Raw genomic sequence first — 115,343 nt, 5'->3', positions numbered from 1 at the left:
GATGGGGAAATTTGTACAGTGGGTACTGCTAATATGGATATAAGAAGCTTTGAATTAAACTATGAAATAAATGCAGTTATATATGATGAAGAAACTACAGAAAGATTAGAAAACATTTTCTTTGATGATTTAAGGCGTAGTAGAAGGGTGTATAAAGAAGAATTTAAAAATAAAGCTTTAAGAGGTAGGATATTAGAAGGTGTTGCAAGAGTTTTTTCAGCGCTTTTATAGATTTATATAATTAAAGAACGGATTTTATAGCATTATGTTCGGCGTAATGTAAATAATATATTAAATATTATTAAACAAACTGTTAATTATAAAAAAGCATAAATTTTTAAGTGATATAATTATATTAATGGATGGTTAGGTGGTGTTATAGGTGAAGAGTAGTAGTAATAATATAATGGTGGAGGAAGCGTTAATGACAAAAATGCTTTCAGAATTAAAAGATATTCAAACCCTTAGTTCAGAGAGATTACTTCAACAAAAGATAGATTTACTTATAAAATATGTAGACAATATGCTGAAATATAAAGATGATGAACCTTTTGAAGATACAATTTATAAAAAAATGAAAGAAGTAAGACTTGATAATCCAGAATTAAATTCTAAGCTATATATACTGTATAGAAACCTTTCTGATGGGAAAATAAGTGAAGAAGATGCGAGAATTTTATATGATGTATATATTAAAAGTCAAGCTTATGATAAATTAATATATTAATAATATAAAGGTGGTATCTTTAATGGATGATAAATATTTAGAAATTAGTAAAGAATCTGTAAAAAAGATTTTATCCAGTCTAAATGAAATAAAAATACTTTGTACTGATAAAGAATTAAAAAAGAGAATAGATAAATTAATATATATAGCTAATGAAGAAATAGCTTCTAAAATAGAGCCTTCTTTAAAAGAACTTATATATGATAAAATGAAAGAAACAAAAAATAGTAATCCAGATTTAAGTAGTAAATTATATATATTATATAGAAAATATATGAGCAATAAAATAAAAGAAGAAGAAGCTAGAGAAATATATGAAACATATATAGTTATGGAAAACTTTGAAAGAATAGTTTGGTAAATAAACTCTGTTACAATTATGTAACAGAGTTTATTTTATGCATAAATATAAATCTATTTTTATATTACAGTATTATCTTGCTATTTATTAATATTACAAATGGCTTATTTGTGTTAGTGAAAAAAATATTGTGAATTTTTATAAAAATTATTGCATATTTATAATATTGTATGTATAATTATAAAAAAGAGCGAAGGATAATTTTTCTAATACTTTTTATATAACATAGATTGGATTAAATCTAGTTATTAATAAATTTATAAATTTTAAGGGGGAATATCTAATGAAAGAAAAAGTTGTACTTGCGTATTCAGGAGGATTAGATACATCTATAATAATTCCTTGGTTAAAAGAAAATTATGATTTAGATGTTATAGCTGTATGTGTAGACGTGGGCCAGGGTGATGATATGGATTGTGTAAAGACAAAGGCAATTCAATCTGGTGCATCAAAAATATATGTAGAAGATGTAAAAGAGGAATTTGTAACAGACTATCTTTATAAGGCCATTAAATCTGAAGCATTGTATGAACAGGATTATATGTTAGGAACATCCTTTGCAAGACCTTTAATGGCTAAAAAATTAGTAGAAATAGCTCATAAAGAAAATGCTAAATACATATGTCATGGTTGCACAGGAAAAGGAAATGATCAAGTGCGTTTTGAAGTAGGAGTAAAGGCTCAAGATCCTAATATAAAAATAATAGCACCTTGGAGAATTTGGGATATAAAATCTAGAGAAGATGCTATAGATTATGCTAAAAAAGTTGGAGTTAAAGTACCTGTAACAAAGGATAAAATATATTCTGTAGATAAGAATATATGGCATGTAAGTCATGAAGGAGGAGATTTAGAAGATTTAACAAATGAACATAAAGAAGATATGTATTTTATGGTCACACCACCAGAAAAGGCTAAAAATGAACCAAGTTATTTAGAAATATATTTTGAAAAAGGGGTACCTTTAAAAATAAATGGAAAAGCATTAAGCGCTGTAGATATAATAGATACATTAAACAAAATAGGTGGAGAAAATGGTATAGGGATAGAAGATATAGTAGAAAATCGTTTAGTTGGTATGAAGTCTAGAGGTATATATGAAACGCCTGCGGGGACGTTATTATATGCAGCTCATAAAAAATTAGAGTCAGTAATTTTAGATAAGTATACTTATCAATACAAAAAAATAGTTTCAGCTCAATATGGAGAACTTGTATATAATGGTTTGTGGTTTACGGATTTAAGAGAGGCTATAGACGCTTTTGTAGATAAAACTCAAGAAAATGTAACTGGTACAGTAAAATTAAAATTGTATAAAGGTAATATAAAGCCTTGTTCAGTAGATACAGAATATGCATTGTATGATGAAGGTATATCATCCTTTGGAGATAGTGAGCTTTATAGTCATAAAGATGCAGAAGGATTTATAAATTTGTTTGGATTACCATGTAAAATAAAAGCCTTAAAAAATTTCTAGACTAATTGGAGGAACAAATTATGAAACTTTGGGGAGGGCGTTTTAGACAAGAGGAAAGCAAAATTATGGAACACTTTAATAGTTCTCTAAATTTTGATAAAAAACTTTATTATGAAGATATAAAGGGTAGTGTAGCTCATGTGAAAATGCTTGGAAAACAAAATATAATAAGTAAAGAAGAAAAAGAAAAAATATTACTGGGGTTAGAAGAAATATTAAAAGAAATAAATGAAGGTATTTTAAAGATTGAGGGAGAGTATGAAGATATTCATAGTTTTGTAGAAATAAATTTAATAAATAAAATAGGAAGTGTAGCAAAGAAACTTCATACAGGAAGAAGTAGAAATGATCAAGTAGCGTTAGATATGAAATTATATGTTAAAAAATCTACAAAAGAAGTAATGGAATGCTTAAATGGAGTTATGGACTCTTTAATTAAAGTTGGAAATGAAAATAATTATATTATGCCAGGATATACTCATCTTCAAAGAGCTCAAGCAGTAACTTTTAGATATCATTTATTGGCTTATTTTGAAATGTTTAAAAGAGATAAAAAAAGATTAAAAAATGCACTAGATATATTAAACGAAAGTCCTTTAGGTTCAGGGGCATTAGCAGGAAGTACTTATAACATAGATAGAGAATATACTGCAAAGCTACTAGGTTTTAAAAAAACTATAGATAATTTTTTAGATGGGGTTAGTGATAGGGATTATATAATAGAACTTATAGGCAATTTTTCTATAATAATGATGCATTTAAGTAGATTATCAGAAGAGCTTATACTTTGGAGTAGCAGCGAATTTAATTTTATACAAATAGGAGATGCTTATTCTACAGGTAGTAGTATAATGCCTCAAAAGAAAAATCCAGATGGGGTGGAGCTTATACGTGGGAAAACTGGAAGAGTATATGGTGACTTAATGAGTATATTAACAGTTATGAAGTCTTTGCCATTAGCTTATAATAAAGATATGCAAGAAGATAAAGAACCTTTCTTTGATGCTAAATATACTGTAATAAGTTGTTTAAAAGTAATGGAAGGCATAATATCTACTTTAAAAGTCAATAAAGAAAATTTAATGACATCTGTGAAAAAAGGATTTTTAAATGCTACAGAAGCAGCGGACTACTTAGTAAACAAAGGCATGGCATTTAGAGATGCTCATAAAATCATAGGTGAAATAGTAATATATTGTGAAGATAAGGGTTTATCTATAGAAGATTTACCTTTACAAGAATTAAACCAATTTTCAGATTTATTTTCTCAGGATATTTATGAATTTATAGATTATAAAAATTCTATAAATAAAGGAATAAAAAAAGAAATGGGTTATATTTAACATATTCATTATTTTATAATCTATGGAGATTAAATTTAAAAACAAAAATGCTTTTAGTAAAAGGATAATAGGAATAAGGATACTAATATAATATCATAAATTAAGTATTCTGATAATTTTTTTTCTGTATCCGTTTTTCTAAAAGCATTTTTGGGTTTGATAGAATATGACAAACTTCATAATGCCATATCTATTATAAAAGTTAAATTCAGTATAATTATCTTTGGCTTATAATTTCCTTATTTAATATATTGTGTTAAAATAAGTTTTGTGTAAAAAAGGATTCTTTAATTAATATAATGTTGTGGCATAAATTAAGTTTATGAATTTCTATAAAAGGTTAATATATTTAATAACACATATTAAGAAATAATATTAAGGGAGAGTTTGTATGAATAATTATATAGACATAATAAAAAAATCTATAGAATTATCTAAAGTATTAAAAGAAGGGATAGATTATATAAAGGAAGTTATAGTTTTTAGAGAATATGGAGAATTGGATAGTTTATTAAATGGTCTTATAGATTCTGTAGTATATCTGGGTAAAGCTTTAAATCCAGTTTTTTTGGAGATAAAAGATAATAATTATGAAAAAATAATAAAGGATTTTGAGAATAACCTAACTTTACTCAAAGGTATTTTAGATAATGGAGATATGGATAAAGCTATTACATTTATAGATGATACTCTTTATTATAAATACGAAATTTGGAAAAAATATTTAGATGACAAATTAAAAAAATATACTTATTGTTAGTTCTCGAAATAAACATTAAAAGTTATATAAATATTAAAGTAATATAAATTAGGTACGATAGAAAAAATATATGTTTGTATAAATTAGATTTTAATTTTAAATATATATGTTTTAATATTTAATTTTATTTTGGAGGTAATAGGAATGAGATTAAGTCATAATTTGGCATCGCTAAATGTGTTTAGAAATTATACAAAGAACTTAGCAGAGCAAAGTGGAGCTTTAGATAAAATAACTTCAGGATTTAAGGTTAGATGTTCAAAAGATGATCCTAATATAATGGCTCAAAGTGAAAAGACTAAGATACAGATAAGAGGTCTTCAAATGGCTTCAAGAAATGCTCAGGATGGAGTTAGTATGCTTCAAACTGCAGAAGGCGGACTAGAAAACATAGGGAATATGCTAATTAGAGTGAAAGAGCTTACTATTCAAGCTGCTAACGGATCAAATGATTTGCATGATAAAAAAGTAATTCAAAATGAAATAAATGAACTTATATCTGCCATAGATACTACAGCTGACTATACAGAATTTAATGGAGTTAAGCTTCTTTCTCAGGGAAAAAAATTTGATGAAAAAAAAGACGTAATGGTAAAGCCTATACCTATAGGATCTAATGTAGGAGAAGTAATAGACATTCCATTCTATAATTTGAAGAGTAATAAAGATGGATTAGACATACAAGGAATAGATGTTACAGATGAAAAGAAAATTGGACAAAGTCTGGACTCTATAAACAAAGCTATGGAAACTGTATTTTCTGTAAGAAGTAAATATGGAGCATTGCAAAATAGGCTTGATGAATCTATGGATAATATAGGAGAGATATCTCTTAAAATGGAAAGTGCTAATAGTAATTTAGTAGATGCAGATGTAGCGGAAGAAATGATGATTTATGTTAAATCTGATATTTTATATCAATCTTCTGTTGCTATAATGCACCAAACTAATAATTTTCCTATGGATGTATTGAGAATATTGGAAAATGTAAAAGCTAAATAGAAGAAATGCATCTTTAATAGATATGAATTAAAGATGCTTTATTTTAATATAATTTAAGTACTTATGTTAATTAATTTATTGAATTTTTATATAATATTTAAATTTAAAGTGGACAAATTTAGATAGTAAAACCTGTTTTGTTATTATATAATATTTATAGGAAAATAATTATTATATGAAATTTAATTCAAATAAATACTTATTATGCTACAAAATATAATATGATACATAAATGCTAAAATAAAGTTATAATATAAACTTAAATTTATTTAAATTACAAATTTAACATGAAGAAAATGTATGTACAAAAACATTTTATTAATGTAAAATAAAATTGAGAGAATTTATAAGTAATTTATGTAAAAATATATATTATTATATTTAATTAAATAAATATGGGAGTGTAAGTCATGAGGATAGAAGATATGTCTAGTAGTCAATTGGTTAATGATCTTTTAAAAAAATCTATGGATGCATCATCTTATAGAAGCAGAGTTATTTCAAATAATATAGCAAATTATAATACTCCTGGTTATAAAAGGCATTATGTTACTTTTGAAGAAACATTAAAGGATAATTTGAATAATATAAATATAAAGACTACTTTAAAAAAACATATGAATAATGGAGTAGAATTTGGACAAGCTAAGGAAGAAATAGATAATGATAGTAGTATGAGAACAGATGGCAATAATGTAGATATCGATAATGAGATGGTAAATAATTCAGCTAATGCTCTTATGTATAATGCGTTAGTTACTCAAGCTAATAACAGGTTAGCTACTACTAGATATGTTATTAATGGAAGGTAGTTTAAATAAATTTATAAGTTTTAATAGTAAATTTTCTAGTACAATCCTATAAAAAATTGTCTAGAAACTTAGATATAGGATGAAAAGAGGGGGAATAATATGATTAAAGCATTTGATACTATGAGAATTAGTGCTAGTGGATTATCTGCTGAAAGATTAAGGATGGATACCATAGCCTCTAATATTGCTAATGCTACCACTACAAGAACAGAAAATGGTGGACCTTATAAAAGAAAGATTGCTGTTTTTGAGGAAAATCTTAATAATGAGTTAAATAAGAGGATTGGAAAAACTGAAAAAAAACTTTATGGAGTTAAGGCTGCAGGTATAGTAGAAGATCCTTCTCCTGTAAGAAGAATGTATGACCCATCTCACCCAGATGCAGATGAAGATGGCTATGTATCTATGCCTAATGTAAATGTATTAAACGAAATGGCAGATATGATGGCTTCAGTACGTACCTATGAAGCAAATGTAACAGTTATGAATGCGGAAAAATCTATGTTTGGGAAAGCGCTAGAAATTGGTAAATAGGAGAGTTGATTATGAGATTAAATGAGTTTGTACCCAATATTAAAGTTTTTGATAATTTTAACAAAGATTTTATAAATAAAGATAAAGAAATACAAAATAATGAAATAGTTAATTTTAGTGATATATTGAAAGATAAATTAGATGGAGTAAATGTAAAACAAGTAAAGGCAGACAATAGCACACAGGCTTTTATAAAGGGCCAGGAAACAGATATACATAATGTAATGCTAAATGCAGAAGAAGCTAAAATGTCCATGGAATTAGCAGTTCAAGTAAGAAATAAATTAGTAGAATCTTATCAAGAATTAAGTAGAATGCAATTGTAGTAAGGGGAGCTTTCGATGAATAAGCTAAAGGAGTTTTTTAGAGGATTAAAAGAAAAATGGACACAATTTAGTAAAGTTAAAAAAATAGCTTTTTCTATAATTTTTTTAGGAATTATAACATCTATTATTGCATCATCTCTTTATTTTGGTAAAACTAAGTATGGAGTTTTATTTTCAAATATGGATTCTAATGATTCTGGTGCCATCCTTCAAAAATTAAAGGATAAAAAAGTTGAAGCAAAGGTAGAAGGAAATAATATATTAGTTCCTAAAGAAGATGTAGATAAATTAAGAATGGAAATGCTTTCAGAGGTGCCATTAACTAATGGTAGCCAAGGATTTGAAATATTAGATAAAAGTAAGTTTGGAGAAACTGATGAAGAAATGAAAATAAACTATCAAAGGGCACTTCAAGGGGAATTGGAACGAACTATAAAGGGATTTCCACAGGTAGAAAATTCTAGAGTTCATTTAGTTCTTCCAGAGGAAACTGCTTTTGTAAAGGAAACACAGCCTGGTAGAGCATCTGTTACTTTAAATTTAAAAAAAGGACAAACAGTTAGTAAAGAGCAAGTTAAATCTATAGTAGCTTTAGTAAGTGGAAGTGTAAAAAATATTCCAAAAGAGAATGTTGAAGTAATTGATAATAATATGACTCTTCTTACAAAAAATTTGTTTGATGCTTCAGGAAGCTTAGAAGAAGCTACAACTTCCGCAGAAAAACAACAACAGCTTAAGAAGAACTATGAAAAGGATCTTCAGAATAGATTAATCAGCATGTTGGAGGCTGTATATGGAAAAGACAAGGTTAAAGTTAATGTTAATACAGATTTAGATTTTGATGCAGTTAAAACCAACGCCACAACTTATGATCCCAAAAATGTAGTGGTTAGCGAACACAGTGTTAAAGAAAAAAATCAAAATAATGCAGGTGGAAACAATACTAATGGTAGTGTAGTAGATAATAATATGGTAAATAGAACTACACAAAACAATAATGGTACTGAAACTTCTACTAGAGATGAAAATACTAAAAATTATGAAATATCAAAAACTCAACAAGATAGTATAAAAGCTCCAGGTTCTGTAAAAAGATTAACAGCATCTATAGTTTTAGACGGAAATATAGACGAACAAACGAGAACTGCGGTTAGAAACTTAGCTGTATCTGCTATAGGATATGATGAAAGAAGAGGAGATGCTATAAGTATAGAAGGTCTTCCGTTTGATACAGAGGTTAGTGATAAGGCCAAAAAAGATTTAGAGGAAATGGAAAAGGGCAAGAAAGCAAAAGAAAAGATGAAGCTATACACATCTATAGGCCTAAGTGCATTGCTTTTAATAGCTGCAATAGCAGGAGCTGTAATCTACTTTGTTAAGAAGAACAGGGAAGATGAGTACGATGAAGATGGTATAGAAGGTTTAGATGTTTTAATAGATGACAATGGAGAAGAGACTAAACAAGTTCCTAAGTTCAAACCTATTGATTTAGAAGCACAGGATGAGAAGACTCATGTTGAAAATGAAATAAGAAAATATGCTAAGAACAAACCTGATCAAGTGGCAGAAATAATTAAATCATGGCTAGCAGAGGATGAGAGGTGATAATATATGGCTAAAGATGATAAATTAACAGGAGTTCAAAAAGCGGCAATACTATTTATTACTTTAGGTCCCGAGGCCTCTGCTGGTATAATAAAAAAATTACCAGATTCAGAAATACAAAAAATAACTTATGAAATTGCTAATATAACTTCTGTAAAATCAGAATTGAAACAAGAAATATTAGAGGAATTTATACAAATAAATAAGGCTAAGGACTATATATTAGAAGGTGGATTTGAGTACGCTAAAAATCTTTTAGGTAAAGCTTTAGGTAGTCAAAGAGCAATGGAAATATTAGAGAAAGTTACAGAGGCTACTCAACAATTTAGACCATTTGCTATAGCTAGAAAAGCAGACCCGGCTCAGCTTTTAAATACTATATCTAACGAACATCCACAAACTATAGCTTTAGTTTTATGTTATATGCAATCTGATAAGGCAGGACAAATATTATCATCCCTGCCTGAAGAATTGCAATCAGAAGTCGCTTATAGAATTGCTACAATGAGTGCTACTTCACCTATGGTGGTTAAAGAAATAGAAAAAGTATTAGATAGTAAACTGTCTTCAGTAGTTAGATCTGATGCTACAACAATAGGAGGAGTTCAAACTATTGTAGATATATTAAATCAAGTAGATAGAACTACAGAAAAGAATATTACAGAAGGACTACAAAGGGAAGATGCGGAATTAGCAGAAAAGATAAAGGAATCTATGTTTGTATTCGAAGATATAATAACTTTGGACGATATAGCAATTCAAAGAGTATTAAGAGAAGTGGAAACAAAGGATTTGGGTTTAGCTTTGAAGGGGTCTTCAGAAGAAGTTGCCAATTGTATATTTAAAAATCAATCTAAGAGAGCTGCAGCTTCTTTAAAAGAGGATATAGAATTCTTAGGTCCTGTAAGAATAATGGATGTAGAAAAAGCTCAGCAGGGTATAGTAAGCATAATAAGACGTTTAGACGAAGCTGGGGAGATAGTAATATCAAGAGGTGGCGAAGATGCAATCATTGTATAAAGTCATTAAAAAAAGCAGCGTAGTTAATCAAGGTAAAGAAAAAATAAAAACTAATTATACAAAGTCAGTAACTGTAGAAGAAGAAATAGAAGAAGAGAATTCAAAAAAATTTATAGATAGCTATGAGAATTTGGCAAAGAATATACTAGCAAATGCCAGACGAAAATCTGAAGATTTTCTATCAAAGGCTTATGCTGAAGCAGAAATAGTTGAAGAAGAAGCTTTTAAAAAAGGTCATGAAGAAGGCTTAAATAAAGGATACCAAGAAGGAAAAAAATCTGGTTATGAAGAGGCTTATGAAGATTATATAGAAAAAGGTAAAAAAGCCTATGAAGAAATGGTTGAAAAGTGTAATGAATTATTTTTAAGTACCAAAGCTCAATATGATAATTATTTGAAAGAAAAAGAACATGAAGTTAGAACTATGGTTTTTACTATAGTGGAAGAAGTTTTAAGACATGAAGTTGAGGACAAGTCTTCTATGAATGATATTATATATGAAAATTTAGAAGAAGCAAAAAAATCTGCTACCTTTGTAGTAAAAAGCAACACTAATTATTATGAAGAAATAAAGAATAAATCAGAGCTTTGGAAAAATCAGATTCCTTATAGAGGAGAAATATTTATAATAGAAGATATATCTCTAAATGATGGAGAAGTTATTATAGAAACTGAACAGGGAAAAGTTATGGCATCTATAGATACTGCCTTGGATAAAATTAAAGAATTATTAATAAATGAAAAATAATAATTAAACAATTACTTTAAAAGATAAGGTGTGAATTCAATGTCCATGTTAGATATAGATTTTAAAAAAATAGAAAAAAGAATTAAAGAGACTAATTTTAACTACATGGAAGGCAATGTTAGAAAAGTTATAGGATTAACAGTAGAAGTGGAAGGAATAAAGGCTTTTGTAGGAGAAGTTTGTGTTATATATAATGAAAGAAATCAAGAAATTCCTTGTGAAGTAGTTGGATTTAAAGAGGAAAATGTTATACTGATGCCATTAGGGGAACTTATAGGTATAGCTCCAGGATGTAAGGTAATACCTCAAGGTAAACCTCTAAGTGTTATTTGTTCAGATAATATATTGGGAAAAGTTCTAGATGGATTAGGAAATCCTCTAGAAGGAGAACAACTAATGGAGGGAAGTCCCTATTCTTTGGATAGTGATCCTCCAGATCCTATGAAAAGAAGAAGAATAAAAGACGTTATACCAACAGGCGTGAAAGCTATAGATGGATTTTTAACTGTAGGAGAAGGACAAAGAATAGGTATATTTGCAGGTAGTGGGGTAGGTAAGAGCACTACTTTAGGTATGATTGCAAAATATGCAAAGGCAGATATAAATGTTATAGCTTTAATAGGAGAAAGAGGTAGGGAAGTAAGAGATTTTATAGAAAAAGATCTAGGAGAAGAGGGTCTTAAAAAATCTGTTATAGTTTGTGCTACCTCTGATAAACCTGCTTTGGTTAGGTTAAAAGGAGCTTTTACTGCTACGGCTATAGCAGAATATTTTAGAGATCAAGGTAAAAAAGTAATACTTATGATGGATTCTGTAACTAGATTTGCTATGGCACAAAGAGAGATAGGGTTAGCCATAGGAGAGCCACCTGCTACTAAAGGTTATACTCCTTCAGTGTTTGCAAAATTACCACGTCTTATGGAAAGGTCTGGTATGTCCAATAGAGGGTCCATAACAGCTTTTTACACAGTGCTAGTTGATGGAGATGACTTTAATGAACCTATTGCAGATGCTGTAAGAGGTATATTAGATGGACATATAGTTCTATCTAGAGGTTTGGCAGCTAAAAATCATTATCCTGCCATAGATGTGTTAAGTAGTGTAAGTAGGCTTATGTCAGAGATTGCCTCAAAAGATCATAAAGATGCGGCCGGAATGGCTAGGGATCTTTTAGCTACTTATAAGAACTCAGAAGATCTTATAAACATAGGAGCTTATGCTAAAGGCAGTAATCCTAAGGTAGATATGGCCATACATTATTATGATCAAATAATATCTTTCTTGAAACAAGGTATAGGTGAGAATTATTCTTTTGAGGAAAGTATAAATATCCTTGAAAATATTTTTAAAAATTAATACATACACCCTATAGATTCAATGGCATAAATATTTCATAAATGAAATAAACTTAATAGATATTAATTAATAGTATATATTTAATTTGTTAATAGAAGGTAGGTAATTTGATGAAGGGCTATTCCTTTAGACTTCAAAAGCTATTAGATATAAGAGAAAAAAAAGAAGAACAGAGCAAAATGAATTTCAAACAAGCTCAAATGGAAAAGAATAATACAGAAGACAAATTATCAAGGCTTAAAAATAATTATAATAAATATAATAATATAGATTTAAATGATTCTATATTAGAGAAAAAAATAAGGCATAGTTATTTAAATTCTTTAAACTTTTGTATAAATGAAACAGCAAATGAGTTGAAACAAAAACTTAGAATAGTAGAAGAAAGAAGAGAAGAATTAAAAATAAAACAGGTAGAAAGAAAAACTGTGGAAATTCTAAGAGAAAAGGATAAATTAGCATTTGAAAAAGAGCAAAATATGATAGAACAAAAAAATAACGATGAATTTGCTCTTTATGCCTTTATAAGAAATACTGAAAGGAGGTGAGAAATGTGGAACTAAGAATAAATGGATTTACTCAAATAGAAAATAAATCTTCTTTTAAAAAAGAAACTGATTCAAGTGAAAAGTCTTGTTTATTTAATGATGTGTTAAATAATATTTCTTCTAATAAAGATAAAAATATTAATGTAAAGCAAGAAAAGAATGTTCATAACAATAATAAAGATTCTGTAATTAAGGATGAAAATATCCATGGTAAGGATAATAGTATAATATCAAAATTGGATAAAGAAAATATACAAGATATAAAGAAAAGATTAGAAAAAGAAGGATTTTCTAAAGAAGAACTAGATTCTATAAAATCTTTAGAAGATTTAAAAAAATTAGGAGATAAGCTTAGAAGTGTTGGTGATCTAGAAGGATTTATAGCTTTAGTTAATTCTATACTGCAGTGTTTATATTCTAAAGAAAATATAAATTTATCTAAGGATATAGCCCCAAAATTAGATAAGATAAAAGTTCTATTTAATAATTTAGCTGAGAATAGTAAGAATAAACAACAATTATTAATAGAAATAAAAAATATTTTGGGTGATAAAACTAGTAAGTTAAATGTTACAGATGAACATTCATTAAATGAAGATTTATTAGAAACTTTTTCAAATAAACTTCAGATACAAATTGGAAAAGAAGTTAATGGAGAAAGGGTAAGCTTATTAAGAAATATTAAAAATGAAATACAAAATATATTGAAAGAACAATCTAATGATAAGCTTCCAATAGAGTCTAAAATAAATGTGGATGAATTATTAGTATCAGAAGAAAAAATAGATTTCCCTAATTTAAAAGAAAACAATTCTAAAGAAGAAAAACTTTTAATGGGTCTTTTAGAAGATAAAGAACAGGGTGCGAGAGAAAAAATAAACAAAACTGTTAATTTTATGTCTCATCTTAAAAATTCTGCAGATGTAAATCAATTATCTTCAAAAGAAGCATTAGGGAAATTAGTAATTAATAAAGATACTATGAATGCTGATATAATTAAGTCTATGAAGTATATGGAATTAAATAATGTGAAAGATCTAACAGTGAAGATAATGCCAAAAGAACTAGGAGAAATCATTATAAAGCTAAGTATGGAAGGTGGCATTATGAAAGCTAATATAGGAGCTACTACCAAAGAAGCATATAACTTATTAAATTCTAATATGCAATTAATAGAGGATAAGCTTCAAAATTCCGGTATAAAAGTACAGGAACTTTCATTAAATATATACAATGAAGATACAACTTTCTTTAAACAAGAGAATAAAAAACACCAAAATCATAATAATTCATCAAACTCAAATAACAACATAGACATGTTATCTATGGATGAAGGAATGGAAGAAGAAAATATAAGCACTATAGATAGTAATGTTAATATTTTAGCTTAGAATGTCAATAATGGAATGGAGGTGTGGTATATGCCAACGGTAATTAATTCAAATTATGCACCATTTACTGGTAATACTAAATTGGATAGCAAATCAGATAGTGTAAAGGAAAAAGAAGATGAAAAGGGAATAATAGAAAGATCAAATGAAGCTACTAGTACTAAAACTGCCAGAGGGACTAGGATAGTAAAAAAAGGACAAGATCTCGATAAAAATGCCTTCTTCAAAATATTAGCTGCAGAACTTTCTAATCAAGATCCCACTAATGCAAAAGATGGAACAGAATATGTATCTCAATTAGCTCAATTTTCATCCTTAGAACAAATGGCTAATCTAAACAGTATGATGAAATTGACAGGAGCATCTAGTTTTGTAGGGAAAACTGTTTTACTTAGAAAATTTAATGAACAAGGAGAGCAGTATGCAGGAGTAGTTAGAAATGTAATAAAAGATGGTGATGAGATAAAATTAAGTATAGAATATTCTCCAGGACAAGTAGGAGAATTTCCTATGGAAGATGTGATAAACATTACAGATGATATAAATCAAAATTCTCAGTATAATAATGATTTATTAAATGCAGTAAATTTAATAGGAAAATCCGTACAGATGAGTGATGGAAAAGAAAACATGGCTGGAGTTGTAAAAGGGGTTAGTAGAAATGGTCTAGGAGTGGCCGTTAAAGTAACAGTAACAAAAGATGGTAAAGAACAAGATATAGACGTTCCATTTGAATGGGTAACAAGGGTAGATGAACAAACTTCATCAAATTAAAGAAAATGATTAGGGCGTATATTTTAAATAATTATATAAATTTTTAGATGTATTAAAATAATAAGGGTGTGAGAAAGATGTCCTTTAAAATTATTAATGGAAAGTTACAATTAATTCAAGATTATAATACTGCATCCTTAAAAAATCAAAGTATTAAACAGCAACATAAATCAGGAAGTTTTGAAGAGCTATTAAATAAAAAACTAAATAATTTTGATAAAAGAAATAAAGAAGAGAGTTTTATAATATCAAAGCATGCTTTTGAAAGATTAAAATCTAGAAATATAAATTTATCAGAAGAAGATATGAATAACATAAATAATGCTATAAATATAGCCTACAAGAAGGGAAGCAGGGAGTGCTTAATATTATGCAAGGATGCAGCTTTAATAACCTCTATAAAAAATAGAACTATAATAACAGCTATGACAAAAGAAGAAAGCAAGGATAATGTTTTTACAAATATAGATAGTGCGGTAATAATATAAGCTGGACCTTTTTAGGAAGCTTTACTTTGTAGAATGAAAGATACAAAGTTATTATCCCTTAAAAAATTGGAGGAATTTTATATGTTAAGATCAATGTATTCAGGTATAAGTGGACTTAAAGCACAACAAAGCAAATTGGATGTAGTAGGAAATAATATAGCTAATGCTAACACTACAGCTTTTAAATCTCAAAGTGTTAGATTTCAAGATATGTTAAGTCAAAATATGCAAAATGCTACAAGTCCAAGTGTTAATTTAGGTGGAACGAATCCAAGACAAGTAGGTTTAGGAGTTCAAGTCAGTGGTATATATACTAATTTTACGACAGGAAACATGCAGACTACAGGAAGAAATTTAGATGCAGCTATAGATGGACCAGGATTTTTTATAGTAGGTAAAGGATCATTACCTAAAGGACAAGATGGAGGAATTCCTACCACAGGTCAAATTTTAGGTTCTAGCAATATGGATGTATCTTTTACAAGAGATGGATCATTTACATTGGATAAGGAAGGAAATCTTTTGAATGGAGATGGACTTAGAATAATGGGATATTCCTTGACTGGAAGTACTCAAAGTGGTGCAAATGCTGGAGGTACTGGAGTTAGTATTACATATGATGCTCAAGGTAATGCCACTATGGGTTTTGTTAATGCAGATGCAGAAAATTTAAAAGCAACTTCAGATGAATTAGTTCCTCTTAAAATACCAGATACCATACCAACTAAAGATAAAGCTGGTAAAGATATTGAAGCTAAAGTTAAATCTTTTACAATTAATAAGGATGGAATTATTACAGCTTCACTATCAGATGGAACTTCAGCAGCTTTAGGTCAAATAGCTATGGCTTCTTTTAAAAATGAGAATGGCCTTGAAAAAGTTGGAAAGAATTTATATGCTTCTTCTGCAAATTCAGGAGATGCAGTAGTTAGAAGTCCAAAAGGAACTGATCCAGTAAATGATAACAGTAAAGGTTATGGAGATATGGTTCAGAGTATGATAGAAATGTCTAATGTAGATTTAGCAGAACAATTTACAGAAATGATAGTAGCTAATAGAGCTTTCCAAGCTTGTGGAAAGATGATAACTACAGGAGATGAAATACTTCAAGAGTTAGTTAATTTAAAAAGATAAGATTTAATTGATTAACCTTTAACTCAATAAATATAAAAATTAAATTTCAAGTAAATATATAAAAAATAATGTAATAGTTAATAGATAAAACTATTAACTATTACATTAAACATAAAAATTAAAAGTATCTAAATTAAAAGGGGTGTTTGTAATGATTAGGCTCACAGGTATGAATCGTGAAAGTTTTACTTTAAATGCAGAACATATTGAAAAAATTGAGCAGGTACCAGAAAGTTTAATTACTTTAGTAAATGGGAAGAAATACATAGTTATAGAAACACCAGAGGAAATAATAAAAGAAGTTAAAAAGTACAAAAGTGACATAATCACTTTGGGCATACAGGGGGAGTTTAAGAAATGAAGAAGAGCGATATATTAACACCTGTAGGACTTGTTCTTTGTTTTGGATTGGTTCTATGGGGAATGGCTACAGGAGGATCTAGTCTTAAAGTATTTTGGGATTTAGCATCTGTGTTTATAACCATAGGAGGCTCTATGGCAGCTATGTTGGTTGCGTACCCTATGGATGAATTTAAAAGACTTTTTGTAGTTATAGTACAAACTTTTAAAGATAATGGAATGTCTAATATAAATGTTATCCAAAATTTTGTGGATTTGTCTAGAAAGGCTAGAAGAGAAGGTCTTCTTTCTTTAGAAGATGCTATAAATAATTTAACAGATGATTATATGAAAAAGGGCTTAAGAATGGTGGTAGATGGAATAGAGCCAGAAACTATAAGAGATATTATGGAACTTGAAATAGACGAAATGGAAAAAAGACATAAATCAGGAGCAGATATGCTTAAAACTTGGGGAGCATATTCACCAGCTTTTGGTATGATAGGTACATTAATAGGACTTATACAAATGCTTGCAAATCTTACAGATTCCAGTGCTATAGCATCCGGTATGGGAAAAGCTCTTATAACTACTTTTTATGGTTCATTAATGGCAAATGTAGTATTTAATCCAATGGCAGCAAATTTGATGCTTAAAAGTGAAGTAGAAGCTACTACAAGAGAAATGATATTAGAAGGAGTTTTAGCTATTCAATCAGGAGTTAACCCAAGAATAATGGAAGAAAAGTTAGTTACTTATCTTTCACCATCAGAAAGACAAGCTTATAATAAAGTACAAGTATCTGGGGAAGGAGTAGCTCAAAATGGCTAGAAGAAAAAAGTCTGGAGGAGGAGACGAAATAAGAGGAGATGAATGGCTTGGAACTTATTCTGATACTATAACATTATTGTTGACTTTCTTTATATTACTGTATTCTTTTTCTAGTGTAGATGCTAAGAAATTCCAACAGGTAGCATCTGCTATGCAGGTGGCTATGACTGGACAATCTGGAAATACTATTGTAGATTATAGTTTAAAAAATGGTGATGTACCTTTAGTTGGAGAAACAACTAAGATGGGAAGGGAAAAAGGATTAAATGGAAAATCTGATTCCAAGGAAATATATGATGAAGTAAATAAATTTATAGATAAAAATAATCTTAAAGACTCTATAAAGGTAAAAGAAGATGGAAGAGGTGTTGTAATACAACTTAGAGATAATGTACTCTTTGAAACCGCTAAAGCTGATATAAAACCTCAAAGTAAACAAATAATGGATAAGATAAATGGTTTAATACTTACGTTACCAAATGAAGTTATAATAGAAGGTCATACAGATAATGTACCTATAAAAAATGATGTATATGGATCAAATTGGGAACTATCTACAGCTAGATCTGTTAATGTTTTAAGATATTTTGTTGAGACTAAAAAACAAAATCCAACAAGATTTACCGCTGCAGGATATGGTGAGTATAGACCAATAGCAGAAAATAACTCTGATGCTAACAGAGCAAAGAACAGAAGGGTAAATATAGTTATAGTCTCAAAAGAAAAGGAGAGTAGCAAAAAATGAGCGAGAAGAATGTAGAAACACAAGGTGGAAATTTTAAAAAAGTAATAGCAATAATCATTGCTTTAGCTATAGTAGCAGCTGGATCTTTTGGAGGATATATGTGGTGGACAAATGTTAAGAAAAAACCTAATAATCAAAACCAAATGACTTCAAACAATACGGTTATAAATTCTCAACAAGTTAATAATGGTGTATATCCACAACAGGTGGTGGTTTCATCTAAAACTTACTCTTTAGATGAATTCTTAGTTAATTTAGCAGATGAAGATGGAAAGAGATTTTTAAAAGCAAAGATTTATATAGGTTATGAAGAAAAGAAATTATCTAAAGAATTAGAAACAAAGAAGCCTATTCTAAGAGACGCTGTTATAGGTGTTTTAAGATCTAAAAAAGCTACAGATATAAATCCTAAAAATATTGATAAAATAAAAATAGAAATCATAAATAAGATTACTCCTATGTTAGAAAAAGGAAGAATTAATAGTATGTATTTTGATGATTTAATAGTACAATAGAAAATATAAAAATTAAAGGCTTTTAGTAAAAGTGATTTTGGATTTTAAAGGGGCACAATTATGAATATAGAATTTATAGTAATGATTTTCAAAGCTATTTTTGCCTTGGTTTTAGTACTTTTACTTTTGTATTTATCATTAAAACTAGGAGGGGGAAAACTTCAAAATTTTCAAAATGGCAGATATATAAAAGTATTAGAAAGAGTACCACTATCAAAAGAAAATTTTGTATGTGTAGTGAAAATAGGTGAAAAGGCGTATATAATGACCTCTACCCCTCATAGTGTAGAAAAAATAATAGAATTATCTAAGGAAGAAACTGAGAAAATGGAAAGTTTAAAAGCTCAATCTATTCCCCAGTATAATACTTTAAAAGAATTCTTAGGAAAAAAGGAATTAAATAAGATTTATGATAAACTTAAGTTAAATAAGCTGAAAAAGGAAGATAAATATGAAAAAGAGAAATAACAGAATAATGCTTATGGTTTTGGTAGCTTTAGGTATAGTGTTCTTTTATTCTATGAAAGCCTATGCAGCACCTCAAAATACCATGCCCATACCTAAAATAGATATTTCTGTAGATAATGCCAATAATCCAACGGAATATGTTGATAATATAAAGCTATTAATAATGTTAACTGTATTAACTATATTACCATCTTTCATAGTTATGATGACAAGCTTTGTAAGAACAATTGTGGTATTTGGATTCTTAAGAAATGCTATGGGAACACAACAATCTCCACCTAATCAGGTAATGATTGGTCTAGCACTTTTTTTGACATTGTTTATAATGAGACCGGTGTATAGTGAAATAAATACTAAAGCTATACAACCATATACTCAAAATAAGATTACTCAAGAGCAGGCCATAGAAATAGGAGCTAAGCCCCTTAGAAATTTTATGTTAAAGCAAACAAGACAGAAGGATCTGAAATTATTTGTAGATTTAGCAAAACCCAATTTTAAAGTTACAAAGGATAATGTACCTTTGTATATAGCTGTACCTGCTTTTATAATAAGTGAGCTTAAAACAGCCTTTCAAATTGGATTTTTATTATTTATTCCATTTTTGATTATAGATTTAGTAGTAGCTAGTATACTTATGTCTATGGGTATGTTTATGTTACCTCCAGTTATGATATCTTTGCCTTTTAAACTATTATTATTTGTAATGGTAGATGGATGGTATCTTTTGGTGAAATCTTTAGTAATGAGTTTTGGTTAGGAGTGACTTAAATGAGTGAAAATATGGTTATAGGTATTATAAAAGATGCTATTCAAACAGGTCTTTTAATATCTGCTCCTATTTTGATTGTATCTATATTAGTAGGGCTTATAATAAGTATATTTCAGGCAACAACACAGATTCAGGAGCAAACATTAACTTTTGTTCCAAAACTTATAGCTGTGGCTATAATAGGACTTTTGACAGGGAGTTGGATGTTACATCAGTTATTAGCTTTTACAGAAAGAATTTTTGGAATAATAACTCAGATTGTAAAGTAGAAAATATGCTAGGAGAGGATTTTTTTGATAAGTGCAGCCTATGCTACAGCCATAATCTTGATTTCTTTTAGGCTTTTTATCTTTTTTATTATGGTTCCTATATTTTTCCCAAAGGGAACGCCTATAATAGGAAAGGTTTTATTGGCTTTAATTATGGCTTATATGTTAGTTGGATCTATAGATATTCACGGGATAAATACTATAAATAATTCAACTGCATTAATATTTAATATAATTAATGAGATATTAGCAGGGGCTATTTTAGGATATATAACCAATGCTGCTTTTGTTTGTGCAAGATATGCAGGAAATATGATGGATCTTCAGGTAGGCTTTGCTATGATGACTATGTTTGATCCTAGTACTAATAGCAATATAACCTTTTTGGAGAGAATTTTATATTGGTTTAGTATCATTGTATTTTTTTTAATAGATGGACATCACATGCTCATAAGAGCTTTGGTAGAGAGTTTTAATGCCATAAAGTTAGGGGCATTTTTTATAAATCAAGAGGGTATAAAACATGTTATAAATGTTTTTATACAATATTTTTACATAAGCATTAAAATAGCGGTACCTATTATATTTATTATACTTATAACGGATTTAACCTTAGGATTAGTAGCAAGAACAGTTCCACAATTAAATATAATGATTTTAGGACTTCCTATTAAAATAGTAGTTGGGCTTACTGCTTTTGTATTTGCATTACCTTTATTTTTAAAAATTTTAAACTCTGTTTTTGGTATGTTACCGGATGCCATAAGAGGTTTTTATAAGATTATACCTGTGTTAATTATTTTCGCCTCTGAAGAAAAGACAGAGGAAGCAACTCCGCGTAAAAAAATGGATGCAAGAAAAAAAGGACAAGTAGCTAAAAGTAAAGAATTAGCTCTTGCATTTACTTTGCTAGCTTGCACTTTAGTATTAGTAGCATTAGGGGAATATGGAGCTAATGTCCTTAAAGATACTATGGCAGGATTTTTAAATAATTATCTTAATGTACAATTAAATTATAATAATTTAAGTTCATTGGCTATACTAACTGTATTAAGGGTAGGTAAAATAGTTCTACCTATGGCCATAACAGTTATGTGTTTTGGTATAGCAGCAAATTATCTACAAACAGGAGTTTTATTTACAAAAGAACCATTAAAACCAGATTTTAAGAAATTGAATCCCATTAATGGGTTCAAAAGAATGTTTTCTATGAGAACTGTAATGGAGCTTTTCAAAGATTTAGCCATAATAAGTGTTGTAGGTATTATAGGTTATAAGTTTTTAAAGGATAATTATTTAAAAATATTAAATTTAGGAACATTGAAACCTTTGTACATGATAACAGGACTTTTGTCAATTTCTGTAGGTATATTTTTTAGAATAACTTTGATTATGCTTTTTGTAGCTGTTGCAGACTACATATATCAGAAATATCAATATAATAAGGATTTGAAAATGACAAAACAAGAGGTGAAAGAGGAGTATAAACAAGATGAAGGAGATCCTCAAATTAAGTCTAAGATAAAACAAAAGCAAAGAGAAATGGCTATGCAAAGAATGATGCAGGAAGTTCCTAAAGCTACAGTTGTAGTTACAAACCCTACACATATAGCTGTAGCATTAAAGTATGAAAAGGGAGATACTGCACCTAAAGTTGTGGCAAAAGGAGCAGATTATGTAGCTATAAAAATAAAAGATATAGCTAAAAATAGTGAAGTTCCTGTTATAGAAAATAAGCCATTAGCAAGATTGATATATGAGAAAGTGGAAATAGATTCAGAAGTGCCCCAGGATATGTATGAAGCTGTGGCAGAGATATTAGCTGTAGTTTATACTCTAAAAAAGAAAAATAAGTAAGGTATACAAAATGAGGTGATTTAGTGGAAGGTACTAACAAAAGATTTAAGATTAAAAATAACATAGATATTATTGCAGCTTTTGGTGTTATAGGAATTGTATTAATGATAATAATACCACTTCCTTCTCCACTCTTAGATGTACTTTTAGCTCTTAATATAACCTTTTCTGTAGTTATAATTTTAATTACTATGTTTACTACAGAAGTTCTTCAATTTTCATCTTTTCCAACACTATTGTTAATAACTACTCTTTTTAGATTAGGATTAAATATTTCTTCTACTAGACTTATACTAAGGGATGCCTATGCAGGAAAAATAATAGAAACCTTTGGAAGTCTTGTTACTGGAGGTAATTATGTAATAGGTATAATAATATTTCTTATTATAGTTATAATACAATTTATAGTTATAACCAGTGGTGCATCAAGAGTATCAGAAGTTTCTGCTAGATTTACTTTGGATGCTATGCCTGGAAAACAAATGAGTATAGATGCAGACTTAAATGCAGGACTTATAGATGAACATGGAGCAAAAGAGAAGAGACAAAACCTTCAAAAGGAAGCAGATTTTTATGGATCAATGGATGGTGCTTCTAAGTTTGTAAAAGGGGATGCAGTAGCAGGTCTTATTATAACTTTTATAAATATAATTGCAGGTATAATAATAGGTGTAGTTATGCTTAAAATGGATGCAGCTACAGCTGCTCAAACTTATATAAGACTTACTATAGGAGATGGGCTTGTAGGACAAATCCCTGCACTTTTAATATCTACAGCATCAGGTATATTAGTGACAAGATCTGGAAGCGATGAAAATTTAGGAACTGTTCTTGGAAAACAGTTAACAGGGTTTCCTAAGGTTTTAGCTATAGCTTCTGTAGTACTTTTATTTTTGGCTATGATTCCAGGACTTCCTCATTTAGCATTTATAATATTATCTATAGCTAATGCTATTGCTGCTTATCTTTTATTTAAAGAAGCAAAAGAGAAAGTTATTATGCAAGAAGAAGCACAGCAGATGGAGATTACAGAAATAGAAAGCAAAGAACCAGAAAATGTTATGAATTTAGTGTCTGTAGAGCCTATGGAAGTAGAAATAGGATATGGTCTTATACCTTTAGCAGATGAATCTTCTGGAGGAGACCTTCTTCAAAGAATAACTTCTGTAAGAAGGCAATGTGCTATCGAAATGGGAGTAGTAGTACAGCCTATAAGAATACGAGATAATTTACAACTCAACACTAATGAGTACATAATAAAAATCAGAGGAACTAATATAACACGTGGAGAGCTTATGCCTAATATGCTTCTTTGTATGGATCCTACAGGAGAAGTAGAGATACCCGGGATAAAGGGTATAGAGCCAGCCTTTGGACTACCGGCTATATGGATTAACAAAGATCAAAGAGAAGAGGCAGAGCTTAAAGGATTAACTGTGGTAGATCCTACTACAGTTATGGTTACTCACTTAACGGAAATAATAAAGAATCATTCATATGAACTTTTAGGAAGACAAGAAGTAAAATTAATAATAGATTCTATGAAAGAAAAATATAGCGCAGTTACAGAGGAACTTATACCGGATCTTATGACTATAGGCGAAATTCAAAAAGTTCTTCAAAATTTATTAAAAGAAAGAGTATCAATAAAGGATATGGTTACTATATTAGAATCTTTAGCTGACAATTCAAGAAATACAAAGGATATAGAAGTCTTAACGGAATATGTAAGATTCTCTTTAGCTAGAAGTATATGTAATCCATTAATAGACGAGAATGGAACCATAACGGTAGTAACTTTAGATCCGGGGATTGAACAAGCTATAAATAATAATATACAAAAGTCTATGCAAGGATCTTTTCCAGCTTTAGATCCAGATACTACTAGCAGTATACTAAAAGGATTAAAGCAAAAATTAGATGAAGTATATTTTTATAATAATCAAGCAGTTGTTTTAGTATCACCAAATATAAGACCAGCGTTTAGAAGGCTTATAGAAATGGTATTTCCAGCAGTAAACGTACTTTCTTTGAATGAAGTGCCTAATGATGTGGAAATAAAAACTGAAGGGGTGGTTACTCTACAATGATAATAAAAAAATATGTAGTTAATGATATGAATGAGGCCATGACTAAAATTCGTTACGAGTTAGGAACAGATGCTATAATAATAAGTCAAAGGAAAGTAAGAAAGGGAGGCTTTTTAGGCCTCTTTTCTAGAAAATCATTGGAAGTTACTGCAGCTATAGATAATTATTCAAAAGAAAAAAAGCATAATGATATTATACATAGTAAAATTAATAAAGAGAAAAATATAAAAGCTGTAACAAAAATGATTGAGAAAAAAAGTAATGATGTTAAGTATGATAATAATATGAAACATGATAATAATATATTAGATAACTATAAAGAGATTTTAAAATCAAAAAGTGAAATTTTTAAGAATCAGGATATTAAAAACGTAAAATCTTTAGATACGGAAGATTTGATGAAAGAAATAATAGACTTAAAAAAAATAGTTAAAGATATGGGAAATAATAAAAATTCATATGATGATGAAGAATCCTCATTAATGAATTTTTTTAAAGATTTGGACTTAGAAGAAGAATTTATGAAAAAAATAATAAAAAAAGCGGACAATTTAGAGGATAATTTAGAGGAAAGAGAGAAAATAGAAAGAGTAATAAAAGATAGTATAGATATTAGAACCAATTCTTTAGATAAAATTACGGTTTTAGTGGGACCAACTGGTGTGGGGAAAACTACCACTATTGCAAAGCTGGCGGGAAAACTTTCTTTAATAGACAAAAAGAAAGTAGGTCTTATAACTATAGATACATATAGAATAGGTGCAGTTGAACAGTTAAAAACTTATGCAGATATTATGAATATCCCATTTAAAGTTGTGTTTTCTATGAAGGATATGGAAAAGGCTATTTTAGATCTACAGCATTGTGATATTATATTAATAGATACAACTGGTAGAAGTAGTAAAAATATGATGCAAATATCAGAATTAAGAGCATTTATAGAAAAAATAAAAGAAAAATCAGTACATTTAGTAATAAGTGCGTCTACTAAAAATAAGGATATAGAAACTATAATAAAAGGGTATACAATTTTAGAATACCAAAATATAATAATAACAAAACTAGATGAAACAAGTACCTATGGTTCTATATTAACTATACTAGATAAGTCTAAAAAACCTATTAGTTTTATAACCACAGGTCAGGATGTACCAGATGATATAAAAGAAGGAAACAAAGAAGAAGTGGCAAAGATAATATTAGGAGATAATAAATTATGCTAGACCAGGCACAAAAACTTAGGCAATTAGTAAATAATAAGGATAGAAATATGAATTCTCCTAAAATAATTACTGTAACATCTGGAAAAGGTGGAGTTGGTAAAAGTAATTTTGTAGTTAATTTATCTATAACTCTTCAAAAAATGGGGAAAAAAGTATTGATACTAGATGCAGATATAGGCATGGGAAATGATGATGTATTAATGGGGGTTATGCCTAAGTATAGCATATATGATATTATATTTAACAATAAAGTTATAGAAGAGGTTTTAATAAAGGGACCCTTTGGGGTAAAGCTTCTTCCAGCTGGTACAGGTATAACAAACTTAGAAGGAATAAGCGAAAATGAAATAGAAAGATTTATTAAAAATTTATCTGCTTTAGAAGATTTAGATTATATAATAATGGATACAGGTGCAGGTGTAAACAGAAGTGTATTAGGATTTATTGCTTCATCTGAAGAACTCATAGTTTTAACTACGCCTGAACCTACAGCTATAACAGATGCCTATAGCCTATTAAAGGCGGTATCTCATTTTAATATAAAGAAGAATGCAAAACTGGTTATAAATAAAACTATAGATAATGAGGATGGAAAGATTACCTATAATAAATTTGAAAATGCTGTAAACAAATTTTTATCTATAGATTTAGAATATCTAGGATCTATACAAGAAGATAGAAAAACGATACAAGCAGTTAGAAGACAAATACCTTTTGTATTAGCATATCCGAATTGCGATGCATCAAGGGACATAATTAGTATTGCTAAAAATATTTTAGGTAATTATAAAAGGCACAATGACAATGTAAGTGTAGAAGGATTTTTTAAAAAATTATTCAGTATATTTTCTTAGGGGGATGAGTATTCTTGAATAATAAAGATGAATTTAAGATTAATAATAGGGTAGAAATAGAGTGGGATGATGGATATTATAAAAGTATTATACAGGATATAGATAGAGAGAGTATTTATATAAATATACCTGTAAATGAAGGGAAATATTTGTCACTAAATTGTAACGATAAAATAACTGTTTTTTATTTTCATGGGGAAAAAATATTTAAGTTTAGAACTATAGTAATAGGAAGAAAAGTAGAGAAAATATTGCTTATAGCTTTGAGAAAACCACAGAAAATGCAAAGGATTCAGAGAAGAAATTTTGTAAGAATAAATTTGATTTTAAAAACTTATGCTGCATTAATAGATGATAAGAGAGATTTAGAAGAAATTTGTCATGCAAATAAATGTAATACTCAATTTAATTTTTTTGATGCTGATATTATAGATATAAGTGGAGGAGGATTAAAAATCTCTACAAAAAAAGAAATACAATTTGGAGAAGAGATTATAGTAAATGTTCCTTTTGAAAATGAAAATATGGCTATAAAGGGTAGAATAATTAGGAAGCAAAATGAAAAAGAAAAATACATCTATGGAGTTAAATTTTTAAATATAGATGTGAAAACTAGAGAAAAAATAATAAGATTTATTTTTTCTAAAATGAGAAAGCAAGTTCATAGGCTATAGAGGAGGATAGGTCATGGCAATAGCTGATAATAATTCATATGTAAAAGAAGAAATAGTAAAGAAATATATTCCTTTAGTTAAATATATAGCCTCTAGAGTTATAATCGGAAAGACTAAATATATAGAATATGAGGACTTAGTTAGCTATGGTATGATCGGATTGATGGATGCTTTAAATAAGTTTGATGAATCTAAAGGAATGAAGTTTTCTACTTATGCATCCATAAGAATAAAGGGTTCTATGATAGATGAATTGAGAAGAAATAGCCCCATATCAAAAGGGGCTATGGATAAATTAAATAGATATAATGAAGCTATAGAAAAGCTTCAGAAAAAATTAAATAAAGAGCCCAATTTAATACAAATAGCAAATGAGTTAAATATATCTTTAAAAGAAGTAAGCGAAATTGAAAATTATATAAACTATATATCAATAATTTCTTTGGAAGATTTAATTTTTTCATCAGAAGATGAAGTGCCACTTATAGGGACGATAAAAGATGAAAAAAGTCCAAGTCCAGAAAAACATGTAGAGGATAATGAGCAGTTAGATTATTTAGCTAAAGCCATAGAACTATTAAATGAAAAAGATAGATTAGTAGTGACGTTATATTATTACGAAGAGTTAACCTTAAAAGAAATAGGAAAGATATTAAGTGTATCTGAATCTAGAGTGTGCCAACTTCATAGTAGAGCTATAATTCATTTGAAGAAAGCTATGACTAAATTAAAATATAACTAGAATAATATTAATAGGGAGAATAATATATGGTAGCTTTTTTATTAATTGTAATAGGATTAATACTCATATTTATAAATGTTAAAGCTATAAAAAAAGAAGATGGTTCTTTTAGCAGTACTCTTAAAGGAAGCATGGAAAATATTGATGAATATAAGGAAGAAATAGGCCTAATAAGAAAAGAGTTTGCAGAAACTCTAATAGATATTCAAAAAGAAATGGAATATTTGAAAAAAGAACTAAATATTTTGAAACATTCATACGAAAATAAGATTGAAGTTCAAAACTTTCAAGTGGGAGAACATAATAAAAATTATCTAAAAGAAAGTGATAAGAATTTAGTACAATCTAAATACATAGATAACAAGGATACAAATAAGATTTCTCAGGAAATAAGCTATAAACATAATCCAGAAGATAATAATGGTGTAAAGATTAATGAAGTTAGTAAGCTTATTAAAGAAGGTCGAACTATAGAAGAAATATGTGAAATCCTTAATATAGGCAAGGGGGAAGTAATATTAATAAAAGAATTATATTCAAAATAAAAGAAACTATTAATTTCCTCTCCGATAGAAAGCTTTTAATAGGCATAGGTATAGGTATAATTTTAGGTACTGCGGTTATGACTGGAGTTAAAATTAATTATAATTTAAGTAAAAGTCAAATAGAAAGTAAGGCTAGAGGATTAGGTATGGAATATCCTCAAGAAATGAAGGTTATAGATAAAACAAATAAATAAACTATTTTTTATATATTTAATTTAAATATAAATTTATAAAAGAAAGTAAATGAGGTAATTATATTATGATAAGAAGTTTATATACAGCAGTTTCTGGCATGATATCTTTAGAAGCAAAACAGGATACTATAAGTTCTAATTTATCTAATGCTTCTACAGTAGGTTATAAATCAACTAATTTAGCCTTTAAAAAATTTGAAGATGTATTAATGGAAAACTATGATAAAAAGCTAGGAAATAGGAATATAAAAAATGTTATTGGTAGACTAAGTATGGGAAATAAAATAGATGAAGTAAATAATCTGTTTACTCAAGGAATTCTTCAGGATACAGGTAAGCCTACAGATTTTGCTGTAGAAGGAAGAGGATTTTTTACTATAGAAAATAATGGTACAAATTATTATACACGAGATGGCCATTTTCATATAGATGCTAGAGGATATTTGGTTAATGATTCTGGATATAATGTAATGGGGATGAATTTTAATACAAGAGCTAGACAACCTATATATGTAGGTAATAGTAAAATGACCACTGATCCAAATGGAAATATAAGTTTAAATGGAGTGCCTTCATATACTTTTGAAATAAGTGATTTTAATGATTATAATTCATTAAGAAAAATAGGAAATAATTTATTTGAAGGAAATAATGCTATAAATGCAGGTGGTATAGTAAGACAAAATTCTTTAGAAAAATCTAATGTAAATATAACTAATGAAATGGTAAATATGTTAACTACTATGAGAAGTTTTGAAACAAGTCAAAAAATAGTACAATCAATAGATGAAACTTTAGGTAAAACAGTTAATGAAGTAGGTGCAGCCAGATAATATAAATTAAGATTATTAATATTATTTATATAAAATGTTTAAAGGGTGATGGTTTTGTTAAGAGCTTTATGGAATAGTAAATCAGGATTGATAGCACAACAAGATAAATTAGATTCTATATCTAATAATTTAGCTAATGTAAATACTATAGGATATAAAAGAGAAGACGTTTCTTTTCAAGAATTAGTTCAAGAAACTTTAAAAAGAAAGGGATATCCTACTTCAGATAGACCGGAAATCCAAACTGGAACAGGAGTTAAGGCTACTAATTGGTTAAGAGATACACATTTGCAAGGAAATCTTTTAAATACTGGAAATAAAACAGACTTAGCCATAGATGGACAAGGATTTTTCAGAGTAATTATGGCAGATGGTAATTATGCTTATGAAAGAGCAGGAAATTTTGTTATAGATAGAGATGGAATGTTAGTAGATGAGAGTGGTAATGCATTAGATATACAATTACAACAACCACAGGGTACGGACATATTAAATAGAATAGGTGGATTTACAAATAGGAACATAAATATAGGGGAAGATGGTTCTATTTCTGTAAAAGATATTGATGGGCTAGATAAGATAGTAGGTAAAATTAATATATATAATTCTGTTGGAACAGGTGATTTTTTGTCTATAGGAAGAAATCTATACCTTCCTAGAGATGGAGCGAATGTATTTGTTAATAATGATGTGAATATACTTCAAGGATTTTTGGAAAATTCTAATGTAGATGCTGGAAGAGAAATGACAGATATGATAATAACTCAGAGGGCTTTTGAGTTGAGTTCACGAGGTATTAAAACAGCAGATGAGATGTGGAGTATAATAAATAATATGAGAAAATAAAAATATTTTAATAAAAGAGTTTTCATTATGTAAAATTACTCATATATAGGGAGTATTTTATGTAATGAAAACTTTTTTATTATGTGTTGGAAAATTTTTCTGTAAACAAATAAAAAAATTAATCATATAATATGCTGTAAGGAATTATATTTAAAGTATAAGGTTAATAATAATTTATAGGGGGATTTATAATGAATAGTAATATATATGACAGAAAGAAACAATCATATAAGAATAGACCCTATTATTGTCCTATAAACAACATGTGGTTTAACCCATATATGTATATGAATCCATATACATCTTATATGATTAATCCTTTTATGTCTCAATATATGGATCCGTACATGATGTATCCACAATACGGTAATATGTGCTCTTGTAATAAGAGACCTCAATGTGAAGCTACTAGAGCTTATGATGAAAATGATTATAATTTTGAAGAAGAAGACATACATCCAGATCAATACGAAGAAGACTATATAGCGCAGGAAAACAAGCAAAGATCTTACGAAGAGGATTCTTTAGACGACATAGTAACATTTGATGATAATGATAAAAATGAACGTAGTGAAAAAGAAGAAAACCCATATAATATGGAACAACAAATTCAAGATTCAGATTTAAAGTCTGGTTTTAAAAAGAAGAAAGGTATACAAATGGAGGAAGCTAATAAATTTGATAAAGCAAAAGAGAAAGAATTTTATAGAGGAATAAAAATAAATATGAGAAAGGTACCTATAAAAGAAATAACAGATTAGAGTTATATTTGGTACATTGAATCATTAGAAATTAACTTGTTGTGCTAGTTAATTTGAGCTTACAGAATCATATTTTGTATATTAAACCAATTCTAAATCAACTTGACAGTAATATTAGCTTATTTTAAATTCCCTAATATGCCTAATCTGACTTCCTGTCAGTAAAAGTTAGCTGAATGTCCTATTCAGCTAACAGAATTTTTAAAACACCAGTATAATTGTCAGTAAGATTGGCTTAAAGTTTAACTTAGCAAAATATGATTCCTATAGCTACTTTAACTAGCACAATAGATTAAATTAATAAATAGATTAAGTATATAATGTATTTTAAGATTAATTGTTTAATTATTTGTTCTCTATTGCGTTAGTAATTGGTGGTATTACTTGCTTCTTTCTTGATAATACTCCTTCAGCATATATGGAATTATCTTTATCTAGAGATTTTCCAAAGGCTGAAGCTATAGTTTCCTTTTTAGATCCTACAACGTATATAAAGGAACCTTCTTTTAATAAATCGGTTAATACTAAAACTAGACCATCATAACCTTCTTTTTTAAACTTTTCATTCATTAAGGTTAGCATATCTTCTTTTAATGGATCAAAGCTTGAAGGATCCATTGTAGATACTTGAGATACACCTATTTTTCCACCACCTATAGTGAAATTTTTAAAGTCTTCATGAAATAACCCTTCTACTGTTTTACCTTTTAAAGATGTACCTGCTTTAAACATTTCTACAGAATAAGTTTCAGGATCTATTTCTGCTATTTTAGATAGTTTGCTTAAAGTTGTTTTATCTAATTCTGTGGAAGTTGGTGACTTAAATAATAATGTATCAGATATAATTGCTGAACTTAGTACACCAGCTATTTCTTTTGATGGTGTAATATTATTTTCAAAGAACATATTTGCAATTATAGTACATGTACTTCCTACAGGTTGATTTCTAAAAAATATAGGTGATGCTGTATTAACTCCACCTATTCTGTGGTGATCTATTATTTCTAATATTTCTGCTTGTTCTAATCCTGGGACAGATTGGCCAATTTCGTTATGATCTACTAATATAACTTTTTTCTTTTTAGGAGATATTAAATGGTATCTTGAAATTGTTCCTACTATTCTATTATTATCATCAACTACAGGATAGCTTCTAAATCTTGTTTTTAACATAACTTCTTTAACATCTTCTACAAAATCAGAAAGTTTAAAACTTATTATATCACAAGAAGTCATAATATAGCTTACAGGTATGCTTTGAGTTATAAGCACTGAAGTTGTAAATGTGTCTTCTGGAGATATTAATATTGAGCATCCTAATTCTTGTGCTTTATCTAATATTTTATCTGATACAGTATCTGTACCTGTAATTACTAATAGATGAGCATTGCATTCTAAAGCTGCTTGTTGAATATCTTCTCTATTTCCAAGGATAACTATATCTCCTTCTTTTATAGAATCTTTAATATCTTTAGCCTCTAGTGCAGCTACTACCAAATCACCTGTAAATTTTTGATTTTCTTCTTTCTTATAAAAAAGTTTAGCATTTAAGGTGTCTATAATATCTTCTATATTAGCATTGCTTTTTGCTAATATATCTTTTTGCCATACTCCCATATAAGTAGAACTTATATTAGATAGAGCAGCTAAACCTATTAGTTTGCTTTGTTTATCTTGTACAGGTAAGGTTTTAACATTATTTTCTTTCATTATATTCCAAGCTTTTTTTAAGGATAAATCTTTAGATATAGGAGTAATTTTATCCATATCTAAATCGGAAACTTGAGTTTTTACTGTATCTATAAGAGTTGGAGCTTCAACATTAAAATAATCTAATACAAATTTTGTTTCGTTGTTTGGTTCTCCAAGTCTTCCGGATACTATATTTTTATATCCTAATTGTTTTTTAAAATCTGCGTAACCTAAAGATGCACAGATAGAGTCAGAATCAGGATTCCTATGTCCTGTTATATAAATAAGGTCGTTCATTTAAATTTCCTCCTAATGATATTTTATAAATAAATTTTAGTATTAACTATTTTATCATAAAAATGAATATTAAGTTCAAATTTCTAAATTTTATAAATATTTAAAAATATTAATTTCTTTCATAGCTTTAAATTATGTTTCATATATTATTATATAAAAATACATGTCTATACTTCAATACAAAAAATTAATATTTATATTAATAGAAGTATTTATATAATTTTTAGAAAGGATTTAATAGAATTTGTTCTTTTTAGTTCAAAAATACTCATAAAGTAGGTCAATATTAATTATACATAATATAAGAAAACAGGTTAAGGGGGAATTAAGATGATGAATGAATCTAAAATGGATTTATATAGGGGACTTACAACAAGAGAAGCACAAAAGAGAATTAGAAAATATGGACCCAATGTCTTGAAAAAGAAGAAAAAAGTGTCTCCTTTTAAAATATTTTTAGAGCAATTTAATGATTTTATTATATGGGTTTTAATAGCTGCTACTATAATCTCGGGATTTATGGGAGAAAAAGCAGATGCTATTACTATACTTATTATAGTGATAATGAATGCTGTATTAGGATTTGTACAAGAATTTAAAACAGAAAAATCTTTAGAAGCATTAAATGAGCTATCCTCGCCTACAGCTAAAGTGGTAAGGGATTCTAGTGTAAAAGTCATAAATGCAGAAGAACTTGTTATAGGTGATTTAGTTATTTTAGAAAGTGGCGATAGAATACCAGCAGATTGTATATTGGTAGAAGAAAGTAGTTTTATGGTAGATGAATCTCTTTTAACAGGGGAATCTGTTGGAGTAGAGAAAAATAGTAATGCTAAAAATAATAGTATCTATATGGGTACTGTTGTTTTGAAGGGAAGAGCAAAAGGAAAAGTTGTAGAAACAGGTATGGGGACAGAAATGGGAAAAATAGCAGAAATGTTAGATGATATACAGATAGAAAAATCTCCATTGAAAGAAAAGTTATCTTCTTTGGGAAAGGTACTTGTAGTTCTGTGTATCATAATATGTGTCATTGTAACATTAACAGGTATATGGAGAGGACAAGATAAATATGAAATGTTTCTTTTAGGAGTAAGTCTAGCAGTAGCAGCAATTCCTGAAGGGCTTCCTGCTATAGTAACAGTAGCATTAGCTTTAGGGGTATCTAGAATGCTTAAAAGAAATGCTTTGGTTAGAAAACTGCCAGCTGTAGAAACTTTAGGATGCACCTCTATTATATGCTCAGATAAAACAGGTACTTTAACAGAAAATAATATGACTGTTAAAAAAATGTACTATGATAATAGGATTCATAATGTAGATAAGAAGAGTATTCCGGAGAATTTAATACTTAAAAAAATTTTTACTTATTGTAATGATTTTAATCTAGATATGAAACAAAAGGATATAAATAAGAGTGTACTAGGAGATCCTACAGAAACTGCCCTTGTTAAGGCTTTTTTTAGAGGAAAAGATGAAATTAAAAAATTTACGGATAAAGGTAAAAGGGTTTACGATAATCCCTTTGATTCTGATAGAAAGATGATGTCTGTTATAGTGAGAGATGGAAGTGGAGAGACTTGTTACTTAAAGGGAGCTCCAGAAAGAGTTATAAAAAAATGCAAATATATTTTAGTTAATGGAGAAATAGAAGAGTTAACAGATAAACATAGGTATGATGTAGAGAAAGCTATAGAGAAAATGTCCTATGAAGCATTGCGTTGTATAGCTGGGGCTTATAAAAGAGAAGGACTTACAAGAGGGACATCTTTAGAAAAAGATTTAATATTTGTAGGAGTAGCAGGCATAATAGATCCTCCTAGAAGAGAAGTTAAAGATGCAGTGCTAAAATGTAAGATGGCAGGAATAAAGCCTGTAATGATAACTGGAGATCATAAAAATACAGCCTATGCCATAGGAAAAGAATTAAATATCTGTAAAAGTGAGAAAGAGGTATTAGAGGGGGAGAAAATAGATAAATTAAGTGACAAAGAATTAAATGAAAAATTAGATCATATTACAGTATTTGCAAGGGTTAATCCTAATCATAAATTAAGAATAGTAAAGGAATTTAAAAATAAAAATAAAATTGTAGCTATGACTGGTGATGGAGTAAATGATGCTCCAGCAGTTAAAGAAGCAGATATAGGCATATCTATGGGTATAACAGGCACTGATGTAACTAAAGAAGCATCTTCAATGATTTTATTGGATGATAACTTTAAAACCATTGTGGCTTCAGTGGAAGAGGGAAGAGTAATATATGATAACATAAGAAAGTTTATAAGATATTTGCTTTCTTGCAACCTAGGAGAGGTTTTAACTATGTTTATAGCTTCACTTTTATATCTGCCAACACCATTACTTCCTATACAAATACTATTTGTAAATTTAGCTACTGATGGACTTCCTGCTATAGCATTAGGTGTGGATCCTGCAGATACAGATATAATGAGTGAGAAACCTAGACCTAAAAAGGAAAGTATATTTGCAAGAGGATTAAAAGAAAAAATAATTATAAGGGGTTCTTTAATTGGCATTTGTACTATACTTTCTTTTATAGTGGGATCTTATTATGGATTTACTTTAGAGACTTGCAGAACTTTAGCTTTAAGCACACTTATAATGTCACAACTTATACATGTGTTTGAATGTAGATCTGAGAGACACTCTATATTTGAAATTAAATTTTTTACTAATATATATTTAGTAGGGGCAGTAACATTATCCATAGCCATGCTTATGAGTATTTTATATATACCTTTTATGCAAAAAGTATTTCATACAGTGGCTCTAAATTTAGCACAGTGGCTTATAGTTGTTTTCTTTTCTGGAACCATTGCATTTATAAATAGTCTTTACTTATATATTAAAAGATAATTATAAGAGAGGGGATATCAATGATTTTGGAGGTAGTATGAAAAAAATTATTAAATCCCTTACTATTGTATGTTTAATAGGGATTTTGAGTTTTATTATAACTAAGTACTATTATGATGATGATAATAAAAAAATTAATATATATAATGATAAAATTCACTGTGTTTTAAAATATAAAGGTTTAAAGGAAGCTAAAGATTTTAGTATAGATAATAAAGGGAATTACTATATAGCTTTTAAAAATAAAATACAATTCATAGATGCAAATGGTAAGAGTTATGATATATTAAAGAATAAAAATTTAAGTATAAATAGCATGGTTTATAAGGATAAATATTTATACTTTACTTCTAAAAATGAGCTTTATTCATATGACATAGATAAAAAAACCACAACAATTTTAATAAATAATTTGCCCAATATGGGAGACTATAATAAAAGTCTTATTTTAATAAAAGATGATAATTTATATTTAACTATTGGAGCAGCTACTAATTCAGGGGTAGTGGGCAAGGATAATAAATGGCTTAGTAATTCTCCTTTTTTCTCAGATGTATCTTGCTATCCTCTAACATTAAGCGGTAAAAATTTTGGGAAAGAAGGAACGGGTGCATTTAGTGCTTATGGAACTAAATCAATAAGAGGGCAAAGAGTAGCAGAACATTTTCCTGGAAATTCTAGTATTATAGTATATAATCTTAAAAAAAATCAAATAAAAACTTATGCTTGGGGTATAAGAAATTTTAAGGGTATAGATATTAATAGTAAGGGTAAAATTTTAGCTTCAGTAGGAGGAATGGAGTTTAGGGGAGATAGGCCTGTAAAGGGCGATAGGGATTATATTTATGAGATAAATAAAGGAACTTGGTATGGTTGGCCTGATTATTCAGGAGGAGATCCTATAAATTCCCCTAGATTTAAAGGTAAAAATAATAGACCTATAGGATTTGTTCTAGATAAACATCCTTCTGCCAATCCACCAGCTCCATTATATCAACATAAAACATTAAACTCATTAGGAAGTATGGCAGTAGATAGTACTGGAAATATATTTTCAAAAGATTCTATAATATTTTATGAAAACAATGAAAAAGCCTTATATTCTTTAGACAATTTAGGTATAATAAAAAAGGAAGTAGAATTTGAAAAAGGAAATGCAGAAAGTATAAAAATCATAGATAAAAAATTAATCATACTAGATAGCAATAAAGGATATTTATATATTATAAGTAAAGGAAATTAAATTAAAAGAAAGAAGGTTCCTAATGATAAAAAAACTTGAGAAAACTTACGGAAGTGCTTTAAAAGGAGTATTTTTTGCAGTGAATCCTTTGAAAAAGAAAATGCTTAAGACTAACTGTACCGTTCATAAATATATAAATATTAAAGCTGTTGATTTACTTGCAATAGAAGGATATGAGAATGAGTATGAATTTTTTAAAAAATATATAAGACATGTAAACAACGGTGTGTTTTGGGCAGATCAAGATTTTAAAAGTTCTAATCACTTCTATAGTGTAAGTAAAGGTAGAGGATTATATGGATTTTCTGATGCATTATCAGAATGCAGAAAATATTATAAAAGCTCAGAAGAAAATTTCAACAAAGGAAATATAGAGAAAAGTTTATTTTACTTAGGGGCATCTTGTCATTTGATTCAAGATGCTACAGTTCCTCAGCATGTAAATAATAAGCTTTTAAAAAGTCATAGAAAATTTGAACTTTGGATAATAAGTAGGCTTATGACAGATTACTCTTTTGATGCAAAAGAAGGTATAATTAAATATGATGAATTACAAGATTATATAATAAATAATGCCATAATGGCAAATGATACTTATTTGAAAACTATAAATATAAAGAATACAGAAAAAAGATATAGTAAAATAGCAACTACTATAATCCACCAGGCTCAAAAGACCACAGCAGGATTTTTAGTATTATTTTATGAACAAATGAAGGTAAAAAATAAGATTCTCCTTTAATAGGAGGATTTTTTTTTTTATTGTAGAATAATATACAATTAAGAATTATTTATATGTAATTATTATTGTGCATAAATAAAAAAAGTTCCCTTTTATTACAACTTATAATTAAGACAACTATTTTAATTATAAAAAACAGTAAAGTATGTTTAGGGGATATATTGAAGAGGGTGGGTATCATAAAAGAAATTGTTATTAATATGGAAAATGAAATTTTTAGGGGGAATTTATTAGACATAGGTACAGATAACTACGGAATAATATACAATATATATAAACAGTATAATGAAGATTCAAATTTACAATATATAAACGGAGCAGATGAAAAGGAAAACATAAAGTTAGGTTATTATAATAACTGTATCTTATTGTTTTCCTTTAGTAATATATTTTTCAAAAAAAATAGAGTGAATCTTATACGAGAGATATATAAGTATTTAAAAGAAGACGGAAATATTTATATATGGGATATTGATAAAAAAATAAGGGAAACCTTTAATGGGGAGATAAAAATATTATTACCAGGAGAAAAAGTTAAAAATATATCTATAAAAGATTTGAATGTGTTAAAAGATAGCTCTTTAGATGCTACTGTAAAAGTATTAGAGCCTTACTTTGAAATAAAGGACTTAAAGTCCTCCGATGGAGTTTATTATATAAAAGGAAAGAAAAAAACAAGCACTAATTCAAAAGATGATGAAAAGAGGAAGGAAGAACCTAATGAAAGTACTACTAGTAGCCATTAACTCTAAATATATTCATAGTAATTTAGCTCTTAGATATTTAAGAGCTAATACAGAAGATTTGAATTATGAATGTATGCTAAAAGAGTTTACCATAAATGACAGAAAAGAAAATATATTAGAAAAAATAATAACAGAAGAAGCTGATATAATAGCTTTTTCTTGTTATATATGGAATTTGGAATATGTAGAGGAACTAACAAATTTAATTAAATTAGTGAAGCCTTCCACAGAAATACTTTTTGGAGGACCAGAGGTTTCTTATAACAGTGAAAGTTTTTTAAAGAAAGTTCCAGGAGAATATGTTATACAGGGAGAAGGTGAAGAAACCTTTAGAGAATTTATTAAATGTAAGATAAAAAATGAAAGTTTGTATAATGTAAAAGGACTATATATTAAAACTTCAAATGGCATAGTCTATACTGGAGAAAGAGACAATATTTCTATGAATTCTGTGGTATTTCCATATAACAAAGAAGAGGACTTAACAAATAAAATAGTTTATTATGAAGGGTCAAGAGGATGTCCTTTTAAATGTAAATATTGCTTATCTTCTACACTACATGGAGTAAGATTTCATAGAATAGATAGAGTAAAACAAGAAATAAAGTTCTTAGTAGAAAAGAAGGTCAAACTTATCAAGTTTGTAGATAGAACTTTTAACTGTAACCATGAATTTGCAAAGGAGATATGGCAATATATTGTGGATTTAAATACAGATGCTACTTTTCATTTTGAAATATCTGCAGATTTGCTTACTGAAGAAGAATTAGAAATTTTAAGCAAAGCAGAAGATGGAAGGATACAATTTGAAGTAGGAGTTCAAACCACCAATAATGAAATTTTAAAAAATATAAATAGACATGTTAATTTTGAAACCATTAGAGAAAAGGTAGAAGAACTGAAAAAACTTAAGAATATAAAACAACATCTGGATCTTATTGCTGGTCTACCAGGAGAAGACTATAACTCTTTTAAAAATTCTTTTAATGATGTTTATAGTATAGAACCTGAGGAAATACAATTAGGATTTTTAAAACTTTTAAAGGGATCTCAAATGAGAGAAGAAGCAGAGAAGTGGGGAATGGTGTATTCACCCTACCCTCCTTATGAGATATTAAGTACAAAAAACATAAGTTATGATAAGTTACTTATATTAAAAAAGATAGAAGCAGTAGTAGATAAATACTATAATTCAGGTAAATTTAATAATATATTAAAGTATTTTATTCATGAATTTAAAGAACCTTTTGACTTCTATTATAGTTTAGCTATGTTTTGTAATAATAAAGGGTATTTTGATAGAAATATATCTGGTCCACAATACTATAAGGTCTTTATAGAGTTTAACAAAGAGATTTTAGATAAAGATAGTATGTTTTTAAAAGAAATAATAAAATATGATTATCTAAAATTTAATAAAAAGCAATGGGTACCAGAATTTTTAATTAGGCAGGTAGATAAAAAAGTTAATAAGAATATAAAAGAAAAAATATTTAAAAATAAAGTTAATGTATCCGATAATATACATGTGGAGAAGTTCTTTGTAGATATAAAGAAGTTTATAATAGAAAATATAAAAGAAGAAAAGGGAAATTACATTATATTTGACGAAAAAGATAGAAAAAATATAATTTTTTTAGAAAATGAGAAATAATTAGTATTTATTTACGAATTTTAGTTTAAAATTGGTATTCGTATACATTGCTAATAGTATTAATAAGTATTATACTTATTAGATATAAACAATTAAAGATGTATTTAATACTACTTAATATGGTATCAAATTTTCGAAGTTGCAAGGGGGTGATATCTTGGCAAAGGATGCAATTAAAGAAATTAAAGAAACAGAGGGGGCAGCTAATAAAATAATTAACGATGCTAAGCTTGAGAGCAGAGAAATTGTTAAAAAAGCTGAAGAAAATGCTATAAAGGAGTACAAAAACATAATAGATAAGTCTTCTTTAGAAGCAAAAAAAATTATGGATCAGGTTGAAAACAAGGCCAATGAGGAAGCATCACTTATTATTAAAGATGGTAATAATAAGGCAAATGAAATTTTAAATGTTTCCAATGAATTGCTTGATAAGGCAGTTAATCTTGTGGTTGAAAGGATAGTGAAGTTTAATGGCGATAGTTAAAATGAATAAATTTACATTATTAGCCTTTGAATCACACAAAGAAAAGCTTTTGGAAGAACTTCAAGGCTTTGAAGGAGTTCAATTCATAAATCTTCAAAATGATGCTTTGATTGAAGAAGATGAAAGTTTGAAGCTTCTTGATAAGGACTCAGTTGGTTCAAAATATTCAGAATATGCAGCTAATTTATCGAAGCTAAAGTTTGTTTTAGATTTTCTAAAAGAATATTCTACTCAAGCATCAGGATTAAAAGCGCTCTTACAAGATAAGAAATCTTTATCATATAATGAACTAAATGAAAAGATTAAGACAATTGATTGGGAGAGTACTTATGATGATTTAAAAACAAAAGAAGATAGGCTAAATTATTTAAGTAATGAAAAAACAAAACTTGATGCAGAAATAAATAGTCTTCTTCCATGGAAAAAATTCGATGCAAAATTCCAAGAGTTAAAAGAGCTTAAACAAACTTCATATTTTATTGGAACCATATCTAAGCAATATAAAGAAAGCTTTAAAAAAGAGCTGGAAGATAATATTGAAAATAAATATGTGGAGATAATTAATGAAGATAATGAAGATTTATATGTTTTTGCGTTAATTTTAAAACAGGAAGAAGAAAAGGCAAAAGAAATATTTAAAAATTATGGATTTAGTTCTTTAACTTTAGTTTATAAAGATAGTCCTAAGGCAATTATAGAAGAATTTAATATTAAAATTTCAGAAATAAATAAGGACGTAGAAAAAATAAATAATGAAATAAAAACCTATGAAAATAAGATTGAAGAAATACAAATTGCTTATGAATATTTCAACAATCTTCTTATTAGGCTTGATGCGTCTGAAAATTTCCTTAAATCTGAAAAAACAATTGCTATATGTGGATGGAATACTTTTGATACAAATGAAGAACTAGAAAATATTATTAAAAAATCTGTAGGTGATGAGTATTATTTAACATTTACAGATGTTAATGAGGAAGATGATACAGAAGAAGTACCTATTAAATTAAAAAATAATGGTTTTGCATCAGCTTTTGAAAGTGTAGTTGAAATGTATAGCCTGCCTTTGTATAAAGAAATAGATCCAACACCAATTTTATCAATATTCTATTTCTTGTTTTTCGGCATGATGTTATCTGATGCTGGATATGGATTAATTATAGTTATAGTATCTGCTATTGCTTTAAAGAAAGTTAAAGATACAGCAAAAAGAAATACTTTTAAGCTGTTCTTGTTTGCTGGAATTTCAACTGTTATATGGGGTACCATCTATGGTGGATGGTTTGGAGATCTATTCTCTAAGTATCTAGGAATAAATATACCATATCTTATAGACCCAGCAAAAGGTATAACTAAGATATTGATAATGTCTGTTGTATTTGGATTAATTCATATATTTGTAGGATTAGGTCTTAAGGCTTATATACTTATAAGAAGTGGACAATTAAAGGATGCAATATATGATGTATTTACATGGTACTTTTTACTTATTGGTGCCATACTGATGCTAGTTGGTGTAGCTGTATCTGTTGGAAAAGTTCTTTTAATAATAGGTGTTATAGGATTACTTCTTACACAAGGAAGATCAGCTCCAACTATTGGAGGGAAAATTGGTGGAGGAATATACGGAGTATATGGCGCTACAAGCTATCTTGGTGACGTGGTATCTTACTCAAGGCTTTTAGCTTTAGGTCTTGCTACAGGATTTATAGCCAATGCATTAAATCTTATAGTAAATCTTATTCCAAGTCCATTTAGCTATATAATATCACCAATTTTATTTATAGCATTACATTTATTTAATCTACTTGTTAATGCGCTTGGATCCTATGTTCATACTGCAAGACTTCAATATCTAGAATTTTTCAATAAGTTTTATGAAGGTGGGGGAAAGAAATTTACTCCATATAAACTTTCAGATCAATATTTAAAAATAACTAAATAAGATTTATAAAGGAGGACTTTAATTATGACATTTATGAATTTTTTAACTGAAAACGGTGGATTAATATTTGCTCTTTTAGGAGCTGCGCTAGCAACAGGTTTAGCAGGAATAGGTTCAGCTAAAGGTATAGGAATAGTTGGTGAAGCTGCATCAGGACTTATGACAGAAGAACCAGAAAAATTTGGTAAAACATTTATATTAGTTGCCCTTCCAGGTACACAAGGACTTTATGGTTTTGTTATTACTCTTATGATTTTATTAAACATTGGTATTCTTGGAGGAAAAGCACCTACACTTGCTAACGGATTTGCATACTTTATGGCAGCTCTTCCAATAGCACTTGCAGGTTGGAAGTCAGCAATAGCACAAGGCAAAGCAGCAGCAGCTGGAGTACAAATACTTGCAAAGAAGCCTAATGATGTTATGAAGGGTGTTATTTACGCAGTTATGGTTGAAACTTACGCATTACTTGGCTTTGTTGCATCATTATTTATGGTTTTAAACATAAAATAGTTTGGAGTGAGGCGAATGTCTAGCATAAATAATCTAACTGAAAAAATTCTTAAAGAAGCCAAAATAAAAAAAGAACAACTTATCAAAGAAGCCAAAGAAGAAGGAAAAAAAATATTAGATAAAAAAATTGATGATGCTAAGGTTATAGAAAAAAATACTATTGAAAAAGCACAAAAGGAAAGTATAGTAAGAAGAGAAAGAATTTTATCAAATGCAGAACTTAAAGTAAGAAATAAAAAACTTGAATCAAAACAACAAGTTATAGAAAAAGTACTTGATAAGTCTTTAGAGAAGTTAAGCTCACTATCAAAAGAAGAATATCTTTCTTATATTAAAGAGAGAATTTTAACTCTTCCTATACAAGGTGATGAGAAACTTATAATAAGTTCAAAGGATAAGTTGCTTATAACTGAGGCTTTTGTAAATGAAATAAATAGTGAATTAGCTAAAAAAGGAAAACTAGGAAGTCTTGCTTTAAGCAATAAAACAAGAGACTTTAGAGCGGGATTTATACTAGAGAAAAATGGAATTGAAATAAATAATTCTTTTGAAGCTTTAATTAGTTCTATGAAAGATGAATTGGAGTATGAAGTTGCAAGAGTGTTATTTAACTAAGGAGGGAAATTCATGGACGCATTAGTATTTACTCAGGTAATACCTAGAATTAGAGTATTAGAAACTAGACTCCTTGATAAGGCAAAACTTGATAGAATGATAGATAGCAGCTCTCCTTTAGAAACTTTGAAGATTCTTGAAGAAACTGAATATTCTACATTTATGTCAAAGGTGAAAAAACCTGAGGATTATGAAATACTTTTGAGTAATGAGCTTAAAAGAGTTTATCATTTGCTCTACGAAATTTCCCCTGTAAAATCTTTAATTAATATGATGAGTTTAAAGTATGATTATCATAATATTAAAGTTATGATAAAAGGAAAGATTTTAAACAAAGATTTTACAGATATAATAGTTCCTGTGGGTAATGTGCCTGTAGAAAAGCTAAAGACTGCTATAGATAATGAATATTATAGGGACTTAAATCCAATAATGAGAAAAGCTATAGAAGAAGCTTTTGATGACTTTGGCGCTAGTAAAGATCCACAGAAAATTGATATTATACTTGATAAATATATGTTTGATGAAATGCTTTCATTAAATAAGGAAATAGGAGATACGTTTCTAGATAAATATCTGAAAATTCTTATTGACTTAAATAATATAAAAACTCTATTAAGAGTTAAAAAGCAAAACAAAGATAAAAACTTTTTTACAAGTGTAATCATAAGTGGAGGTTTTATAGATAAAGATAAGCTAATGGCTTTACTTAATGATTCAGTTGAAAATATACCAGCAAAACTTTCTTATACCGATTACGTGGAAGTTCTTAGAGCTGGAATAGATTCTTATATAAAAACTGGTTCAATAAATATTTTTGAAAAATTAAGTGATAATTTTATAATGGAATATATGAAGAGAGCAAAATATGTAAGTTTTGGCCCAGAGCCTATAATATCTTACTTATATGCTAAAGAAAATGAAATAAAAGTTATAAGAATTATAATGATTGGAAAGCTCAATAACATGAAGAGTGAAATAATAAGAGAAAGGCTGCGTGATATCTATGTATAAAATAGGTGTAGTTGGAGACAAAGATTCTATATTGGCCTTTAAAGCTCTTGGTATTGATGTGTATCCTGTTACTGAACCAGATGAAGCAAGAATTACTATCAATAAAATGGCCACGGAAAAATATGCTATTATATTTGTTACAGAACAAATAGCAAAAGATTTAGAAGAAACTATTGAGAGATATAATAGAGAAATAATTCCTGCCGTTATACTTATTCCTAGTAATCAAGGGTCTCTAAATATTGGTATAGAGAGAATAAATGATAACGTGGAAAAAGCAGTTGGTGTTAATATTTTATAAGGAAGGTAGGTAGGTGAACTTGAAGACAGGACGTGTTTTAAAGATATCTGGACCTTTAGTTGTTGCTGAAGGAATGGAAGAGGCTAATATATATGACGTTGTAAAAGTTGGTAAAAAACGTCTTATAGGTGAAATAATAGAAATGAGAGAAGATAGAGCTTCAATTCAGGTTTACGAGGAAACTGCAGGTTTAGCACCAGGAGATCCAGTAGTAACTACTGGAGAACCATTAAGTGTTGAATTAGGACCTGGATTAATCGAGGCTATGTTTGATGGAATACAAAGACCTTTAAATGCTATAAAAGCAAAGGCTGGAGATTTCATAACAAAGGGAGTAGAAGTTCATTCATTAGATAGAGATAAAAAATGGTATTTTACTCCAATTAAAAAAGTAGGAGATACCGTAGAACCAGGAGATGTAATAGGTACTGTTCAAGAAACTTCTATAGTAGAGCATAAGATCATGGTTCCATATGGTATAAAAGGAACTATAGAAACTATAGAAGAAGGGGATCTTACTATAGTTGATACTGTTGCAAAAGTTAAGGATGGAGATAAACTTTCTGACTTAATGATGATGCAAAAATGGCCTGTTAGAAAGGGCAGACCCTATGGTAGAAAACTTAATCCAGCACAACCTATGATAACAGGTCAAAGGGTTATAGACACATTCTTCCCAGTTACAAAGGGTGGTACAGCTTGTGTTCCAGGACCATTTGGAAGTGGAAAAACTGTTGTACAACATCAATTAGCGAAATGGGCAGATGCACAAATAGTTGTTTATATTGGTTGTGGAGAACGTGGTAATGAAATGACAGATGTTCTTAATGAATTCCCAGAACTAAAAGATCCTAAAACTGGTGAACCATTAATGAAAAGAACTGTACTTATAGCAAATACTTCTAATATGCCCGTTGCAGCCAGAGAAGCTTCTATATATACTGGAATAACTATAGGAGAATATTTTAGGGATATGGGATATTCTATTGCACTAATGGCAGATTCTACATCTCGTTGGGCTGAGGCTCTTCGTGAGATGTCAGGAAGACTTGAAGAAATGCCTGGTGATGAAGGATATCCAGCATACTTAGGCTCAAGAGCAGCAGAATTCTATGAAAGAGCAGGTAATGTGTTATCTTTAGGATCTGAGCAAAGAGAAGGTGCTCTAACAGTTATAGGTGCTGTATCCCCTCCAGGAGGAGACTTATCAGAACCAGTTACACAGGCTACTTTAAGAATAGTTAAAGTATTCTGGGGATTAGATGCACAACTTGCATATAGAAGACATTTCCCGGCTATAAATTGGTTAAATTCCTATTCATTGTATATAGAAAAAATAAGCCCTTGGATGGATGAAAATGTAGCATCTGATTGGACACAACTTAGAATTAAGGCTATGTCACTTCTCCAAGAAGAAGCTAGCTTAGAGGAAATAGTTAGACTTGTAGGTATAGATGCTTTATCTGAAAAGGATAGATTAAAACTTGAAGTTGCAAAATCCTTAAGAGAAGATTATCTGCAACAAAATGCATTCCATGAAGTAGATACATATGCTTCACTAGGAAAACAATATAAGATGTTAAAATTAGTTTTATTCTTCTATGATGAAGCTCAAAGAGCATTAGAATCAGGTGTATACTTAAAAGAAGTGTTAGAGTTAGAAGTTAGAGACAAAATAGCAAGATCTAAATATGTTTCAGAAGAAAGTATACAAAATATAGATTCAATATTTGGTGAATTGACAGAAGAAATAGATAAGTTAGTCAGCAAAGGAGGTATAATGAATGCTTAAGGAATACAGAACAGTAAAAGAAGTAGTTGGACCACTTATGCTGGTTGATCAAGTAGAAGGCGTTAGCTTTGATGAACTTGTTGAAATAGAGCTTCATAATGGAGAACAAAGACGTGGAAGAGTTCTAGAACTAAATAAAGATAAAGCTTTGGTTCAATTATTTGAAGGTTCAGCTGGAATAAACATTAAAGGAGCTAAAGTTAAATTCTTAGGCAAACCTCTAGAGCTAGGTGTTTCTGAAGATATGTTAGGAAGAGTATTTGATGGACTTGGTAATCCTAAAGATGGAGGACCTAAAATAATTCCTGATGAAAAAAGAGACATAAGTGGTATACCAATAAATCCAGTGGCAAGAAACTATCCAGATGAATTTATTCAAACAGGGGTTTCAGCTATAGATGGACTTAATACTTTAGTTAGGGGACAAAAGCTCCCTGTTTTCTCAGGATCTGGTCTACCTCATGCGGAACTTGCGGCTCAAATTGCAAGACAGGCAAAGGTTTTAAATTCAGATTCAAAATTCGCTGTTGTATTTGCAGCTATAGGAACAACTTTTGAAGAAGCTCAATATTTTATTGATGACTTTACAAAGACAGGGGCTATAGATAGGGCAGTTTTATTTATAAACTTAGCTAACGATCCAGCTATAGAAAGAATTGCAACACCTAGAATGGCTCTTACTGCAGCTGAATACTTAGCCTTTGAAAAAGGAATGCATGTACTTGTTATAATGACTGATATAACAAACTACTGTGAAGCTCTTCGTGAAGTATCTGCGGCTAGAAAAGAAGTTCCAGGTAGACGTGGATATCCGGGATACTTATATACAGATCTTTCAACTTTATATGAAAGAGCTGGAAGAATCTTAGGCAGAGAAGGTTCTATAACACAAATTCCTATACTTACAATGCCTGAAGATGATAAAACACATCCAATTCCAGACTTAACAGGATATATAACAGAAGGACAAATAATACTAAGTAGAGAATTATACAAAAAAGGTATAATGCCTCCAATAGATGTATTACCTTCATTATCAAGACTTAAAGATAAGGGTATAGGTAAAGGCAAAACTAGAGAGGATCATGCAGATACAATGAACCAATTATTTGCAGCTTATGCACAGGGTAAGCAAGCTAAAGAATTATCCGTAATACTTGGGGAATCTGCGTTATCCGATGCAGACAAATTGTATGCTAAATTTGCAGATGCTTTCGAAGGAGAATATGTATCACAAGGATTTACAACTAATAGAACTATAGAAGAAACATTAAATCTTGGATGGAAATTGTTAACTATCTTACCTAAGTCAGAGCTTAAGAGAATAAGAGATGAATATCTAGAAAAATATTTAAATAAAGCTGAAGAAAGCAAATAATAACCATTAAAAGGGATGAGTGATCTTTATGAAATTAAATGTAAATCCTACTAGAATGGAGCTCACTAAACTTAAAAAGAGGTTAACAACAGCCACCAGAGGACATAAACTCTTAAAAGATAAGCAAGATGAGCTTATGAGAAGATTTATAGATATGATAAAAAAAAATAATGAACTTAGAAAAGATGTAGAAAAAGAGTTAGAAGGATCTTTTAAAGACTTTTTAATGGCTAGTGCGGTTATGTCTCCTGAGTTTTTAGAGGAAGCCGTAGCTTATCCAAAGGAAAGTATTTCTGTAGATGTAAAAACACAGAATATCATGAGTGTTAATGTACCTATATTTGACTTCAAAAGAAAATTAGAGGGAGATAAAGGAAGTATATTTCCATATGGTTTTCAAATACTTCTGCCGAATTAGATGGTGCTATAGAAAAATTATATAGTATTTTACCTAAACTTTTAGAATTAGCTAAGGTAGAAAAAGCATGTCAGCTAATGGCAGACGAAATTGAGAAAACTAGAAGAAGAGTTAATGCTTTAGAATATATGACTATACCTCAACTTGAAGAAACTATAAGATTTATACAAATGAAGTTAGATGAAAATGAGAGAAGTACAGTAACAAGACTTATGAAAATTAAGAGCATGATGGAAGAAAAGCAAAGTAATATGGTATAGAAAAGCAGCGATTTTCGCTGCTTTTTATTTAAGCAAATATTTTAAATTTTAAAATTATCATATATGTATAAATGATTTTAATAAAATAGTGACTTTATGCATATATTTAAAATAGGTATATAAATTTAGATATAGATATAACTAAATTTATTATTAAAATAATGATTTATAATAATAATCTCGCATTTTGTGCCAATATTATGTATAATTTAATTATACATAATAAAAGTTTATGCATAACAAGAAGGAGGGATTTTAAAGCATTTAGCTTTAAGAGTATTATGGCAGTAAAAGAAATATTACAAGTTGGAAATAAAACATTAAAAAAAGTTAGTAAAAAAGTAGATTCTATTAATGATGAAATTAAAGATATTATAAAAGATTTAAAAGATACTTTATATGATGGTACTGGTATTGGACTTGCAGCACCTCAAATAGCATATTTAAAAAGAATTTTTATTATAGATTTAAGAAATGGACAAGAACCTATAATTTTAATAAACCCTAGTTTTTTGAAAAGAGTAGGTAAAGAAGAAAGTGAAGAAGGATGTTTAAGTTATCCTGGTTATGAAGGAATTGTTATTAGGCCAAGAAGAATTATTATAACAGGATTAAATGAAAAAGGTGAAGAAGTTACTTATGAATCAACAGGACTGTTAAAGGATGCCTTTTGCCATGAGTATGATCATTTGGATGGTATTGTTTATATAGACAAAGCGAAAAAGGTATACAAAGTAGAACAAATAGAATAAAAAAAGGAGAGAATGCTAATGCATAGGTATAAGATTATTTATGATTGTGATAACACCATGGGACTTCAACATAAAGATGTAGATGATGGTTTAACTTTAATGTATCTTATAGGCAATGAAAATGTGGAGTTAATTGGTTTAACATCAACTCATGGCAATGGCTCTGTAGAAGAAGTTCATGAAAATAATCTTAGAATTATGAATCTTTTAGATAAAGAATATAAACCTATATTTAAAGGTGGAGATCTAAAGAATGGTCGAATTAGCGAGGCAGCTAAATTTTTAGCTATAAGTGCTAGTAGATATAAAGGAGAAATAACTGTACTTGCTACAGGATCTATGTCTAACTTATATGGAGCATATTTATACGATGAAAATTTTTATAAAAATGTGAAAAGTATTGTATTAATGGGGGGCATAACCAAACCGCTGATGATTTCAGGGGTACAGGTTAAAGAATTAAACTTATCTTGTGACTATGAAGCTTCTTATAGTGTATTGACTTCAGGAGCTGATATAACTATATTAGATGGACATGTTACTCTTCAAGCACTGTTTAGGGAAAAAGAATTAAATTTACTTAAAAATAGCTCTAATAAAATATTAAGGTCTGCATATAATGAAATAGAGCCTTGGTTTAATTCTATGGAAAAAACCTTTAACATAAAAGGATTTTGTAATTGGGATGCAGCAGCAGCTATGTATATAACTAATAAGGAACTTTTTAATGAAAATTTTGTATATATAAATCCTAATATGGAAAAATTAAAATCTGGAATGATAACTTTAAATAAAGATAATGAAGGCTTTAAAGTGAATATGCCCAATAATATAATAGATGTAGATAAGTTTAATAGTATTCTTATTGAAAATTGGGCAAAACTATAAATGGGATGATTCTAAAATTAAAGTAAAGTTTATTTATAAGAATAGTTCATATTCATTTAAATATTACAGAGCATTATATTAAGATTTGCTTTATAATAAAATCGTTTTAAGATAGTAGGTGTTTATATGAAAAATATAGTTATTCCAATAGAAGAAAATGAAATATGTCAGCTAGAAGAAGATACTAGTAGGTTTACATTTTATACATTAAAAGAAGATAAGTTTACAGAGCAACATATGATTGTAAAAAAAACCGAAGAAGATATAGCGGAATTTTTAAAAAATAACAATGTAAATACTATTATTACATTGGGTATATCTAATAATCTTAATTTGAAATTAAAAGAAAATAATTTTCACGTAGTTATTTTAAATGATAAAGAAAGATTAAAAGATTTTATTCATTCATTAACATAATATGTATATGGTTAATATGTAAACTATATATTTTTATAATAATTATTAATTAAAGTTTTATAAAAGTTTATATAAATATTGTTATATAAAATATATTAAAAGCTATAAATTTGATATTTCAAATTTATAGCTTTTTTAATATAAACATGAATTCTTTAAAATGTATTTATATGTTTATAGTCATAAGATAAATTAAAATATTATATATTAAGGAATTATAACGCCTTTAACTCCATATACTGCACCTATTAAAGGTAATTTAAGTTTATGATAAACTAATACTTCTTCTCCTAATTTTAGAGATTTATTTATAAATATTTTTATTCCATCATATTCAAAACTGTTAAAAAGATCCTTGGATGGGTATGTTTTTGAAATCTCAACACTGAGATTTTTTATTTCTCTTCCATTGGAGCCTCATCCACCACAACTTGTGGTTATTACATTAATTATAAAGTTTGAATTTTTTTCTTTTATTATCTGTAATGCTTTATCATCTATTTTTATCATACTAGAAACACCTCCATACCCTTATGGGGTATATTTATATGTTAATTTATTTCATATATACTGTCAATACATAATTAATAATAACTTTATATTGTTTTTATAAAGAATTCTAAGTTCATCATTAATTATATAATTTCATAATTATTTTGTATAAATAAAAGTAAAAAATTCATATTTACAAAATCAATTTTTCAATGTATACTGGTGTATATACACTTAACTATACAGGAGGAAGGAAAATGAAAAATATAAGAAAGATGACTTATGCTGCAGTTTTAACTGCTTTAGCCATAGTAATTCCTTTAGCTTTTGGATTTTTAAAAATTCAGATAGGACCTTTTACAGCTACATTAGCATCTCATGTGCCTTTATTTATAGCTATGTTATTAGGTCCAGCTTCAGCTGTTATGGTGGGATTTGGTTCAGCCTTAGGATTCTTAGTATCAACCCCTTTAGTTATAGCAGCTAGAGCTTTTATGCATACATTTGTTGGACTTATAGGAGCTATTCTTATAAAGAAAGGAATATCATTTAAAAAGGTAATAGCTATAACAGCCCCTATACATGGAGCCTTAGAAGCTATAGCAGTAGTTCCATTTGGATTTACACTATATAAAATATTAGTTATTGTAGGTGTAGGATCTGTGCTTCATCATTTTGTAGATGGTATAATAGCATTTGCTTTAGTAAAAGCATTATCTAAGACCTTAAACATAAAATTAGTTTCTGATATGTCATCAAAATAAAAAAAGATATTCTACAATTCTTATTTAAAATTATATTAAAAAATATTTAAAAAGCTACTATCCTTTATTTTAAGATTGTAATAATATTGTATATTTATATATAGTATTATTTTGAGGATAAGAGCTTTTTTGTTGAATAATTATAAATATTTTAAGTATTAAAGTTAGAGTGCTCCATAGAAAGCATTATTAAACTACATAGATAATTATTAGTATTTAATATTTTCTTTTAATATGTTAAAATAAATGTAAAGAGAAATGTAAAGGTAAAGTTAGTACATTATGAAAATATTTCTTAAAATACAGGAGGTAAAAATATGTCAAGCGTACAATTGAAAAACAATATTCATTGGGTTGGAGTTAAAAATCCAGAATTGAGAGTTTTTGATATTATAATGGAAACTAAAAGAGGAACAACATATAATGCATATCTTATAGATGATGAAAAAGTAGCTCTTATAGATTGTGTTAAAGATGGTTATTTTGATGAATACATGGAAAATATAAAAGGAATAATAGGAGATAAAAAGGTTGACTATATAATTGTTCAACATACAGAACTAGATCATAGTGGATCTCTAAGTAAATTGGTAGAAATGTATCCAGATGCAACAGTTATAGGATCACGAGCAGCGTTAATCTACATTAAAGATATCATAAATAAGGAATTTAATAGTTTACCAGCACCTAAAGAATTAAATTTAGGAAAAACTACATTAAAGTTTATAACTGCGCCAAATCTACATTGGCCAGATACTATGTTTACTTATGCTGAAAATGAAAAAGTATTATTTACTTGTGATTTTCTAGGTTGTCATTACTGCCCAGAAGGTTGTATAACAGACACTTGTTCTGGAGATTATCTAGAAGAAATGAGATATTATTTTGATGTTATCATGGGACCATTTAAAAAATTTGTATTGATGGGATTAGAAAAAATAAAAGATTTAGATTTTGATATGGTAGCTACAAGTCACGGTCCTGTTCATACACAAGATATTTCTAAGTATATAGATCTTTATAGAAAATGGGCTACAGAAGATACAAAACAACAAAATATTCAAGTTTTATATATTTCAGCTTATGGAAATACAGAACATATGGGAGAGTATTTAGTTAAAAAACTTAATGAAAAAGGAATTAAAGCAGAAGGTAATGAGATAACTTCTATTACTATGGAAAAGGCATTAGAATTAATAGAAAATTCTACAGGAATAATCTTGGGATCTCCAACTATAAATCAAGATGCAGTAAAACCAGTTTGGGATGTAATGAGTCATATAGGTGTTATAACTAATAGAGGAAAAGCAGCAGGTGCCTTTGGATCTTATGGATGGAGCGGTGAAGGCCCATCTCTTATGACAGATAGATTGAGAGGTTTAAAATTAAAAGTTGTAGAAGAACCTTTTAAATTTAAGTTTGTTCCAAGTGAAGATGATTTTAAAAGAGCAGATGAATTTATAGATAAATTTATAAAACTTCTTTAAGATAAGGTTATTAATAGATTTTTTAATTTACAGTGAAATAGAGTGATTTAGGGTATAAATAAGTGAAAATAATAAAATAGATTATTTTAAATATAAAGAGCACTAAAAAACAATTAGTTTTAGTGCTCCTATATTTTATATAGGAATATGAAATATCTTCAATTTAGAAAATTATCTTTAGATATAGAATGTTTTGAGTAATAATTAGGTTTAAAATTTATATATTGGGTAAAATGATATTTAAGGAAACTTAGTAATTGTTAATTTATTTTTAAAATTAACACATATTTATAAATGATGAATACATATATTAAATTAATTGGAGGATTTTTTTAAAAATTCGTTGAATTAATAAAAATAATATTTAAATAATTTAATTATAAATAAATAGGAGGATTAAAATGAATAAAGAAGAAATAGTAGATTATTTAAACGACAACGACATATATAATATTGAAGAAATAGAATATAATGAGGATGTTTTCCCAGTTAAAATTTATTATGAATTTGATGATGAAGAAGTATTAGCAGCTAGAGCATATGCTGAAGAAGAATATTCAAAAAAAGATTCAGATGAAGAAGAGGAAGATTTATATAAGCCTTATTTAAATGATATATCAAGAGATAATATAGAAGATATACTTGAAGATTTAAAAGAGGACTTAGACATAGAAGCTCAGTATATATGTTATGATGACACTGTAGATAATGGAGTAAACGAATTTATTGTAGTTTTTTATGAAAAAGGTAAAAATGTAGATATAGATGAAATTATAGGATTTGTTTATTAAAAATAAGACCACAGATATTTCTGTGGTTATTTTATTAATATAAATTTTTATACTTTTTGTTCTCATATTCTACAATAAGCTTGTCCAGTTCTTTACTACATTCTATCACTTCATCATTACATAAGTCATGTTTATCTATTAAAGTATATAAATATTGCTTTAAATAATAAATTCTTAGATTTAAAGTTTTTAATTGTAAATTATTCATAGCATCAACTCCATTTGTTATGTAAGTTTAATTATAATCACTTCGTTATTTTATATCCTTATTCTAACAGATTATTCCAAATTTATCATATATTTCGTAAGTCAAGGTTATACATTCTGCAACATAAATAACTATAATTTCTGTTGATAAAATGTGTATTACTATGTTGATAAATTGTGGAATAATTGTGTAGAAAATGTGGAAAAATATGATAGTTGTTGGCGCTTAAGGGATATAACTGTGAATAAAAAACTACAAAATAAAAATAAGATGTCGAAATGTTTTTTTATTTCAACAAAATGGCCTATTTTATTTAAGCTACTTGTCATATTTATTAAATGTGATATAATAAAAAAGATTAATGGTTACATATGTTTTAATATGATATGCTAATTAAGACAATTTTAGTGATATAAGAGTAAAATAAATATATATAATATTATTTATATATAATAAATGATAATTTGAGGGGGAAAATATATGCTAAATACAGACATTGCTATGGGACTTGCAAGAGTAACAGAAGCAGCAGCATTAAGTGCATCAAAATTTATGGGTAGAGGAGATAAAAATGCAGCAGATCAAGCAGCAGTTGATGGTATGCATAAAGCTTTTCAAATAATGCCTATAAGAGGTAAAGTTGTTATAGGAGAAGGAGAATTAGATGAAGCTCCTATGCTATACATAGGTGAAAAAGTTGGAATTGGTGCAGAAGACATGGTGGAAATGGACATAGCTGTAGATCCAGTGGATGGAACTAAACTTATAGCAAAGGGATTAGAAAATGCTATAGCTGTAGTAGCTATGGGACCTAAAGGAAGCTTATTTCATGCTCCAGATATGTATATGAAAAAGATAGCTGTAGGATCAGGGGCTAAGGGAGCTATAGATATAAATAAATCCCCTAAAGAGAATATATTGAATGTAGCTAGAGCTTTAAACAAAGATGTAACAGAACTTACAGTTATAGTTCAAGAAAGAGATAGGCATGATTATATAGTAAAAGATGCAAGAGAAGTAGGTGCTAGAGTTAAGCTTTTTGGAGAAGGTGATGTAGCAGCTGTATTAGCTTGTGGGTTTGAAGATACAGGAGTAGATATAATGATGGGAACTGGTGGAGCACCAGAAGGTGTTATAGCAGCTGCCGCCATAAAATGTATGGGTGGTGAAATGCAAGCACAACTTTGTCCAACCTCTCAAGAAGAAATAGAAAGATGTACGATTATGGGAATAAAAGATCATAAAGCTATACTTTATATAGATGATTTAGTAAAAAGCGAGGATGTTTATTTTGCAGCCACAGCCATAACAGATTGTGATTTATTAAAAGGTGTTGTTTATAATAGAAGCGAAAAAGCCACTACAAATTCTATAGTTATGAGATCTAAGACAGGTACTATTAGATTTGTTAAAGCTTGTCATAATTTAGGCAAAAGTGCTATAGTAGTTGAATAATTTAGTTCTTTAATAATTCTTTATATATAAAAGGGTATGTATTGAAACATAATAAGTTTTAATACATACCCTTTCTATATTATAGAAAGTTATAAAGTTTTTAGTTTAAGAATAAATATATAATATTTTAATTATATATGGATGTTATAATTATTATAGCGTTCAATTATATATACAATTAAATAAAAGATATAAATATATGTATTATACCTTATAAAAAAAAATTATATAACAACAAATAAGTATAAAAAAAGATTATAATTAAATTAATATATGAGGATTGATGATATAATATGATTTCTATAATAATTCCGGTTTTAAATGAAGAGAAAACTATAAAATATTTATTAGAGAGCTTAAAAGATTTAAATGGTGAAAAAGAAATTCTAATTATAGATGGTGGAAGTGAAGATGGCACCATAGATATAGCATGCAAATATGGTAGAGTTATAAAGAGTAAAAAAGGAAGGTCTAATCAGATGAATTGTGGAGCTAAAGAAGCAAGAGGGGAAATTCTCTGGTTTGTACATTCAGATTCTATACTTAATTCTAACAGTATACATGCTATAGAAAAAGTTATACATAATGGGTATATAGGAGGAGGATTTTCTATATATTTTTATGATTTAAATAGTCTATTTATGAAATATATAGCTAAAACATCTAATATAAGAGCAGCAAAATTTAATATATATTATGGTGATCAAGGAATATTTATTAGAAAAGATGTATTTATAAGTATGGGAGGATACCCTTCATTGGACATAATGGAAGACTTAGAATTTTCTTTAGCATTAAGAAAATTGGGTAAACTTAAGTTGATATCTTTACATATTGGAACTTCTGCAAGAAGATTTAAAAAGAGAGGACAATTAAAAACTCACCTATTAATGCATAAATTAAGAATTTTATATTTTATGGGAGTATCTACAGAAAGATTAAATAAAATATATCGGGAGGAAAGGTAATGAAGGCACTTATAATAATGACTAGAATACCTGTACCTTATAAGACTAAAACTAGACTTATGAAAATATTGACAGGAGAGCAGTGTGCAGATATACATAAATGCTTTTTACAAGATATATTTAATATGTGCAAAGATCTAAAAGAAAGCATGGATATATATGTAACTTATAGTGATGAAGGAGATTTTAGTATAATACAGTCTTTAATGCCTAATTTTATCAATAATTTTCCACAAAAAGGTAAAGATATAGGAGAAAGAATGGAGAACGCTGTAAACTACATTCTAAATAAGAGTTATGAAAAGGTTATTTTAATAGGATCTGATATACCGGAAATTCAAAGCAAAGATATATTAAGGGCTTTTGATATTTTAGAAAATAAAGACCTATGTTTTGGTCCTACACTAGATGGAGGATATTATCTTGTGGGCATGAAGAAATTAAATAAAATAGTTTTTAAAGGAGATATAAAATGGGGAGAAAAATCTGTGTTTTATAGCACTATACATATACTTAATAAGGAAAACTTAACTGTAGGTTTTGCAGAAAAATATGAGGATATAGACACTAAAGAGGATCTTAAAAATTTAATACATAGACTAAATCATAAATTATATAAATATGATGTTGTACCTAAACATACTAAGAAATATTTAGAAAATTGGTGGAGAGATGAATATGTTGAGAGATATGTTGATTAAGGAAATAAGAAATTATATTTTTAGTAAGGATTTATTTAAAATATTAGATTTAAATAAAGATTTTAATATAATATTTTTAGCGCAAGGTGAATATAATATAAACTTTATATTAGAAGATAAAATAAATAAATATGTTTTTAGAGTAAATACAGGAAGTCAATTAGGGTTAGAAAAACAGATAGAATATGAATATTCAGCCTTAAAGAGATTAGAAGTAAGTAAAGTTACTCCAAGGGTCTATTATGTAGATGGTAGTAAAAAATACATAAAATATGGAGTATTAATAATGGAGTTCTTAAAAGGAGAACCATTAAATTATGAAAGGGACTTAAATAAAGCTGCTAGAATATTTGGGGAAATACACTCTGTAAAGCTTAATAAGGCAGATTTTTTGTCATTCATAGTAGAAAAAAATATACTTTCTGACAGAATAAAAGAGGCTAAAAATCTTTTAAAAGATTTTTGGAGCAGTCCAATTATAAAAGGGGATGTAAAGAAATTCTTTTATAAATTTATAAATTGGGCTACAGAAAATGCCCATAAGGAAAAGTATTTTATAGATGATCCTATACAGGTAATAAATAATACGGAAGTTAATTCTCATAACTTTATAATAGGATCTAATAACTTTTATTTAATAGATTGGGAAAAACCAGTTATAAGTGATCCTTGTCAAGATTTAACTCAGTTTTTAGCACCAACTACTACTCTTTGGAAAACTAACTATATATTGAAGGATTATGAAGTAGATGAGTTTTTTAATAATTATGAAAGAATTTTTAATGGAAAAAATATAAGAGAAAGAGTAGATATATATACACCGTACTTATATTTGAGAGCTTTAAGTTGGTGTGCTTATGCTTATATAGAATATCAAAATCCAAATAGAGATATAAAAAATATGGATACCTATGAAAAAATAAAAGAATATTTAGAATTAGATTTTATGAATAATCTCTTAAATAGGTGGTTTTAATGGATAAAAAATATTTTAAAATAAAAAACGAAGAAACAAAGGTATATATAGAGTGTATAAAAAAAGATTGTATAGAGTGTAATTTGTGTGTTAAAAATTGTTATATGCTAAAAGAATTTGGAGGTAATCCTAGGAAAATTTTTAGTAGTATAATCAAAAAAAATACATTTGAGGCTATACTTCCTTATTCTTGCAGTATTTGTGGAAAGTGTAGAGAAGTTTGTCCTAAAAAATTAAATATGGGAAAAGCATTTATGGACCTTAGAGTAGAAGTATTAGAGCAAAATAATGGGAAGACTTCACTGAAAGGTCATAATGCTATAAACATGCATCAAAAATTAGGGTTTTCAAAAATATTTACAAAATATGTGGAAGATAAAAATAAAGAAACTAATAAAGTAGAAAGAGTATTTTTCCCTGGTTGTACACTTTCTTCATATAGTCCAGAATTAGTATTAAAGACATATAATTATTTGAAAAAAGAGTTGCCAGGCACATCTATGCTTTTAGAATGCTGTGGAAAACCTACAGAAACTTTAGGACAACAAGAAAAATTCACAAAATTATTTAGTAGAGTAGAAAATCGTATAAATAATACTGGTGCTATAGAAGTAATTACTGCCTGCCAAAATTGTTATATGATAATGAAAAATTATGGAACAAAAATTAAAGTTAAATCTTTATGGACAGTATTAAAGGAAATAGGAATTCCTCAAGGGTCTATAAATAAAGGTAAGAATAGTGAGACTAAGTTTTCTATTCATGATTCTTGTGCTACAAGATACGAAAAAGAAATACAGGAAAGTATAAGATGGATAATGGGACAATTAGATTATAAAGTTTTAGAAAGTAACAATATAAATAAAATGACCAATTGCTGCGGTACTGGAGGAATGATTCACGCTGTAAATTCTAAACTTTCCAAAGCTATGATGAAGAAAGCTGCAAAAAATATTGGACAAGATTATATCGTTACTTATTGTGCAGGGTGTAGAGAGTCAATGATTAAAGGGGGAGCTAAGTCTATTCATATATTAGATTTAATTTTTGGAGAAAAAATAGTTAATAAAGATAAATGTGTAAAGATAAATTCTCCTTTAAAATCTTGGAGCAATAGATTAAAAACAAAAATAATAATAAAGTAAAATTTTAATTTATATTATTCTGTTTTGTACAGATTATATTCAAATTATAAATTTTATAATTTGAAATAAAAAATTAGTGGAGGCGTTTGTGTGAAAAAAGCTAAAAATAGTGTTATAGTTTTTATAATATTTATAGGTCTATTAGGATTTTTAGTATATTTTTTAAGAAACACCATATTAGCTAAAGAGGTAAGTGCAGTTTCGATAAAAGAGTACATAAACAGTTATGGAGTTATATCACCTATAGTATACATAATATTATTTACTTTAGTTCCACTTACATTATTTCCAGATTCTATTTTAGCCATAGCTGGAGGTATGGCTTTTGGTATGGTCCAAGGAAGCATATATACAGTGATAGGCGCTGTTTGTGGAGCATCACTATCTTTTTATATAGCTAGAGTTTTAGGAAGAACTATGGTTGACAAGTTGGTTAGAGGAAAAGGGAAATGGTTTGAGGATGGAGTGGAAAAAAATGGATTTTTAGTTGTATTTATATTAAGACTTATACCTTTAGTTCCTTTTGATGTTATAAGTTATGGATCAGGACTTTCCAAAATAAAATTTAAAGATTTTATTTTAGCAACAACTGTAGGGATAATTCCAGGCATATTGGTTTTTATAAATCTTGGAGATAAAGCTTTAAATGTGAAATCTAAACAGTTTGTAATGTCTATAGTATTATTAGTTTTACTATGTTTAGTTTCTTTTATTATGAAAAAGAAACTATCCTTTAATAAATTACAGAAAGATATAATTAAGAAGGAGGATAGTTATGGAGCAGAAGAAGAGAAATTTATCAATTAAACTAGGACTTGTTTTAGGAGTAATAATTCTATATTTTTTTGTTCCAGAATTTAAAAATGGAGTAAATAAAGTAGCTTCCATGCTTACAAGATTAAATATAGAAGAGGTAAAAGATTATATAAAATCTTTTGGTATATGGGCTCCGCTAATATCTATTCTTCTTATGATGTTTCAATCTATTGCAGCACCACTTCCAGCCTTTATAATAACATTTGCTAATGCATGGTTATTTGGTTGGGCATTTGGAGCTTTAATATCTTGGACAGGGGCTATGATGGGAGCGGTTTTATGTTTTTATATAAGCAAATTTTATGGAAGGCCTGTAGCCCAAAAGATAGTTGGTAAAAAAGCACTATATATGACAGATAAATTCTTTGACAAGTATGGTAAATATGCTATATTAATAGCCAGATTACTACCATTTGTGTCTTTTGATGCTATAAGCTATGCAGCAGGTCTTACAGAAATGTCGTTTTGGTCATTTTTTTGGGCTACAGGAGTTGGGCAATTACCAGCCACTATAGTTTATTCCCTATTAGGACAAAATATAGGCAGTATGGCTAAAATGGCACTATGGATATTTTGTGGAGTGATAGCTCTAATAGTGATTGCTATAGCTATAAAAAAATATTTAATGGATAAAAAAAAGAAAGAAGATAAAAATAATAGTAATGATGAGCAATTAAATATTATAAAAGAATAATAAAATTTATAAAGAGACATATCTTTAAATAGAAGTATGTCTCTTATTCTATGCTTATTTTATATATTATATGGCTATTTAACATTAATTTAATAAATAATATATTTAGATGTATTTTATTTTTATAAAATATGATGTAAAATAAAATGTAAATTAACATTGAGGAGTTGTAATATATGGACATGAAAAAACTTATAGAAAGAATTAATTTTTTATATAAAAAAAGTAAAGATACGGGACTTACAGAAGAAGAAAAAATAGAACAACAAGAATTAAGAAGAAAATATATAGATGTAATAAAAGGAAATGTAAAAGTGCAATTAGATGGGGTGGAAAAAATACCAATGCCTAGTACAAAAAACTAATAAGTCTTATTGTTAGGAGGTGTAAAACATTTGGTTAGGGTAAAGGACTTAATACAGGATATGAAATTAGAAGTATTAGTAGAAGGCTTAGAAAACAACATTATAGATGTTAGTGATATCAATAGGCCTGGGCTTCAATTTTCAGGTTTTTACAATTATTTTGCTAATAAAAGAGTACAGGTTGTTGGAAAGACTGAATGGAGCTTTTTAGATGTAATGAAAAAAGAACTTAGGATAAAAAGACTAAATAAATTTTTTGAGTTTAAAACACCATGTATAATAATAACAAGGGATTTAGTAGCTCATGAAGAATTTATAAATAGTGCCAAAGAAAAAGGGCAATGGGTTTTAAGAACGGGTGAAATATCTACTAGATTTATAAGCTCTTTAATGTCATACTTGGATGAAAAACTAGCCCCTGAAACTAGGATGCATGGAGTACTTTTGGACGTATATGGTATTGGAATACTTATTACGGGAGAAAGTGGAATAGGAAAAACTGAAACAGCCTTAGAACTTATAAAAAGAGGCCATAGATTAGTAGCAGATGATGCCGTTGATATTAAAGAAGTAAATGGAATATTAAAGGGTACCTCTCCTTCTATTACTGCGGGTATGATGGAAGTTAGAGGTATGGGAATAATAGATGTAGCAGCTCTTTATGGATTGAGTTCTATATTAAAGGAAAGAAAAATTGATCTTATGATTAATTTAGAACAATGGAGACCAGAAAAAACTTATGATAGATTGGGTGTAGATAAGGAATTTATAGATATATTAAATATACCAGTTAGAAAACTGACTATACCTATAAGACCAGGAAGGAATTTGGCTGTTATAATAGAAGCAGCTGCAGCAAACTATAGATATACTTTGGTTACAAAAAATTGTCCTGTGGATATAATAAATGAAAGAATAAGTAAGGAGGCTAGTAACTTAAAAAAAGATGAATAATAAATCTAATTTGAGAGAAGAAATCCTTAATATAAGAAAGTGTTTAACCACAGAAGAAAAGATAAAGAAAGATATAATAATAAAAGAAAAACTTCATAGTAAACTTTTATATGAAAAATCTAATTTTATATTTATATATGTAAGTTTGAAAGATGAAGTTAATACTCATGATATTATAAAAGAAGCATTATGTCAGGGCAAAAGAATATGCGTTCCTAAGGTTATATCCTTAAATGAAGGTATGGAAGCTATAGAAATTAAGGATTTTTCAGAACTTATGGAGTGTGGGCGCTATAAAATATTAGAACCTGAAAATTTTAAAAATATAGTAGATCCAAAGGAAATAGATTTAGCTATTTTACCAGGACTAGCTTTTGATAATAAAGGAGGAAGATTAGGCTATGGTGGAGGATTTTATGATAGATTTATTCCTCACTTAAAAAATAAAGTTAGAAAAATAGCTTTAGCATATGATTTTCAGATGGTAGACCATGTACCTAAAGACATACATGATATATTAGTAGATGAAGTTATAGTTGATTCTATTTAATGTATAAATGTTATTTTATCTAATAAATAATATTACTGTATAGAATTCACAAATTTATATAAACATATATAGCTTTATGACTAAACTAGCTAATAGTGGTATAGAAAATATTAGCTAGTTTTTGTTAATTATAAAACAACAATTAATTATTAACAAATAAAAAGTTAATAAAAGAATAATAAATACATTAAGTCCAAATAATAATCATATAAAAATATTAGTTAGGTGATTTTTATATGATTATTTTTGATTTGTTAAATAATTTTGATCAAGTTAAAGAGGACTTTAAAATAGGAAAAAGTTATTATTGGATAGTTGTTCATTCACAGGAGCTAGATATGTTAAAAGATAAATTTACTTTAAAAGAAGAAAATATAGAAGAATGCAAAAATTACACTCAGGGAGCTCAAATAAATTTTTATAAAGATTATACATTTATTATTTTAAATTTGCTTAAGTATAATAAGGCAGTAGAAGCTAATGAAATTAATATTTTTTTAAGTAAAGATTGCATAATAACAGTGTATAAAGAAAGATTAACTTTAATAGAAGAAATATTAGATGATATTAATGAAAGCAAAAATTGTTTTCTTTTAAAGGAAAATCCTAAGCCATTTATTTTATTATATTATATTATAGATAGAATAATAATTAAAAATTATGAAGTTATAGCTACTTTAGAAACCAAGGCAGATAAGATAGAAATAGACATATTAAAGGAACCAAAGCATGAACATATAGATGAAATAATATATTTAAGAAGACAAGTTTATAGAATCAGAAAATATATAACACCATTAAGATATATAGGGGATAGTCTTACAAGTAATGACAATGGAGTAATAGAAAAAGAATGCATCAAGTATTGTATTACTCTAAATAACAAAATAGAAAAATTAATGGTAGCATTGGAAACACTAGTGCAAGATCTTTCATTAGTAAGAGAAGCATTTGAATCCGAAATATCAAATAAAACTAATGAGCTAATGAAAGTATTTACTTTAATTGCTACTATTTTTTTACCAGCTAGTTTAATTACTGGTCTTTATGGAATGAATTTTGATAATATACCTCCTATGAAAAATCCTTATGGGTGTTTTTATGTTTTAGGATTTACTATCATTATATCGCTATTTTTAGTATACTTTTTTAAAAGAAAAAAGTGGCTTTAAAAGAAAAATAAACTATTATCCATTTATTTATGTTAAAATTAATATAGTAGAATCTTATAGAAGGTGAGGTGAAAAACTCAAGTGATATTAATTGCTTGAGGAGTGCTATGGAAAAAGATTTAACTAAAAAATATGAATTAGCTTGGGATAAGTATTCTAAAGATGAGTTAAAAAATGTTTTTGATTTATCAGAAAAGTACAAAGACTTTATGTCTAAATGTAAAACTGAGAGAGAATGTGTAAAAGAATTTATAGAGTTAGCAGAAGAAAATGGATATAAAAATTTAGAGGAAATTATAAATAATAATGAAAAATTAAAACCTGGTAATAAAGTTTATGCAAATAATATGGATAAGACATTAGCTTTATTTCTCGTAGGGGAAGAATCTATGGAAAACGGACTTAGAATATTAGGAGCACATGTAGATTCTCCAAGATTAGATTTAAAACAAAATCCTTTATATGAAGATACAGATTTAGCTTTATTTAAAACACATTATTATGGAGGAATAAAAAAATATCAATGGGTTACTCTACCATTAGCTATTCATGGAGTAATAGTTAGAAAAGATGGAACTAAAGTTAATGTAGTAATAGGAGAAGATGAATCAGATCCAGTATTCGGCGTATCTGATTTGTTAATTCATTTGTCAGCAGAACAAATGGATAAAAAGGCTTCTAAAGTAGTAGAAGGTGAAAACCTAAATGTATTAATAGGGAGCATCCCTGCAGAAGATAAAGAAGCAAAAGATAGAGTAAGAATAAACATATTAAGGCTATTAAATGAAAAATATAAAATAGAAGAAGAAGACTTTGTTTCAGCAGAATTAGAAGTAGTACCAGCAGGAAAAGCTAGAGATTATGGATTTGATAGAAGTATGATAATGGCTTATGGCCAAGACGATAGAATTTGTTCTTATACTTCTTTTGAAGCTATGATGAAGATGGATAAAGTAGATAAAACTTGTGTAACATTACTTGTAGATAAAGAAGAAATAGGTAGCGTAGGGGCAACAGGTATGCAATCTAAATTCTTTGAAAATGTAGTAGCAGAAATGATAAATTTAACATCAGATAATTATAGTGATTTAAAATTAAGAAGATGTCTTACAAATTCAAAAATGCTATCTTCTGATGTATCAGCAGCGTTTGATCCTAATTATCCATCAGTTATGGAAAAGAAAAACTCAGCTTACTTTGGAAAAGGTATAGTATTTAATAAATATACTGGAGCTAGAGGAAAAAGTGGATCTAATGATGCAAATCCAGAATATATAGCTGAAATAAGAACTATAATGGAAAAACATAATGTATCATGGCAAACATCAGAATTAGGGAAGGTAGATCAAGGTGGTGGAGGCACTATAGCTTATATATTAGCTCAATATGGTATGGAAGTTATAGATTGTGGAGTTGCGCTTCATAACATGCATGCACCTTGGGAAATAGCTAGCAAAGCAGATATATACGAAACTATGAGAGGCTATTGGGCATTTTTACTAGAAGCATAAAATAAGAAAATTACCACTTAACACCTTTTAAAGAATAAAAATTAACATATGCAAATTTTATGAATGATATACTTACTCCGCATGCTACGCATGAATTTTCTAAAGAAAAATTTTTTAAAGCCCTTTCTTTTAATGAAAAAAATAATTGCAGATTTTACGTAACAAAGAGGAGTAAAATCATCTTTTAGTACTTCCTCTTACATAGAAAATTACGTTATAGTTTAATATCTTCCTTTAGGTTAAAAAATTGGGATATGTGGTGCAAAAGGCATTGGAAAAAGCTTTAGAATTTCTTATTTATTTTTTTAAAGGATATGTGTCCAAAATATATGTTTGAGCGTTAACGAGTTTGTATTTTGGACCATATATCTTAAAAAATTAAATTAGAACTTCTTAGCGAATTGACCTGCCTTTTAAGCCACATATCCCTTTTTTAACCTAATGGTTGTAATCTTACTTTATGTCGTAATTTCCTTATATTTCGTCTATTGCTTCTAGAAGTTTTTGTATATTATATGGATCTAATGTGGTTGCTCCTATTTTATTAGGGTGGCTTCCATCAGTTTTTGTTAATCCATGAAAATCTGAACCACCAGTTATAATCTTGTTATATTTTTTTGACAGATTTTTAAATCTAGTAGTATCTTCTGGTTTGTTCATATAATATATAGCCTCTATTCCTGTAAAGTTTAATTTGAATAATTCTTCTGCATCAATCTTTTTTATTAATACAGGATGAGCTAAAACTGATATAGCACCAGATTCTTTCAATAGAGATATGCCTTTTTCAGTGGGAATGATTTTATTAGGCACATAAGCTTTGCAGCCTTCACCGATAAAATTTGAAAATATATAATCCCAACTAAATGTGTAGCCTGCGTTTACAATAGCTTTTGCAATATGAGGTCTAGAAATAACTCCTTTTGTAGACTCCATTATTTCATCAAAGCTTATTTTTATATCAAAGTTATCTCTTAATTTCTTTACTATTTCATGAGCTCTTTTTTCTCTATAATTTTTTTTATCCTTTTGAAAAATTTCTATTAATTCATTTTTACAATTATTTCCTTTAAAATATCCTAAAACGTGAATACTACAATTATTATATGTAGTAGATAATTCTATGCCAGGAATAACTTTTATATTTAATTTTTTTCCATAAAACAATGCCTCTTCTATTCCATTTGTAGTATCATGATCCGTTATAGATATTATATCTAATCCTTCATTTTTAGCTAAATAAACTAATTCTTTTGATGAATATTTTCCATCGGAAGCATTAGTATGAACATGAAAATCGCCTTTTATATAAATAGAAATTACCTCCTTTAGAAATTAATAAGTTATTATATACTATGGTAAATAAATTATAAATAAAATATACAATTAACACAAGTAAATACGTTTAGAAATTTAAGTTTATTCACCATTAATCCTTTTTATATTCAGTGCAAATTCTTCTGCTTTTTCTTTTATGTTAGGTATTTTAAATATTGCGTTAGGATCATTAGCAGTTTCCATTAATAAGCCATAGGGCGGTAATAGAAAACCTTTATTTATATTCAAAGCCCCTATTAATTGCTTTGCTACAGAATCACTGCCAGAGTTTCCAGATACGATTACACCAAGAAGATATTTTTCATAAAAACTTGTTTTCCTATAAAGTACTGTAAGTCTGTTTATTGTGGCAGATATATTAGATGAAATAGCATCATTATAATTTGGACATAACCATACAACAATATCAGATTTTTCTATTGAAGGTAGTATATCTTCCACCATAATTCCTCCGTAAAAGCAACTATTTTGTTTACCGTAATGTAAGCAGGTTTTATAGGAGCAACCCTTACATTCTAGTACTTTACCATTTTCTATCTGAATTTCATTTATATCATATCCTTTAAGTTCACAAGATACCATATGCCATAGACTCAAAGTATTAGAAAAAGTATGTGGAGAAGAATAAAGGGCTGTTATTTTAGGAGATTTAATGCTCTTATGACTATAATTTGCAAGTCTATTTCCAAGTTTATAACATAAATCTAAACAAATATTTTTTAAAGGTGTATTTAAATTTTTTTGCCAGGTTAAAAAATTTTTTAGAGAATCGGTGGCTTCAACTATTGGATGTCCTATAAAACCACATCCTAGAGAGTTACTTATAAATATCAAATTTTGGCATACGTCTTTGGTAAAGAGTTCCGTAGAACTATGAACTAATATGGCAGCAGTGGAATTATAAAAAAAATCTTTGCCTTTGTCTTTTATACTGTCTATAAAAGACCACATATCTAAATCTATACCCGAAAAACCTATTTCTATAGCAAATAATATTTTTTTACATTTTAAATGTAAAATATTTTCGCTATTTGTTAGCTTATTTATTTTAGAAAAGTTTTCACAAAACTTATTAATCATATTATCTAGTTCTTTAGATGGATTAGAATTTGGTATTATAAGAAACAACTCTTCCATAAGAACACTCCCTTAAAACGTAATTTGTATTTTAATTTTTAAATATATCAAAAATTTTTTAAATAACTATGAGTTTCTTCTATTTTTTTTAATAAGCTAGAAGGTATATTTTTGTAAGTCTCTAATTCTGTAGTGTTATTTATGAATCTATTTTTAATACCCATAAATGCACCATCTAAAAAAGTTGCACTGTAATGCCATTTAGATTGTATTGTAGCTATTAAAGAAAGACTTCCTGAGGATAGTGCAGGAGCTATATATGGTTTAAAACCTAAGGAACGAATTTCTAAATTTGCTTCTCTAGTTTTTTTAGTTAATATATTAGATAGATTTTCATCATAATTGGTCATACTATTTGCTATTATAAGTCCTTCACCATGAGGACCAAAGGCTCTGCCTTCTAGTGGATAACTTTTTAATCTAGAATCTTTACTAGCATAATAAGCAGCTCTAGCGTTCATAACTCCAAGGCCATAGCCTCTGATTTGCTCTGGAGCTAACCCTTCTTTTAGAACTGATTTGCATAAAAGATCTACTGGATCAGATACTACAGCAAAGATACCTTTGAAATTTTTTTCTTTTGCAAGCTTTGCATAGTAAGATATTATTTTGCTATTTCCTTCAAATTGAACTAATCTTACATCTTTAGTTTCATTTCCTATTTTAGGTACACCAATAGAAACGCAGAAAACAAACATATTACAATCAAAGAGTTCATCTTCATTTAGCTGTTTTATTCTAGGTAAGTTTGAATTTAACTCTGGGCTTTGAATTTGATTACATTCATATTCAAATCGGTTTATTTTATTTATATCTTTATCATAAATGCCTATTTCATCTATACAATTTTCACCTAAAAGTCTTAATCCAGTAATTAAAGTTCCACCTACATCACCCAATCCTACTATATTTATTTTCCATTTTTTATTTGAACAAGGATTAAAATTTATAGCATTTTCCAAATTTTCGCAATTTTTATTAATACCAATTAATTTTTTCTCCTCTATAGATTTTTTTATAAACTGTGGAATTTCAATAAGTGAATCCCTTTTAATTAAAATATTTAAATTTTCATTTTTTATAAAAAGCATAGAACTATTAGTTATTAAAAATGTTCTTCTGCTATTATTTTTATTAATATCTATTAAAAAGTACATTAATCCGTTATAAGAAGAAGCTTCTTCTTCTGTTATTTCTTTTAAATTTTCTTTTTCTTTAGAAATTATAATATTATTTTTATAAATATAATAAAATAATTTTAGTTTATCCATAAACACACATCCTTTTTAATCTTCTATAATATTTTCTAATCTTAATAGTTTTTCTAAATCATTTTTTAGATAATGAGAGGGAGGTAAATTTAAATTATAATAAATATTGTCGCCTTGATCTGGACATCTTGATACATTAAATACATGACCCAACAAATATAAGTTTAAATTTTTATCTGTTATATTACGATATTCTTCTTCTATAGTGTGTAGTATATTTATAGAATTCTCTATACAAGCTTTAGATAAGTTGAATATTGATTTTTTACTACAACCAACTATAAATTTGGGATAAGTATAGGGAAGTATTAAATTTATAGATGAAAGTAAGTTTCTTTTGGGGTACTTTTCTCTCCATAATAAATCGCCACCCATAAAAGGATACATAGATACTTCATTAAACCAAAGTTTTAATCTTGGTATAAAATAAACACTATCCACAGCTCTTTTTTGTTTATCCATTAAATCTTTACCTCGTCCAGACATGATACCCACTATTATTTTTTTTATTTCTAGTTTTTCTTTCTTAAAGATTGGATCTAGAGCTTTTATTCTGTATCCTTTATGAAGTAGGTTATCTACTAAAATTACAGGCCTATTAAAAGAAGTTAACATTCTTACCTGAGTTTGTAATGGAAGATAGTTAGGAAATTGACCAATTCTGAATGCTTTCATATCAGAATTAAATATTTTTTCTGTATGAAGAGATTTAGTTACAGTGTTAGGGATTATATGCCTATCTAATATATCACCATAGGGAACACACATAGCCTTTCCAAGTTTTTTAGGTATTTCTATATAGTTAGATACATTATTTTCTGTACAAATTTTATTAATCATAGCTTGGTGTAAAAAGTTATTATCAAAGGATAAGACTAATTCTCCTTTATATAGGTTTGTTAATGACTTTTGCAAGCTTTTTCTGCTTTCTATTATTACATTTTTGATTCTCTTATTATTTCTATAAGGTTCTTTTATAAAATTTTCCATATCTAAATTTAATATACAAGGGTTGCTCATATTTACAGTATATATACATAAAGAATTAGTAAGATTTTGCACTTTTATAAAACCCTGCAGTTTTAAAATATCAACTATATATGAGGTTTGAAATTCTCCATGCTTTGGATGAAATACAGCATATTCATAATCCTTAGACACACAAAAGGCTAAAGTTTCTGTTACTAATATTTGTTCTATATGTTTGCTTTTTTCTGTATTTTTGATATAAAATCCATCTAAAGATATTATTCGGCCAGTACTATTATTTCTTATATATTCTGCAATATAATCATCAGCCATTTCTTCATATAATACATTAGATCTTATCCAATGAAATAGAGAAAATCCTATTAATTCATCTTTTTCATCTTTTATTAATATTGCTCTAGCAGAGGATTTGTGTTTTAGATTATTTAATATTTCTTTTATATTTTTAATTTTATATTTTAACATAGAATATATTTTATTTATCAAATAATCGTCTATTGAATTCAGAATTACTGTCTTTAAAGATATAGGTTGTATTATAGATTTATCTTGAGACTCTCTTTGATAGAATCCTTTTTCGTATATATATTTTTCTGCAATTGGATCTACTAAGCTAGATATATTTTTATTTTCATCTATATAGTTCCTAATTTGTGTAGAACTTATTTCTGAGTACTTAGAGGACAAAGAAAAAATTAGTACATCTCTTTTTATATAGGAAATTATTTCGCTTAGTTTATTATTGCTTTTTCCCCGTTGAAATATTATATGAGAAAAATTAAATATAGAGTTTTTAATGTTTATATTTTCTTTTTTGTAACTAGAAGCATTTAATATTACGTCACTACCTACAGCTATATATACCTCGGATTTTGGGAACAAATTTTTAAGTTTCATTAAATCCATATTATTAGATATATTTATAGGTATAGTAGAGGGATAAATATATATATTAAGTTGGTCTGCAATGGATAAATTTAATATGTCTCGTCTTAAAAGGCTAGGCAGTGTTCTTTTAGACCAAGAAAATTCATCAACTGCTAAAAAAACTTCAAAATCCATATCTCTTAAAGCTTTAGCTATTTCTTTATGACTTGCAGAAAAAGGATCAAAAGTGCCAGGGAAAAAAGCAATTTTTTTTGCACAAGGCATATTTAAATCTCCAATAAAGAAATTGTAATCTGATATAAATCTATATATATAGTGTAAACCCACAGAATTTGTTAGCATCATTAAATTTTTATTTCTATCTTCTGCAATGAGAGTAAGTATTTTTTTTGCTGTTAATTTAAAAAGGTTTGCTTTTTCTTCAAATGGTTTTTCTCTCCCAAAAAGATGTTTACCTAAGGATATAAAAGCAGATTGCTTAACTTGTATATTGTAATCTCCTAAACCGTTTAATAAAATGCCAAGCATATTTATTAATCTACTCTTAAAAAAACTTATATCTTCTTTAAATCTAGTTTTGTATATTGAATAATTTGATATAGTAATACCTATAGTTTTTAAAATTAAACATTTTAAAGTGGTATCAGCTTTTTTAAATTTAATGGTCAAATCTTGTATTATTTCATCTAATTCTATAGGTTGAAGCCATAGAATAACTTGGCCTTCATAGGTTGGAATATATTCTGTAAATCTATTACCTTCTATCTCTAAACCTCTTAGTAATTCAATAGCAATTTCATTTCTTTCTGCTAAACTTAGATATGGCATAATCTCTAAGATAGCATTACCTGCTTTACTTCTAACACTCTCTATATCACTTACTTTTAATAGATTAGAAAAATGTATAATTGTATGCATACCAAAAGAAGATGGATTTTCTTTTGCATATTTTAAAAGCAAATCTATTTGTATATGTTTTTTTATCCAACTAGTGTTAGATTTTAAATTACTTAAAAATATTTCAGTAGCTAATTTTTTATTTATATTAACATGTTTTTCTAGACTACAATATAGGCTTTCTAAGTTTAGACTTTTGGCTAGTTTCAGTTTAAGCATATTTTCTGTGATATTATTTTTATTTATGTTAGATAAAAATAAATAATCCTTTATTTTATTTATTATGTTTTCAGATAATTTTTGTTTTGTTAATGTATTTAAAATTTTAAGAGCTCCTAATCTCAAGGTTTGATTTCTTTTTTTTAATATATAAAATATGAAATTCCAAAGTTTATAAGCATATTCACTAGATAAATCCATAGGTATATATTTTGCAGTGTCTAATAAAAAAAGTTGAATATCAACATTTTTATATTTTTTATTATCAAAATGACTAAGGATAATTGTTCTGTAGTTATCTAAGGAACTTTCTTTACAATAATTAAATAAGGATTCAATCATTGTGGGAACGTTATATCCTAGATTAAATTTATTCACATAAATCATGCTACTAGGAGGTGATAACATGGCTTTTAAATATTCTGTTAAAATATCACATGAAGTTATTTCTGTTGGTAAAAGCTTTACATTAGAAGGTATTTCTTTCATATAATTCTCATCGAAAATTGCAATAAGCTTACCCATTAATTCTGCACAATGTTTTCTAATGTCATCTTCAGGATGAATTAAATTTTCAAATAAAAATTTAATTGTTTGCTTTTTTTGCTTTTGAGTAAGATAGGTAGAGTATTCCTGAAGAACTCTAATATATTCTCTAAGATCCTTCCAGTCCTTTTCAGAACGAGCAGAATCTAATATAGTTTCTAGAGAAATTTCATCTCTAAGTTGATGCATCAAATAAATGCTATGATATATGGATATATTTTTAAGATTATTTGTTATTTCATCACCCTGCATTAGAGAATATTCAGTATTGTTTAAATGGGAGTACTGTTTATATATATTGTTATTAGGATCTATGTTTATGTTTAATTTTAAAAGATAATCTTCAAAATCTTTTAACTTATAGTAAACACCTCTATACCTTTTTTCTTTCTTTTCATCTAGGTTTTCTAGTTTATTAAGTATTACATAAAAAGAATCTTCTAAAGAATAAATATGCATTTTATAGCCTGAATTTGTTTTAATATTTTTTACTCTAAAATCTGAATATATTAATATTAAAGATTCTAAAGATAAATTTTCAACTTCTAAATCCCAAGTAGAGTGATTCATAGCCACGTTACCAATATATTGTATGTTACGATTTTTGAACCATTGATCAGTATAATAGTAATGAAGATGAGGAACTCTTTTTAAATCTTCACCGGTACATCCATATTTACCAATATCATGTCCAGCTGCAGCGCCAGACACCCTTCCTAAATCTATAGGTATACCTGCCTCTTTTAATTGACGACCTATGTGAACACACAAATAATGAACTGCACATACATGATCTAAGGTGTTGAATCCCATTACTTCTTCACTTAGTTTCATCATTTCATAAATATAATCTTTTTTAAAATCAGATATAAACTTTTTATACTCCTTAGTCATTTCTAAGTTTTCAATTTCCTCATCATTTAGAAAGAATAAAGGGTACTTGCTTTTCCATTTAGAAGTATTAAGATTTTTCTCAAAATCATTTATTATACTAAAGATTTTTAAAAATATTTCACAACTGATATCCAAATCAGAATCATTTTTTTCTTTTGAAGTGTAAGGAAAAGCTTTGTTTATAGAATAAATATATATTTGTTTCAAATATTTTTCTTTGTTTTTTATAGGATAAATGCTATATAATAAACTTTCGCATAATTGGAAAGTGGTTTTAGCAGAAAAATCTTCATTTAATATCATCTTAGATAACTTTTTATTAAATTCTAAAGAATCAATATGTACATTTAAATGGTCTTTATTTATTCCTTGTTTTTTTAACCAATTATTATTTTTAAAATTTTTAGATATTTTATTATACAAATATTTAAAGTTTAAATTAGTCATATAAATTTTATCCTCCTGAATAAAATATTTTTATAATATGTCTATTATAAAGATTATATAATTTATTTAAAGTTTTTTATAGGGATATAATGAATTTATATTTTATTAGTTTATTTCATTTAGATTAATAGTTATTTTAAATATGAAGTGAATTTAATAGTATAAATATAAATTGTATTCATATAAAAAGCCATATATTATAAAAAGGTTATTAATCGAAGTTAGTGCCTTTTTATTAATATATGACTTTAGGGCTATATTATTTATTGAATAAAAAATTGCATAAATTATATAAATTATAGGCTTCTGGTATATTGGTCATATCTATATAATCTGTAGGGAAATCTCCATCAAATGGATGTATAGAAATATATTGTTTATTAAATACATTTATTATATATTTATCTTTTTTAAATGTGAAAAATATTTTATATATTGGCTTTGATTCTAAATTTTTAACTGAAGTTTTAAAGTTTTGTTTCCTTAAAAGAGATACAAAGTTTTTTATAAGTTCTTTATCTTTTCTATTGATTTCTATGCCTTTGTAGAAATTAGTCTCTAATATGGTAACTTTATATTCTTTTTCTAGAGTTATATTTTTAGCTAAAAGGTTAGTGTAGTAGAAGTTGGTTGGCTTTTTACCTTTCACTGAATCTATAGGGAAAGTTATATTGCAAGATGTTAGAAGAAAACAAGGAATACAGATTAAAAATAATATCTTGAAAATTTTTTTCAAATAAATCACCTACATAATTTATTACTAATTAAAACTATGAATTCTTTTTACTTTTTATTACCATTATTAATGGTATAATAATAAAAAATACATTTATCAGGGAGGGTTAAGCTTGAAATATAAATTAATAGCATTAGATATGGATGGAACTTTATTAAATGATAAAAAGAAAATAACAGAAAAAACTCTTTTTTATATAAAAAAAGCAAAAGAAGCAGGGGTTAAGGTAGTTATATCTTCTGGAAGAGTTCCTGCAGGATTGAAGTTTTATGAAGAAGCTATATCTAAAAATGAACCTATGATTTGTGCTAATGGTGCATTAATTTTAAATGACAAAAAAGAGCCTATATATAATGAAGGAATTCATAAGGATACATTTTTAAATGTTATAGATATCTTAAGAAAATATAAAGATACATATTATCATTTTTATCATGATAATATAATGTGTGCAGAAAAGTTTGATTATAGTACAAAAAAATTCTATGAGTTTAATAAGACTATAGATAGAAAATATAGAATGGAAATAAGGATAATTAAAGATAGCAAGGAATACATTAAAAATATATGTAGTGAAATAAATAAAATAGTAGTTGTTGATAATGACTTGAATTATTTGAATATGATTCAAAAAGAAATAGAAGATAATTTAAATCTAAGTGTAACTAAATCAGATATAAGTAATATAGAAATATGTGATTTTGGAATTAGTAAAGGAATAGCGTTAGAGAAACTATCTAATTATTACAATATTCCTATAGAAAAGTGTATAGCTGTAGGCAATGATGAAAATGATATAAGTATGATAAAAAAAGCAGGAATTGGAGTATTAATGAAAAATGCAAGAGAAGAATTAAAAAAATATGCTAATTATATAACTTATAGGGATAATAATAATGATGGAATAGCAGAAGTAATAGAAAAATTTATTTTATCCTAGTATTTATTTAGGTGTAGGTTTTACATAATATACTTAAAATATTTATAAATATACAAGGATTTATAAATATACAATAACATTTTAACTAGATGACATAATAAAATTGAATGTATACTAAAAAAATGGTATAATACCGGGCGTAGGTATAATTATATAGGTAGTATAAAAAGAGGAGTTTTAGTTATGGAAAATCAAAAGAAAGATGTTAAAAAAGATATACAAACAAGACTTAGAAGAATTGAAGGTCAAGTTAAGGGTATAGAGAAAATGGTAGAAAATGAATGTTGTTGTAGAGATGTTCTTATACAGATAGTAGCTATAAGAGCAGCTATGAATAAAGTAGGCGGGTTGGTTCTAGAAAACTATGCAAAAAAATGTTTTTTAGGTGAAAATAAAGAAAAAGATGAAGCTATAGAAGATTTAGTCTCTACTCTTACTATGTTTATGAAATAAGTAGATTATGATTTGTGAACTTTTAAAAATTAAATTTAAAATAGAAGGTACTTTTAACAAATATTTATTTAAAAGTACCTTCTATATTTTAAATACCTTCTAATATTTAAAATATTAGTAAGAGTATTAATATGAATATTTTAGATATGCTGGTCCAATTATTAAAGAAAATTTTTTAATTTTCATTTGTATTTTCCATCTCTTTGTTTTTGCCATTTTTTAGTTTCCTTACTGCATTCTTTTCCTTAAATTTATATATAAGTCTTGTAATAGAAGATACCATAACCATTCCTAAGGCTATGGCCCCTGCTATAGATATGGTAGTAAATCCAGTATTCAAAGCTCCAGTTACATCTCTTTCAATTACTTTTTGCATTGTGTAATACATACCTCCCCCAGGAACTAAAGGAATCATAGCACATATTACCATTAATGTTACAGGAGTTTTTTGTATTCTTGCCATTATTTCTGAATATATGCTTCCTGATACAGATCCTATAAAAAAGCTAAATACTGTAGAGCAGTTATTTTTTATACATATAAGATAGAATATCCAAGCAATACTCCCACCTAAAGATGCAGATATAAGTTTTTTACCTTTTATATTAAATATACCTGCAAAACCTAAAGAGGCTAAAAAGGCAAAAATAAAATTTGAAATTATAATCATAAAGTAACTCCTCCTAAATATATCCACAACTTAAGTATTACACCAGAGCCTACTGCTATAGCTACAGCAATTAAAAATGCTTCTGATCCTCTTATTAGTCCAGAAATTAAATCTCCAGCAATAGTATCTCTTAGCGCATTTACTATAGCAATGCCTGGAACTAAGATCATGACAGATCCTATTATTATTTTATCTACATTTAAACCAGGTACTATTAGTGTACTTAATAAAGCTAGAAGAGATACTGTAAAACCGCTCACAAGATTAGTAAAAAATACATTAACATTAAGATAACTTAAAAAAGAAAGCACAGGTTTTAATATAGCACCTATCATAAATGCAATAAGAAAATCTAAGTAGTTTCCTCCAAATAATAATGTAAAGAAAGATGAAATAAAACAAGAGCAAAGTATCTCTATTTTATTACTATAGTGGACACCACTTTTTATGATTTCTAATTCTTTTTCAACTTCTTCTAAGGTTAAATTATTTTCTTTTATATTCCTAGATAAACTATTTACTTTATCTATCTTATCCAAATCTATAGTTCTGGTTATAATTCTTTTGCTAAGAGCAGTAGTCTTTCCAGTTTCGTCCGTGGCAGATATCATTATTACAGTAGGAGTAACATAGTTATCAGAATCATTTATATTGTAGGCAGAACAGATTCTCCCCATAGTTTCTTCAACTCTATAAGTTTCACCACCACTTTCCAATATTATTTTCCCAGCTTCTGCAGCTATTTTTATTATTTTGTTCATATCCATATTATCACCGTTTTATGCAAAATTTTTGTATTACCAAAAGTATTATAACACCAAAATTATTATTGTAAAATGGGATTTTTATATAAATAAAAAAGTTGGAGTTTATTGATTATTTTCAATTTTACAACTATAATCTATAGTTAAGATATGTTTATTTTAGGAGTGTGGTAATGTGAATTTTACAAATTTATCAAAGACAGATTCAATATTGTTGGACATGATGAAAAAGGAGGAAGAAAGGCAGGAGTATAATATTGAATTGATAGCTTCAGAAAATTTTACAAGTTTGTCTGTAATGGAAGCTATGGGATCTTTATTAACGAATAAATATGCAGAGGGCTACCCACATAAAAGATACTACGGTGGATGTCAATTTGTAGATGAAGTAGAAGATTTAGCAAGAGAGAGATTAAAAGAATTATTTGGTGCAGAACATGCTAATGTGCAACCTCATTCTGGTTCACAAGCTAATATGGCAGTTTATATGTCTGTACTTGATCCTGGAGATACCATACTAGGAATGGATCTATCTCATGGTGGACACTTAACCCATGGAAGTCCAGTTAATTTCTCAGGTAAATTATATAATTTTATATCATATGGTGTAGATAAGAAAACAGAAACTATAGATTATGATTTATTAAGAAAGATAGCTTTAGAAAATAAGCCTAAAATGATAGTATCTGGAGCTAGTGCATATCCTAGAATTATAGATTTTGAAAAGATAAAGAGTATTTGTGATGAAATAGGTGCTTATATGATGGTTGATATGGCTCATATAGCAGGACTTGTAGCTACGGGTATACATCCATCTCCAGTACCTTATGCAGATTTTGTTACAACAACTACTCATAAAACTTTAAGAGGACCTAGAGGCGGGGCCATTTTATGTAAAGAAAAATATGCAAAGGCAATAGATAAAACTATATTTCCAGGAATTCAAGGTGGACCATTAATGCATATTATAGCAGCTAAGGCTGTTTGTTTTGGAGAGGCATTAAAAGATGATTACAAACAATATATAGATCAAGTTGTTAAGAATGCTAAAATCTTAGGAGAAGAATTAGATAAATATGGATTTGGGTTAATATCTGGAGGAACAGATAATCATTTATTATTAATAGACTTGACTAATAAAAATATAACTGGAAAAGATGCAGAAAAACTTTTAGATTCAGTAGGCATTACAGTGAATAAAAATACAATACCTTTTGAGACTTTAAGTCCTTTTATAACTAGTGGAATTAGAATAGGAACTCCAGCCGTAACCACAAGAGGATTCAAGGAAGATGAAATGAAAAAGATAGCATATTTTATAAATTATGCTATAGAGCATAAAGAAGAGAATTTGTCTGAAATAAAAGCGCAAGTGAAGGAATTATGTGCAAAATATCCTTTGTATGAAATAAAATAAAAAAATATAAATAATTATAAAAAACAAATTCAAAAATAAGGGCTTATATTCCAAAATAGGAGTATAAGCCCATATTATTACGATATATTGTAGAAAAACCATATAAATTCAGAAAATATAGCAATTTTAAAGTAAAATCATGTGTAGACAAAAATAAAAATAATATGTACAATGAATCTGTAATCAGAAAATTTAATAAAAAATTAGATATATGGGAAATATTGTTCATGAAATGAAATATAAAAGTTTTATATTTTAAAAAGATTTGAATTGTTCTTGTAAAATAGGTATGATTAGAATAAGGAGAATTTAAAGAATAGTCACAATATTAAATTTTCTCATAAATAGAGATGTTTTTATTATAAAAGTGTTTTCTATAATCTTAACTACTCTTACAAATGTTAAAATTCATAGGTCATGGAAACGTATTCTCAATATCAAAAACATTAATATATTGCAAAAAATGATTTGCAATTATATTTTTATTATATTTTAAAATATATGAAAATTTACATAAACCAATTGGATGTAATTAAATTTAGATTATTAAATATATTATTTTTCGGAGGTGCTTTTATGAAAATAGTATTAGCTTTAGGAGGAAATGCATTACAATCAGATCCAAAAGATAAGACTCCAGAAAGCCAGTTAAAAACTTGTAAAGATACAGCAAAATCTATAGTAGATTTAATTCAAGAAGGACATACGATATCAATAGTTCATGGAAACGGTCCTCAAGTAGGTCAAATATTAGCTTCTGTAGAAGCTGGATATAAAGCAAATAGTTCAAATGTATTATTCCCATTTGATGTTTGTGGAGCTTTTTCACAAGGTTATATAGGATATCATCTTCAAAATGCAATAGAAGAAGAATTAAATAAGAGAAATATTAATAAGCCTGTAGGCACAGTAGTTACTCAAGTGTTAGTAAATGCTGATGATGAAGGTTTTCAGAATCCTACAAAACCAATAGGATCTTTTTATAGTGAAGAAGAGGCTAAAAAATTAGAAGCTGAAAAAGGTTATGTAATGAAGGAAGATTCAGGAAGAGGATATAGAAGAGTTGTTGCTTCACCAAAACCTGTAGATGTTATAGAAAAAACTATGATAAAACAACTAGTTGAAGCAGGAAATGTAGTAATTTCTTGTGGAGGTGGTGGAATTCCAGTTATAAATGATAATGGTATTATAAAAGGTGTTCCAGCAGTTATAGATAAAGATTTTGCAGCTGAAAAACTAGCAGAAATAATTAATGCTGATATGTTATTGGTTCTTACAGCTGTGGACCAAGTTGCTATAAATTATAATAAACCAAATCAAAAATCTTTAGATAAAATGACTTTAGAAGAAGTAGATAAATATATAAAAGAAGGACAGTTTGCACCAGGAAGTATGCTTCCAAAAGTTGAGGCTTGTAAAAAATTCGTAGAATTTAGTGAAAATAAAATTGCATTAATAGCATCACTTGCAAAAGCAAAAGAAGCTATTAATGGAACTTTAGGCACAAGAATAGTAAAATAATAATAGTCAATATTACTTTTTTATATATATTTGTTGAGGTTAAGGGATAAAAATAGTAAAATGATAATTAAAAAGGTTGCATAATATAATGTGATCTATAATATAAAAGATTTCAATACAAAAATTATACTATTAGGAGGAACAACATATGTTTAATTTAAAGAACAGAAACTTTTTAACATTAATGGATTTTACACCAAAGGAAATAAATTACTTTTTAGATTTAGCTAGGGATTTAAAAAGAGCTAAATATACAGGTACTGAAGTACAAAGAATGAAAGGCAAAAATGTTGCTTTAATATTTGAAAAAGCTTCAACTAGAACAAGATGCGCATTTGAAGTTGCAGCAAAAGATCAAGGTGCTCATGTAACTTATTTAGGACCAACAGGTAGCCATATTGGTAAAAAGGAATCAGCGGCAGATACTGCAAGAGTTTTAGGAAGAATGTACGATGGTATAGAATATAGAGGATTTGGTCAAGAAATCGTTGAAACTTTAGCTAAATATGCTGGAGTACCAGTTTGGAACGGATTAACAGATGAAGATCATCCAACTCAAATATTAGCTGACTTTTTAACAATAAAAGAACATTTTGATAAACCATTAAAGGAAATCAAATTTGCATATGTTGGAGATGGTGCTAACAATATGGCAAATGCTCTTATGATAGGTGCGGTTAAAATGGGAATGGACTTTAGAATAGTTTCTCCAAAAGAAATACCAACAGATGCTACATTAGTTGCTAAATGTAAAGAAGTAGCAGCTGAAACAGGAGCTAAAATAACAATAACTGATAACATTGAAGAAGGTGTTAAAGGTTGTGATGTTCTATATACAGATGTTTGGGTATCAATGGGAGAACCAGATTCAGTATGGGAAAGTAAAATAAAATTATTAACTCCATACAAAGTTGATATGAATATGATAAAAATGACTGGAAATCCAGAAGCTAAATTTATGCACTGCTTACCAGCATTCCATGATGAAGAAACAGCAGTAGGTAGAGAAATAAAAGAGAAATATGGTTTATCAGAAATGGAAGTTTCTCACGAATTATTTGAAAGCAAATATTCAATCGTGTTTGATGAAGCTGAAAACAGAATGCATACTATAAAAGCTGTTATGGTTGCAACATTAGGAAATCAATAATAATTAATATATAAGATAAAAGGAAGAATGAAACCATTCTTCCTTTTATTTTTTATATTAAAAACTACTGGCTATATAGATATGATTAGAATAAAAAAGTGGGTTATAAAAAACATAATATTTATTAAATAATATATTTCCACCTCAATATAAAAACAATTATATTGAATTTGTTTTATAATATAGTTCATAAAAACAAAGTTTTTTTAAAGAAAATCACCTATTATTTTAATAAAACCTATGATATAATTGGAATAATACGAATTATAAAAAATAAATAATTAAAAATATTCGGAAAGAGGGATGAGAGTGGGGAATAAAATAAAGACATTGTTCGTAGAGAAAAAACCGGAATTTAGAGTTGAAAGTAAAAAGATATTAAATGATTTTAAAATGGGACTAAATATAGAGAATATAAAGGATTTGAGAATCTTAAATAGATATGATGTAAGTGGCATAAATGATGAAGAATACAATTTAGCCAAGTACACTATATTTTCAGAAAGAAATGTGGATAACTTGTATGAAGAAAGCTTTCCTTATGATATGGAGGACAAAATTTTTTCTGTAGAATATTTACCAGGTCAATATGATCAAAGAGCAGATTCTGCGGCGCAATGTATAGAAATACTTACTCAAAAATCAGGAGTTATTGTTAAGTATAGTAAAATTTATGTTATAAAGGGGAATATAACAAATGAAGAACTAGAAAGAATTAAGCAGTATTCTATAAATAAAGTAGATTCTAGAGAAGCACATATTGAAAAACCTAATTCTTTAGAAGATGTTAAGCCAGAAGTAAAACCTGTAAAAGTTTTAGATAAATTTATAGATTTAAGTGAAGAAGAGTTAAAACAGTTTCTAGAAGATAGAAGTTTGGCCATGACTTTTGAAGATCTAAAATTTTGTAGAGAATACTTTAAAAATATAGAAAAGCGAAACCCTACTATGACAGAGATTAAAGTTATAGACACTTATTGGTCAGATCACTGCAGACATACTACTTTTATGACAGAAATAGAGGAAGTAAAAATACAACAGGGAATGTATTCTAATCCTATAAAAGTAGCGTATGAGGATTATAAAAATATAAAAAACTGCATATATGCAAAAGAAAAAGCTATTTGTCTTATGGATATAGCTACAATAGCCTCAAAAGAGCTAAAAAGGCAAGGTCTTATGAAGGATTTAGATGTATCTCCAGAAATTAATGCGTGTAGTATAGTAGTGGATGCTGAAATAGATGGTAAAACAGAAAAATGGCTTGTTATGTTTAAAAACGAAACTCATAATCATCCTACAGAAATAGAACCTTTTGGTGGTGCAGCTACTTGTGTGGGGGGCGCCATACGAGATCCACTTTCAGGAAGATCTTATGTTTACCAAGCTATGAGAGTTACTGGTAGTGCAGACCCAACAAAAAATATAGAAGAAACTATAGAGGGAAAACTTCCTCAAAAGAAAATAACTACTGAGGCAGCTCATGGATATAGTTCTTATGGAAATCAGATAGGTTTAGCTACAGGACAAGTTACAGAAATTTATGATGAGGGATATATGGCTAAAAGAATGGAGATCGGTGCAGTTATAGGTGCAGCTCCTATGGAAAATGTAATAAGAAAAGAACCTAAACCTTCAGATATAGTTATATTATTAGGAGGAAGAACAGGAAGAGATGGTATAGGTGGAGCTACAGGTTCTTCTAAAAAACATACAGAATCTTCTATAGAAAACTGTGGTTCTGAAGTGCAAAAAGGAAATGCTCCAACAGAAAGAAAAATTCAGAGGCTTTTTAGAAATAAGGAAGTAAGCGTTATGATAAAAAGATGTAATGATTTTGGAGCTGGTGGTGTATCTGTGGCCATTGGAGAACTTACAGATGGCCTTTACATAGATTTAAATAAAATTCCTAAAAAATATGATGGCTTAGATGGAACAGAATTAGCTATATCAGAATCTCAAGAACGTATGGCAGTTGTAATTTCAAAGGAGAACAAAGAAAAGTTTATTAGATTGGCAAAAGAAGAAAATTTAGAAGCTACTGTAGTAGCAGAGGTTAAAGAAGAGAAAAGACTTAAGATGTTATGGCAAGATAGTATAATAGTAGACTTAGATAGAGAGTTCTTAAATAGTAATGGTGTAGTCCAAAAGACTAAGGCTCTTATAACTACTCCAGAGAAAGCAAGCTATTTTAAAAAAGCAACTATAAATTGTAAAGAAACAATAAAAAATAAATGGATTAAAAACCTAAAAGACCTAAATGTGTGTAGTCAAAGAGGATTAGTTGAAATGTTTGATAGTACAGTTGGAGCTGGCACTGTTGTAATGCCTTTAGGAGGGAAATATCAAAGAAGTCCACAGGAAGGTATGGCAGCTAAGCTTCCAGTATTAGAAGGTAATACTACTACAGCAACAGTTATGACTTATGGATTTAATCCTAAAATATCTACATGGAGTCCATTTCATGGAGCTATATATGCTGTTATAGAATCTGTAGCTAAAGCTGTAGCTATGGGGATAGATTATAAGGATATAAGACTTACTTTTCAAGAGTATTTTGAAAAACTAGAAAATAAAGCAGAAAGATGGGGAAAACCATTAGCTGCTCTTTTAGGAGCATTAAAAGTTCAAAGAGAATTTTCTATTGCAGCCATAGGAGGCAAAGATAGTATGTCCGGAACTTTTAAAGATATGAATGTACCACCTACATTAGTATCTTTTGCTGTAGGTATTACAAATGTTGATAGAATAATATCCTCAGAATTCAAAGAAGTAGGAAGCAGTATCATATATATAAAGGCTAAAAGAAACAAAGAGGATATGCCAGATTTTCATGTGCTTAGAAAAAATTATGAATGTGTATATAAAGCAATATCAACAGGTAATGTTTTAGCTTCTTCAACTATTAAATTTGGAGGAATTTCAGAAGCTATAAGTAAAATGTGCTTTGGAAATAACCTTGGGGCAAATTTAAAAAATTTAGAAAAGGAAGAGTTATTTTCTCCGGACTATGGTTCTATAATACTAGAGGTTAATAAAAATTTTGATTTAAACATATTAGAAGGAATAAATTATAAAATAATTGGATATACCACTGAAAAAGCTTGTATAGAAATTTTAAATGAGGAAATATTATTAGAGCAGTGTTATAAGGGATTTGAAAGTACACTAGAGAATGTATTTATATCAAAAGTAGAAAAAGAATGTAAAAAAGACTTAAATATACCACTATATAAAAGAGAAAATAAAAAATCATTAGGAATACAGGTTCCTAAACCAAAGGTTTTAATACCGGTATTCCCAGGCACTAATTGCGAATATGATTCTAAAAGAGCTTTTGAAAAAGTTGGTGGAGAAGTAGAGCTATTTGTATTCAATAATATGAATTCACATAATATAAAAGAATCTATAAATAGTTTAAGTTATAAAATAAGGAGCTCAAATATAATTATGCTACCAGGTGGATTTAGTGCTGGGGATGAACCAGAGGGATCTGGTAAGTTTATAGCAACTATATTTAGAAATGAAAAAGTTAAGGATGCAGTTATGGAATTATTAAGAGTTAGAGATGGATTAATGTTAGGTGTATGCAATGGGTTCCAGGCTTTAATTAAATTAGGGTTGGTACCATTTGGAGAAATACGTGATATAGATGAAGAATGTCCTACTCTCACTTATAATGATATAGGCAGACATCAATCAAAAATCGCATATACTAAAGTCATTTCTAATTTATCACCTTGGTTTAATAATGTAGAAGTAGGAGATATACATGCAATACCTATATCACATGGAGAAGGTAAATTTTATGCTAAAGATCATATAATGAGAGATTTAATAGATAAAGGTCAAGTAGTTACTCAATATGTAGATGCTGATGGAAATACTGCTTGTGATATAAAATATAATCCAAATGGTTCTGTATTTTCCGTAGAGGGTATTTGCAGTCCAGATGGTAGAATATTGGGCAAAATGGGACATTCAGAAAGAATTGGATATGGAACATTAAAAAACGTACCAGGTAATAAAGATCAAAAAATATTTAAGTCTGGAATAGAATATTTTAAGTAAATACAAAGTATATAATTTTACAAAGGTTACGCATGAAAAATACGGAAAAATTCAAATTGTATTAAAAAAAAGTCCATCTTAAAAAAAGAATTATTTTAAGATGGACTTTTCTCATTTCCTTTTATAAGGTGAAATTTCCAAAATAATTTTCTGAAAATAATACAAATTTAAAACATTTTAAATTGACAAAACAGTAACTAGAATATTATAATTAAATTAGATAGAAGTTGAGTTTAATACTATATAATGTGTAGTAGAAGTTTACTTTTTATAATAATAAAGAGGTGATATAGTGAAAATTATTTTCTACACATTCATAATCTTTTTATCTTTTAGTTTAATTGCTTTTCTTTTAACCACTGCAAGATTTATATACCATCACAAATATGGTAAGGCGGTTTTTAAAATCAATAAAAATAAATACAAAAAAAGTCAGAGATCTAAGAAAGAATTTTTAATGACAGTTAGTCCTTTTAAGGATGAAAATGATAACGTGTTCTTACCTTTAAAATATGTGGCTAACTCGTTAGGAATGAAATTATATTATGACGAAAAACGAAATATGATAATAAATGTGATGGATAAAAGTATTAAAGCTAATAAAGAAATAATCTTTATAGAAAATAGCTCAAAAAAGTTAAAGAGAAAAATAGATGATAATATAAAGATTATAAACAATGAATTAATGTTACCACAAAGCTATATTAAAGATATATTTGATATAAATATAGAAATAAATAACAACACAGGAGAAGTAGTACTTAGATAAGTATATGGAAAAAGAATTATGAAAAACATTATAAAGCAATTAAAACATCCTATTTAGTTAATAAAACGTTTAAACTAAATAGGATGTTTATTTTTTATAAAATATTTAAATTAAGTATTAATTGATGTATGAATTGCCATCAAGAGGAATTAAAACTTGTAGAGAAGGTGATCCATCTGCTAAACCTACAGCATAAACAGTATAATATTTATTAGGTTTTAAATTAGCATTAGGAGATGTTAATACTACATCTTCTGTATTAGTAAGTTTTAAATTAATTGTGTAATTATCTGGATCTAATTCATAGTAAGAAGTTATATTTTTGTAACCTATATTAGTAAATATTTCTTCATTATTCATATAAAAATCTACATTTGGAGCATTGGGAGAAAGATGTATAAAACGGACATAGGATTTATTTGGGTTCTTATTATCTAATTTTTTATCAAGTATAGGAAATAAAGCTATATCTTTAAGAAGTCCAGTGGCTGCTATTGTATATATAGAATTTGGTGGAATAAAAAAATTTCCATCTATAATAGGCATTTCACTTTCACCAGTAGGAAATACTTTTATGTTATGAACCATAGAACTTAAAGGCATGTACTTGGTGAAACTTTTATAAGATAAGCCTTCCGATATTAAATTCTCATCCATATATATATCTACTGCAGGGGCATCTGGAGATGCATGAAGAATTCTAATATATGATTTTTCATCACTTTTTCTAAATTTTACTTTGTTTTCATGGAAACAAGGCAAATCAAACATAATAAAACCTCACTAAAAATTTCTACAATATTAATATATATATCACTTCTAAAATTTGTTACATAATATTAGATTTAGTTGTTAAATTATTAGCTAAATATAATAAGGTAAAAAATATAGAATTAAGAGAATAATTTGTTTTAAATTTTCTAAATAGTTTGTTATATTTTTATAAAACATATTGATAAAAAATTTTTTATCTTTTTAGAATTAATAAAAAAATTTATAAAAAAATTATAAATACATTCATATTTTACTAATATATACTATATAAATATAATAATTAAGACAATATAATATAGAATTTTTAATAAATAATTAAAATTTATTTATTATATAGCAGTATCATTATAATATAAATAAAAACAGTTATAAAAACAATCTGTTTTATAACTGTACAGTAAGAAAATAGATTGTTAATAAATATGAAATAATTTATTTTAAAAAATTCAGAAATGTATATTTTTTAACAATTATATCTGTAAAATATTAATATAAATGCAATTCTTTTAAGGTTTTAATATTATTATGCAGTAAATTCAAAATATTCAAAGGTAATTATTTAAAATAAAGAATAATCATATAAATAGCAATTTTACTTAATATTTGAAAAATGATAACATTTACAACAAGGGGGTTAATCAAAATTCATTTTAAGTCATACATAAAAAGGGGAGAAGTTTATGGAGTTTTTATTAAATATTTTTAAAAATATCAACAATGTACTATGGTCATATATATTGATGTTTTTTTTATGTGGTGCAGGGATATTTTTCACATTTAAGTTGGGTTTTGTACAAGTAAAGAAGTTTAAAGCAATGTTTAAACAAGTATTTACTAAAAGTGATAATGATGATGGAATTAGTTCATTCCAAGCATTAGCTACTGCAGTAGCAGCACAAGTGGGGACAGGTATTTTAGCAGGAGCTGCTACTGCTATAGCATCTGGTGGACCAGGAGCTATATTTTGGATGTGGATTAGTTCTTTTTTTGGCATGGGCACTATATTTGCAGAAGCGGTTTTGGCTCAAAAATATAAGACTCATTCTGAAGATGGAGAGGTTTTAGGAGGACCTGCTTATTATATAAGGGATGGACTAGGCAGTAAAAAACTAGCTAGATTTTTCGCATTTGCTATGATGGTATCTGCCTGTTTGACAGGGGATATGGTTCAGTCAAATTCTATATCTATAGCAATAAATAAAGCATATAATGTTCCAACTATAATTACAGGATGTGTATTAGTAGTACTTACAGCTATGATAGTTATAGGAGGAATACAACGTATAGCTTCTGTAACAGAAAAGCTTATACCTATAATGGGAGCCTTATTTATATTAGGAAGTTTAATAATTATATTCAAAAATTATTATAATATAATTCCAGCTTTTAAGATGATATTTGTAGGAGCGTTCAATCCAAGAGCTGCCACAGGTGGACTTATAGGGGCATCTGTAAGAGAAGCCATGAGATATGGAGTATCTAGAGGTTTATTTTCTAATGAAGCAGGTATGGGGTCTACACCTCATGCACACGCAGTGGCAAATGTAAAACATCCAGTACAACAAGGATTAGTTGCTATGTTTGGAGTTTTTATAGATATATTTGTAATATTAAATTGTACAGCCTTTGTTATACTTACAAGTGGATCTTTAGATGGCAAAACTACAGGTATAGAATTAACACAAAAAGCTTTCGTAAATGGATTTGGAGGTTTCGGGAATTCTTTTGTAGCTATTAGTTTATTCTTCTTTGCTTTTTCAACTATGATTGGGTGGTTTTTCTTTGGGGCTTTAAATGTTAAATTCTTGTTTGGTAAAAAAGGAATGAAGTTCTATACACCTATATATTTAATTTCTTTAGTGTTAGGTACTATTTTAGATGTACCTGTAGTATGGGAATTAGCGGATACATTTAATGGATTAATGGTTATACCAAATTTAATAGCATTAATAGGATTGGCTAAGTTAGTTAAGGATGAGCTTAAAGATTATAACGAAAATTTCTTGTTAAGACAATCAGTGGCTAATAGAAAATCCCATAATTTATAAGTTTATATAAAATTTAAATGTTAAAAGCAGGAATAAATATTCCTGCTTTTATTATAAACTTATAATTATGACAGTGTGAGTTTATAGAGGTTATATAATTATAAGTTATATAAGCAACCCTATTTAGATGAATATGGTGTTATTTGCAGAAGTCATTTCTTCTACTATAGTATACATATTTGTTATTTCTCCAATTTTAAGCTTATCTTTTATTCCATAAAAATCAAGACAAGTTCCACAGCTTAGTATAGTGACTCCTTTGTTTTTCAAAGATTCTATACTTTCAAGACATTCAGAACCTTCCACTGTAAGCTTGACTCCACCATTTAAAAATAATAAATGAGAAGGATGCTTATCACTTTCACTTAAAGCATATAAATAGCTTTTCATTAGAGCACTTCCTAATTTGTCATCTCCACTACCAAGAACGTTCTTAGAAATAACCATAACTAATTTATCAGTATTTGATAAAATTGATTCACAATCAATACAGTGCTCTTTTGTCATAGTTATGTAATATAGAGAATCTTTTTCTTCTACTTCACTTTTAAACCCATTCTTTTCGGAAAGTTTTAAAATATTATTTTTAGCTACTTCGTTATCTACTATGGTAGTAGCTTGGCCCTCTTCTATAGAATCAAAGAATTTTTTTGTGTTGATTACTGGTTGTGGACATTTTAGTCCTTTACAATCAATTATTTTAGTCATATCTTTAGCCTCCTAAAATAAATCTTATTCATGATTTTAATTATATCACAAATTTACCAGCAAACTTATAAATAATATTTATAGATAATAACAAAACTATTTCGTAAAATAACAAAATTGTTACGTAACAGACTTTAAAGGATTAAAATTAAAACAAGGAATACTTTTAGTCAATAGATGGTTATAAAAATAAAGAATATTAATATTTATATCCTAAGATTTAAGCTAATGGCCTAATGCCACGTCCTGTTTACTTTACTCTTAAATCTTATTCTATAAATAAAGTATTCTAATTATTTTTCTAAATATCTATTTTCTTAAAAGTATTCATTGTTTTAATCCTTTTAAAGGCTGTTATATAATTTTTCAGTTTCATATAAATATTTTAAATTTAAATATTTTAAATTTAAAATATAAAACAATTGGTGTACTCAGGAAATTAATCATACGAATTTTCATTGCTAACGTATAAATATTTAGTATAAAAATTAACATATGTAAATTTTATGAATGATATACTTACCCCGCATGCTACGCATGAATCTTCTAACGAAAATTTTTTAAAAGCCCTTTCTTTTAATGATAAAAATAATTGTAGATTTTACGTAACAAAGAGGAGTAAAATCCTCATTTTGTACTTCCTATTCCATAGAAAATTACCTTTAAATAGTTATATTATCTTTCCTTAGATTAAAAAAATGAGATATGTGGTGTAAAAGGCATTTGAATAAAATTAGCGATCCTTATTTGTTTTACCGAAATATATGTATATTCCCAATCATTGTTTGAGCGTTCAGCGAGTGATGATTTGGAATCATATATTTTAAGGAAAAACAAATTAGAATCTCTTATTGAAGTGAATTGCCTTTCAAGCCACATATCCTTTTTTAAAATTTAAGGTAGTGACTTTTTACGTCATAATTTCCTTAAATTATAAATAAGTTTTAAATTTTAACTTGAAATTTCGCTTCATGTTAGGTATATTTATAGTTGTTTTTATTTTATGCGTTCTTAAAATTATCTAAACATGTCCTTTATTATAAAGGATATAAAGGAAGTTTATAGAATATAATTATAGAATATGATTATTATTGATGGATTTATTTTTTTATTGTTAATAATTCAATATACTAGTGATACAGAGTAATACAAATAAGGAGTGAGACTATGGTTCCAATAATTTTTACAGATGCTAGTTGTGATTTGCCAAGAGATTTTATAGATGAAAATAATATACCTTTTTTAGGGCTTATGTGCAATTTTAAAGGGAAAGATTGGGAAGATGATTTTGGAAAGACATTATCTTATGAGGAATTTTATAAAGGTATTAAAAACAGTGAGATGCCTTCTACCAGTCAGATTAATGAATATAGATTTGAAGAAAAATTTAAAGAATTATTAAAATATGAAAGACCTATAATATATATAGCTATGTCATCTGGATTAAGCGGTACTGTGAATAGTGCTAAAGTGGCTAGAAAGGAAATATTATCAGAAAATCAAAATGCTGACATAACTATAATAGACACCAAATGTTCATCTATAGGAGAAGGGTTATTAGTATATAATGCTGTTAGAATGGCCAAAGAAGGTAAATCTAAAGATGAAATAGTAAAATGGATAAATGAGAATAAAGATAAAGTTAATCATTGGTTTATGGTTGAAAACTTAACTCACTTAAAAAGAGGGGGAAGAGTATCAGCAACTTCAGCAACTATAGGAACCTTATTAAACATAAAGCCTATTATACACATAGAAAAAGATGGTACTCTAAAGAATGTAACTAATATAAGAGGAAAGAAAAAGGCTATAAGATATATTTTAGATAGATTTAAGGAGAAATGTATCAATTACGATCAGGTAACAGTTGGTATAGTTCATGGACATTGCTTGGAAGAAGCAGAAAAATTAGTAGAAGCACTAAAAGAAGAGTTTGGTGTAAAGAATTTTATAGTTAATGAATTAGGTATAGGAATGGGAGCACACTGTGGAGACGGTATGTTGGCGTTATGCTTTATAGAGAATAATATATAAATCATATAAAAGAATCCTCCTTTTTAGTATAATAAACAGGGGGATTTTTATTTTTGCAAATATTTAAACAACAATTTAAAATATGGAGGGTTTTTTTGAATAGTAATATTATCAATCAAGTATTAATTCTTTTTATAATAATGGCTATAGGAATTGTTTGTGGGAAAAAAGAAATTTTAACTGAAGAAACAAATAAAAAACTTTCTGAGCTTTTATCTAAAGTTACTTTGCCTTGTCTCATAATTTCTTCTTTTAACTATAATTTTACTGGCGACATGATAAAAAAAGCTAAGATGTTTTTTGTTTATTCGCTAATTATACATATAGTACTAATATTAATAAGTGGAATATTTTTTGTTAAATATAATCAAAGGGCTAAGAAAGTTCTTAAATTTTCTACTATATTTTCTAATAGTGGTTTTATGGGTTATCCTGTAATAGAAGCTTTGTATGGTAAAATTGGAGTGTTTTATGCTTCTATTTTTGGTATACCTTTTAATATATTTATGTTGTCAGCAGGAATTATGATATATACAGGTGAGAAGGATGTTAAAAATTTAAAATCTATACTTAAACATCCTGGTATAATAGCTACAGTTTTAGGTATGTTTATACTTTTGTTTTCAATTCCTGTGCCTATGCCAATAAATAAATCATTACAATATGTAGGAGCTATGACAACTCCTTTGTCTATGATAATAGTTGGAGCTATGGTAGCAGATATAAATATAAAGGAAATTTTTACAGGAACAGAAGCTTACTACGGTTCTTTTGTTAGACTTATAATAATACCATTTTTAGTTTATATTTTAATGATTATATTAAAGGCAGATAAGCTTGTATTAGAGATATGTGTAATATTAGAAGCTATGCCCACAGCAGTATTGGCTACTGTTCTTGCAGAAGAGTATGATGGAGATGCAGTTTTAGCAGCTAAATGTGTATTTATGACAACTATATTGTCCATTATAACAATACCTTGTATAGTATATTTTATAACTTGAATATAATTGTTATATTAAAATATGTACTATTATAACAAAAACTTAAGTTATAATGTATAATATAGATATAAATTTTAATTATTCACTTTTAAATTTAATTTAATATTATAAAGAGGTGGGCAAATGTTTGATACGCATTTACATACTGAAGTTTCAACAGATTCTGAAATGACTATAGATGAAGTTATAGAGACTTCTAAAAATAACAATTTGGGAATAATAATAACAGAGCATATGGATTTAGGATTAAAAAATGAAAATAAGTTTTGCTTTGATGTACCTTCTTATTTTGAAAAGTATAATAAATATAGAAATGACAAATTGCTTTTAGGTATAGAATTAGGCATGGAAGAAGACCTTATAGTAGAAGGAAAAGACGTGGTGTGCAGCGGAAATTTTGATTATGTAATAGGGTCTATTCACTTAATAAATAAAATGGATCTATATTTTGAAGAATTTTATAAAGATAAAAGTAAAGATGAAGCCTTTCATATTTATTTTGATAACATGAAATATAATTTACAAAAGTATGATTTTATAGATAGCTTAGGACATATAGATTATATTTCAAGATATGCTAGATATAAAGAACCAGAAATAAGTTATAATATTTTTAAAGAAAATATAAATGAAGTTTTAAAGATTTTAGCAGAAAAAGAAAAGTCTATTGAAATAAATACTAGAAGATTAAGTGATAAAAAGGTTGTAGAAAATCTAGTTAAAATATATAAGAGATTTTATGAACTAGGTGGGAAAACAGTTACGTTAGGATCAGATTCCCATACTGCTAAAGATATGGGAAGTAGATTAAGCCTTGCAAAAGAAATGGCAGACTATTGTAATTTAAAGGTTGTGTATTATAAAAATAGAAAACCTGAATATGATAAGTAGTGTTTATCATAACTTTGTGTATATAGTGTTTTAAGCGTAGTCCTTATTTACAGTATTAAATTTAAGGAGATTTTATAAATTATCATAAAAACTAAAATTTGTATAGGATTTTCTAGAATTTAAGCAAATAACTTGATAAAATAAAGACTTTAACTTACAATAAAAGTTAAAGTCTTTTTGAATGAGGTGAGAGTATGAGACCTTTAGCAGATTTAATGAGACCCAACAAATTAGAAGATTTTGTGGGGCAAAAACATATATTAAAAGAGAACAAACCCCTATATAATTTGCTGAAAAATAAAGCTATATACAACTCTATATTTTATGGACCTCCAGGTACTGGGAAAACTACTTTAGCTAATATTGTGGCAAATTATGTAGATAAAAAATTCTATAAATTGAATGCAACCACAGCATCCATCAAGGATATTCAAGAAATAACTGCTAGTTTGAATAGTTTACTAAATTATAATGGTGTTGTTTTATATATAGATGAGCTACAACATTTTACTAAAAAACAACAACAGGCATTATTAGAATTCATAGAGGATGGAAGGGTAATATTAATAGCCAGTACTACGGAAAATCCTTATTTTGTTATACATAAAGCAATTTTAAGTAGGTGTAATATATTTAAATTTGAACCTTTAAGTAAAGATGATATTATACTAGGGTTAGAAAAGGCTATAAATAAACTAATAGATAGAGATATAAATATACAGTATAGTAAGGAAGCTTTAGAGTATATAGGGGAAATATGTCAAGGTGATTATAGAAAGGCTTATAATATTTTAGAGCTAGCTGTAAATTCACAATGTGGACCTGATATAAAAATTACTTTAGAGTATATAGAATCTTTAAAACAGTCCAATATTAGAGCAGACGCTACAGGAGATGAATATTATAATATTTTAAGTGCATTTCAAAAAAGTATAAGAGGAAGTGATCCTGATGCATCAGTTCATTATTTAGCAAGACTTATAAAAGGTGGAGATATTACATCTGTCATAAGAAGGTTATCAGTAATAGTGGCAGAAGATATTGGATTGGCTCATCCTAATGCATTGACTGTTGTAGATTCAGGTATAGAACTAGCTTTAAAAGTAGGACTTCCAGAGGCACAAATTATTTTATCTGAGATTACTATATATTTAGCCACATTACCAAAATCAAATAGCTCTTACTTAGCCATAAAAAATGCTATAAGAGACTTAGAAAACACTAATTTTGGAGATGTACCGGACCATCTTAAGGATTCTCATTATTATGGTGCTAAAAATTTAGGTGTAGGAGGATACAAATATCCTCACGATTTTAATGATCATTATGTTAATCAAGAATATCTTCCTAAAGCCCTAAAAGATAAGGTATATTATAAAACTCAACATAATAAATATGAAGAAAATCTAAAAAAATATTGGGAAAATCTAAAAAAGTGAATAAAAAACTAATATTTTAATGTAGTCTTATACAAAATAAGACTATACTTTTTTATAAAAAATTTCCTAAAAAATTGATTAATTATTGTTGACAGTTTTACTCAGGTTTGCTATTATAAAAATAAATCATAGTAAAGTGGTCAACATTAAAAGGATGTGATTAAATGAAGTTGTCAACTAAGGGTAGATATGGAGTAAAGGCTATGGTAGATTTGGCAATTAACTACGGTGGGCAACCAATTTCTATAAAAAATATTTCCGAAAGGCAGCATATATCTGAGTATTATTTGGAACAGTTATTTTCTCCGCTTAGAAAAGCTAAACTTATAAAAAGTATAAGAGGCGCTCAAGGGGGATATATACTAAATAGGCATCCTAAGGATATAACTGTAGCAGATATTATGCAGGTTTTAGAAGGCCCTATAGAAATATCTAGTTGCTTAGAAGGCGAAGATAGTTGCGGTAACGCAGAGTGTTGTGCAACTAGACTTTTGTGGGTAAAGATAAAGGAAAGTTTAGATAATATAATGGAATCAACTACCTTACAAGATATGGTAGAAGACTATAAAAAAATAAATTCACCAATTAAAAGGAGTGAACATAATGAATAAACAAGTTTATATGGATTATTCAGCTACTACTTATACAAAACCAGAGGTACTAGAAGAGATGCTTCCATTTTTCACTGAAAACTTTGGAAATCCATCTTCTTTGTATTCTTTCTCAGATAAAACAAAAAAAGCTGTGAATATAGCTAGAGAAAGAGTAGCAAAAGCATTAAATGCAGAAAAAAATGAAATATTCTTTACAAGTGGTGGTTCAGAAGCAGATAATTGGGTCTTAAAAGGAATAGCTTATGCTAATAAAAATAAAGGGAAACATATAATAACTACGAAAATAGAGCATCATGCTATATTACATACAGCACAATTTTTAGAGAAAGAAGGCTTTAAAGTAACTTATTTACCAGTTGATGAAGAAGGTTTTGTAAGTGTAGAAGATGTAAAAACTGCTATAACAGATGAAACTATTTTAGTTTCTGTAATGTTTGCTAACAATGAGATAGGAACTATAGAACCAATAAAAGAAATAGGTAAATTATGTAGAGAAAAAAATATTTATTTTCATACAGATGCAGTTCAGGCTATGGGGCATATAGATATAGATGTAAAGGACATGAATATAGATCTATTATCTATGTCTGCTCATAAATTTTATGGGCCTAAAGGTATAGGCGCATTGTATATAAGAAATGGAGTTAAGATACAAAATTTAATTCATGGCGGAGGACAAGAAAGAGGGAAAAGAGCTAGCACAGAAAATATAGCTGGAATAGTAGGTCTTGGTAAAGCTATAGAATTGGCTGTGGAGAATATGATAGAGGAAAATAAGAAATTATGTAATTTAAGAAATAAGTTAATAAAAGAAATAGAAACAAGAATACCTGAAGTAAAACTAAATGGGCCTAGAGATATGAGTAAAAGACTGCCTAATAATGTTAACTTTAGTTTTATAGGAATTGAAGGGGAAACATTGTTATTAGATTTAGATATGAATGGAATATTTGCATCTACAGGAAGTGCCTGTGCTTCAGCATCTTTAGATCCATCTCATGTGCTTTTATCAATAGGACTTCCACATGAAGTAGCTCATGGTTCCTTAAGATTAAGTTTAGGAGCTAAGAATACAGAAGAACATATAGATTATGTATTAGAAGTACTTCCTAAGATAATAAAACAAAGAAGAGAGATGTCACCACTTTGGGAAGATTATATGAAAAACAAGGAGGCAAAATAATATGTATACAGAAAAAGTAATGGATCATTTTAGAAACCCTAGAAATGTTGGAGAGATAGAGGATGCTAATGGAGTAGGTGAAGTAGGAAACGCTAAGTGTGGCGATATAATGAAAATATATTTAAAAGTTGAAGATAATATAGTTAAAGATGTAAAATTTAAAACTTTTGGATGTGCATCTGCTATAGCATCATCAAGTATGGCTACAGAACTTATAAAGGGTAAAACATTGGAGGATGCATGGAAACTTACTAATAAAGCAGTGGCTGAAGCTTTAGAAGGCTTACCACCAGTAAAAATGCATTGTTCTGTACTTGCAGAAGAAGCTATACACAAAGCAATAAATGAATACAGAATATCTCAAGGTTTAGAGCCATGGGAAATGAAGACTCATTCTGAACATATTCACGAACATGTACATGGTAACTAATTGTAATAAATTAAGTTAGCTTAACATAAGAAATTTTAATTTGAAATACCCTCAATTAAGAGGGTATTTTTTTATTTTTTGATAAAACTAAATATATAGTAATAATGAAAATACAAGTTATAGTTCAAGGTGTGATTTTAAAATATTGATATAAAGGGAGTAACTATGTATAGAAGTAAATACTTTAAATATATGAATGTATATTATAACAATGGTAAAAAAGCAGGTTTTATAAAGGATATATTAGTAGATTTCAATGAAGAAAAAATTATAGGATTTGAAGTAAGCTCATATAAATTTTTAAATAAAAATAATATTGCACTTATAGAGGATATAGTATCTATAAATAAAAATATGGTGGTAGAAAAATTAGAAAAAGGAAAATATTTAAGTTTTAATGATATAAAACATTTAGAAGTTATAGATATAGATGGAGTTTTAATGGGAGTTATTGAAGATATAATAATAAATGAAGATGATTTTAGAATTTCTGCACTTATAATATCTATGGGATTTTTAAATAATTTTATAAAAGGAAAGAAAGTAATAAGTCTTAATGAAATAATATTAGGAGAAAAGAATTTACTCTATTTTAATTATAAAAGTAAAAATTTAGATTTTAAGATAATGCTTAAGAATAAAATAAATTCATAGGAGTAAATATTATGGAAAAACATCATAAAAAATTATATATTGAATTATTGTTTTTTGTATTAGTGTTTTTAGTAGTTTTTATTATAATTATGAAAAATGACATAGCTAGAGATATAATTTCTTTGTTTTTTATATCTTTTGTTATTTATTATATACTAAAACCTATACACGTATTTTTAAAGAATAAGGGTATAAATGAGAAGTTTTCGGCATTAATTTTAGTTTTATCATTAGTAATAATTATAGGGATTTTTATTATTTCTATAATACCTAATCTAATAAAAGAAGCCCATAATATAACCGGATCTATAGAAAATGTTAAAAAGTATATAGACTATATATATAGTAGAATCAATTTATTAAACAATAATAAAATATTGGGTGGTATTTTGACCAAAATAAATAAAAAGGTTGAAAACTATACAATAATAATGGGAGATAATATTTTAAATAAATTTGTTGGTTTTGGAGAAAATATATTAGATTATGCTGTTATTCCAATAATAGTATATTATTTTTTAGCTTCAGGAAAAGACATAATACAAAAATTTTTTATGATTTTTCCAATCAAGATTAGGAATATAGTGAAAAATATATTTGAAGATATAGATAAAATTTTGGCTAGATATATTATAAGCCAAATGATATTATGTTTAATAATAACTGTACTTACTTTTTCCATATTAATAGTATTAGGTATAAGATTACCTATATTATTGTCTCTAGTAAATGGATTTTTCAATATAATACCTTATTTTGGACCTATTATAGGATCACTACCTGCTATATTAATAGCCTTTACTAAATCACCTAAAATAGCAATTTGGGCTTTTATTTTATTGTATGCTATACAACAAATAGAAGGAGATATATTGTCTCCTAAAATAACAGGAGATAGTGTAGATATGCATCCTTTGACTGTTATATTGCTTCTTTTAATAGGAGGAAAGATATATGGCCTTGTGGGAATGGTTTTAGCTATACCTATAGGAGTTATAATAAAAATTATATATGAAGATTTAAACTATTATTTATTTTAAATAATATATTTTTAGGTAACATAAAGTTTAAAAGATAGAATACTTATAAATTTTTGTATATCTTTTTGCATATCTTGACATAGTGGTAATTTTTATTTATAATTTGAGCATAATAAGATTAAATAAATATATGGTGATGATTAAAAGGAGTAAGTATAGTAGCTTTATATAGAGAGGAAGTGGATGGTGAAAACTTCTTAGAGTTCATACTGAAGGCTGTTTAGGAGCTATTTTTAGAAGATGTAAATACAAATGTGTATTTAAATTAGGGTGGTACCGCGGAATGTAACTTTCGTCCCTTTTCAGGGATTGAAAGTTTTTTTATTTATAAAAATATAAAAAATGAAGGAGAGATAAACCATGGACAGAATGGGTTTAAACGAAATAAGAGAGGAATACTTAAGATTTTTTGAAAGTAAGGAGCACCTAAGATTGCCAAGTTTTTCTTTAGTGCCTAAAAATGATAAAAGTCTACTTTTGATAAATGCAGGAATGGCTCCGTTAAAGCCTTATTTTACAGGACTTCAAGTTCCACCAAGTAAAAGAGTTACAACTTGTCAAAAATGTGTAAGAACTGGAGATATTGAAAATGTAGGTAAAACTTCAAGACATGGTACTTTTTTTGAAATGATGGGAAATTTCTCTTTTGGAGATTATTTTAAAGAAGAGATTATTCCATGGGCATGGGAATTTATTACAGAAATTTTAAAGCTGCCTAAGAATAAATTATATGTAACTATATATGAAGATGATAATGAAGCCTTTGATATATGGGTAAGTAAAACAGATGTGAATCCTAAAAGAATATTTAGGTTAGGAAAAAAAGATAATTTTTGGGAACATGGCTTAGGCCCTTGTGGACCTTGTTCAGAAATACATTTTGATAGAGGAGCTGGAGAAGTTACAACTTCAGAGGAATTTGTGAAAGCCAGTGATGAAGATAAAATAGTAGAATTTTGGAACTTAGTATTTACTCAATTTGATAAAGATCAAGAAGGAAACTATAATAGATTAGCTAATCCTAACATAGACACAGGTATGGGACTTGAGAGAATGGCTACCATAATGCAAGATGTAGATAGTATATTTGAAGTTGATACTATAAAGGCTGTATTAGATGAGGTTTGTAATCTTTCAGGAGCTAGATATAAAGAAGAAAAATTAAAAGATATATCTATAAGAATAATAACAGATCACATAAGAAGTATTACTTTTATGATAAGTGATGGTATACTACCTTCTAATGAAGGGAGAGGATATGTTCTTAGAAGACTCTTAAGAAGAGCTGCAAGACATGGAAAAACTTTAGGTATAAATCATACTTTTTTACATAGCTTAACAGACATAGTAATAAAAAATTCTTATAAAAATTATCCTGAATTAGAAGAAAAAAAAGATTATATAAAGAAAGTTATAAAGTTAGAAGAAGAAAGATTCGATGAAACTATAGATGCTGGAATGCAAATATTAAATGACTATATAAAAGATGTTAAAAACAATAAAAATAAAATTCTTTCAGGAGACAAAGCATTTAAATTATATGATACTTATGGATTCCCAGTAGAATTAACAGAAGAAATATTAGAAGAACAGAGTATAAGCATAGATATTGAAGGTTTTGAAAAAGAAATGAAAGAACAAAGAGAAAGAGCTAGATCTGCTAGAGAAGAGACTAACTATATGGGAGCAGAAGATACTATTTTAAATAAAATAGATTTAACTATAAATACAAAATTTGAAGGGTATAATAAAATACAAACTAAGTCAAAGGTAGCTTTGATTATAGAAAATGAAGAGTTTAAAAACCAACTTAAAGAAGGTGATGAGGGAATAATAGTAGCTTTAAATACTCCATTTTATGCTGAAATGGGAGGTCAAATAGGCGATACAGGCATTATATATAATAATAATTTTAAAGCAGAGGTTATAGACTGTAAAAAGAACATATCAGGTAAAATACTTCATTTTGTAAAAATTTTACAGGGAAAAGTAACACTGGATGATGAAATTATATTAAGAATAAATGAAGAAAGAAGAAATAACATAAGAAAAAATCATACAGCAACCCATATATTACATTCTGCTTTGAAAAAGGTAGTTGGAGAGCATGTGCAACAATCAGGTTCTTATGTGGATGATGAGAGATTAAGATTTGACTTTAGTCATTTCGAAGCAGTTTCAGAATGTGAGTTAAAAGAAGTGGAAAAAATAGTAAACACGGAAATAATGAAAGCTAATGATGTAAATACTAAGGTGATGAATGTAGAAGAAGCAAAACAAGATGGTGCTATTGCCTTGTTTGATAATAAATATAAAGATGATGTTAGGGTGGTTTCTGTAGGAAATTTTAGTAAAGAATTATGCGGAGGAACTCACGTAAGTAATAGTGGACAAATTGGAATGTTTAAAATAGTTTCAGAGGCTGGAGTTGCTGCAGGCATAAGAAGAATAGAAGCATTAACTGGTTTTAAAGCTATGGAATATTTAGATAACAAAAATAACATATTAAAAGAAGCATCTCAAATATTAAAATGTAATGAAAAAGAATTATTAAATAAATTAAATAATCAAATTTTAGAAATAAAACAAAATGAAAAAGAAATAGAAAATTTAAAATTAAAATTAGCAAGTGGAGCAGAGGATGAAATATTAAATAATATAAAAGAAATAAAAGGTGTTAAAGTGGCATCTGCAGTAGTAAGAGATATAGATGGAAATGCTTTAAGAGATTTAGGAGACAAAATAAGAGAAAATATGAAAAGTGGAGTAGTTGTATTAGGAAGTAGCAATAAAAATAAAGTTGTATTTATTGCTATGGCAACAAAAGATGTTGTAGCTAAAGGAATACATTGTGGGAAAATAATTAAACAGGTTGCAACTATAGCCGGTGGCGGTGGTGGTGGAAGACCAGACATGGCACAAGCAGGTGGAAAAGATCCAAATAAACTAGAGGAAGCTATAAAAACTGTAGAAAGTGTAGTGGAAAGTTTAGTTAAATAGTATACTTTTTAATGAATATGTCTTATAATATATTTAAAGAATATAAAGACACTCAAATATTGGTTGCTCCATAGAAAAGTTGCAATCGTTAAAGATTGTATAGGAAGGTGATAAAATGAGTGGAGATAAAACAATACAATTTGATCCTGTAGAAAACAAAAAAACATTAACCAAAGAAATACTTACAAAGGTTTATAATTCTTTATTAGAAAAAGGTTATAATCCAGTAAATCAGCTAGTAGGATATTTAATCTCTGGTGACCCAACATATATAACTAATTATAATGGAGCTAGATCATTAGTTATAAAGCTAGAAAGAGATGAGATACTAGAGGAAGTAATAAAATCATATTTAGGGATAAATTAAAAAAATAAAAATGCCCTTTAGGGCATTTTTATTTTAAATATGGAAATAATAGATAAATAGTACAGCTAAAGATTTAAATTTTAGCAAAATTAATATTACATAGAAAATATATTAAATTGTAAATGTATTACTTTTGTGTTATAGGAGTTTTATGAATACATAGTAATTTTATTATTTGAAGTGATTACTCCTATGTACTGAAGTTTCATATAAAAAATATTTAGGAGAGATTTATGAGAATACTGGGACTAGATATAGGTGATAGAACTATTGGAGTAGCTATAAGCGATCCATTAGGTTTTACAGCACAAGGAATTACAACTATAAGAAGAAAAAGTGAAGCATATGATTTGGAAGAAATAAAAAAAATATGTGATAAATATGAAGTAGATACTATAGTATCAGGGCTTCCTAAAAATATGAATGGTACATTAGGACCACAAAGTGAAAAGGTTCTTGAATTTTGTGATTTAATAAAAGCACATACTAATATTGAAATAAAAATGTGGGATGAGAGACTAACAACTGTAGCTGCTACAAAAGCCATGCTAGAGGCAGATTTGTCTCGCTCTAAAAGAAAAAAAATAGTAGATAAAGTGGCTGCTACGTATATATTACAGGGTTACTTAGATAGTTTGTAAAAATATGGAGGATGATAATATGGATAATAATGTAGATACAATAACATTAACAGATGAAGATGGAAAAGAAACTGAGTTTGAGGTAATAACTAAACTTGATATAGAAGATAAAGAATATGTAGTTGTAGTTCCTAAGGATGAAGAAGTAGAAGAGGCTATAGCTCTTAGAATAGACAGCAATGACGAAGGTGAAGACGTATTAGTAGCAGTGGAAGATGATGAAGAATTTAGCATGGTAGCAGAGGCTTATGAATTATTGTTTTCAGAAGAACAATAGTTTTGATTTAATTTTATAAAGAAAATTAATGAATATAATTTTAATTTACAGATAAAGATTATCAATTGACAATGGGATAATACTGTATTAAACTTATATTAAAATATAGTAGTTAAAAAGGTGGAATGAAAAGTGGCAGATTTTAAGAGAGAAGAAATTGAAAAGTTAAAGGAAGAATTAAAATCTAAGGGATATAAGTTAACGCCTCAAAGAAGAGCAATTATAGATATGATAAAAAAGAATGAGGGTAGCCATTTAACTACGGAAGAGTTATACGATTTAGTAAAAGAAGAATGTCCAGAAATAGGTCTTGCAACAGTATATAGAACAGTACAACTTTTAGAAGAAATGGGCGTTATATATAAATTAGATCTAGATGATGGGTGTAGTAGATATGAATTGATAAATGAAGATGAGAACCATCAACATCATCACTTAATATGTAGTAAATGTAATAAGGTAATAGAAGTTAAAGATGATTTATTAGAAGAATTAGAGGCAAATATTGAAAAAGAATATAATTTTAAAATAGAAAATCATAGTTTAAAGTTCTACGGTATCTGCAAGGAATGTCAAGAAAAATAAAAAAGATGAAACTATGATGAAAACTTAAAAGAAAAAGGAGGGAAGAAGTTTGCGATTGGACAAAGAAAGAGATAAAGTAAAAGATAAGGAGAAGGATAAAGTAAAGATTATTCCTTTAGGTGGCTTAAATGAAATTGGCAAAAACTTAACTGTTATAGAATATAAGAATGATATAGTAGTTATAGATTGCGGTCTTAAGTTTCCAGACGACGATATGTTAGGAATAGATGTGGTTATTCCTGATATAACTTATCTTAAAAAGAATATTAACAAAGTAAAAGGTATATTTTTAACTCATGGTCATGAAGATCACATAGGAGCATTACCATATGTTCTACGAGAAGTGAATGTACCAGTATATGGGACTAAGCTTACATTAGGTATAGTAGAAAGTAAATTAAAGGAACATGGGTTATTAAGTTCTGTAGAGTTAAAATGTATAAAACCAAGGGAAATAATTAGACTTCAGAATGTTTCTGTGGAATTTATAAGAACTAGTCATAGTATAGCAGATACAGTAGCTATAGCTGTGCATACACCCCTAGGAGTTGTTCTTCATACAGGAGATTTCAAAATAGATTACACTCCTATAGATGGTCATGTTACAGATTTAGCTAGACTTTCTGAAATAGGAAAGCGTGGAGTTATTGCTATGATGGCTGATAGCACAAATGTAGAGAGGCCAGGTTATACAATGTCAGAAAGTACTGTAGGGGAAGCCTTTCTAAATATATTCGCAGGAGTTAAAGGAAGAATAATTGTTGCTACCTTTGCATCTCATATCCATAGGATACAGCAAATAATAAGAGCTGCTGAAAAATATAAAAGAAAAGTAGCTGTGTCTGGCAGAAGTATGGAAAATATTATGGAAGTAGCTATGAATCTTGGATATATAAAGGCAGAAAAAAATATATTTATAAGTATAGATGCTATAAATAAATATCCAGATGACCAAGTAGTTATAATAACTACAGGAAGCCAAGGAGAGCCTATGTCAGCTCTTTCTAGAATGGCAGCTTCCGAGCATAAGAAAGTAAATATAAAGCCTGGTGATAAGGTAATTATATCTGCAACACCTATTCCAGGTAATGAAAAACTGGTATCTAGAGTTATAAATCAGTTATTTAAAAAGGGTGCAGATGTTATATATGAAACACTTGCAGATATCCATGTATCTGGTCATGCATGCCAGGAAGAACTTAAACTTATGCATACATTAGTAAGACCTAAATATTTTATACCTGTTCATGGAGAATATAGACACTTAAAACAACACGGAGAACTTGCTTGCCAATTGGGATTGCCAGAAAATCATGTTATGGTTTCAGATATAGGCGATGTTATAGAAGTAAGTAGAGATGGTGTTAAAAAGAATGGTTCTGTAGTGTCAGGTCAGGTGTTTGTAGATGGATTAGGTGTAGGAGATGTAGGAAATATAGTATTAAGAGATAGAAAACATTTATCTCAGGATGGTATATTAACAGTAGTTGTTACTATAGAGAAAGTTTCAGGTTCTGTTATTGCAGGTCCTGATATAATATCAAGAGGTTTTGTTTATGTAAGAGAATCAGAAGATTTGATGGAAGAAGCTAAAGGTTTAGTAAAGAAAGCCCTAGAAGAATGTGAAAAAAATCATATTACTGAATGGGCTGCAATTAAAACTAATATAAAGGATGTTTTAAGAGGCTTCTTATATGAAAAAACAAAGAGAAAACCTATGATATTACCAATTATAATGGAAATATAGCAATATATACTATATAAGACATCATTAAAAATAGTTTTTTATTAAATGTTTTAAGATTATCTTAAATATTATTAATAAAAAAAGAAAAGCTATGAATTTTAGAAATGTAATATTTCCTATTCATAGCTTTTTAACTATTTAAATGGGATAAACCTTATTATAGAGAATTTTAACTTATATATACTTAAATAATTAAATTTTCTTAAAAAACTTGTAATAATAAAGTAAGATATAATGAAAATGTTTAAGTAAATAGTAGATATAGTTTTAGATAAATAAATTAATATACTACATAAGTTGACTTTTTTTGAGTATAATATTAAAATAATAAGGTGAACCAAGTTGGATACTAGGAAGTATCCAATTTTTTTGAGTAAATAGTATTTTATTTAAAAATGCTTATTTAAAGATTTTAAAAATAAAATCAAAAATATTTATTCAGAACTTGCCTTTAGAAGAAGTAATAGCTTTTGCTAAAGATTAGTGAATTTATCCGGGACTTAGTGCCATTTTTATGATAATAGGCTAATGGTACTTATCTGTGAGATAAAATATATAAGTTTTTTAATTTAATAATTGGAGGAAAGAATATGAGTTTATTTGTTAGAAATGACATTAGAAATGTGGCCATAATTGCTCACGTTGACCACGGTAAGACAACGCTTGTAGATGCACTTTTAAGACAAAGCCACGTTTTTAGAGACAACGAAAAGGTAGAGGAAAGAGTTATGGACTCTAATGACATAGAAAAAGAAAGAGGAATAACTATATTGTCTAAAAATACTGCTGTAAATTATAATGGCATCAAGATAAATATAGTAGATACTCCAGGACATGCGGATTTCGGAGGAGAAGTTGAACGTGTATTAAAAATGGTAGATAGTGTTTTATTAGTAGTAGATTCTTATGAAGGTGCTATGCCACAAACAAAGTTTGTTACTAAAAAGGCATTAGAACTTAATCTACAACCAATAGTAGTAATAAACAAAATTGATAAACCTGATGGTAGACCAGAAGAAGTTTTAGACGAAATATTTGATTTATTTGTAGAACTTGGAGCTAATGATGAACAATTAGATTTTCCAGTAATATATTGTTCTGCTAGAGATGGTATAGCTAAAAATGAAATGGAAGATGAAGCAATCAATATGGAACCTTTGTTTGAAGCTATAATTAAAAATGTTAAATCACCAGAGGGACATATAGACAAACCGTTCCAAATGCTAGTAACAACTATAGATTACAACGAATATGTGGGTAAGATAGGTATTGGTAAAATAGAAAGAGGAAGCATAAAAAAGAATCAACAAGTATCCTTAATAAGAAGAGATGGGAACGTAGAAACTGTAAAAATATCTTCATTATATGTTTATAACGGATTAGCTAGAATAGAAACAGAAGAAGCCAAATTAGGAGATATAGTAGCAGTAGCAGGTATACCAGATATTAATATAGGGGAAACTGTAGCAGATGTTAATGAACCAGAAGCTCTTCCTTTTGTAGAAATAGATGAACCTACATTAAGTATGAATTTCATGGTTAATGATTCTCCTTTTGCAGGACAAGATGGTAAATTTGTTACATCAAGACATTTAAGAGATAGACTTATAAAAGAATTAGAAACTAATGTAAGCTTAAGAGTAGAAGATACTGATAGAGCAGAGTGTTTTAAAGTAAGTGGAAGAGGAGAACTTCATTTATCTGTATTGATAGAAACTATGAGAAGAGAAGGATACGAATTCCAAGTTTCAAAACCAACAGTTATATTCAAAGAAGAAAATGGCAAGAAGATGGAGCCTATTGAAAGATTAACTATAGATGTACCAGAAGAATTTATGGGTGTAGTTATGGAAAAATTAGGACCAAGAAAAGCTGAAATGGTTAATATGACTTCAGCTATAAATGGTTATACAAGATTAGAATTTAAAGTTCCAGCAAGAGGATTAATAGGATTCAGAAATGAATTTATGACTGATACTAAAGGTAATGGAATAATGAATCATGTGCTAGAAGATTATGAGCCATATAAGGGAGAAATAGCTGAAAGGTCAAGAGGATCATTAGTAGTATTTGAATCAGGGGAAGCAATAACTTATGGATTGTTTAACGCCCAAGAAAGAGGAATACTATTTTTAGAGCCAGGAACCCCAGTATATTCAGGTATGATAGCAGGACAATGTTCTAGAATAGGGGATATAGATGTTAATGTATGTAAGAAAAAACATTTATCCAATACTAGATCTTCAGGCGCTGATGAATCTTTAAAATTAGTTCCAGTGACAAAGATGTCATTAGAACAATGTCTTGAATTCGTTGCTTCTGATGAATTAGTAGAAGTTACTCCAAAGAATATAAGAATGAGAAAGAAAATATTAGATTCAGAATTAAGAAGAAAAGCTACAATAAGAAAAAGCAAATAGGCATTATAATTCTAACAAACAACTAGCTTAGAGCTGGTTGTTTGTCTATATTAACCTATGGGTGGTGATTTTGTGAAAAATAAAAAAAAGCTAATAATTTTAATGATTGTTATAGTTGTAGTTTTAGCTATAGGATTTGTATCTCTCAAGTATTATGATAGAAAAATTTTAAGAGCACCATTAAAAAATGAAGGAAATGAAGTTGTTAAAATTATTGTTGATAAGGATCAGAGTTTAAATCAGGTTATAGATAAGCTAGACGAAGAAGGTAAAATTAAAAGTAAAAGGGCATTAAAAAACTATATTCGCAAAGTAAAAGCATCACAAAAGGTAGTTCCAGGAGAATATGCACTTTCTCATAATTTAAATGCTTATAATTTATTACTTAACTTAAAAGAAGGCATATATGATAACAGATCTATAAGAGTTACTATTCCTGAAGGATATAATATATCGGACATAGGGAATAAATTGGGAGAAAAAGGAATAATAAAGAAGGAAGATTTTATAAAAAGCATAAAAGAATATAAAATACCTTCCTTTGTAAAGAAGGATCCAAATAGGAAGTATTCTTTAGAAGGATATTTATTCCCAGATACTTATGATTTATATAAAGGTATACCGGGAGACAAAATAATAGATAAAATGTTAGAAAGATTCAATTATGTTATCAAAGAAATAGAAAAAGAAAATAATATAAAAATAAAAGATGATGACATAGATAAATTAATCAATATGGCATCTATAATAGAAAAAGAAGCTGAGAAGAATAATGAAAGAGGTAAAATAGCTTCTGTATTTTATAATAGAATGGACAAAAAAATGAAAATGGAATCTTGTGCTACAGTGTTATATTCACTAGGATATCACAAGGATAAATTATATTATAAAGATTTAAAAATAAAATCTCCTTATAATACTTATTTGAATAAGGGATTGCCTATAGGACCTATATGTTCTCCAGGTAAATTTTCTATACAGTCAGCATTAAAACCAGAAAAAACTGATTATCTTTATTTTGTTTCTAAAAATAATGGAATCCATTTCTTTACCAAGGATTATAATGAGTTTTTAAAAGTTAAAAAGGAAACTCAAGGAGATTAATATATTTTGCTGAAGGTGACCTAGGATATTTTTAAATTAAAGGGTCACCTTAAAAATTGGAGGTAAACATGAGTAAAGTAGCCTATGATTATATGGAAGAATATATAAGGGGTCTTATACCAGAAAAAAGTGGTTTATTAAAAGAATTGGAGGATTATGCTAAAGAAAATAGTGTTCCAATAGTACATAAAGAAGTGGCTAACTTTTTAGAATTTATGATAAGTGTAAAAAATCCTAAAAAAATACTTGAATTAGGGACAGCCATAGGATACTCTTCAATATTTATGAGTTTGAGCTCAAACAAAGAATGTGATATTACTACTATTGAACGTGATGAAAAAATGATAGCAATTGCAAAAAATAATATTGAAAAATATGGCTTTAAAGATAAAATAAAAATTATTGAAGGTGATTGTTTAGAAATCCTTAAAAATTTAGATGATAAATATGATATTATTTTTATGGATGCAGGAAAAGGACACTATAATGAATTTTTACCTTATTGTTTAAAGCTTTTAAATAAAGATGGAATTATAATAGCAGACAATGTACTTTTCAGAGGCATGGTTGCTAGTGATAAATTAGTTATAAGAAGAAAGATAACAATAGTTAAGAGAATGAGAAAATACATGGATATGATAAGTGATAGGGATAACTTTGTAACATCAGTTATACCTATGGGAGATGGAATTGCCATAACTAAGAGGAGGAATGAGAATGTTTAATATGAAAAAGCCTGAACTTTTAGCACCAGCAGGAAATCTAGAAAAATTAAAAACAGCTATAAATTTTGGTGCTGACGCAGTCTATTTAGGTGGTAGTAAATTAAATTTAAGAGCCTTTGCAGACAATTTCACAGATGATGAACTTAAAGAAGGTATAAAATATGCTCATGATAGAGGAAGAAAAGTTCATGTAACAATAAATGTATTTCCACGAAATGAGGATTTTGAAGGATTAGAAGAATATTTAAAGAAATTGTATGAATTCAATGTAGACGCCATAATAGTTTCAGATCCAGGAATTATTATGACTGCAAGAGAAACAGTACCAAATTTAGATGTACATTTAAGTACACAAGCTAGTACGGTTAATTTTAAAACCATAAATTTTTGGTATAAACAAGGTGTGAAAAGAGTTGTATTGGCAAGGGAATTAACATTGGAAGAGATAAAAACAATAAGAGAAAAAATAGAAAAAGACTGTGAATTAGAAGCGTTTGTCCATGGATCTATGTGCATGTCTTATTCTGGAAGATGTTTATTATCTAATTACATGACAGGGAGAGACGCCAATAGAGGAGCGTGTGCACAACCTTGTAGATATAAATATTATTTAATGGAAGAAAAAAGAGAAGGAGAATATTTCCCTGTATTTGAAGATGATAAGGGAACATACATAATGAATTCAAAGGATATGTGTATGATAGAACATATACCAGAACTAGTTCAAAGTGGTATAGATTCATTTAAAATAGAAGGAAGAATGAAAAGTTCTTTTTATGTAGCTACAGTAGTTAAAGCTTATAGAGAAGCTATAGATACTTATTTTAAAAATCCAGAAAATTATAATTTTCAGGAAAGATGGATGGATTATTTAAAGAAAGCTAGCCATAGAGCATATTTTACAGGATTTTATTTTAATGATCCTAACAAGCAGTTACAAGAATCTTCCTCATATATTAGAAGTTGCGATATTGTAGGTATTGTAAAAGAATTTAATGAAGAAACTATGGAGGCTATAGTAGAGCAAAGGAATAAAGTATTAGATGGAGATGAACTAGAAGTTTTAAGACCGGAAGGTCCTATATTTAAGATAAATATATCAAACATGAAAGATAGGAACAATAAAAAAATAGAGGCTGCTCCTTCAGCTCAAATGATATTTAAAGTTAATACAAATAAAAAGTTAAAAGAGAATGATATACTTATAAAAAATAAATAATATATAAAGATATAATTAAATACCTATATAATTATTATACTGTTTAGATATTTAGTATTGATTTATCATTATTATAAACTTTATTATACATATAATAATTTAATTAAATATATCATGCAAAAAAACTAGAACATAAGGGGGAAAACTAATGAAACGCCCAGTATTAATAGGAATAACTGGAGGAACTGGTTCAGGAAAAAGCACTGTAGCTAAGGAAATATATAATAAATTTGATGAAGATTGCATCGCTATGATAGAGCAAGATTCTTATTATAAAGATCAAAGTAATATAGTCTTTGAAGAGAGATGTAAAAAGAATTATGATCATCCAGATGCTTTTGATAATGGACTTTTAATACATCATTTAAAGGATTTAATGGATTTTAAAATCATAGAAAAACCTATATATGATTTTGAAGCACATAACAGAAAAGAACAAACTGTAAAGGTTGAACCTAGAGATATTATAATTGTAGAAGGCATATTAGTTTTGCAGGACCCAAAACTTAGAGACTTGTTAGATATAAAGATCTATGTAGATACAGATGCAGATGTAAGAATAATAAGAAGGCTTTTAAGAGACATAAACGAAAGAGGCAGAACAGTAGATTCAGTTATAAATCAATATTTAACTGTTGTAAGACCTATGCATATGCAGTTTATAGAACCTTCAAAAAGATATGCAGATATAATAATTCCTGAAGGAGGACATAATAGAGTAGCTGTAGATATGATGGTAGCTAACGTAAAACATTTGTTGAAAAAATAAAAGATCATTAAAAAGTAAAAATGAGAAGTTAGAATAAAACACCTGATTTTGGTTATAATTTAGCTAAAATGAGGTGTTTTTGTTATGAGATATAAGGAGAAAAAAAGGACTTATAAAGTACTAATATTATTTATTTTCATATTTTTATTTCTGATATATAGAATGGCCAAATTTCAAATATTTGATGCAGAGAAGTTAACCAATATGGCAGAATCACAATATGCTTATGAAGAAGAGATAAAAGATAATAAATATACACTTTTAGATACTAATGGTAATGATCTACTAAAATATAAAGAAAAATATTATGCTGTTTTAGTACCCAGCGCATTCAAGGATAATAAAGAAGAAAAAGATGAAGAAAAATTATTAACAATAATGTATATATTAAGAAATTATAATGAAAAATATGATATAACTCAAAATCAATCTATAGATAATAGTGGTAAAAATTATTATGAAATAGATAAAATAACCTATGATAAGTTAAACAGAGTAAAAGGTGTAAAAGGTTTTTATACATATAAGAAACAGCAAATTGATAATAATATAAATGATAAAAAAGAGTATTGGAAATTAGAAAATATGCTTTTAGATCCTTATAAAAATGACCAAAAAACTTTTAAAAATAAAGATTCTTTAGAATTTAAAATATATAATAAGGTAAAAAATAATAATATACCTAAAATAGTATATAAAAAAGATTTACAGGGAGAAATTATATCACAAAAAATAGAAGAACCTAAATCAAATATAAATCCTAAACTTACATTAGATTCTGAAGTTCAAGATAGTGTAAGAAAAGTTTTAAGTAAAAAAGAATATAATGATTTTAAACAAGTAGGGGTTATACTTTCAGAAGCAGAATCTGGTAAGATACGTGCAATGATACAAAAAGATGATACATTACCCAATGTAAACATAGGAGCAACTACTCAAAATGGATTTCCTCCAGGATCTATCTTTAAAATAATAACAGAAGAAGCCGCTTTAGAAAATAATAAAATATCTTTAAATGATAGTTTTAAATGTACTGGAGAATTTGAAAATAATAAAAAAGGAACCCATGGAAGCTTTACTACAAAAGATGCCTTTGTGGTTTCTTGTAATGATATATTTTCACAGATAGGGCAAAAAGCAGGCTTTGAAAGTATTAACAATATGGTTAAAAGTCATGGGTTATATGATAAAGTATTAGGGCTACACTATGAACAAAAAGGTTCTCTTCAAATGGAAAAAGGAGAAAAGCCTAATTTAAGTGATGGTACTTTATCTTTAGTATCCTTTGGCCAACTAATTAGAATAACTCCCATAGAAGCAGTATCTATGGTAAGCACTGTGGTTAATAATGGTGTTTATTCTAGGCCATATATATTAGAATCCTTTGTAGATGATAAAAATAATGTATTAGAGCAATTTAATAATACTAAAAAACAAATTATAGACAGTAGCTCTGCTAATATTTTAAAGGAGCAAATGAAAGAAGTGGTAAAGAGAGGGACTGCTACCTTAGCTTATGATGCTAATATAGAAATTGGAGGGAAAACTGGTACTAATGAAAGAAAGGAAGTTAATTCTAAAGGTAAAATGGAACCTCTTTCAGATGCATGGTTTGTAGGATTCTTTAAAGCAAATAATAAATACTATACTATGGTAGTATTTATACCTAAGATAAAAACAGAAGGTGAAAGTGCTGGGACCACTGCAGTACCTATATTTTATGATATAGTTAAAGAAATAAAAGATTCCAAATTATGATTTATTAATTAAAGAAAAAACAAGGAAAAATTAAAGGTGATCTATATAAGCGTCACCTTTTTATTTTTAATAATGAATTGTCTCATTTAATTTAAAATAGTATGTATAATTTCTAATAGAAAATATAATTTTAAATATGCAACTAGTACAAGCCTAGTGAATATTATATTAATAAGTCAATGAATGATATTTATAATGAATATCCATTATTAAATGGATTTGTTCAAGAAATCAAAACAGATGGAAGAGCTTCAGCACCAGCAAGTGCAAGTATAAGTTTTAAAGATGGTAAGCTTAATACCAGACTTACTTTATCAAAGAAAGATTTGTCAGATTTAAAATCTATTGATGAAATGATTAAACAATGTTTAGCTTTAAAATGGTGGACCCCTAAGAATGGAATAGAGGGAATAATAAAGCATGAAATGGGTCATATGATAGAATATGCTCTTACACTTAAAAAATATGGTGTAATAAATACAAATGCTCAATTAGTTAATTTAAATCAGATTAAAAATGCTTTTGATGCTATTAATAAGGGTGAGATTTCTAAAGAAATAAAAATAGATTCATTGAGTAAATTAAAATTAATTAATGCTAAACAAACTATTAAAAATAATTTAAGTGAGTATTCTTATAAGAGTACCCTTGAATTTTTAGCAGAGGCAGTTTCTGAACATGATCCTAGACCTTTAGCAAAAGAAGTTGTAAGACTATTAAAAGAAAAAATAAAGGAGGTATGGAAATGAT

At 27.7% G+C, this 115,343-nt stretch carries 109 protein-coding genes, 1 pseudogene and 1 other annotated feature (2 of these 111 cut by a window edge); of the genes and pseudogenes, 99 read left to right on the top strand and 11 right to left on the bottom strand.

The features are described 5' to 3' along the window. The 36 genes from cls to NGI68_RS05420 all read left to right on the top strand — a co-directional run. Positions 1 to 231: the 3' portion of a cardiolipin synthase gene (cls, locus tag NGI68_RS05595; protein ID WP_251860499.1), read on the top strand. The gene continues 1,200 nt to the left of window position 1, outside the view; the window shows 231 of its 1,431 coding nt (coding positions 1,201-1,431); its start codon lies off the left edge, out of view; the stop codon is at positions 229 to 231. Between the two features lie 151 nt (positions 232 to 382). Then, positions 383 to 727, top strand: a complete 345-nt coding sequence (locus NGI68_RS05590) for a hypothetical protein (protein WP_251860498.1) — start codon at positions 383 to 385, stop codon at positions 725 to 727. 22 nt (positions 728 to 749) lie between these two features. Continuing rightward, positions 750 to 1,088, top strand: a complete 339-nt coding sequence (locus NGI68_RS05585) for a hypothetical protein (protein WP_251860497.1) — start codon at positions 750 to 752, stop codon at positions 1,086 to 1,088. A gap of 283 nt (positions 1,089 to 1,371) precedes the next feature. Further along, a complete protein-coding gene (locus NGI68_RS05580) occupies positions 1,372 to 2,565 on the top strand; it encodes an argininosuccinate synthase (protein ID WP_251860496.1) in 1,194 nt (397 codons plus the stop codon). Between the two features lie 20 nt (positions 2,566 to 2,585). Beyond that, the gene (gene argH / locus NGI68_RS05575) at positions 2,586 to 3,908 is read left to right on the top strand and encodes an argininosuccinate lyase (protein ID WP_251860495.1); all 1,323 of its coding nucleotides are present in this window, start codon (positions 2,586 to 2,588) and stop codon (positions 3,906 to 3,908) included. Between the two features lie 391 nt (positions 3,909 to 4,299). Beyond that, positions 4,300 to 4,668 (top strand): DUF8042 domain-containing protein, encoded by a 369-nt coding sequence (locus NGI68_RS05570; protein WP_251860494.1) that lies wholly within the window; start codon positions 4,300 to 4,302, stop codon positions 4,666 to 4,668. A 144-nt stretch (positions 4,669 to 4,812) separates the two neighbouring features. Beyond that, on the top strand, positions 4,813 to 5,670 hold the full coding sequence (locus NGI68_RS05565) for a flagellin (protein WP_251860493.1): 858 nt from the start codon (positions 4,813 to 4,815) through the stop codon (positions 5,668 to 5,670). A 410-nt stretch (positions 5,671 to 6,080) separates the two neighbouring features. Further along, positions 6,081 to 6,482, top strand: coding sequence for a flagellar basal body rod protein FlgB (gene flgB, locus NGI68_RS05560; RefSeq protein ID WP_251860492.1), 402 nt, complete (start codon positions 6,081 to 6,083; stop codon positions 6,480 to 6,482). Positions 6,483 to 6,581: 99 nt separating this feature from the next. Further along, positions 6,582 to 7,016, top strand: coding sequence for a flagellar basal body rod protein FlgC (flgC, locus tag NGI68_RS05555; RefSeq protein WP_251860491.1), 435 nt, complete (start codon positions 6,582 to 6,584; stop codon positions 7,014 to 7,016). Positions 7,017 to 7,027: 11 nt separating this feature from the next. Beyond that, entirely contained in the window at positions 7,028 to 7,342 is a 315-nt protein-coding gene (fliE, locus tag NGI68_RS05550; protein ID WP_251860490.1) for a flagellar hook-basal body complex protein FliE, read from the top strand. Between the two features lie 15 nt (positions 7,343 to 7,357). Continuing rightward, on the top strand, positions 7,358 to 8,947 hold the full coding sequence (fliF, locus tag NGI68_RS05545; RefSeq protein ID WP_251860489.1) for a flagellar basal-body MS-ring/collar protein FliF: 1,590 nt from the start codon (positions 7,358 to 7,360) through the stop codon (positions 8,945 to 8,947). A gap of 6 nt (positions 8,948 to 8,953) precedes the next feature. Beyond that, a complete protein-coding gene (fliG, locus tag NGI68_RS05540) occupies positions 8,954 to 9,967 on the top strand; it encodes a flagellar motor switch protein FliG (protein WP_251860488.1) in 1,014 nt (337 codons plus the stop codon). After that, positions 9,951 to 10,715 (top strand): FliH/SctL family protein, encoded by a 765-nt coding sequence (locus NGI68_RS05535; protein WP_251860487.1) that lies wholly within the window; start codon positions 9,951 to 9,953, stop codon positions 10,713 to 10,715. The genes fliG and NGI68_RS05535 overlap by 17 nt, the downstream gene beginning before the upstream one ends. Before the next feature lie 39 nt (positions 10,716 to 10,754). Continuing rightward, positions 10,755 to 12,071, top strand: a complete 1,317-nt coding sequence (fliI, locus tag NGI68_RS05530) for a flagellar protein export ATPase FliI (RefSeq protein ID WP_251860486.1) — start codon at positions 10,755 to 10,757, stop codon at positions 12,069 to 12,071. Between the two features lie 110 nt (positions 12,072 to 12,181). Then, complete coding sequence (fliJ, locus tag NGI68_RS05525) at positions 12,182 to 12,619, top strand: flagellar export protein FliJ (RefSeq protein ID WP_251860594.1); 438 nt, start codon at positions 12,182 to 12,184, stop codon at positions 12,617 to 12,619. Positions 12,620 to 12,624: 5 nt separating this feature from the next. Continuing rightward, on the top strand, positions 12,625 to 14,010 hold the full coding sequence (locus NGI68_RS05520) for a flagellar hook-length control protein FliK (RefSeq protein WP_251860485.1): 1,386 nt from the start codon (positions 12,625 to 12,627) through the stop codon (positions 14,008 to 14,010). Positions 14,011 to 14,040: 30 nt separating this feature from the next. Then, positions 14,041 to 14,784, top strand: coding sequence for a flagellar hook assembly protein FlgD (locus tag NGI68_RS05515; protein WP_251860484.1), 744 nt, complete (start codon positions 14,041 to 14,043; stop codon positions 14,782 to 14,784). Positions 14,785 to 14,861: 77 nt separating this feature from the next. Beyond that, on the top strand, positions 14,862 to 15,272 hold the full coding sequence (locus NGI68_RS05510; protein ID WP_251860483.1) for a TIGR02530 family flagellar biosynthesis protein: 411 nt from the start codon (positions 14,862 to 14,864) through the stop codon (positions 15,270 to 15,272). Positions 15,273 to 15,353: 81 nt separating this feature from the next. Next, on the top strand, positions 15,354 to 16,406 hold the full coding sequence (locus NGI68_RS05505; RefSeq protein ID WP_251860482.1) for a flagellar hook-basal body complex protein: 1,053 nt from the start codon (positions 15,354 to 15,356) through the stop codon (positions 16,404 to 16,406). Positions 16,407 to 16,557: 151 nt separating this feature from the next. After that, positions 16,558 to 16,767 carry a flagellar FlbD family protein gene (locus NGI68_RS05500; RefSeq protein WP_251860481.1) on the top strand — a complete coding sequence of 70 codons (210 nt, stop codon included), beginning with the start codon at positions 16,558 to 16,560 and terminating at the stop codon, positions 16,765 to 16,767. Then, complete coding sequence (locus tag NGI68_RS05495) at positions 16,764 to 17,576, top strand: motility protein A (protein WP_251860480.1); 813 nt, start codon at positions 16,764 to 16,766, stop codon at positions 17,574 to 17,576. The genes NGI68_RS05500 and NGI68_RS05495 overlap by 4 nt, the downstream gene beginning before the upstream one ends. Continuing rightward, on the top strand, positions 17,569 to 18,321 hold the full coding sequence (locus tag NGI68_RS05490) for a flagellar motor protein MotB (protein ID WP_251860479.1): 753 nt from the start codon (positions 17,569 to 17,571) through the stop codon (positions 18,319 to 18,321). The genes NGI68_RS05495 and NGI68_RS05490 overlap by 8 nt, the downstream gene beginning before the upstream one ends. Further along, positions 18,318 to 18,836, top strand: coding sequence for a flagellar basal body-associated FliL family protein (locus tag NGI68_RS05485; protein WP_251860478.1), 519 nt, complete (start codon positions 18,318 to 18,320; stop codon positions 18,834 to 18,836). Before NGI68_RS05490 ends, NGI68_RS05485 begins: the two co-directional genes overlap by 4 nt. A gap of 60 nt (positions 18,837 to 18,896) precedes the next feature. Further along, on the top strand, positions 18,897 to 19,304 hold the full coding sequence (gene fliO / locus NGI68_RS05480; protein ID WP_251860477.1) for a flagellar biosynthetic protein FliO: 408 nt from the start codon (positions 18,897 to 18,899) through the stop codon (positions 19,302 to 19,304). Beyond that, a complete protein-coding gene (fliP, locus tag NGI68_RS05475; RefSeq protein WP_251860476.1) occupies positions 19,288 to 20,064 on the top strand; it encodes a flagellar type III secretion system pore protein FliP in 777 nt (258 codons plus the stop codon). The genes fliO and fliP overlap by 17 nt, the downstream gene beginning before the upstream one ends. 11 nt (positions 20,065 to 20,075) lie before the next feature. Next, a complete protein-coding gene (gene fliQ / locus NGI68_RS05470; RefSeq protein ID WP_251860475.1) occupies positions 20,076 to 20,345 on the top strand; it encodes a flagellar biosynthesis protein FliQ in 270 nt (89 codons plus the stop codon). Positions 20,346 to 20,369: 24 nt separating this feature from the next. Next, positions 20,370 to 22,202, top strand: a complete 1,833-nt coding sequence (locus tag NGI68_RS05465) for a fused FliR family export protein/FlhB family type III secretion system protein (RefSeq protein WP_251860474.1) — start codon at positions 20,370 to 20,372, stop codon at positions 22,200 to 22,202. Between the two features lie 23 nt (positions 22,203 to 22,225). Further along, the gene (gene flhA, locus NGI68_RS05460) at positions 22,226 to 24,292 is read left to right on the top strand and encodes a flagellar biosynthesis protein FlhA (RefSeq protein ID WP_251860473.1); all 2,067 of its coding nucleotides are present in this window, start codon (positions 22,226 to 22,228) and stop codon (positions 24,290 to 24,292) included. Next, positions 24,289 to 25,515: a flagellar biosynthesis GTPase FlhF gene (gene flhF / locus NGI68_RS05455; RefSeq protein ID WP_251860472.1), complete on the top strand. Its 1,227-nt coding sequence runs from the start codon at positions 24,289 to 24,291 to the stop codon at positions 25,513 to 25,515. The genes flhA and flhF overlap by 4 nt, the downstream gene beginning before the upstream one ends. Continuing rightward, on the top strand, positions 25,509 to 26,369 hold the full coding sequence (locus tag NGI68_RS05450; protein WP_251860471.1) for a MinD/ParA family protein: 861 nt from the start codon (positions 25,509 to 25,511) through the stop codon (positions 26,367 to 26,369). Before flhF ends, NGI68_RS05450 begins: the two co-directional genes overlap by 7 nt. A gap of 14 nt (positions 26,370 to 26,383) precedes the next feature. Then, positions 26,384 to 27,043 carry a flagellar brake protein gene (locus NGI68_RS05445; RefSeq protein WP_251860470.1) on the top strand — a complete coding sequence of 220 codons (660 nt, stop codon included), beginning with the start codon at positions 26,384 to 26,386 and terminating at the stop codon, positions 27,041 to 27,043. Between the two features lie 13 nt (positions 27,044 to 27,056). Beyond that, complete coding sequence (locus NGI68_RS05440) at positions 27,057 to 27,785, top strand: FliA/WhiG family RNA polymerase sigma factor (protein ID WP_251860469.1); 729 nt, start codon at positions 27,057 to 27,059, stop codon at positions 27,783 to 27,785. Between the two features lie 26 nt (positions 27,786 to 27,811). Further along, on the top strand, positions 27,812 to 28,330 hold the full coding sequence (locus NGI68_RS05435; RefSeq protein WP_251860468.1) for a hypothetical protein: 519 nt from the start codon (positions 27,812 to 27,814) through the stop codon (positions 28,328 to 28,330). Positions 28,331 to 28,589: 259 nt separating this feature from the next. After that, positions 28,590 to 29,357, top strand: coding sequence for a flagellar basal-body rod protein FlgG (locus NGI68_RS05430; protein ID WP_251860467.1), 768 nt, complete (start codon positions 28,590 to 28,592; stop codon positions 29,355 to 29,357). A 54-nt stretch (positions 29,358 to 29,411) separates the two neighbouring features. Continuing rightward, positions 29,412 to 30,203 carry a flagellar basal-body rod protein FlgG gene (locus NGI68_RS05425; RefSeq protein ID WP_251860466.1) on the top strand — a complete coding sequence of 264 codons (792 nt, stop codon included), beginning with the start codon at positions 29,412 to 29,414 and terminating at the stop codon, positions 30,201 to 30,203. A gap of 191 nt (positions 30,204 to 30,394) precedes the next feature. Continuing rightward, positions 30,395 to 30,964 (top strand): hypothetical protein, encoded by a 570-nt coding sequence (locus NGI68_RS05420; RefSeq protein ID WP_251860465.1) that lies wholly within the window; start codon positions 30,395 to 30,397, stop codon positions 30,962 to 30,964. 345 nt (positions 30,965 to 31,309) lie between these two features. Here NGI68_RS05420 and NGI68_RS05415 read toward each other — a convergent pair whose 3' ends face one another. Further along, positions 31,310 to 32,953 (bottom strand): putative manganese-dependent inorganic diphosphatase, encoded by a 1,644-nt coding sequence (locus tag NGI68_RS05415; protein ID WP_251860464.1) that lies wholly within the window; start codon positions 32,951 to 32,953, stop codon positions 31,310 to 31,312. 333 nt (positions 32,954 to 33,286) lie between these two features. On the opposite strand from NGI68_RS05415, the gene NGI68_RS05410 reads away from it, so the two are divergent. From NGI68_RS05410 to NGI68_RS05315, 20 genes and pseudogenes are all read left to right on the top strand, one after another. Continuing rightward, entirely contained in the window at positions 33,287 to 35,833 is a 2,547-nt protein-coding gene (locus NGI68_RS05410) for a calcium-translocating P-type ATPase, SERCA-type (protein WP_251860593.1), read from the top strand. A gap of 37 nt (positions 35,834 to 35,870) precedes the next feature. Then, complete coding sequence (locus NGI68_RS05405) at positions 35,871 to 37,076, top strand: PQQ-dependent sugar dehydrogenase family protein (protein WP_251860463.1); 1,206 nt, start codon at positions 35,871 to 35,873, stop codon at positions 37,074 to 37,076. 22 nt (positions 37,077 to 37,098) lie between these two features. Next, entirely contained in the window at positions 37,099 to 37,818 is a 720-nt protein-coding gene (locus tag NGI68_RS05400) for a zinc dependent phospholipase C family protein (RefSeq protein ID WP_251860462.1), read from the top strand. 170 nt (positions 37,819 to 37,988) lie between these two features. Continuing rightward, complete coding sequence (locus tag NGI68_RS05395) at positions 37,989 to 38,564, top strand: class I SAM-dependent methyltransferase (protein WP_251860461.1); 576 nt, start codon at positions 37,989 to 37,991, stop codon at positions 38,562 to 38,564. Further along, positions 38,539 to 40,218: a B12-binding domain-containing radical SAM protein gene (locus tag NGI68_RS05390; protein WP_251860460.1), complete on the top strand. Its 1,680-nt coding sequence runs from the start codon at positions 38,539 to 38,541 to the stop codon at positions 40,216 to 40,218. Before NGI68_RS05395 ends, NGI68_RS05390 begins: the two co-directional genes overlap by 26 nt. Positions 40,219 to 40,375: 157 nt before the next feature. Then, the gene (locus NGI68_RS05385) at positions 40,376 to 40,702 is read left to right on the top strand and encodes an ATPase (RefSeq protein WP_251860459.1); all 327 of its coding nucleotides are present in this window, start codon (positions 40,376 to 40,378) and stop codon (positions 40,700 to 40,702) included. Then, positions 40,689 to 42,647, top strand: a complete 1,959-nt coding sequence (locus NGI68_RS05380; RefSeq protein WP_251860458.1) for a V-type ATP synthase subunit I — start codon at positions 40,689 to 40,691, stop codon at positions 42,645 to 42,647. The genes NGI68_RS05385 and NGI68_RS05380 overlap by 14 nt, the downstream gene beginning before the upstream one ends. A gap of 24 nt (positions 42,648 to 42,671) precedes the next feature. Next, positions 42,672 to 43,160: a V-type ATP synthase subunit K gene (locus NGI68_RS05375; protein ID WP_003484527.1), complete on the top strand. Its 489-nt coding sequence runs from the start codon at positions 42,672 to 42,674 to the stop codon at positions 43,158 to 43,160. Positions 43,161 to 43,175: 15 nt separating this feature from the next. After that, positions 43,176 to 43,775, top strand: a complete 600-nt coding sequence (locus NGI68_RS05370) for a V-type ATP synthase subunit E (protein ID WP_251860457.1) — start codon at positions 43,176 to 43,178, stop codon at positions 43,773 to 43,775. 12 nt (positions 43,776 to 43,787) lie between these two features. After that, the gene (locus tag NGI68_RS05365) at positions 43,788 to 44,789 is read left to right on the top strand and encodes a V-type ATP synthase subunit C (protein ID WP_251860456.1); all 1,002 of its coding nucleotides are present in this window, start codon (positions 43,788 to 43,790) and stop codon (positions 44,787 to 44,789) included. Further along, complete coding sequence (locus tag NGI68_RS05360) at positions 44,776 to 45,090, top strand: V-type ATP synthase subunit F (protein ID WP_251860592.1); 315 nt, start codon at positions 44,776 to 44,778, stop codon at positions 45,088 to 45,090. Before NGI68_RS05365 ends, NGI68_RS05360 begins: the two co-directional genes overlap by 14 nt. A 19-nt stretch (positions 45,091 to 45,109) precedes the next feature. Further along, complete coding sequence (locus NGI68_RS05355; RefSeq protein WP_251860591.1) at positions 45,110 to 46,882, top strand: V-type ATP synthase subunit A; 1,773 nt, start codon at positions 45,110 to 45,112, stop codon at positions 46,880 to 46,882. Beyond that, on the top strand, positions 46,875 to 48,260 hold the full coding sequence (locus NGI68_RS05350; RefSeq protein ID WP_251860455.1) for a V-type ATP synthase subunit B: 1,386 nt from the start codon (positions 46,875 to 46,877) through the stop codon (positions 48,258 to 48,260). Before NGI68_RS05355 ends, NGI68_RS05350 begins: the two co-directional genes overlap by 8 nt. Positions 48,261 to 48,288: 28 nt before the next feature. Then, a pseudogene (locus NGI68_RS05345) lies at positions 48,289 to 48,938 on the top strand (V-type ATP synthase subunit D). A gap of 200 nt (positions 48,939 to 49,138) precedes the next feature. Then, on the top strand, positions 49,139 to 49,690 hold the full coding sequence (def, locus tag NGI68_RS05340) for a peptide deformylase (RefSeq protein ID WP_251860590.1): 552 nt from the start codon (positions 49,139 to 49,141) through the stop codon (positions 49,688 to 49,690). Positions 49,691 to 49,708: 18 nt separating this feature from the next. After that, the gene (locus NGI68_RS05335; protein WP_251860454.1) at positions 49,709 to 50,578 is read left to right on the top strand and encodes a nucleoside hydrolase; all 870 of its coding nucleotides are present in this window, start codon (positions 49,709 to 49,711) and stop codon (positions 50,576 to 50,578) included. A gap of 126 nt (positions 50,579 to 50,704) precedes the next feature. Then, positions 50,705 to 50,995: a NifB/NifX family molybdenum-iron cluster-binding protein gene (locus NGI68_RS05330; RefSeq protein ID WP_251860453.1), complete on the top strand. Its 291-nt coding sequence runs from the start codon at positions 50,705 to 50,707 to the stop codon at positions 50,993 to 50,995. 749 nt (positions 50,996 to 51,744) lie between these two features. After that, positions 51,745 to 52,251 carry an ECF transporter S component gene (locus NGI68_RS05325; protein ID WP_251860452.1) on the top strand — a complete coding sequence of 169 codons (507 nt, stop codon included), beginning with the start codon at positions 51,745 to 51,747 and terminating at the stop codon, positions 52,249 to 52,251. A 317-nt stretch (positions 52,252 to 52,568) separates the two neighbouring features. After that, a complete protein-coding gene (locus NGI68_RS05320; protein ID WP_251860451.1) occupies positions 52,569 to 53,738 on the top strand; it encodes an FprA family A-type flavoprotein in 1,170 nt (389 codons plus the stop codon). A gap of 401 nt (positions 53,739 to 54,139) precedes the next feature. Next, positions 54,140 to 54,529 (top strand): hypothetical protein, encoded by a 390-nt coding sequence (locus NGI68_RS05315; RefSeq protein WP_251860450.1) that lies wholly within the window; start codon positions 54,140 to 54,142, stop codon positions 54,527 to 54,529. A gap of 34 nt (positions 54,530 to 54,563) precedes the next feature. Here the strand turns inward: NGI68_RS05315 and NGI68_RS05310 are convergent, their stop codons facing one another. Further along, positions 54,564 to 54,737, bottom strand: coding sequence for an aspartyl-phosphate phosphatase Spo0E family protein (locus NGI68_RS05310; protein ID WP_251860449.1), 174 nt, complete (start codon positions 54,735 to 54,737; stop codon positions 54,564 to 54,566). 480 nt (positions 54,738 to 55,217) lie between these two features. Here NGI68_RS05310 and glpX point away from each other — a divergent pair, with 480 nt between their 5' ends. The 12 genes from glpX to NGI68_RS05250 all read left to right on the top strand — a co-directional run bounded on the left by glpX (position 55,218) and on the right by NGI68_RS05250 (position 66,044). Further along, the gene (gene glpX / locus NGI68_RS05305; RefSeq protein ID WP_251860448.1) at positions 55,218 to 56,192 is read left to right on the top strand and encodes a class II fructose-bisphosphatase; all 975 of its coding nucleotides are present in this window, start codon (positions 55,218 to 55,220) and stop codon (positions 56,190 to 56,192) included. Positions 56,193 to 56,485: 293 nt separating this feature from the next. Then, positions 56,486 to 57,160 (top strand): TIGR04283 family arsenosugar biosynthesis glycosyltransferase, encoded by a 675-nt coding sequence (locus NGI68_RS05300; protein WP_251860447.1) that lies wholly within the window; start codon positions 56,486 to 56,488, stop codon positions 57,158 to 57,160. Continuing rightward, positions 57,160 to 57,861 carry a TIGR04282 family arsenosugar biosynthesis glycosyltransferase gene (locus NGI68_RS05295; protein ID WP_251860446.1) on the top strand — a complete coding sequence of 234 codons (702 nt, stop codon included), beginning with the start codon at positions 57,160 to 57,162 and terminating at the stop codon, positions 57,859 to 57,861. The genes NGI68_RS05300 and NGI68_RS05295 overlap by 1 nt, the downstream gene beginning before the upstream one ends. Beyond that, a complete protein-coding gene (locus NGI68_RS05290) occupies positions 57,839 to 58,837 on the top strand; it encodes a phosphotransferase (RefSeq protein ID WP_251860445.1) in 999 nt (332 codons plus the stop codon). Before NGI68_RS05295 ends, NGI68_RS05290 begins: the two co-directional genes overlap by 23 nt. Further along, positions 58,837 to 59,982 carry a (Fe-S)-binding protein gene (locus NGI68_RS05285; RefSeq protein WP_251860444.1) on the top strand — a complete coding sequence of 382 codons (1,146 nt, stop codon included), beginning with the start codon at positions 58,837 to 58,839 and terminating at the stop codon, positions 59,980 to 59,982. Before NGI68_RS05290 ends, NGI68_RS05285 begins: the two co-directional genes overlap by 1 nt. 90 nt (positions 59,983 to 60,072) lie before the next feature. Continuing rightward, a complete protein-coding gene (locus NGI68_RS05280) occupies positions 60,073 to 60,789 on the top strand; it encodes a TVP38/TMEM64 family protein (RefSeq protein WP_251860443.1) in 717 nt (238 codons plus the stop codon). After that, a complete protein-coding gene (locus NGI68_RS05275) occupies positions 60,758 to 61,492 on the top strand; it encodes a TVP38/TMEM64 family protein (protein ID WP_251860442.1) in 735 nt (244 codons plus the stop codon). Before NGI68_RS05280 ends, NGI68_RS05275 begins: the two co-directional genes overlap by 32 nt. Positions 61,493 to 61,668: 176 nt before the next feature. Continuing rightward, entirely contained in the window at positions 61,669 to 61,857 is a 189-nt protein-coding gene (locus NGI68_RS05270; RefSeq protein WP_251860441.1) for a DUF896 domain-containing protein, read from the top strand. Positions 61,858 to 61,887: 30 nt separating this feature from the next. Continuing rightward, positions 61,888 to 62,811, top strand: coding sequence for an HPr(Ser) kinase/phosphatase (gene hprK / locus NGI68_RS05265; protein WP_286010084.1), 924 nt, complete (start codon positions 61,888 to 61,890; stop codon positions 62,809 to 62,811). Beyond that, entirely contained in the window at positions 62,804 to 63,361 is a 558-nt protein-coding gene (locus NGI68_RS05260; RefSeq protein ID WP_251860440.1) for a 5-formyltetrahydrofolate cyclo-ligase, read from the top strand. Before hprK ends, NGI68_RS05260 begins: the two co-directional genes overlap by 8 nt. Positions 63,362 to 63,597: 236 nt before the next feature. Continuing rightward, complete coding sequence (locus NGI68_RS05255; protein WP_251860439.1) at positions 63,598 to 64,533, top strand: magnesium transporter CorA family protein; 936 nt, start codon at positions 63,598 to 63,600, stop codon at positions 64,531 to 64,533. Positions 64,534 to 64,640: 107 nt separating this feature from the next. Continuing rightward, complete coding sequence (locus NGI68_RS05250; RefSeq protein ID WP_251860438.1) at positions 64,641 to 66,044, top strand: aminopeptidase; 1,404 nt, start codon at positions 64,641 to 64,643, stop codon at positions 66,042 to 66,044. A gap of 474 nt (positions 66,045 to 66,518) precedes the next feature. Here NGI68_RS05250 and NGI68_RS05245 read toward each other — a convergent pair whose 3' ends face one another. The 5 genes from NGI68_RS05245 to NGI68_RS05225 form a co-directional block, all read right to left on the bottom strand. Next, positions 66,519 to 67,358, bottom strand: a complete 840-nt coding sequence (locus NGI68_RS05245) for a PHP domain-containing protein (protein ID WP_251860588.1) — start codon at positions 67,356 to 67,358, stop codon at positions 66,519 to 66,521. A 105-nt stretch (positions 67,359 to 67,463) separates the two neighbouring features. Then, entirely contained in the window at positions 67,464 to 68,519 is a 1,056-nt protein-coding gene (locus NGI68_RS05240; RefSeq protein WP_251860437.1) for a flavodoxin family protein, read from the bottom strand. 47 nt (positions 68,520 to 68,566) lie between these two features. Continuing rightward, entirely contained in the window at positions 68,567 to 69,790 is a 1,224-nt protein-coding gene (locus NGI68_RS05235; protein ID WP_251860436.1) for a lactate/malate family dehydrogenase, read from the bottom strand. A gap of 15 nt (positions 69,791 to 69,805) precedes the next feature. Further along, complete coding sequence (locus NGI68_RS05230) at positions 69,806 to 74,671, bottom strand: nicotinate-nicotinamide nucleotide adenylyltransferase (RefSeq protein WP_251860435.1); 4,866 nt, start codon at positions 74,669 to 74,671, stop codon at positions 69,806 to 69,808. A 259-nt stretch (positions 74,672 to 74,930) separates the two neighbouring features. After that, positions 74,931 to 75,407, bottom strand: coding sequence for a DUF4883 family protein (locus tag NGI68_RS05225; RefSeq protein ID WP_353505355.1), 477 nt, complete (start codon positions 75,405 to 75,407; stop codon positions 74,931 to 74,933). 112 nt (positions 75,408 to 75,519) lie between these two features. Between NGI68_RS05225 and NGI68_RS05220 the strand changes: the two genes are divergently transcribed. Beyond that, entirely contained in the window at positions 75,520 to 76,347 is an 828-nt protein-coding gene (locus NGI68_RS05220; protein ID WP_251860433.1) for a Cof-type HAD-IIB family hydrolase, read from the top strand. 183 nt (positions 76,348 to 76,530) lie between these two features. Continuing rightward, the gene (locus tag NGI68_RS05215; RefSeq protein WP_251860432.1) at positions 76,531 to 76,800 is read left to right on the top strand and encodes a metal-sensitive transcriptional regulator; all 270 of its coding nucleotides are present in this window, start codon (positions 76,531 to 76,533) and stop codon (positions 76,798 to 76,800) included. Between the two features lie 175 nt (positions 76,801 to 76,975). Here the strand turns inward: NGI68_RS05215 and NGI68_RS05210 are convergent, their stop codons facing one another. Together NGI68_RS05210 and NGI68_RS05205 are read right to left on the bottom strand one after the other, a co-directional pair. Further along, entirely contained in the window at positions 76,976 to 77,470 is a 495-nt protein-coding gene (locus NGI68_RS05210; protein WP_251860431.1) for a threonine/serine exporter family protein, read from the bottom strand. After that, entirely contained in the window at positions 77,467 to 78,237 is a 771-nt protein-coding gene (locus NGI68_RS05205) for a threonine/serine exporter family protein (protein WP_251860430.1), read from the bottom strand. The genes NGI68_RS05210 and NGI68_RS05205 overlap by 4 nt, the downstream gene beginning before the upstream one ends. A 172-nt stretch (positions 78,238 to 78,409) precedes the next feature. Between NGI68_RS05205 and glyA the strand changes: the two genes are divergently transcribed. From glyA to NGI68_RS05180, 5 genes are all read left to right on the top strand, one after another. Then, complete coding sequence (gene glyA, locus NGI68_RS05200) at positions 78,410 to 79,651, top strand: serine hydroxymethyltransferase (RefSeq protein WP_251860429.1); 1,242 nt, start codon at positions 78,410 to 78,412, stop codon at positions 79,649 to 79,651. Positions 79,652 to 80,227: 576 nt separating this feature from the next. Beyond that, entirely contained in the window at positions 80,228 to 81,172 is a 945-nt protein-coding gene (arcC, locus tag NGI68_RS05195) for a carbamate kinase (protein ID WP_251860428.1), read from the top strand. A gap of 148 nt (positions 81,173 to 81,320) precedes the next feature. Next, positions 81,321 to 82,322 (top strand): ornithine carbamoyltransferase, encoded by a 1,002-nt coding sequence (gene argF / locus NGI68_RS05190; protein WP_251860427.1) that lies wholly within the window; start codon positions 81,321 to 81,323, stop codon positions 82,320 to 82,322. A 309-nt stretch (positions 82,323 to 82,631) separates the two neighbouring features. After that, positions 82,632 to 86,393, top strand: a complete 3,762-nt coding sequence (locus NGI68_RS05185; protein ID WP_251860426.1) for a phosphoribosylformylglycinamidine synthase — start codon at positions 82,632 to 82,634, stop codon at positions 86,391 to 86,393. Between the two features lie 292 nt (positions 86,394 to 86,685). Then, on the top strand, positions 86,686 to 87,162 hold the full coding sequence (locus tag NGI68_RS05180; protein WP_251860425.1) for a stalk domain-containing protein: 477 nt from the start codon (positions 86,686 to 86,688) through the stop codon (positions 87,160 to 87,162). A gap of 117 nt (positions 87,163 to 87,279) precedes the next feature. Here NGI68_RS05180 and NGI68_RS05175 read toward each other — a convergent pair whose 3' ends face one another. Further along, complete coding sequence (locus NGI68_RS05175; protein ID WP_251860424.1) at positions 87,280 to 87,933, bottom strand: DUF4397 domain-containing protein; 654 nt, start codon at positions 87,931 to 87,933, stop codon at positions 87,280 to 87,282. A 683-nt stretch (positions 87,934 to 88,616) separates the two neighbouring features. Here NGI68_RS05175 and NGI68_RS05170 point away from each other — a divergent pair. Further along, on the top strand, positions 88,617 to 89,984 hold the full coding sequence (locus NGI68_RS05170) for an alanine/glycine:cation symporter family protein (RefSeq protein ID WP_251860423.1): 1,368 nt from the start codon (positions 88,617 to 88,619) through the stop codon (positions 89,982 to 89,984). A gap of 123 nt (positions 89,985 to 90,107) precedes the next feature. Here NGI68_RS05170 and yedF read toward each other — a convergent pair whose 3' ends face one another. Further along, positions 90,108 to 90,692 (bottom strand): sulfurtransferase-like selenium metabolism protein YedF, encoded by a 585-nt coding sequence (yedF, locus tag NGI68_RS05165; RefSeq protein ID WP_251860422.1) that lies wholly within the window; start codon positions 90,690 to 90,692, stop codon positions 90,108 to 90,110. Positions 90,693 to 91,859: 1,167 nt separating this feature from the next. Here yedF and NGI68_RS05160 point away from each other — a divergent pair. The 23 genes from NGI68_RS05160 to NGI68_RS05050 form a co-directional block, all read left to right on the top strand. Further along, positions 91,860 to 92,726 (top strand): DegV family protein, encoded by an 867-nt coding sequence (locus NGI68_RS05160; RefSeq protein WP_251860421.1) that lies wholly within the window; start codon positions 91,860 to 91,862, stop codon positions 92,724 to 92,726. A 95-nt stretch (positions 92,727 to 92,821) separates the two neighbouring features. Further along, entirely contained in the window at positions 92,822 to 93,730 is a 909-nt protein-coding gene (locus NGI68_RS05155; protein WP_251860420.1) for an AEC family transporter, read from the top strand. Between the two features lie 123 nt (positions 93,731 to 93,853). Further along, a complete protein-coding gene (locus tag NGI68_RS05150) occupies positions 93,854 to 94,621 on the top strand; it encodes a histidinol phosphate phosphatase (RefSeq protein WP_251860419.1) in 768 nt (255 codons plus the stop codon). Between the two features lie 194 nt (positions 94,622 to 94,815). Then, the gene (locus NGI68_RS05145; RefSeq protein ID WP_251860418.1) at positions 94,816 to 96,060 is read left to right on the top strand and encodes a replication-associated recombination protein A; all 1,245 of its coding nucleotides are present in this window, start codon (positions 94,816 to 94,818) and stop codon (positions 96,058 to 96,060) included. A gap of 164 nt (positions 96,061 to 96,224) precedes the next feature. Further along, complete coding sequence (locus NGI68_RS05140; protein WP_251860417.1) at positions 96,225 to 96,671, top strand: RrF2 family transcriptional regulator; 447 nt, start codon at positions 96,225 to 96,227, stop codon at positions 96,669 to 96,671. Further along, entirely contained in the window at positions 96,664 to 97,857 is a 1,194-nt protein-coding gene (gene nifS / locus NGI68_RS05135) for a cysteine desulfurase NifS (RefSeq protein ID WP_251860416.1), read from the top strand. Before NGI68_RS05140 ends, nifS begins: the two co-directional genes overlap by 8 nt. A 1-nt stretch (position 97,858) precedes the next feature. Further along, positions 97,859 to 98,287, top strand: a complete 429-nt coding sequence (gene nifU, locus NGI68_RS05130) for a Fe-S cluster assembly scaffold protein NifU (RefSeq protein WP_251860415.1) — start codon at positions 97,859 to 97,861, stop codon at positions 98,285 to 98,287. Between the two features lie 165 nt (positions 98,288 to 98,452). After that, positions 98,453 to 98,941: a PRC-barrel domain-containing protein gene (locus NGI68_RS05125; RefSeq protein ID WP_286010083.1), complete on the top strand. Its 489-nt coding sequence runs from the start codon at positions 98,453 to 98,455 to the stop codon at positions 98,939 to 98,941. 11 nt (positions 98,942 to 98,952) lie between these two features. Continuing rightward, the gene (locus tag NGI68_RS05120) at positions 98,953 to 99,981 is read left to right on the top strand and encodes an AI-2E family transporter (protein WP_251860413.1); all 1,029 of its coding nucleotides are present in this window, start codon (positions 98,953 to 98,955) and stop codon (positions 99,979 to 99,981) included. 127 nt (positions 99,982 to 100,108) lie between these two features. Further along, positions 100,109 to 100,284: a binding site (T-box leader), on the top strand. A 57-nt stretch (positions 100,285 to 100,341) separates the two neighbouring features. Further along, positions 100,342 to 102,981, top strand: coding sequence for an alanine--tRNA ligase (alaS, locus tag NGI68_RS05115; protein ID WP_251860412.1), 2,640 nt, complete (start codon positions 100,342 to 100,344; stop codon positions 102,979 to 102,981). Between the two features lie 115 nt (positions 102,982 to 103,096). Next, positions 103,097 to 103,348: an IreB family regulatory phosphoprotein gene (locus tag NGI68_RS05110; RefSeq protein WP_003385813.1), complete on the top strand. Its 252-nt coding sequence runs from the start codon at positions 103,097 to 103,099 to the stop codon at positions 103,346 to 103,348. Between the two features lie 233 nt (positions 103,349 to 103,581). After that, entirely contained in the window at positions 103,582 to 103,989 is a 408-nt protein-coding gene (gene ruvX / locus NGI68_RS05105; protein WP_251860411.1) for a Holliday junction resolvase RuvX, read from the top strand. A gap of 19 nt (positions 103,990 to 104,008) precedes the next feature. After that, positions 104,009 to 104,266, top strand: coding sequence for a DUF1292 domain-containing protein (locus NGI68_RS05100; protein WP_251860410.1), 258 nt, complete (start codon positions 104,009 to 104,011; stop codon positions 104,264 to 104,266). A 132-nt stretch (positions 104,267 to 104,398) separates the two neighbouring features. Next, complete coding sequence (locus NGI68_RS05095) at positions 104,399 to 104,851, top strand: Fur family transcriptional regulator (protein ID WP_251860409.1); 453 nt, start codon at positions 104,399 to 104,401, stop codon at positions 104,849 to 104,851. A gap of 49 nt (positions 104,852 to 104,900) precedes the next feature. Beyond that, the gene (locus tag NGI68_RS05090; protein ID WP_251860408.1) at positions 104,901 to 106,598 is read left to right on the top strand and encodes a ribonuclease J; all 1,698 of its coding nucleotides are present in this window, start codon (positions 104,901 to 104,903) and stop codon (positions 106,596 to 106,598) included. A gap of 590 nt (positions 106,599 to 107,188) precedes the next feature. Further along, positions 107,189 to 109,018, top strand: coding sequence for a translational GTPase TypA (gene typA, locus NGI68_RS05085; RefSeq protein WP_251860407.1), 1,830 nt, complete (start codon positions 107,189 to 107,191; stop codon positions 109,016 to 109,018). Positions 109,019 to 109,090: 72 nt separating this feature from the next. Then, the gene (mltG, locus tag NGI68_RS05080) at positions 109,091 to 110,122 is read left to right on the top strand and encodes an endolytic transglycosylase MltG (protein ID WP_251860406.1); all 1,032 of its coding nucleotides are present in this window, start codon (positions 109,091 to 109,093) and stop codon (positions 110,120 to 110,122) included. A 68-nt stretch (positions 110,123 to 110,190) separates the two neighbouring features. Then, positions 110,191 to 110,847, top strand: coding sequence for an O-methyltransferase (locus NGI68_RS05075; protein WP_251860405.1), 657 nt, complete (start codon positions 110,191 to 110,193; stop codon positions 110,845 to 110,847). Further along, positions 110,840 to 112,066 carry a peptidase U32 family protein gene (locus NGI68_RS05070; RefSeq protein ID WP_251860404.1) on the top strand — a complete coding sequence of 409 codons (1,227 nt, stop codon included), beginning with the start codon at positions 110,840 to 110,842 and terminating at the stop codon, positions 112,064 to 112,066. The genes NGI68_RS05075 and NGI68_RS05070 overlap by 8 nt, the downstream gene beginning before the upstream one ends. Positions 112,067 to 112,214: 148 nt before the next feature. Beyond that, positions 112,215 to 112,835 (top strand): uridine kinase, encoded by a 621-nt coding sequence (udk, locus tag NGI68_RS05065; protein ID WP_251860403.1) that lies wholly within the window; start codon positions 112,215 to 112,217, stop codon positions 112,833 to 112,835. Positions 112,836 to 112,919: 84 nt separating this feature from the next. After that, entirely contained in the window at positions 112,920 to 114,593 is a 1,674-nt protein-coding gene (locus tag NGI68_RS05060; protein WP_353505354.1) for a peptidoglycan D,D-transpeptidase FtsI family protein, read from the top strand. Between the two features lie 179 nt (positions 114,594 to 114,772). After that, positions 114,773 to 115,342: a hypothetical protein gene (locus NGI68_RS05055; protein ID WP_251860401.1), complete on the top strand. Its 570-nt coding sequence runs from the start codon at positions 114,773 to 114,775 to the stop codon at positions 115,340 to 115,342. Next, positions 115,339 to 115,343, top strand: the start of a protein-coding gene (locus NGI68_RS05050; RefSeq protein WP_251860400.1) for a hypothetical protein. Its footprint extends 163 nt past the window's final position; only the first 5 of its 168 coding nucleotides appear in the window; it begins with the start codon at positions 115,339 to 115,341; its stop codon lies off the right edge, out of view. The genes NGI68_RS05055 and NGI68_RS05050 overlap by 4 nt, the downstream gene beginning before the upstream one ends.

This window comes from Clostridium sp. Marseille-Q2269 (genome assembly GCF_943736985.1).
Taxonomy (GTDB): Bacteria; Bacillota; Clostridia; order Clostridiales; family Clostridiaceae; genus Clostridium_F.
This window is presented reverse-complemented; position numbering and strand designations above follow the sequence as displayed.

Coding starts and splice junctions, on each gene's coding strand:
- NGI68_RS05585 (WP_251860497.1), top strand. CDS start 750: ATGGATGATAAATATTTAGAAATTAGTAAAGAATCTGTAAAAAAGATT.
- NGI68_RS05580 (WP_251860496.1), top strand. CDS start 1,372: ATGAAAGAAAAAGTTGTACTTGCGTATTCAGGAGGATTAGATACATCT.
- argH (WP_251860495.1), top strand. CDS start 2,586: ATGAAACTTTGGGGAGGGCGTTTTAGACAAGAGGAAAGCAAAATTATG.
- NGI68_RS05570 (WP_251860494.1), top strand. CDS start 4,300: ATGAATAATTATATAGACATAATAAAAAAATCTATAGAATTATCTAAA.
- NGI68_RS05565 (WP_251860493.1), top strand. CDS start 4,813: ATGAGATTAAGTCATAATTTGGCATCGCTAAATGTGTTTAGAAATTAT.
- flgB (WP_251860492.1), top strand. CDS start 6,081: ATGAGGATAGAAGATATGTCTAGTAGTCAATTGGTTAATGATCTTTTA.
- flgC (WP_251860491.1), top strand. CDS start 6,582: ATGATTAAAGCATTTGATACTATGAGAATTAGTGCTAGTGGATTATCT.
- fliE (WP_251860490.1), top strand. CDS start 7,028: ATGAGATTAAATGAGTTTGTACCCAATATTAAAGTTTTTGATAATTTT.
- fliF (WP_251860489.1), top strand. CDS start 7,358: ATGAATAAGCTAAAGGAGTTTTTTAGAGGATTAAAAGAAAAATGGACA.
- fliG (WP_251860488.1), top strand. CDS start 8,954: ATGGCTAAAGATGATAAATTAACAGGAGTTCAAAAAGCGGCAATACTA.
- NGI68_RS05535 (WP_251860487.1), top strand. CDS start 9,951: ATGCAATCATTGTATAAAGTCATTAAAAAAAGCAGCGTAGTTAATCAA.
- fliI (WP_251860486.1), top strand. CDS start 10,755: ATGTCCATGTTAGATATAGATTTTAAAAAAATAGAAAAAAGAATTAAA.
- fliJ (WP_251860594.1), top strand. CDS start 12,182: ATGAAGGGCTATTCCTTTAGACTTCAAAAGCTATTAGATATAAGAGAA.
- NGI68_RS05515 (WP_251860484.1), top strand. CDS start 14,041: ATGCCAACGGTAATTAATTCAAATTATGCACCATTTACTGGTAATACT.
- NGI68_RS05510 (WP_251860483.1), top strand. CDS start 14,862: ATGTCCTTTAAAATTATTAATGGAAAGTTACAATTAATTCAAGATTAT.
- NGI68_RS05505 (WP_251860482.1), top strand. CDS start 15,354: ATGTTAAGATCAATGTATTCAGGTATAAGTGGACTTAAAGCACAACAA.
- NGI68_RS05500 (WP_251860481.1), top strand. CDS start 16,558: ATGATTAGGCTCACAGGTATGAATCGTGAAAGTTTTACTTTAAATGCA.
- NGI68_RS05495 (WP_251860480.1), top strand. CDS start 16,764: ATGAAGAAGAGCGATATATTAACACCTGTAGGACTTGTTCTTTGTTTT.
- NGI68_RS05490 (WP_251860479.1), top strand. CDS start 17,569: ATGGCTAGAAGAAAAAAGTCTGGAGGAGGAGACGAAATAAGAGGAGAT.
- NGI68_RS05485 (WP_251860478.1), top strand. CDS start 18,318: ATGAGCGAGAAGAATGTAGAAACACAAGGTGGAAATTTTAAAAAAGTA.
- fliO (WP_251860477.1), top strand. CDS start 18,897: ATGAATATAGAATTTATAGTAATGATTTTCAAAGCTATTTTTGCCTTG.
- fliP (WP_251860476.1), top strand. CDS start 19,288: ATGAAAAAGAGAAATAACAGAATAATGCTTATGGTTTTGGTAGCTTTA.
- fliQ (WP_251860475.1), top strand. CDS start 20,076: ATGAGTGAAAATATGGTTATAGGTATTATAAAAGATGCTATTCAAACA.
- flhF (WP_251860472.1), top strand. CDS start 24,289: ATGATAATAAAAAAATATGTAGTTAATGATATGAATGAGGCCATGACT.
- NGI68_RS05450 (WP_251860471.1), top strand. CDS start 25,509: ATGCTAGACCAGGCACAAAAACTTAGGCAATTAGTAAATAATAAGGAT.
- NGI68_RS05440 (WP_251860469.1), top strand. CDS start 27,057: ATGGCAATAGCTGATAATAATTCATATGTAAAAGAAGAAATAGTAAAG.
- NGI68_RS05435 (WP_251860468.1), top strand. CDS start 27,812: ATGGTAGCTTTTTTATTAATTGTAATAGGATTAATACTCATATTTATA.
- NGI68_RS05430 (WP_251860467.1), top strand. CDS start 28,590: ATGATAAGAAGTTTATATACAGCAGTTTCTGGCATGATATCTTTAGAA.
- NGI68_RS05420 (WP_251860465.1), top strand. CDS start 30,395: ATGAATAGTAATATATATGACAGAAAGAAACAATCATATAAGAATAGA.
- NGI68_RS05415 (WP_251860464.1), bottom strand. CDS start 32,953: ATGAACGACCTTATTTATATAACAGGACATAGGAATCCTGATTCTGAC.
- NGI68_RS05410 (WP_251860593.1), top strand. CDS start 33,287: ATGAATGAATCTAAAATGGATTTATATAGGGGACTTACAACAAGAGAA.
- NGI68_RS05405 (WP_251860463.1), top strand. CDS start 35,871: ATGAAAAAAATTATTAAATCCCTTACTATTGTATGTTTAATAGGGATT.
- NGI68_RS05400 (WP_251860462.1), top strand. CDS start 37,099: ATGATAAAAAAACTTGAGAAAACTTACGGAAGTGCTTTAAAAGGAGTA.
- NGI68_RS05390 (WP_251860460.1), top strand. CDS start 38,539: ATGAAAGTACTACTAGTAGCCATTAACTCTAAATATATTCATAGTAAT.
- NGI68_RS05380 (WP_251860458.1), top strand. CDS start 40,689: ATGGCGATAGTTAAAATGAATAAATTTACATTATTAGCCTTTGAATCA.
- NGI68_RS05375 (WP_003484527.1), top strand. CDS start 42,672: ATGACATTTATGAATTTTTTAACTGAAAACGGTGGATTAATATTTGCT.
- NGI68_RS05370 (WP_251860457.1), top strand. CDS start 43,176: ATGTCTAGCATAAATAATCTAACTGAAAAAATTCTTAAAGAAGCCAAA.
- NGI68_RS05365 (WP_251860456.1), top strand. CDS start 43,788: ATGGACGCATTAGTATTTACTCAGGTAATACCTAGAATTAGAGTATTA.
- NGI68_RS05350 (WP_251860455.1), top strand. CDS start 46,875: ATGCTTAAGGAATACAGAACAGTAAAAGAAGTAGTTGGACCACTTATG.
- def (WP_251860590.1), top strand. CDS start 49,139: ATGTATAATTTAATTATACATAATAAAAGTTTATGCATAACAAGAAGG.
- NGI68_RS05335 (WP_251860454.1), top strand. CDS start 49,709: ATGCATAGGTATAAGATTATTTATGATTGTGATAACACCATGGGACTT.
- NGI68_RS05330 (WP_251860453.1), top strand. CDS start 50,705: ATGAAAAATATAGTTATTCCAATAGAAGAAAATGAAATATGTCAGCTA.
- NGI68_RS05325 (WP_251860452.1), top strand. CDS start 51,745: ATGAAAAATATAAGAAAGATGACTTATGCTGCAGTTTTAACTGCTTTA.
- NGI68_RS05320 (WP_251860451.1), top strand. CDS start 52,569: ATGTCAAGCGTACAATTGAAAAACAATATTCATTGGGTTGGAGTTAAA.
- NGI68_RS05315 (WP_251860450.1), top strand. CDS start 54,140: ATGAATAAAGAAGAAATAGTAGATTATTTAAACGACAACGACATATAT.
- NGI68_RS05310 (WP_251860449.1), bottom strand. CDS start 54,737: ATGAATAATTTACAATTAAAAACTTTAAATCTAAGAATTTATTATTTA.
- glpX (WP_251860448.1), top strand. CDS start 55,218: ATGCTAAATACAGACATTGCTATGGGACTTGCAAGAGTAACAGAAGCA.
- NGI68_RS05300 (WP_251860447.1), top strand. CDS start 56,486: ATGATTTCTATAATAATTCCGGTTTTAAATGAAGAGAAAACTATAAAA.
- NGI68_RS05295 (WP_251860446.1), top strand. CDS start 57,160: ATGAAGGCACTTATAATAATGACTAGAATACCTGTACCTTATAAGACT.
- NGI68_RS05290 (WP_251860445.1), top strand. CDS start 57,839: ATGTTGAGAGATATGTTGATTAAGGAAATAAGAAATTATATTTTTAGT.
- NGI68_RS05285 (WP_251860444.1), top strand. CDS start 58,837: ATGGATAAAAAATATTTTAAAATAAAAAACGAAGAAACAAAGGTATAT.
- NGI68_RS05275 (WP_251860442.1), top strand. CDS start 60,758: ATGGAGCAGAAGAAGAGAAATTTATCAATTAAACTAGGACTTGTTTTA.
- NGI68_RS05270 (WP_251860441.1), top strand. CDS start 61,669: ATGGACATGAAAAAACTTATAGAAAGAATTAATTTTTTATATAAAAAA.
- NGI68_RS05260 (WP_251860440.1), top strand. CDS start 62,804: ATGAATAATAAATCTAATTTGAGAGAAGAAATCCTTAATATAAGAAAG.
- NGI68_RS05255 (WP_251860439.1), top strand. CDS start 63,598: ATGATTATTTTTGATTTGTTAAATAATTTTGATCAAGTTAAAGAGGAC.
- NGI68_RS05250 (WP_251860438.1), top strand. CDS start 64,641: ATGGAAAAAGATTTAACTAAAAAATATGAATTAGCTTGGGATAAGTAT.
- NGI68_RS05240 (WP_251860437.1), bottom strand. CDS start 68,519: ATGGAAGAGTTGTTTCTTATAATACCAAATTCTAATCCATCTAAAGAA.
- NGI68_RS05235 (WP_251860436.1), bottom strand. CDS start 69,790: ATGGATAAACTAAAATTATTTTATTATATTTATAAAAATAATATTATA.
- NGI68_RS05230 (WP_251860435.1), bottom strand. CDS start 74,671: ATGACTAATTTAAACTTTAAATATTTGTATAATAAAATATCTAAAAAT.
- NGI68_RS05215 (WP_251860432.1), top strand. CDS start 76,531: ATGGAAAATCAAAAGAAAGATGTTAAAAAAGATATACAAACAAGACTT.
- NGI68_RS05210 (WP_251860431.1), bottom strand. CDS start 77,470: ATGATTATAATTTCAAATTTTATTTTTGCCTTTTTAGCCTCTTTAGGT.
- NGI68_RS05205 (WP_251860430.1), bottom strand. CDS start 78,237: ATGGATATGAACAAAATAATAAAAATAGCTGCAGAAGCTGGGAAAATA.
- arcC (WP_251860428.1), top strand. CDS start 80,228: ATGAAAATAGTATTAGCTTTAGGAGGAAATGCATTACAATCAGATCCA.
- argF (WP_251860427.1), top strand. CDS start 81,321: ATGTTTAATTTAAAGAACAGAAACTTTTTAACATTAATGGATTTTACA.
- NGI68_RS05175 (WP_251860424.1), bottom strand. CDS start 87,933: ATGTTTGATTTGCCTTGTTTCCATGAAAACAAAGTAAAATTTAGAAAA.
- NGI68_RS05170 (WP_251860423.1), top strand. CDS start 88,617: ATGGAGTTTTTATTAAATATTTTTAAAAATATCAACAATGTACTATGG.
- yedF (WP_251860422.1), bottom strand. CDS start 90,692: ATGACTAAAATAATTGATTGTAAAGGACTAAAATGTCCACAACCAGTA.
- NGI68_RS05160 (WP_251860421.1), top strand. CDS start 91,860: ATGGTTCCAATAATTTTTACAGATGCTAGTTGTGATTTGCCAAGAGAT.
- NGI68_RS05150 (WP_251860419.1), top strand. CDS start 93,854: ATGTTTGATACGCATTTACATACTGAAGTTTCAACAGATTCTGAAATG.
- NGI68_RS05145 (WP_251860418.1), top strand. CDS start 94,816: ATGAGACCTTTAGCAGATTTAATGAGACCCAACAAATTAGAAGATTTT.
- NGI68_RS05140 (WP_251860417.1), top strand. CDS start 96,225: ATGAAGTTGTCAACTAAGGGTAGATATGGAGTAAAGGCTATGGTAGAT.
- nifS (WP_251860416.1), top strand. CDS start 96,664: ATGAATAAACAAGTTTATATGGATTATTCAGCTACTACTTATACAAAA.
- nifU (WP_251860415.1), top strand. CDS start 97,859: ATGTATACAGAAAAAGTAATGGATCATTTTAGAAACCCTAGAAATGTT.
- NGI68_RS05125 (WP_286010083.1), top strand. CDS start 98,453: ATGTATAGAAGTAAATACTTTAAATATATGAATGTATATTATAACAAT.
- NGI68_RS05120 (WP_251860413.1), top strand. CDS start 98,953: ATGGAAAAACATCATAAAAAATTATATATTGAATTATTGTTTTTTGTA.
- alaS (WP_251860412.1), top strand. CDS start 100,342: ATGGACAGAATGGGTTTAAACGAAATAAGAGAGGAATACTTAAGATTT.
- NGI68_RS05110 (WP_003385813.1), top strand. CDS start 103,097: ATGAGTGGAGATAAAACAATACAATTTGATCCTGTAGAAAACAAAAAA.
- ruvX (WP_251860411.1), top strand. CDS start 103,582: ATGAGAATACTGGGACTAGATATAGGTGATAGAACTATTGGAGTAGCT.
- NGI68_RS05100 (WP_251860410.1), top strand. CDS start 104,009: ATGGATAATAATGTAGATACAATAACATTAACAGATGAAGATGGAAAA.
- typA (WP_251860407.1), top strand. CDS start 107,189: ATGAGTTTATTTGTTAGAAATGACATTAGAAATGTGGCCATAATTGCT.
- NGI68_RS05075 (WP_251860405.1), top strand. CDS start 110,191: ATGAGTAAAGTAGCCTATGATTATATGGAAGAATATATAAGGGGTCTT.
- NGI68_RS05070 (WP_251860404.1), top strand. CDS start 110,840: ATGTTTAATATGAAAAAGCCTGAACTTTTAGCACCAGCAGGAAATCTA.
- udk (WP_251860403.1), top strand. CDS start 112,215: ATGAAACGCCCAGTATTAATAGGAATAACTGGAGGAACTGGTTCAGGA.
- NGI68_RS05060 (WP_353505354.1), top strand. CDS start 112,920: ATGAGATATAAGGAGAAAAAAAGGACTTATAAAGTACTAATATTATTT.
- NGI68_RS05055 (WP_251860401.1), top strand. CDS start 114,773: ATGAATGATATTTATAATGAATATCCATTATTAAATGGATTTGTTCAA.